Below are 112,610 nucleotides of genomic sequence, written 5' to 3'. Positions count from 1 at the left end.
GGATTGCTGGGAAGAAGAGCATTTCCTGATTAACAAACTAGAGCGGGAAGGCGACACCCACGGCTGGCATTGGGGCGACTACCCCTACACCGTGATCTGGATTCTGGAAGCACCGGCGATTGAGCATGGCGGAGTCCTGCAATGTATCCCTCACACCACCTGGGATAAGAAAAACCCTCAGATCGATCAGTACATCGTCGATAACCCCATTCATTCTTATTACCACGTTACCGGACAGGCGTATTTCCTGAAGTCAGACACCACTCTGCACCGGGTCACCCCGATGAAAGGTGAGGCCACCCGAATCATTCTCAATACGTGCTGGGCGAGTGCGAACGACAAGCGTGAGCAGGTCGAGCACGAAACCATGGTTGCGGCGTTCATTTAACAAAAGGAATTGAATCAATGACTGTATTAGCAAAAGACTTCCAAGAGAACGACTTCAAAGTCATGCAGAGATCATCGGGCGTGTCTGAATCAGTGAAAGCGTATCTTGACCAAAAGGTGGAAGAGATCCTGGCTCACCGGTCGGTCAATCACCCATTCCTGGCGTGGTATGGCGAGAATGCTCTGTCAAAGGAGCAGGAAAAGCAGCTGTATCTGGAGACGAACGCCTACTTCAAGTATCTGCCCTTTTACGTGGCGAACATCTCGACCATTACGCGGGACGAAGCGGTCCTTCGCGAGGTGCTCCATAACTCTACGGATGAGCTGGGTACCCAGAAATCACACAGTGATATGTTCGCGCAATTCCTGAACATGCTTGATATCACCTCCGAGGACATCGAAGCCTACGAGCCTCTGGAATCTTCGGTAGCTCTGAATGAGGGCATAAAGGAAATCTACAACAGCCTGCCTCTGGAGCGTGCGCTTGGTGCTCTGTTCGCCGACGAGACTCAGTCTGCAGCGATGTGCTCGCGCTACAACGAAGGCCTGAAGAATCAGGGCTACGATGCTCGTACCCGGCATTTTTGGGAGCTGCATATTGAGGCAGAGATCGGACACAGCAACGCCATATACAACATCCTCGGTCCCTACGTAACCGACGATGAAGGAAGAGAGCGTTTCGAGTCTGGCATCGCCCATTACTTGCAGCTGATGGAAAAGTTCTGGGACAACGTTGAGCTGCGCGTGAAAGACACAGCAGCGGCGTGCGCCTAGTAGGGAAAATCAACGGGTGCGAGCGATCGCACCCAAAGGAAATGTGATATGCAAAATAATCAAGCCAATATTTCTGTGGGCGTGGTCTTCGCCTTGATGGCTACCCTGCTATGGGGTTCTTACCCGCTTTGGTATAGCCCTCTTAAAGGTATCGATTCGGTCGATGTTCTGGCTGTCCGCGTGGTCGGCTCGCTTCTGTTTGTTCTGATTCTTCTGGGGATGGCCAAGCACGCCTCGTTCTCTGACGTGAAAGCGTTGTTGAAGGACAAGCGTGCCCGGCTGGTTCTGGCCAGTAGTGCTGCAATCTCTGGTATCTGGTGGCTCACTTACATCATTGGGGTGACCAATAATATGGTTCTGGAAGCTTCGCTCGGCTATTACATCAGCCCGATCTTCTCCGTGATGTTCGGTTTCCTGGTGTTCAAAGAGCGGCCCAGTATGGTCCAGTGGTTCGCAATCATCCTGACCGCGACGGCAATCCTGAACTTGATCGCAGGTTACGGCCAGACGCCCTGGATCGCGCTGATCATTGGCATGTGTTTCTCGCTCTATGCAGCCATCCGAAAGGGTGTAGCCATCAAGCCTCTGCCGGGACTGACGGTCGAGTGCGTATTCCTGTTTCCATTTGCCATTGGTTATTTCATCTTCCTGGCGTTTCAGGGCGGTCCGAGCTTTGGTGCTGAGACAACCACGACTCAGTGGGCGGTTTTAGCGATCGTTGGCCTGATAAGTGTTCTGCCTTTGTGGTGGTACACCGTCGCCGCGCAAAACCTAGAGATGATTACACTGGCTTTTTTCCAGCTGATTCCGCCGACCTGTAACTTCATCTTCGCGGTTTTCCTCTTTGGTGAAGAATTTACAGAACACCATCAAGTCACGTTCGCACTGGTGTTCCTGGCGAGCCTTATCTATCTGCTGGATCAGGCGAAAGTTTTTTCACGAAAGACTCTTGCGGCGGGTGAACAATGAAGCCAGTGATCGCGATCGTAGGTGCAACCGGTGCCGTTGGCTCTGAGTTCCTGCTGGTCCTTAAAAAGATGGGGTTCAAGTTTGAAAAGCTTCATCTCGTCGCCTCAAAGCGCTCTGCAGGCAGAGTCCTGAAAACGGTGTTCGGAGACTATGAAGTCGTTGATATCGAGCAGTTTGATTTCTCTCAGGTGAAATATGCCTTTTTCTCAGCTGGTGGAAACGTCAGCCGGGAATGGGCGCCCAAAGCCGCTGCTCAGGGGGCGATCGTGATTGACAATACGAGCGCATTCCGGATGCAAGATACTGTGCCGTTGATCGTTCCGGAAATTAATCAGTATGCCTACAAAGGCCAGAAACTGATTTCCAACCCGAACTGCTCGACGATCCAGCTGGTTCGTGCTCTTGCGCCGATTCACGCGCGGTTTGGTGTGCGGAAAGTAATTGCGTCCACATACCAAGCGGTCTCCGGTGCGGGCAACGAGGGCGTTAATGGCCTTCATGCCTCGCTGGTAGATTCAGAGGGCGCTGGGGATTCTTCGCCGTTTAGCCGTCCCATTGCCCATAACGTGATACCTCAAATTGATCGCTTCATGGATAACGGGTTTACCTTTGAAGAGGAAAAAGTCCGATTTGAGACGCGGAAGATTCTGAACGAGCCGGACATGTTTGTGACTTGCACGGCGGTGCGTGTCCCGGTTTTCCGCGGCCACAGCGTGGCGGCCTACATCGAGACTGACAAGGCGTTCGATATGGGCGCAGTTAAGGCGGCACTGGTGGGGCAGGGGATCAAGGTTGCTCACAATCCGGAGGACTTCCCTACCCCTCGGACCATCGAGGACAAAGAAGACGTCTACGTAGGCCGGATCCGTCAAGAGCCGGACGCCCGCAACGGTTTGTGGTTATGGGTCGTTGCGGACAACCTATGGGTAGGCGCGGCATGGAACGCGGTAAGAATTGCGCAGGAGTTAGAGCGATGAGCAGTGTCCATGTAAAGACGGTTGCACCGTTTGATATCGAGGCCATCGTTGATCTGGTCGCAAGGTGCCAAAAGGGCAACTCGCGCAACCTGATCTCGTTCGATCACCTAGACGATGTCTTGTTTGGGCGTCATCACTGCCTCAAAGCACTGGTGGCTCGCAAGGAAGTGCAGATCGTGGGATGCCTCTTCTATCAGATGACGTTCAGTATTGAGCAGTGTTGTTACGACGTGAAAGAGGTGCAGTGCTACATTCTTGACCGAGAGGATGCAGCGGAAATCCGAAGTGCTCTGCGAGAGAGGTTGGCTGAGCAGCTGGAAGCGGCCAAGCCCTCTCGACGACGTTTGGGGACGTTTATGGGCTCAAAGGTCTCAGCGTGAGCCGTGCCACTCAAAAGTTGTGGCTGGTCACTGTCCAGCCAGACAAAGCTGGGCTGCTTAAAGAGCTGTTCGTGGAAATGGCGAAGACGATCGGGCTGTCACACCCAGTCCGTGCCAAGGAAAGTGACATCCGAGAGAATTTTCTCTCGGGTGAACCCGGCCTTGCGTGGTTTATTAAATTCAACGGAGAAATCGTCGGCTACGTCACCGGATACACCGGCATCAATTCCTCCAGAGCACAGCCAATTCTCTTCATCGACGATATTTACCTGAAGGAGAGCGCCCGCCGACGCGGTCTGGGGGAGAAGGTCTTCGATGAGCTGAAAACTATCGCAGGGGGGTTGGCATGTCGGGAGCTTCGCTGGCAAGCGCTGAAAACCAATGTTGGCGCTCAACGCTTTTATCAAAAGATTCGCGCCGACAAGTCGGACGCAGTGATCGATTACGTCATCTCACTCTGACTCGTACCCGTTCGCGGTGTCAGGTAGGCCGCAATCTTGTCGTCCAAAATTCCCAGCATCGCCTGAGCCAAATTATCCTGATCAATTTCGGAAAACCGAGGAGACACGCGAACCATGAGATAGACGGTAGGCAATGGCGGCAACTGTGGTGACGTTACCAGCTCTAATCCCGTGGCCAAACAGGCATCCCCCATCGCCGCGATCACACTATTTTTGTGAAGCAGGTGGTGGATCACGTTGGTATCAGAGCTGGTTGAGACCAACCGATAGTCAATCTCGGCCTCTTTAAATCCACGAATGGCGTGGCGGTTAAACAAACACGAGTCATCGTAAAGCACCACTGGCCAAGGATTGCCGGTGACGGTAACACCTTGGGATTTTACCCAGACTCCTCGGATCTTCCCAATTACGGAGGCCTCGCCGATCGGCGAAGCACTGCTGAACAGCATGATATCAATCTCATTATTCTCCCATGCCGTCTTCAGTTCTTCCGTCGGTCTGACCACAAGCTTGGTCAAGAGGTCGGGTACGATCTCTTGGACATATTTCAGAATCACCATCAAGAAGTCGTTGGCGTAATCACTGGGCGAGCCAATCACAAGCGTCAGCGGTTTGCTGTTCTGCTGCAAGCATTCTTTCGCCTCACGATTCAGGTCTAGCATGTACTGGGCAAACGGCAACAAATCCTCGCCGGCTTGAGTCAAAACCACGTTCCGCCCTTCTCTTCGGAAAAGCTGAACTTCAAACTGTTCCTCGAGCCGCTTCATTTGTGCGCTTATCGCGGCATTCGTTCGAAATCGCTTCTCTGCAACTTTGGCGAACGAGCCAAGTTCGGAAAACAAAACGAAAGACTCCAGCGATCCAATATCCATGGGGTACTACTTCCTTCAACGCGGTGAGCGAACAGAACCTTCGGTATTAGGGAGAGTGAATGGCAAAAAATCAATAGTAATTAATTCTTCATCATTATTTAACACAGGTCTCTATGGCGTGATGGGGTTGGCAAAAGTGCAACCTGAATATGCTTCGGTTAGTCTCACTGCGTTAAAACGGGCTGCCGTGGCGTCCAATAACTGAGTGAAGATAGAGAGATCGGCGGCGGGGATAATAGCAAAACACTAGTTCCTCTTGGCTCTTGGTGCCAGTTGATCGATTGCCAGGATCATAATGCGCTCTATTTCGCTTATTTTGGTGGTAAAAAAACCATCAACTTGGAGCATCGCGAAAGCACGCTTTGGTTTAGGTTCGGACAATTTATGGGTACAAAGCGCGGCCACTTTTTGGTTGCGCTACCAATAACGATGATGAAACGGTCGGTTCAGAGGTTGTTCGACAAAGGTGGATAACTTCACTCCGAGACGATTGCTTTCCGCGAGGTCCGAGTTCGCTTTAATGCGGGTCCCCATGATGTAGTCGAACCAGGGACGGGTGACACATCAGTTGGCGTCCTGATTGGTGTTCATATGGTGATCATAATGCCAGGGAATGGCGCTCTTCGTAGCCTTCATCGCGGTAATCGTTGGTGCGCACGATCTTGTGATGCTGCCAGTGGCTATTCATGGACTTTGCCAGCCTTTGTTGGGGCATTGTTGGCTTTGATTGGAAACGATGTGCTGTTTCGGTCTGCGGGACGGTGATCCAGCTTTTTGGTTCAATGGTCAATGTCCTACAAGGAAGCAGGACAATATTGGGCATTGCTAAACGGCAGGTTTTGTTAACGTCCGCCCCCTTGGACGGGCCATCTACATGGTCGACATTCCTGGAAAACACATTAAGGACTTCCTGCTGTGAGCACCCCAACCGATACTTCTTATGACACCCCTGTTATCCCGAGAAAAGTTCCGGCCGGCCCACCACTGAACTGGATTTCGGCGGCGGTGCGACTGCTGCGCAGTAACTGGGGCGTGATTCTGCTTGCCTATCTGCTGGTGTTTCTTGTTCCGGCGCTGATTCAATATGGTGCGATGGAGGTGATTTCCGGTGGCAGTGTCTTTGGCACCGTGGTGCTGGTGATTGTCAGCATTTTCGTAACGCTGCTACTCAACGCCGGTATGGTGGCTCTGTTCCACAGCGCAGCCGAGGGGACTCCCCGGTTTACCCAGGTGTTTTCCGGCTTCAGCGGGCACACGATACTTCATACTTTCCTGATGGTAGTGATGATGATTGTCGTCGGCATTGTACTGTCCGTTATTGGCTACGTGATCTCAAGTATTGCCGATTTTTCGTTTTCATCTGTTAGCCGCTATGGCATGGGCGGTTTCATGGATGGTGGCTTCGGGCCCTCAGCAGGTATTGCTTCGATTCTGCTCATGTTCATTGCAGTGCTTTGCGCGCTGGTTCTGTTCGGTGCGTTGTTCTTCTATGCAATCCCGTTGATTGTGGTTGCCAGACAGGGGGCTTTAGAGGCTGTTCGTAACAGCCTGCGCGCGTGCTTCAAGAACTTGTTTGTACTGCTTTTCTTTGCTGTAAACGCGATGGTTGTTACTCAACTGGTACTGTTCCCCACGTTCGCAATTGGTGCTTCAACCGCATCGGTTATTGGCATGACGGTGATTACAATTGTCGTGTCGTTTGTCTGGGGTGCAGTTCTTGCGGGCGCGTATTATCTTTCGTTCCGGGATGTTCTTTTGGGCAAAGGTGATACCGAATCAGACAACGATATCGAAGCCACTGTTCCCGCCTGAAGCGACTAAAAAACAAGCTATTGGTGGGTGTGCCAACACCCACCCAACCTGGCGAAGCGCGCATCTGTTCAGATTGATCATTTTACCTGCGCTTTCCGCCAGGGCCTGCCACTGCACGCTTTGCACTGCCTATCCTGTCGTTGCCAACAACGTTATCCACAGATTCTGTGGGCAAAACCAATCAGCCCTGTTAATTCATCTGTAGCTGTGGAAAACACTTGTTCAAAAACCGGTTCAGGGGGGCCTCGATGATCGAGGGCAGGTTGATACCCAAAGGGTTGGACTCGGCAAGCTCCGGATTTGCTTTGATACGAGTTCCCATGATGTAGTCGAACCAGGGACGGGTGACACACCAGTTGGCGTCCTGATTGGTGTTCATATGGTGATCGTAATGCCAGGGAATGGCCTTCTTTCCCCACTCGGGTTCCAGGTGAGAGCGCCGGTGCACATAGAAGTACCGGCCAGCCGCGTAGTAGGTGCCCAGTGTAAAAAACGGGGCTACCGGTAGCGCCAGAGAGGTAACCGCAGTGAGCGCAAGCAGGGAGGTGACTTCGTTCCGGGTGCGCCAGTTGGACAACCCTTCTTCATAGCCTTCGTCGCGGTAATCCGTGGTGCGCACGATCTTGTGATGCTGCCAGTGGCTTTTCATAGACTTCGGTACCGGGCTGTATCTGGGTTTTCCCGGCCGTGGTGTCCCGTGGAGGATGTATTTATGGGCATACCATTCAACACCGTTGGCAAAAATCAGGGCGACCGGAAAGCCAATCATGAATCACCTCTTTCAGAGAGTGGCTGAGTTTTCATCGTGCCATAGCCGCCTCGAATTTCTGTGCTCATTTGCGTCAGCTTGTCAGGCCCCGTTGGCGGAATCGGACAACCTGATCAAATTGCCTCCAACATTGGGCGCCCCAGGGATGACGAGGGTCGGGCGAACCTATCCTGAGACTTCGCACAGAGTTATCCACAGATTCTGTGGGCAAACCGCTGAGTGATCCGCAGCCGTGCAGGTTCGTAATTCCCCGTAGTTGGGTGCAATCGCTTGAGAGTTCCGGTAGTGTCGCGCCCTTTTTGCCGCAAGGACCCATTCCCAATGACCGCCGAGACTATCCCTAAACCCAAGGCAAGCGAGAGCGTCTGGAGCGACAGTGATCCCGTTGTGCTGGTTCTGACCATTGGCTTTATTCTGCTGTTTGTTGGTGCTTCTGTTGTCGATGCCGATTACGTGGCTGACCTGATTGGTCACGGTTTTTCGTGGACCGCAAAATATCTTGGTTCTTTTTTCCAGCTGCTCCTGCTGCTCACGTTTTTTGTGGCGGTTGCCACGGGCGTAAGCGGGGCCGGTCGGGCCAGGATTGGAGGGCTGGATGAGCCGGAGATTGGCCGGTTCCGCTGGCTATCGATGATCATGTGTACGTTGCTGGCCGGTGGTGGAGTCTTCTTCGCAGCAGGTGAGCCGGTCTATCATTTTGTGGTCACCCCGCCGGCGTTCGACACCGGGGCCGCGTCCCCTGCCGCCGTTGCACCTGCGCTTGCCCAGTCATTTATGCACTGGGGGTTTCTAGCCTGGGCTGTGCTTGGCTCACTAACGGCCATCGTGCTCTCGCGCGCGCACTACTCACAAGGGCAGCCACTGCAGCCACGGACGCTGCTTTATCCCGTGCTAGGCGAGCGTGTTGTCAGCGGGCGCCTGGGTGGAGTGGTGGATGCCGCCTGCGTGATCGCAGTGGTTGCCGGCACCGTGGGCCCGATCGGCTTTCTGGCGACACAAATGAGCTTTGGATTGCATGAGCTGTTCGGTGTCTCCGATGGCTACGGTACTCAGCTCATGGTTCTGGCTGTGCTGGCAGGGGTATACATGACATCCGCAATGACCGGGCTGCATCGGGGTATCCAGCTGCTCAGTCGTTTCAACGTCATCCTGGCGCTGATTATTGCCGGCGTTATTTTTGTGTTTGGCCCCACGCTATTCCTTACGGATGTCTACCTGCAATCCATGGGCGAATATCTGGGCTCGTTTTTTTCCATGGCGACCATGACAGCACAGACGGCGCCCGATTGGTGGATGAAGTGGTGGACGGTGTTTTTCTTTGCCTGGTTTATTGGCTATACCCCCTTGATGGCAGTGTTTGTATCGAGAATCTCACGGGGTAGAACCATCCGTGAAACCATCATGGCAGTCGCCATACTGGCACCCATCGCCACGACCATCTGGTTCACGTTGCTGGGTGGCTCTGGCATATACCATCAGCTGTCCGGCACGTTTGATTTGACCGACGCTTTGAACAATTTCCGGTTTGACGTCGCCACATTGACGGTTGCGCAGGCACTGCCGGGAGGCACCTGGATGGCGGCCGCAATCCTGTTGCTGACCACCATCTTTGTGGCGACAACCGGAGATTCGATGAGCTACTCCATTGCGATGGTGGGGGCCGGCCATGACGAGCCGCAACCCTGGATTCGCGTTTTCTGGGGTGGCGCCATGGCACTGATGGCCGCGATTCTTCTCTATATGGGGGCCGGTCAGATTGGGGTGTTGCAACAGTTCATTGTTATCACAGCCATTCCGGTGTCGTTGATTATTCTCCCTTCTTTGTGGACCGGTCCCCGGGCCGCATCAGCCCTGGCGAAAGAGCAGGGGCTGGCTTAGGTTTTTACTTTTCCCCTCAGGGATTTGATCTCTCCACGGCGGGTTTTGTTATCCACACGCCGCCGTTGGGAGGATTTCGTCGGCCGCGTTGGCCGGCGGGCTTTTTGCGGCTTCACTGCCTCCTGAATGAGAGTCTTGAGTCGGTTCAGCGCGTCCTCTTTGTTCTGCTCAAACGTGCGGAAAGACTGCCCCTTGATCACAATCACGCCGTCTTTACTGATGCGCTGGTCGGACAATGCCATCAAACGTTCTTTGTAAAACGGCGGCAGGGTGGAATGCAGGACGTCGAACCGGAGGTGTACGGCAGAGGCAACCTTATTCACATTCTGACCGCCGGCCCCCTGGGATCGTATCTGCGTAATCTGGATTTCCCAGTCTGCCAGTTCGACGGCATTGGATAATTTCAGCATAGTGGCACGTGTTGAGAGCTCGGATTCGGATGTTTACGAGTATCATCCTACGCAATCCGGCAACCAATCAGAAGCGATGAACACAGGGAGACACCGAATGAAGGTGATGGTTTTAGGCGCTACCGGCCTGACCGGAGGCATGGTGGTGGAGAAGCTCCTCGAGCAGCCGGAGATATCGACTGTGATCGCTCCGGTTCGCCGGCCGATGGTCGTGGAAAATTCGAAACTGGAGCAGCGCTTCATGGATTTTGATGCGATGGAGGCTCAGCCTGACGCTTTCCAGGTGGATGTCCTGATCTGTTGCCTTGGAACGACCCTGAAAAAGGCAGGCTCCAGAGAAGCCTTTCGCAAGGTCGATCATGACTATGCATTGAAGGCAGCTCAGATGGCCCGTAACGCCGGTGCACGGGCATTGATTCTGATGTCGGCCATCGGAGCATCTTCGCAATCCCCGGTTTTCTACAATCGAGTCAAAGGAGAGCTTGAGGACAATGTCCGGGCGCTGAAATTTCCTTATCTTACGATCTACCACCCGAGCCTGTTGCTGGGGCAGCGCAAGGAGGCTCGAACGGCCGAGGCTCTTGGTGTGGCCGTCATGCCGGTTGCGAATCGGGCGTTGATCGGGCCACTGAGAAAATATCGGGCGATTGACGCGGAAGCCGTAGCGTCGGCCATGGTCAACGAGCTTGAGACCATTGGCGGAATCACTTCGGGCGGTGCAGTGGTGAGAGTGTGGGAGTACGACGATATCTTAACGATGGGCAATCGTCGCTAATGCTGTCCTTCACCTGATGTAAAATCCGGGTCACTGTTCCCGGGTGATCGATGAGGTTGATTAATGAAATATGTACTTGTTCCTTTTATGGTGTTTTCCGTACTCATGGCGACAGGTTGCAGTCGCCCGGAATCGCCCCAGGAAGTATCCGAAGCATTTTGGCAAGCTGTACTTGAAGAGGATGCTGAAGCGGCCGCAGATTATTCAACCCTGGTCGATGAAGCGGGGTTCGATGGTTTTGAACAGCAATGGCAGAACGTGAGCATTGAGTGGGGGCGTGTGGTCATTGATGACAATCTGGCTCGGGTAACCACCACCCTGAGTGGTCTGGAGGGCCGGAACGAAGCCACGGAGTCCTTAACCTATCTGGTACGTAAAGGTGACGACTGGCTGGTGGATTATTATCGCACCGGCGATGCCCTGAAACAGGGCCCGGTATGGGGAAGTCTTGTTGGGCAGCTGGAAAGACTGGGTGAAGATCTCAAGAGTCGCTGGGCAAATCAATCCGATGAGATGGCGGTAGAGCTTGAGAGGCTGGGGCGGGAGTTGCAGCAACAGGCCCAGAGTATGAATGAAGATATGTCGGCGTTGGCTGAAGAGTACGGTGACCAGCTGAGCCAGCATCTGGAAGAGCTGTCTGAATCCCTGCGGGAAGCGCTTGAATCTACTCCATCTGCAACGCCGCAGGACAAACGTACCTTGAACGAAACGGTAATCAGGCTTGAAGACCAGCGGGAGCAGTTGTCTGAAGCCAACTTGAAAACGCTTGCGGAGAGCACCGCGACCGCCGCCGAAGCCCAGCTGCAATTGAGCGAATTGAGCGAGGAGTTTGCGGCCTACAAGGCGGAATGGCGGCAACGTGTTGTCGACATGCAAGCAGAAATGGCTGAGTTTCTGGAGAATCTGAAGACCCGCTGAGCTCAGGGGGGGGGGCTCCTTGCCCTTCCATGGTGCGTATTTTTGCTGGCGCACCCCGATGGTGCGCCCTCTCATCCTTTGAATCCGGCAATTGCTACCTCCCTTCAGGTTTTGACCAGTCCGCCGGTTCAGGCCCGCTCTTTGCTTAGCTTCCTTCTGAAAGCAGGTATGTTTGCACCACATCGTTGTAGTGCAGGCATGCAGTACCGATTGAGGAAGGCGCGCTATGACTTTACGCAGTGATTCCATGAACCTTTCATCCGATGAGCGGGGCTGGTTGCCCTGGTTTGGGGCCACAGGTAAGTTGCGGATGGGATGGTCCTGTTTTTTGAACCGCCAGCAATATGCAACGAATGAAGAGATATTCGAGAGCATCGCGAAAACCCGTCGCGAAGCGCTGATTAACTGGGCAAATGGCAAGTGGGCCTTCCTTGAGGGGCTTGCGGCACGGCTTGAGGGTAGCGAAGAGGATAGCATTTCAGAGGTGCTGGATTCGGCCGTTACGCGCCTCCGGGAAATCTCCGAGCTTTTCGTTGTGAGAGAAGATGGCTCTGTTGTCGCCTCGACGGTGACCGGCAGAACCGGAGCCGCAGGTCTCATGCCCGCGGCCGTGCAACGAGGGGTGAGAGAGCGGTTTCTCCACGGGCCCTACAGTGATCCGGTCACCTTGCAGCTTGGTGCCACAACCTCCAGGTTTCATGACGATGTCACGCTGATGTTCTACCAGCCGGTCGCTCTCGCTGGCAATCAGGCAGCGGCAGTCTGTGCCCGGGTTCCGAACGATGTCATGAGTGACCTGATTCAGCGCGAAGCCGGGCACATTTTTGAAGAGTCCGGCGACAACTACATTTTCATGATCGACAGTCAGTTTGATCCGTCGATCAGACCGGGAGTTGCCTTGTCGCGCTCGCGGTTTGAAGACGCCACCTTCAGTCACGGTGACAACCTCAAAGACGGAATCCGTACGGGCTTCGGTACAGTACGGATTCGGGAACACACCGAGTTCGAAATACGTTTCACCGACCCGGCTACGGGGCAGTTGCACCCAGGGGTACGCGAAACCATGGCCCGCGGTGAAAACCTCTACGTTAAGTACCCCGGCTATTCCGACTATCGCCACATACCGGTGATTGGCAAAGGCGTGACCTTCCAGTTACCCGGGTCTCCTGATCGTTGGGGCATGATGTGTGAAGGCGACCTGGAGGAGGTGTATCGGAAACGTTCGGTCAGCTATCGACTGACGGCGCGGCTCGGGGTCCTTATGGCGCTTATCTGGGCAGCAAACGTAGCGGTTTCGGCAAGCGGTGCTCCCCTGTGGCTGGAAGCCTCCGTGAACGCGATGGTTGCGCTCCTGGGGCTTGTCATCTTCCGGGCAAGTTCCGCCAAACCATTGGCAGATAGCCTGTCATCACTTGCGGATGTCATACGAAACATTGCCGAAGGAGGCGGGAATCTGCGCCAGCGTCTCGATGTCGGCAAGACCAAGCGGGATGAGAGCGGGGATCTCGCGCGCTGGATGAACAGCTTTCTGGATACCCTCGACGGCATGGTGGGGCAGGTCATCAGTCTTGCGGGTGAATCCCGCTCCGCCAGTGAACACCTTGTGGGTCAGAACCGCCAGGCGGATGAAAAGATTCAGCAGGTGGTACACGACATAGAGCAGATGCTGAAGGGCGCAGATCTGCAGCAGAACGAAATCGAAAATGCCTCGACCACAGCGCAGGAAATGCGAGTAAGTATGGAAGATGTGGTGGCTCGCGCCAAAGATCAGTTTGCCCGTGTCAGCCGTGAAACCGAGAGCATTCGCGACGTTATCGTGCGTTCGGCCGAGGGTATCCGCGCCGCGAGTGAACGCACGGATGAGATCGGCAAGGCGGCTGAAATGATCAACGACATTGCAGCCCAGACCAATCTGCTAGCGCTCAATGCGGCCATAGAAGCGGCTCGGGCCGGTGAGGCAGGGCGAGGATTTGCAGTCGTCGCCGACGAGGTCCGGCAACTGGCCAGCAGGACAGCCCAGGCCACGACGGAAATTGATGAGCGCCTGTATCGGGTGCGGGAAGAAACTCAGCGCGCCGTAACCACGATGGAAGACGGCATGGCAGAAATGGAGACCCGTCTGGCTCAGGCCCGGGCAGCGTCGGATGACAACGCAGAGCTGCATCACATGGTCGACAAGCTCTTCCGGGCGATCTCGGGCATTGCGGAAACTAACGCTGTTCAGAGTGCCCAGACCAGTGGCGTTGCTGACAGCGTAAGCTTCATGACCGCGGTGATCGCGGGGTTGACCGCAAGTTCTGAGATGACGCACGTGTCGGCAAACAAGCTGAAAAATCTGACCGGTCAGTTTCAGGTGAGCAATGCCTGAAAGAGAGTGGCCGGGGCGCTTCGGCCCCGGCCAATCGGTGGGCCCAGGAATCAATTCGTCAAAAGCGTTTCATACACCTCTGCCAAAAGGGCGCCGTCCAGCAGGGACAACAGTCGGTTGTGTGATACGGAGACGCCAGACCACGTCTGGTTCCAGCTGCCGGTACAACCATAGGTGATCAGGGTGGTGTTGTGGTGGGCGTAGTCCAGGCAACGACCGCTTCCCTCATTCCGCAACTGCTGGTTTTCCTCATTGTATTGCCAGCGCTGGTTGGCATTATCGGCCTGGCATAAAGTCAGTCCGAGTCTGCCGTTGACAGGCGTCAGGCATTCCCAGGGGGTAGCCGTTGGATGGATCCGGCCTTTCAGGTCCATGGTCCAACGGGGCGTACTGGCAAGATCCTGAGGCAGCGGCGTGAGAGCCACATAGCCATCTTCATCAAGGTTGCTATCGAAGAACAGGTTGTTGCCGCGAATGACGTCACCGCTGGGGACCAGATCATCGGTCGAGTCAATCAAGCCGTTTTCGGTGAGGGCGCGAAGCAGCCGGCTCCGGGTTTCCGACACTGTCACGTTGGCGCGCCGGGCCTGTTCGAGAATGACGGCAATCTCTCGGGTTGCCTCGTCCTGTTCCTTCAGTTGTTCAAGGCGCTGCCAGGCTTCTGTCGACAATTCATCCCGCAATTCAGTATCGGTATAGCTTGCAACCAGCGTCGCAAGTTCACCGTTCATCACCGCGAATTGAGTGGCATCCAACGCCATCAACGACACTTCAATCTCGGCTATTTCGCGTGCGCGCAGCTGTTGATAGCCAATGTCCTGGCCTACTATGCCGACCGGAGGCAGGTCGGGTATGGATCCGTCAAAGCTTGTTTGTGTCAGGGTCTGGATATTGCCCTCCCGACGACAGAGCAAGCTGGCGCTGGTCGGCCTGAAATCCGCGTGCAGATTGAAATGCAGCTGATTGACACTGCTGGCATTGTGTCGGTCCGAGGCCACGGACACCTGCTTTTTATTGCCTTCGGCGTTGCTGACTTCCACCCAGCAAAGGTCGCCGCCAGCGCTCAGGTCTGGCTTCGACAGTTCAAATACGTTGCCGTAGTTGCCGTGGAAAACCGGGTAAATGACAGCGGCTGTTCCATCGGGATCGTAGCCACCGAGGATAGTGGCCACCGGAACGCCAACCTCTACCGGTGCAGGGTGTGAACTGCTGAAGTTCTCATACTGCCCCGTGGTTGTGTTCCACTTCTTGTAACCTGAAGGGAAACTGGTATCCGGTACTGGTAGCCGTGCCACATCGTTCTGGATTATGCGGGCGGAGTAGCCGGTGTAATGCGTGTAGACCGAGAAAGGCCCACCGTCTGAACCGCCAGACATGGCGTCGCGCTTGAAATTGTAGGCGCCTGATTCATCCACACCGAACAGGTTGGCGCGCATACGATCCCGGTGTGCGATGTAGCCCCAGCCACTGTCGGCATGGTGTACTGCCCAGCGGCCGTCCTCGGTCAGACCCTGGCCTGGGTAGTGCCCCAGCCCGTAGGCGTGCCCCCACTCGTGACTGGCCTCGTTACCCCAGGTGGCGTAGAGCGTTCCGATGCCGTTACCGCCGCTCAGCCCGTGGGACACCCTGCCATTCTGATACATGCCCCAGGCGTGGTGGTTGGTAATCTGTTTGAATACGTGGGGGTGGCTCTGGTTCATGTGATTGCTGGTATAGCCAAAGTTGGCCATGTTGATACCAACACTGACCTGTGACTTGGCCACATTCTCACGCATATCGCCGCTATAGACACCGCCCTCAGCCTGGCTTGCGCCATCTGCCTCTTTGTCGTAAATGACACCTGATCTGATGATGACGCGGTCAAGTACCGCGTCGGCATAGCTGCCCATGACCAATCGCGATACAGGCATGGTCTGGAAGTAGTCGGTGGCGGCCATGATTGGGTCACGAAGAGTGTAGTGTCCGTTTTCCTGGCCTGGTTCGGTAAGCATACCCAGCCGAATACTCTGGAAAACAATCTGAGAGGCTTCGCCAATGTCGATATTGCCAGCGGGGAGGTCCCCAAAGACTGAGGTGTCCGAATCGCGATCGGCAACAAAGCGAAGGGACATTCCGTTCCTGATCGTGTCCCAAGGCAGCCGGATCGACCAGGCCTGTGTGGAATACTGAACTTCCCGGGAACCGGTCACATCGGATTCAGGCAAAGCATTGGGGTGTGCCATGGCCAGGGTCATGAGCGGTTCGCCGTGAAGACTCACTTCCACATCAACGGTTGTCGGGTTGAGGCCAGGTTGGGGAACAAACAACAACAGGGCATCCCTGAGCGCCGTGATTCTCGGCATGTATTTGCTCTGGGTTTCGTCAACCTGATTGCGCTCGAAATTGTTGGCTGGAGCGACCGAGTGAGTTTGCACAAACTGGACTTCACCCTTGAGTTCGCCGCCGGAGAGGTCGTTCCTGAGTCCTCTTTTATTACCTTCGAAATCCTGTGAGTAGAAATCCCGCGCAGCAGTTGGCAGGTAGGCTGCGGTATGTTCAACCTGAAGTGAACCAGACAGCGTGACGGTTTGCTTGCCATTGGTTGCCTGGATGGAAACTGGCACCTTTGCAGAAACGTCATCAGCCTCAGGGTTTCCGGTTATTTCGCCAGTGGCCGGATCGATGGAGGCCCATTCCGGGAGTTGTTTGGCCTGATACGTGATATCCCCGGAGAGTGTGTTGATTTCGGCCCGGAACACATAGCTTGTCGCTGCAACCGCATTGGGCAGGTTAAGGGTGCGACTGGTGGAAGTGGACCTATCGCCTCCGTCTGAAGAACTGCTACCGCAGCCAGCAAGCAATAGTCCGGTTAATCCAAGTACAACGGTTTTGCTCGAAAACATCTTGAATCCCTGTGAGTTTTCCTGTTTTTCATCTTTTTACAATTCCGGCGGGGATTCTGAGGTTTGTCCTGGATTCCGGACAGCGGTTGTTTGTAATAAAACTGTAACAATATTGAGTCCATCACAGTTAGGTCTGTGATGGTTGGTTTGAGGAGGGAGTCTATGGTAGGCGATTGAGGGGCTGGATGGCTGTTGTAAGGGGCGGAGCCCCGGAATCCGTTTCGGGTTCCGGGGAAGACGCGCAGGCTCTTGATCAGAGCCCGTAAGAACGCGAAATGGTGTCTATCTCACCGCTTTCCTGCATGGCCTGGTAGGCTGTATTCAGGGCTTTGATCAAGTCGGGATCAGAGTCCTTGTTAATGGCCAGATACATCGGGGTTTCGCGGAAAACAAGAACTGCCTCAAGGCCGGTCACGTCGGAGGCATCGGCGGCCAGGTAGGGGCCTGCCAGGCCATCGGCCACCCATAGATCGATCTGATCCTGTTCCAGCCGCTTGGCATTCAGTCCATTGTTGGTGATGGCGGAAACGTCGAATCCTTTGTCTTCCAGGTATCCCGTCATCACATCGCCCTTGTAGCCACCGATACGGTAATCACGGGCATCCTCAAGATCGTCCAGTTTGATGCTGGAGCCGGGCTTGGCAAACAGGGTCCACTTGATGCTGGAGAGTGGTCCCACCCATTCAAAGAAAGGCTCCCGCTCGTCTGTCTTGGATACGCAGTAGATACCGTGGTCTTCGTGCCGTTGGGCGCGGTTCATGCCATAGCTGAGGTCACGCAGTTTGATGCTGTAGTCGACCTTGGCATTCTCAAGAACAGCTTTGAGCACATCGGTGCAGAGGCCGGTGATTTCGGATTCTGAATGGGCAAAGGGCTGACCGTTGGTGGTCATGTTATAAGGAGGATACTGTTCGGTGTAAACGCGCAATTGCTCGGAAGCAGTGGCACAGCCTGCCAGAACCAGCATGGCGGCGAGAAGTCCGAGTTTCCCTTTCATGAGGATGCTCCGTTTTCGGTTGAGAATTTGGGAGCTCACTATGATATTCAACAGGTGTTCAATGAGGCAGCTCGGATTCCTCTGCTTTACATTTGTGTCTTTCAGTGGTTGCGGTTAGTTAACGTTGTGTCCTGAGTGATTCAGGCCGCAACAATACGGTTTCTCCCTGCGTCTTTTGCTTCGTAGAGCCGTCCATCCACAGTGGCCAGAAATTCGGTTAGTGAATCATTCTGCGACGGAATAATGGTACCGATACCCATGCTGAGTGTTACCAACTGGCTCGCCGAATTATCTGCATGGGGAATCTGTTCACGAAGCAGCTCACTGATGCATCGCTCCGCCACTCTCACGGCGGCATCGGCATCGCTTTCCGGCAGAACAATGACGAACTCTTCGCCACCGAATCGTCCCACAAAGTCTTTGGGGCGTTTAATGGTTTTTGCTAGCACGGAGCTAACCCGTCGCAGGCATTCGTCGCCCTGAATGTGGCCATATAAATCGTTGTATTGTTTGAAATGGTCGATATCGAGAAGAATCAGTGATAACGGCTGACGGTTGCGCTGTGCGCTGAGCCAGGTGTCTTCAATAACGGTGTCGAACATCCGTCGATTGGACAAACCGGTCAGGCCATCCTTGAATGAGTACTCTTCGAGTTTCTTCTGAAGGGCTATCAGCTTCTCCTCGGTTTTCTTGCGTTCGCTGATGTCGAACATGAAGCCGATCAGGGCTTCTACTTCGCCACTGTCATCGCGAACAACATGCACGACGTCACGTATCCAGACATAGTGACCGTCCAGATGCAGAGCGCGGTAGTCTGCTTCATGATCGACGCCGCACTCCGATTGTTTGACGCAGAAATTGACGACCCACTCCTGATCCTCCGGATGCATACGGGTGGCCCAGTCTTCGACACTTTTCCAGCTATCCTGGGGCCAGCCCAGCAATGCATCTATCTGCGGGCCGATGTATTCGAACGCCATGGTCTGCCAGTTGATTTTCCATGGAATCGCCTTTGTGGATTCCAGCAGAGCCTTGTAGACAGAGCTGTCCGGCGTCATTTCGATGGATTGTTCTGGCATGTCTGGTTCCCCCGGAGATGTGCGCGGGCTACGGTCTGATATGTCGAGTATGTCATGACTTTGCGGCTAGAATACTGCTTTTATGTCACTAACAGTGATCTTTCGCAACTGACAAGACAAGGAAACGTCCATTGGAAGCATTACTCTTTCTCGTTATCGGAGCTGGCGTGCTGCTGGTGCCTTTGGGCTCACTTCTGGGCTTTCTGGCGTTCCGGCAAAGAGACCGTCACGCCTCCCGGGTCGAGGATCTGGCTCGGGAAGTCGCCGACCTCCGGGCAGAGGTTTCCAGGCTTCGCGATACCGGGGTTTCTCTGCCGGATCCGGTGACGCCGGCCACCCCGGATGTGCCGGCGGATGTCGGGTACGTGCGGGAGCCAGCAAGTTCGGTGGCAGAAACGACAGACGCAGAGACATCTCGGGAGCCGGCCGCGGAAGACACAGCAATTGCCGTTCCCGTGAATCGGTCGGATGCTCTGGTATCCCGTGGCGTGGCGGCATTCAAAGCCAACTGGATGGTCTGGATTGGCGCGCTGAGTGTCAGTCTTGCCGGGATCTTTATGGTGAGCCATTCGATTTCCGCCGGACTTATCGGACCAGTGCATCAGTTGCTGATGGCGTTGTTGACCGGGTTGGGGCTGCATGCAGGCGCGGAATATTTTCGTCGGCGTCACATGGGGTCGGATCAGGTCTTTGCAGCACTGGCCGGCGGTGGCAGTGTCACACTCTATGCAGCCTTGTTGGCGGGCGTTCATCATTATGGATTGATCGGGCCCGTACCGGCGCTTTTCGCGCTGGCACTGGTTTCCGTCGCGACCATGTTTCTGGCGCTTGTGCATGGCCCATTGCTGGCCATTATGGGGCTATCGGGTGCTTATCTGGTGCCGCTGCTGGTCGGGGGTGAGGGCGGAAGTGCCGTCTTTGTGCTGAGTTACAGCGTTGTGATCACCGTCAGTTCCCTGCTGTTGATGCAGTATGTCTACCGTCCCTGGCTTTGGTTTGGCACCCTGGCCGGCGCCGGACTCTGGTGGCTTCTGGTTGCCGTTAGTGGACGCCACGGCCTGGCGGTGTCCTGTTATCTTCCCGTGCTTTTCCTGTTGTTTTCGGTCTTACCCGGAGATGGCCTGCTTCCCCTGCAGCGTCGAAGAGACGCCTTGCTGGCAACATTGTTGGCCTGGGGAGCGTCTATTACCTGGCAATCGACGGATGATCCCGCTTTTCTGGCGTGGCTATGGATGCTACCGGTCGCCGTATTGTTGCCCCAAAGCCGGCAGCGACTGTGGTTTTTGCCCTGGGCCGCGGTGTTGGCCACGTTTGCCGGCTGGCTTGTGTATTCTGCCGATCTGAGTCAGGACGTTCTGTTCAGGCCGTTGGCACAGAGTTTCCATCAGCCCTTCATCACCTATCTGATTCTTGCCTCTGTGCTGGTGGTATTGAGCGTCCTCTGGCAGTGGCGTACGCAGCTGGAGCTGAGGCGGTGGGCGTCGCTGGCGATGCTGGCGCCCGTTATCTGGCTGTTACTGGGTTGGTTGCTTGTTCAGGGCGGGCAGGCTGCAGGCAACTGGGCGTTGGTCGCGCTCCTGGCGGCGGCGGTCTATGGTGTCGTTGCCTGGCGCTTGGAGCACTCGCCAGGTTATCGCGTTGGCCTGGTCTGGGCGATACTGGCTGCCCACGCGTGCTATTCCATGGCGGTTGCCATGTGGTTGCAGGAAGCGTCAATGACATTGGCACTGGCCACTCAGTTCGTCAGCCTGGTCTGGCTTGGACGCCGATACCAGGCGCCCGAGCTGTTCCTGATTCTCAAGGTTTTACTGGCCATTGTGGTGGCGAGACTGACCTTCAATCCATGGTTGCAGAGCTACGATGCGGGTGGGCATTGGTCCCTTTGGACATACGGAGGGGCCACGCTGTTTGCTGGCGCTGCTACCTGGCTGGCCAGAAAGGAGGTGATTCGGCCCTGGCTGGAAGCTGTCACCTTGCATCTGCTGGTTCTGTTCCTGGGCGTGGAGCTTCGTTACTGGCTATACAATGGTGATATTTTTGCGCGGGAATATGGCGTCACCGAGGCGTCAATCAATACCGTGCTCTGGGGCGCTTTGAGCATCGTCTACGTTTTCCGGTCCAGGGTCGCGGGAACGCTGGGGTGGCTTTACCGGTTGCTGGCGAGGGCACTGACGGTGATCGCTGTTCTGAGTTATCTCGTTGTTGCCGTGGTGCACAACCCCTGGTGGACCGACGGCACTATTGGCAGTACTCCGGTATTCAATCTGCTGTTGCTGGCGTATGGCGCGCCGGTCCTTCTGGCTCTGGCCAGCGCTCGATACTCCGATCTTGTGCCCGTTCGCTGGTCTCTTTGTACGGCTGCAGTGGCTTTCGGGGTGTTCACTTTGCTCGAAATCCGGCATCTGTGGCAGGGCAGTGCGATGACTCTGTCCAGTGGAATGGGGGAGGGCGAGCTCTATACCTACTCGGTGATTGGTATGCTCTACTCGATTGCCGCGATCCTTTGGTCCACACGTAACCAGAGCGAACTGCTGCACAAGGCAGGAATGATTCTGCTTGGTCTGGTCATCGGCAAGATCTTTCTGGTGGATATGGCCGGGCTGCAGGGACTGTGGCGGGTTGCTGCCTTTATGGGGCTGGGGCTGGCGCTGCTTGGCCTGGCGTGGATGTACCGGCGAACCTCCGGCTCCGGGAAGGCGTCAGAATCCTGAGACCGTTGATCGGGATTTTGGCGTTGCCCATGACCGGTGTTCGCTATACAGTTAACAAACACTCACTTAATTCTGGCAGTAGATGAGGAAATCCAGGTGACAGAACTCGTAACTTACGAACTGAACGACGGCATTGCCACCATTACCGTGAACAATGGCAAGGCTAATGCTCTGAGCCATGAGGTATTTGACGCGCTGAATGCCGCGCTGGATCAGGCAGAGCAGGATAAGGCCATTGTCATTCTCACGGGGCAGCCGGGGATGTTTTCCGGCGGCTATGATCTCAAGGAAATGCAGAAAGGCCCGAAAGAGGCCATGGCGCTGGTTAAGGTGGGCTCTACGTTTACCCGTCGTCTGGCTGCATTTCCGCTGCCGGTTATTGCCGCGTGCAGTGGCCACGCCATCGCCAAGGGCGCGTTCGTTCTGCTTTCAGTGGATTATCGAATCGGGGTAGAGGGTGGCTTCAAGCTGGGCCTGAATGAAGTGGCCATTGGTATGACCATGCACCATGCGGGCATTGAGATTGCGCGCCATCGTATGCCGGCCCCTTACTTCTACCGCTCGGTGGTAAACGCTGAGATCTTTAACCCGGAAACGGCTATCGCGGCCGGCTTCCTGGATGAAATTGTGGCGCCGGAACAGTTGGCGGAGCGCGCCAAAGCGGTGGCAACGCAAATGAAGCAACTGAACATGCGCGCCCACAAGCAAACCAAGCTCAAAACCAAGGCCGCTTATCTGGAGAAGCTGGACTGGTGCATTGAGCAGGATGCAGCCCACTTCGACGTACTGGGCTGATCCCTGACGGGGCCACCTGTCTGGTGGCTCCTGTCGCTTCAGTTGGTTTCCCGGTAGTTCACCAGATCGTAACGCTTCTGGTAACTGCCGTTTTCTCCCGCACACAGCAATCCCGCCTGGACCGGGCAGCCCTGATCGTCAAGCATCAAGGTGCCGATATTGCGGTCACTGGTCAGGAAGAAGTCGCTGTCTTCCGGCAGCAGGTAACGTTCCTGGTTTTTGCCCAGTAACTCGCCGATCCTGTTGATGGCCCTCAAGCCGATATTCTCACCCATGGGTACGTTGTTGCAGGCGCTGCTGCAGATCTGCCAGAGCACGGGCCCCTGGCTGGTTTGACGTCTTCGGGCAAAGGCGTAGTGTACGTCGCCAGAGAAAACCACCACATGCTCAACACCGGGTAACTGACAGCAGGATGATTTCAGAGCCTCGAGCGATGCCGTGTCAGCACTCCAGGGTTCCCGATCCAGAGTGCGTTTGAACATGGGAAAATTCAGCTGCAGGTATTCGATATGACTGAATCCGTAGGTGGGGGTCGGTGAGACCACAATCAGCGTGCGACATTGATGAAACCCGGAGAGTCGCTGGCCCAGTTGCTGGATCTGCTGATCAGACATCAGGCCAAGCGAGTGTTTGCCTCGCTTGCTGAATTCCCGGTGCGTGCGGGTATCCAGCACCGCCACCGGCGGTGTCTGTTCCAGTTCGTAGCCCCAGTACCGCTCAAGCAACCAGTCCCATTCTTTGTGGTCGGCTGGCGTATTCTGTTCGAGAAGTGTTTTGAGTTTTGCCACTTCGGACTTCACCAGAGAGGGCTGATTGCCCCAGTGCTGGCAGAGGAAGTAAGTCTGCAGAGCGTTGATCAGCACATACCGGCCAATGGGCGTGGTGCTCAGTTGCCGGGCGTTCTGTTTCGAGATGTTCCAGTCGTCGGTTACTTCATGGTCATCAAAGATCATGTAGGTCACCGTGTTGGCGAGCAGTTGGCGGACCTCCGAACGGGCCAGATGTGCAAAGCCAGACAGATTACGGTGGTCTTCTGCGTGTTGTCGCTCCGTGTAGACATATTGCACCGGCGGGTTCCGGCCATCCCGGGTATTGGCGGGCTGTTTGGCAAGCCGTGGCTTGAGTTCGTCGTGGCCCGCGAAGTCGAGGCCAAACTGGTGTCCGGCGCCTGAGAAGGCAAACAGGTACATGCTCAGATATTCGGCACGGGTCAGCAGGTGAGAGCTTTTGGCGCTGGAGCTGAATCCGTAGGGGCTTCGGGTTACCCAGTGCCGGTCATCCAGTTTCGACAGCCGGTGCAGGTCTTTGCCCGCCGGCAGGTTTTTCAGATCGTCGGCCAGTCCAAGGTGTTTCTGCAGCTTGCCCAGATAATCCAGCAGCAAGGGTGACACATCGTCGGCGTAGATCTGGTCGCCGGTCAGAAACAGCTGGCTTGGCCGGCTCTCCTCGCGCAGATTCTCCGCCAGCAAACGGGCGCCCCGGGCGAGTTGGTCCGGCTTTTTGTCTTGCCCCGGGGAGTGAGGACGCCGGCAGGAGGCCTGAATGAAATGCCGATGCTCCCGGGGCAGGTAAACACTGGGCAGCTTGTCCGTGCCAGGGCAAAGTGTCGCCAGCAGCTGGCTGTCTCCAAAGGGCTCGCCATCCAGTACTATTTCGTAGAAGAGCTCATTGGTTTGGTGATAAGGCTCGGCGTTGTCGAGGGGAAGGTCCGTCGACAGCATGCAGATATAGCAGTTATCGCCTGCTGGTATGAACTCGGCGTCGCAGTCTCTGGTAACTGGTGATGCTCTGGCATCATCCAGATAGGTATTCAGTTGAATGCTCTCGGGACGCTGGTCTAATACCAGCCATAGGTTGAGCATGGTGCGATTGGAGTGGCGTACGATAGGGCCGCAGACGATCATTGGAAACTCCTTTCCGGTATGTGAATCCTTTCGGGGGTAATGCCCGCTTTGTTGTTGTCATTAAAACGTGCAGTATATCTGATCAAATTAACCGCAGGGATCGCAAACGCAGTGTTTATGCTGCCTGTGATCGCATGTCCTTGCCTTGCTAACAAAGTTATCCACAGAAAGTGTGGGTAAACACACACAGGAATGACCGTTTCATGACCGATAAACCTGCAAAAGCTGTTTCTGCTTCAGCTATTGAAAAGCATGTGTATAAAGTGTTTCCGAACGATATGAACTCCCACAATACGGTGTTCGGGGGCATGATCATGGCGAAGTGTGACCGCTTGGCACTGGTGGTCGCGGAGCGGCACTCGGCCCATGTCTGTGTGACGGCGGCGGTGGATTCCATTCATTTTCGCGCTCCCGCCAAAGGCAATGACACCTTGTTGTTCAATCTGTCACTGAACCGTAGTTGGGGCTCCTCGATGGAGATCGGTGCGAAGGTGGAGGCCGAGAACAGCTATACCGGCGAGACTCGCCATATTCTGTCCGCCTTCTTTACCTTTGTGGCACTCGATGAACAGGGCAAGCCGGTGGATGTGCCCCAGGTAATCCCGGAAACCGAGGACCAGAAGCGCCGTTATGCCAAGGCACAGATACGCCGTGAAGGGCGTTTGCGCACCCGGGATGAATTGTCAAAGGCGAGTGGCTGAGGGCTATCGCATATTACCGCCAGTCGTGGTATACCAGCGCCCGTGATGACTAACTATTCTGGAACCGGATGTCATGCCTAAAGCAAGTGAAATCAAAAAGAATCAGGCGGTTGAATACGAAGGCCGCGTCTATTTCGTGAAGGATATCGAGCGCTCCGTGCCCCAGGGCCGTGCCGGAGGCAGCCTTTACCGGATGCGCATGTACGATGTGGTCACCAACCAGAAACTGGATGAGACCTTCAAGGACTCGGACATGCTCAATCTGGCGGATCTGGTGCGCCGGGAAGCGACCTTCTCCTACGCTGATGGTGATGAGTATGTGTTCATGGATACAGAAGACTTTACTCAGTACATGCTCAACCGCAGTGCCATTGAGGATGAGTTGCTGTTCATTACGGAGGACACCCAGGGGGTAATGGTGATTCTGGTCAGCGAAAACCCGGTGGCCATTGACCTGCCGCCGACGGTGGAACTGACCATTGAAGAAACCGATCCGTCCATCAAGGGTGGCTCGGCAACCGCCAGAACCAAACCCGCCCGCCTGACCACAGGCCTGGTGGTACAGGTTCCTGAGCACATTTCCACGGGTGACCGAATTCGCGTGAACGTGGAAGAGCGCAAATTCCTCAGCCGCGCCTGATGATATGGCAAGAGGTCAGCCGATTGAGCTGACCTCTTGTGCGCTGAGATGGCGGTAGCTGCCTGGCTCTAGCCCATCCACAGTCAGCCCGCCCATGCTTTCCCTGTGCAATGAGGTCACCCGGTTGCCCACGGCGTGAAACATGCGTTTCACCTGATGATAGCGGCCTTCGTAGATCGTCAGCCGTACTTCCCGCTCTCCCAATGGCTCCAGCGACGCGGGCGAGGTTCTGAGTTGTTCGTACTCGAACCAGATGCCTTCCCTGAACCGATCCTCTGTCTCCGGTGAGATGGCGTAAGCCGTGGTTACCCGGTATACCTTGGGGATTTTGACCGCCGGTTCGGTCAGCCGTCGGCTCCAGACTCCGTCACTGCTGAGAATCAATAGCCCGGTGCTTGCCCTGTCCAGTCGCCCTGCGATGTGCACATGTGGCCGAAGCGATGGGTCAATCAGTTCCATAACGGTGGGGTGCTGGTCATCGCGGGTGGCGCTCAGATAGCCCGATGGTTTGTTCAGCATCAGGTAATACGCAGGGGCCGCGCTCTGGATGATTCGCTGGTCAACGCACACTTCACGAAACCGCTGGATGTCCAGGTCCGGGTCATGGCAGCGCTCGCCATCAACCTGAACACGGCCGGCGGCGAGCAGGGTCTTGGCCTGTCGGCGGCTAATACCGTTCTGATTGGTGAGTATCCGTAAGAGTTTCATGTTGTGCCCGACAAAAAAGGAGCTCCGAAGAGCTCCTGGTGTGCTGTCTGATTTGCCATCAGTTATCGGCTGTGTCGCCCTCCCAGCGGGCAATCTTCTCACGGTCCTGATCGGACACCACGTCTGATTCCAGTGATGCCCGCTGCTCTGGTGCAACCAGGCCCTGGGCAGCCATATCCCCGGTTCTGCGCGCTTCCTGCTCCTGGCGGATATAGTCGAGCCGCTGTTCGCGGTCGGCCTGCTTTTCGTTCTTTATTTCGTCGTTGCGGCGACGGAACTGGTCTTCCAGGTCGCCAACCACGCTGTTGATGAATCCATCGCATGGCGACAGGGACAGCAGATACCTCGGCTGCTCCAGGTTTTGCTGGCCAGAGACTGCAAACGTTGAGCTGACCGCTTCAGTTGCCAGAGCGAAGTAGGTGGCGTCGAAACTGAATACATCCTGTTCACTGGACGCACTGTGACGGTCGGCGCCGCGGTAATGAGTTGCCCGCATCACCGTGCCTTCACAGTGCATATCGAACAGGTTGGACTTAAAGAAGATCTCGGCCCAGAACAGATGGCAGATTCTGGACAGTGTCCGGCCGAAGCCGAGCAATAGCAAGCTGGCAAGCAGGATGGCGGCCGTGGCGCCCGCGGGGACGAACAGCAGGTTCAATGCCTGGTCGACATCGAGCCGGGTAGCGCGAAGCTGATCCAGAGCGTAAACATGGTCCATCACGCGATCGGCACCCAGCCAGAGCAGCAGGGCACCCGCCAACAGGAGTATCTGGCCAGCGATGGTTCCGCTTGCCCGGGCCCAGCGCAGGGATTTTGGCTCTTCGCGGTCTTCGACAACAGGCTGTATTTCGACCAGAAGGTCGCCGTTGAACTGCTCATTCTCCCGGTTGGCATCACCGGTGTCGTTGCTGTCCAGATATACCCGGTTCGGCAGCTCCTGCTGACGTTTTTGCATCAACACCAGGTCGCGCAGCGTCGTGAAGATCTGGCGTGGGTGCAGATCGAATCGCCAGCTATTGTTGAGTTCAGAGCTGCTGGTTGCGATGGGCACCATGCCAATGCGTGCTTTGATCAAAACCACCGCAATGGCCGCTGTCGTCAGAGCACAGACGATAGTCAGGGTCAGCAGGGACCCGGTACGGAAAACCGGTTCAAGCAGGGGCATCAGGCCGGCCAAATCCTGGCGGGCACTGACGTGCAGACTGTCCCAGAAGCCAAGCCAGCCCTGGGCAGTCAGGATGGGCACTGCGATGGCACCAATGATCACCAGCGCCAGTCCCTTGCTGGTGGTCTGGCTCAGGCTGGTCATGTTACTGCGGGACAGCGGGTTGCCGAGTTTGACCCACAACAGCCCCAGGTACACCAGCAATGACGCTTGCAGGATCAGTGAGATAACCGTGCTGCCAACATCCGCACCTTCGGTGCCTGAGAACACCATGGTGACCACCAGGCTGGCCACCAGAAAGGCGGCGATGGCCACGAAACTCTTGGTCAGTTTCATGGCCAGATTCTGAGCGACGTTGCGAATTGGCCAGGGCGTGACAATCAGGTTGGGAAAGACCGAGTGAACCGCCCGGGCGAACCAGCCGGTGGGCTCGATAAAGGTCGGGTTGCTCTTGCTCATGAGCATGTTGTGGAGCATTTTAGAGTTATACAGGGTCGGCTCGCGTTCGTTCACGGCTTCACGGGCAACGTTTTTGGCCAGTGAGGCCGGCGCGGCGCGGCCCACGAAGAAACGCATGACCTGGAACAGGCCTCCGCCCAGCGCCTTCAACCCGCCCATTACAAACAGGCCGCCGATCAACAGGTTAACCCAGGCCCTGGGTTTGTCGGTACCAAGCAGGGGTTGAATCTGAAACAGGAGATAGACGCCAATCGCCAGCAGAATTGCACCACGAATGGACCGGACCAGCCCTTCGAACCGGAATGGATTCCGGATGTTGAGTTTTTGAGCTCCGTACTCAAATGCCATGCTTTGTTCCTTTACATGAGTAAGAGAGGGTGTAGAGAGGCGCAGAGTTTAGCCTGAAAACTATGAACAATTACCGGCAATTACATAAAAAAATGTAAAACGGAGTAAGATTTTTCGTGGTCGGCAGGGCGGATTTTATAAGACCCGGATTTTTTTCATCAGCGCGGGCCATCCAACCGGCAGTTGTTCTTCCAATGCCTTGAGGACTGAGTCGGGTATCTGCCAGGGATCAAACACCCGCTTGCAGCCATAGATAACCCAGTTGTTGGTTTTGCTTTTGAAGGTGAGCAGACACGGGAACTGGCGTTTCAGCTCGCGCAGCAGGTTACCGTCCGGCTCCGGCATGCGGTGATAGTTCAGAACGAGCCAGCCGTCAGGTTTGAGTGCCCGGGCACAGGCCTTGATGAACCGGCGTTGCGCTTGAAGGGGCGACATCCGGTCTGCGCTGTACAGATCCGTGACAATCATGGCGGTGCTGGCCCCCGGAAGCGTTTCCAGTGTATGCCAGGCATCGGCGACGGTGACATGAAGGCGCTCATGTTGCGGGAACGAGAACCAGTCCCGTGCGGTCTCGAACACCTTTTGACGCAACTCCACCACATGAACCTGACTGTCGGGTAACAGGCGGTGTATGCCGTGGGCGACGACGCCTGCACCCAAACCAAGCACAGTGATGTGGTCGGGCCTGGCGAAGGCAATGGGCAGCAGCATGGCACGGCTGTATTCGTGGACGGGAACATGGGGTGCCCGACGCAGAATTTTGCTTTGCTCAAACACGGAATCAAAACTGAGAATCCGGTGTTTGCGATCATCAATCACCAGAATATTGCCGTAGCGGTCGTTGGCGACATGCACGATATCGCCCTTGATATCGGGCCGTTTGATGATGGTGCCCATCAGTTGGCGGCGTAGCGCTGGTGCAGGATACCTACACGTTCCACGTAGGCTTTGGTTTCCGCGTAAGGCGGAATGCCCCTGTAGCGGCCAACGGCGCCGGGGCCGGCGTTATAGGCGGCGGTCGCCAGGCGAGTGTCGCCATTAAAGCGTTTGAGCATTTTGGCCAGATAGTCGACACCGCCGCGGATGTTTTCGCTGGCCTCCAGTGGGTCTTTTACGCCCAGTTCCTGTGCCGTCCCCGGCATCAGCTGCATCAGTCCCTGGGCACCGACCGGTGAAATGGCCTTGGGGTTGAAGGCAGACTCGGCATGTATAACGGCTCGCACCAGGGCCGGGTCAACATTGAATTCAGCTGCCGCGGTCTGGATTTCACTGCGATAGGGGCTCAGGAACAATGGCGTTTTGTGCCAGTCGACGCTGGATTCCGGGTCACAGGCGTAGCAGTGGAAGCGGATAACATCGAAGTCGGCGTTGCCCGGGCGCTGGCTGCTGTAGGCCACGACACCGTGTTCGTCGGTGTAACGATACACGGTTTCACTCTTGGTGGAGGCTCGTGGCTGGCTTTTGCTTTTCACATTGGTGAATTCCACCCGTCCGTCCGGATGCACGATGCGTTTGATGCTGTCGGCATGGGCCGTAGCTGTCGCGAGAAGGAGTCCGGTGACAAGGGCAATGGTGACTCTGGTTGTCAGGGATGTACCGCTGAAATTCATCAAGAACCCGAAGCTTTGTTTCTGAATGACACACTACGTCTATTATCGCGGTAGATGGCCGTTCAAGTGTAGGAGTTTCGTGCCTTCATGATACCGATTGTTCATGGGGTCACAAATTGGCCGTTGTCTTCAGGCATCGCCGGCAATCGGTCCGGCTGGCGGCGGAAGTCGCTTGCCCGACCAGTTCTCCAGCAGCCGGCAGGCAACCAGGTCGCCGGTTACATTGATGGCGGTTCGGCACATATCCAGAATTCGGTCCACGCCCATGATCAAGGCAATACCTGCGGCTGGTACACCCACCGATTGCAGTACCATTGCCAGAATGACAATGCCGACCCCCGGGGTAGCCGGCGACCCTATAGAGGCACCCACTGCCATGGCGACCACCAGGGCCATACTGCCAACACTGAGGTCGATGCCGTAGACCTGGGCCAGGAAAACGGTCGCGACGGCCTGATAAAGCGCAGTGCCATTCATGTTGATGGTTGCGCCCAGGGGGATTACAAACTGGGAAACCGACGGGCGCACCCCGAGTTTGTCCTCTGCGGTACGGATAGACAGGGGCATGACAGCGGCGGAGCTGGAGGTCGAGAATGCCAGCAGCAAGACATCACGGGTATCCCTCAGGAACTGCAGTGGCCGTACACCTGCCAGCAGTTTGAGAATGACCAGATAAAACCCCATCAGGACGGCGAGGCCGAACAGCACCGTTGCCACATACGAGGCCATGCCAATCATGGCACGAAAACCCAAGGTAGTCGTCAGTTGTGCCATCAGGCCAAACACGGCATAGGGGGCGAGGCGCATGGCCCAGCGAACCACGGTCATGCAGATTTGCTGCAGTGAATCGAGCAGGTCGAGCATCGGCTTGGCTTTGTCGCCCGACATACTGACCAGCGCAACGCCGATGATGATGGAGAAAATCACCACCTGCAGCATCTGCCCTTCCACCATGGCGTCCAGGGGGTTGCCGGGCAGAAGTCCAATCAGTGTCTGGGGGATGGCGTCCAGGCCGGGGATGTCGGCGGCCACCGGCGCGGCATCGGCTGGCGGTGTGGTCAGGCCGGTCATCAGATCTCCCGGGTTAACCAGGCCGCCCACCCAGAGGCCGATGGTGGCCGCAATGGCGGTTGTAATGACAAAAAACAGGGTAACCCGGGTACCCATTTTCCGGAGTTGTTCCAGGTTGTCGCTGGCGGCCAGTCCTCGCACCACCGAGGCAATCACCAGTGGTATGACGATCATCTGTATAGTGGCGAGGAAGAGTTGCCCCGGAAACGCCAGCCAGTTACCGATCAAGGTGCCCGTGTCCGGTTCGACCAGGCCGACCGAAGGACCAAGCAGGGTGCCCACCACCAGACCAAGCCCCATGCCAATGAGCACTTTAAGCCAAAGCCTGCCTTTGACCAGTGTGGCCAGGTAGACGCTCAGATGGCGCAGCGAACGAGGTGCATTGTCGGTGGTCTGAGCTGGTGTGTTATCCATGATCAACGTGTCCGTGTTGCCGTTTTTCTGTGCCGGTGACAGGCAGGGATCGGGCCTTTGAAGACAATAACTTTAGGATAGTCAGGCAAACTATGCATCTGGATCAATTTCTTTGTGATTCTGCTTCGGTCCACGACTGTTTGGGCTAAACTGCAGAGAACGCTGACGATAAGGAGCTTTTATGCCGTTCTCTCCGAACCACCTTGCTGAGCTGAACCTGTTACTGCAGTTTCCGTCCGCCTCTACCCAGGAGGGCATCAAGGTGCACGCTCACAGTGCGGCGCCGGAAACGCTGCGCGCGGCGGAATCCTTGTTTGCCAAAGGGCTGATAAGCCAGAAGGATGGTGGTTACCTGACCCCGCTTGGTTGCGAAGCGGTGGAGTTTACCCAGAAGCTTCAGACAATGCTCACCGCCCCATAGGGTGACTGTGTCTCTGTAATGGCAAGGCTGTACCTGTTCCCGGCCTGATTGGCCGGGTATAGTCGAGGCTCTTTTTCCAGCCTCTGCCGGGACTTATGCCACCGATCTATTACTCCTTTTTTGTGCCCGCCCTGTTTGTCTGGTTGTGGAGCACCGGGTTCATTGGCGCCAAGTATGGTCTGCCTTATGCGGAACCCTTTACCCTGCTGCTGATCCGTATGCTGCTGACGCTGGTGCCGTTGGCTATTCTCGCCGTGGCCATGAAATCCCGTTGGCCGGGCTGGCGTGGGGCCGGACATCTGGCGATTACCGGGTTGTTGGTGCAGGGAACCTATCTGGGCGGGGTGTTCTATGCCATCGATCAGGGCATGCCTTCAGGCCTGGTCTCACTGATTGTTGGTCTTCAACCGCTGGTAACAGCGTTGGCAGCCGTTCTGATTCTGCGGGAGTCGGTTGCTGGCAGGCAGTGGCTGGGGCTGGTCATGGGGCTGGCCGGGGTGGCGTTGGTGTTGGCGGAAAAGCTGGGCAGCGGTGCCAATGGTGGTAGTTTTTCACCGGTCACCATTCTCTGGGCCGGCTTGTCGTTGATCGGAATTTCACTGGGTACGGTCTATCAGAAGCGCTTCGGAACCGGAGTGGATCTGATATCTGGCACCATGATTCAGTACACAGCGGCTGCAGCGTTCTTCGCGATTGGTGCCTTCACGCTGGAAACCCGGCACATCGAATGGACAGTGCAATTCAGTCTGGCGCTGGGATGGCTGGTGTTCGGGCTGTCGGTAAGTGCCATTCTGATTCTGATGTGGCTTATTCGTCGCGGTGCGGCTTCGCAGGTGGCCAGTCTGTTTTATCTGGTGCCACCGGTAACGGCACTGGAAGCTTTTATTCTGTTCAATGAGCGGTTGGGGCCGTTGGCCATTGCCGGGGGAGTGGTGGCGGTAGCCGGGGTGGCCCTCGTGGTTACCGGAGGGCCACGACCGTTAAATCGCTGATGCTATACCTTTGGCCCCTTACCGCGCAGGGCGTTAACGACCAGCGACACCACCAGAAGCACCAGAAAGACGAAAAACAGTATCTTCGCGAAGCTGGCCGCTGTGCCTGCAATACCGCCAAAACCCAGAATTCCTGCGATCACTGCAATAACGAGACAAACAATAGCCCAATAGAGCATTTCCTGTCCTCCATTCAAGGGTTGCCCTTTAACCGTGGCACAGGGCTTCCCGGTACGCAATTTTCAGCGGGCTTTGTGGAGGGATGGTAACGGCCCCGTCATTTGGCCATCGCCGCAACAGAGTTCTTGTCAGTCCGTTTTTCGGGTTGGAAACACCGACGTGGAGAGTGTGGGCTGACAGCCAACGACACCTCGTGCCTGCTCGTGGGCATGCAGGTACCAACGCTGGCCGCCTTCCGGAAACGTGGTGCTGTTCACCTGAAACTCTGCGGTGCCCACGGTTGCAGGAATCGGGGTGCCATCGGCATGGCGGTAGACACAGCTGGTACCGATGGTTACAGGCCGGGCAACAGGCAGCTCAATGAAGCCGTCGCTGCGCACGGTCGGCGCTTCTCCATTGATGTCGGTAATCTTCAGGCAGGGGCCAAAATGAATACGATCCTGGTCGCCGACGGGTTCCTCCAGACAGTGTGTGGCCTTGAGAAAAACAACATTACGGTTGGCCCCTTCCTTTGCATCTGGAAGGTTCTGGCAACCTGTCAACGTCACCGTCAATGCTGTGATGCCGGCGGTAATCAGATGTTTCATCGGGATCTCCTGCTTGTGCCAGTAATGTATAAAGAATAAGGGCCACTTGAGTGCTTTCAGGCTTTCAGGCAATAGCGTCGTTCCGGGCGCCCAACGCTACCATAGTTTACTTCGGCGCAAAGCTCACCGGTGCCGACCAGGAATTCCAGATAGCGGCGGGCCGTTGTCCGGGAGGCTCCGATCTCGGCCCCCATTTCTTCCGCGCTCCAGTGACCCCCAGTGGCAACCACCCCTCTGATCTTGTCCAGCGTCAGGCTGTCGACACCTTTTGGCAGCCGTTCAGGCACGGAGGCTTCGGTGTCGTTGGTGGCTCTGGGTAACAGCGCATCTACTTCTTTCTGGGCGAGCTTGTTCAGTGCCAGCAGCTTGTCCAGATGCTCCCGGTAGCGGTTAATGGCTTCCTGCAGGCGCTCGAACACCAGGGGTTTCAGAATATAGTCGAATACGCCCCCACGAAGGGCGCTACGCAGTGTTTCTACCTCTTTGGCTGCGGTAATCAGAATGACGTCTGACCGACGGTCACGGGCTCTCAGTTCCCGGAGCAGGTCCAAACCATTGCCGTCGGGAAAGTAGACATCCAGGAGGATCAGTTCAGGCTCCAGTACGTCGATCAGATCCCTGGCATCGGCCAGGGTATGGGCTATGCCACAAAGTTCCACCTGTTCAACACGCTCAACAAACCGGCGCTGAATCTCGGCGATCTTCGGATCGTCTTCAACAATAAGCAGTCGGATCGTGGTCACGGATGTCCTCCCGCAATCGGCGTTTTCGGTAAGTAGAGCGTAAAACGACTGCCACCTCCGGACAGGTTTTCAACCGTCACCGAGCCTCCCCAGCGATCGAGAAACTGCTGAACCAGATGCAGGCCGATCCCGTGTTTCTCACCTTTGGTGCTGAAGCCACGCTCGAAAATCCGGGCCCGATCCGGCCCGGGAACTCCGGGGCCCTCGTCTTCAACCTCGAAAATCAGCTCGTGCCCCAGATCGGTCATCGACAGTGATACCCGGCCGCCGTTGCCCGCCTTGTGGACCGTGGCTTCAAGCGCATTGTCAATCAGGTTGCCGAGAACACTGACCAACTGATCCCTGGGCAGCTCCGCCGGGAGGTCGGCCATCTGGCTGCCAGGGTCTATTTCCAGACGCAGGCCCATTTCCTTCGCCCTATTGTACTTTCCGAGCAGACAACCAGCGATAATCGGGTCTGGCACGGCTTCCAGCAGAAGATGCAGCAGCGCCTGATGGTCGCTCACCTCGCTGCCAATCAGATTAAGCGCCTCTTCAGTCGCGCCAATCTGTATCAGTCCGGCGATGGTGTGAAGCTTGTTCGAGTATTCATGGGTCTGGCTGCGAAGGGTATCGGCATACTGCTGTATTCGCGTGAGTTGTCTACTCACCTGATCAAGCTCATCTCGCCGGCGAAAACTGGCTACCACGCCGATGATCTGCTCACCCTGGCGAACTGGCAGCCGATTGACGACCATTTGTCGTCCTCTTAACCAGACTTCACGGTCGAAGTCTGGTTGTCCGGTTTGCAATACCGACATCAGGCTGCTTTCCGGCAGAATGTCCAGAATGGGCTTGCCTGCGAGAGGTTCGTTCTCAGGCAGTTCCAGTGTCTCATAGGCTGCCCGGTTGGCGGTGGTTATTATCCCGTCCCGATTGACCGCAATAATGCCTTCACGAACGGATTGCAGGGTAGCGTCACGCTCCTGGAACAACCGGGCGATTTCCTCTGGTTCAAGGCCGAAGATGGCACGCTTGAATCGGCCGGCGATGATGATGGCCGAGAACACTGTGAACAAAAGCATTAGGCCGACAACACCATAGAGAACAAAATTATATCGACGTATGGTGTTCTCAACCTGCTCGAGACTGTAACCCACCGATACGATCCCGATGATCTTGCCCGTTTCCGGAGTGGATACCGGAGCCTTTCCGCGCATGGACTCCCCAAGGCTGCCTTTGGCGCGAGCGACATACGCCTGGCCGTGTTGCAGAGCCTGTTGGCCGTAATCACCATCGTCGTCACCCATCGAATAGCCAATCCGGGTCGGGTCCGGATGCGCCAGACGGATTGCCCGGTGATCGCCAATGACAATAAACAGAGCTTCATTGGTTTCGGTAAGCCGACGGGCCAGTTGATTGAGCGCAGGGATGTTTCTGGTGCGGACGCCCTCGATAACAGCCGGTGTGGCGGCAACGGTTTTGGCGACCATCAAAGCGCGCTCGCCAATTTCCTCATACAGTGACTCACTGAGGTAATAGCCGGCAAAACTGCCAATCAGCACCGTTTGCAAGGTGCCGAGCAATCCCAGGGTCAGGATCATGCGGGTTTTCAGTTTGGTTTTTCTTAACACGGATAGAGCACGGCTTTTTGTCGTTTGCTTTTCAGGGTAATCCATCCTTGCGGCCACCGCCCGTGATCTTTATGCACAGAATGCAGAAAAAAGTCTTTAAAGGCGTTACGCCCACAAGCTTCTGTGTCTCGGGTTTCACCTATTAGTCTGCCCTTAATCGCCTCACCGGAGAGCTCCTCCTCATTCGTTCCGGTGACCTGGCGATCATGACAAAAACAACTGAGTAAGGTGACCACAATGATGTTCAAACGATTCCTCTCTTTGGTGGCGGCGGCCGCCGTCAGTACCTCTGCAATGGCTTGGCAACCTTCTGGCAAGGTTGAGTGTCTGGCACCGGCGGATCCCGGAGGCGGCTGGGACTTTACCTGCCGGAGCGTAGGCAATGTGCTGCAGGACCTCAGCCTGGTTGATGGAACAGTGCAGACCGTCAATATGGCCGGCGCTGGCGGAGGCGTTGCCTACGCTCATACCGTGAGCAAACGCGCAGGTGATAACAAGCTGCTGGTGGCGGCCTCCACGGCAACGACAACGCGCCTGGCCCAGGGCCAGTTTCCTGGCATGAATGCCGATATGGTCACCTGGGTGGGCGCACTGGGCGCCGACTACGGAATTATCGCGGTAAGCAAGAATTCCAGGTATCAGAACCTCAAAGAACTGATGGATGCCGTGAAGGCCAATCCCAAGTCCGTCAAGTTTGCTGGTGGCAGCGCACGGGGTGGCTGGGACCACCTGAAGGTGCTGATTGCCGCAAAAGCGGCGGGTGCGGAAAAACTCCCATCGATTCCCTATCTGTCCTACAACAATGGCGGTGAAGCCATGACTCAGGTTGTGGGTGGCCAGGTGGATGCGTTTACCGGTGATCTGTCTGAGGCGACAGGGTTCATGGAGTCCGGAGATTTGCGAGTGATCGCTGTTCTGGCCGATGAACGTTTGCCAGGCAAATTCAGTGATCTGCCCACAGCGAGAGAGCAGGGCATTGATGCGGTAGGGCCAAACTGGCGGGGCTTCTACATGCCTAAAGACGCGGATGAAGCCGCCAAGCAGTATTGGGTAGATGCGGTCGACACCCTGTACGCCAGCGAAGAATGGGAACAGGTGATGGCCCGTAACGGATTGGTTCCGTTTCACCCTCCTGCCAGCGCGTTTGACGAATTCGTGCGCAACCAGGTGCAGGACATTGAAGCACTCTCTCGTGAAATCGGGTTACTCAAATGACGGGCTTCGGTGATCGTATTCTCGGCCTGGGTCTTCTGGTCCTGGCAGTGGCTTATGGCTGGGCTGCGCAGCAGTGGCCGGAACCCTTTGGTGGCGCTGAGGGGGTCGGCCCAGAGACCTTTCCTACCATCTTGTCGGTGGTTCTGGTGGCCGGAAGTCTGTATCTGATGATCAAACCTGACCCGGATGCCCGGTGGCCGGTTGGTAAATCGGCACTGGAACTTCTGGTCTCGGTGTTGGTTCTGGTGGTTTATGCCTTGTTGCTGGAGCCGCTGGGATTCGTCATCGCGACAACGTTGGCGGTCGGAACGCTCAGCTGGCGCATGGGAGCAGCGCCTAAACGGGCCTTTCTTACCGGTTTAGGCAGCGCCGTCGTGGTGTTCGTCCTGTTCAATTATGGGTTGTCGTTGAGCTTGCCGGCTGGCCTGCTGGAGGTGCACTGATGGAAACCCTTGGCTTTCTGATGGAGGGGTTTGCCGTAGCGCTGACTCCGTATAACCTGATGTTCGCTCTGTTTGGCGCATTTGTCGGCACCCTGATTGGTTGTCTTCCAGGACTGGGGCCGGCCAATGGTGTGGCGATTCTTATACCACTGGCGTTTACGCTGGGACTTCCGCCCGAAACCGCCATGATTCTGTTGACCGCAGTCTATGCAGGCGCCATGTACGGGGGGCGAATCTCCTCCATCCTGCTCAACATACCGGGCGATGAACCGGCGATGATGACCTGCCTGGATGGCTACCCGATGGCCCGTAAAGGGAGGGCTGCTGATGCCTTGGCGGTTTCTGCCATCGCGTCTTTCTCGGGTGGTCTGATCGGGACCATCGGGTTGATCATGCTGGCGCCCGTGCTGGCCAAGTTTGCCCTTACCTTCGGCCCTGCCGAGTACTTTGCGCTGTTTCTGCTGGCGTTTGCCACATTGGGCGGGATCACCGGCAAGAACCCCATGAAGACGGTTATTGCGGCGGCATTGGGGATCATGATTTCCACGGTGGGTATCGATATTTCCACTGGAACCCAGCGCTATACCTTCGGTGTGCTTGAACTCTATGAAGGTATCGATTTCATTCTGGCCATTGTGGGTCTGTTTGCCATCTCCGAGTTGTTGTTTTTCGTGGAGCATCGCATGGGGGAAGGGCGAGAGAAAATGCAGGTTGGCAAGCTCAGCCTGAGCCTGAAGGAGTTGGTAACGACCATACCAACACAGCTTCGCGGCGGGATTCTCGGCTTTATTTCCGGTGTGCTGCCGGGGGCGGGTGCTTCTCTGGGGAGTTTTATCAGCTACACCCTGGAAAAACAGGTGGTCGGCAAAAAAGGCCGTTTTGGTGAAGGTGACATCCGGGGCGTTGTTGCGCCCGAGGCCGGTAACAACGGGGCATCCTCTGGTGCCCTGGTCCCCATGCTGACATTGGGTGTGCCGGGCAGCGGCACGACCGCTGTCCTGCTGGCGATGCTGATTTCGCTGAACATCACACCGGGCCCGCTGATGTTTACCCAGAATGCCGACATTGTGTGGGGCGTTATTGCCGCGCTGCTGATTGGCAACGTCCTCCTGCTGGTGTTGAACATTCCGCTGGTGGGATTCTTCGTAAGGTTGTTGTCTGTGCCGCCGATGTATCTGCTGCCAATTGTCACGATGGTCGCGTTTGTCGGGATCTACTCGATCAGCCACAGCACCTTCGATCTGTATTTCATGATTGCCTTCGGTATTGCCGGCTATTTTCTGCGCAAACTTGAGATTCCTCTGGTTCCCATCATTCTGGGCCTGTTGCTGGGGCCGGAAATGGAGAAAAACCTGGGACATGCCTTGGTCCTGTCGGACGGCGACTGGAGCATTCTTTGGGGGAGTCCTCTCGCCATCGGGTTATGGACTGTCGCCGGCCTTGGCCTGGTACTGCCTTATCTCGTGGGGCCACTACTTCGCCGCAGAATGAATGCGGCGATCAAAGAGTCCCCTGTCAGCGACTAACCATATCTTTAAGGCTTTTCTGACGAGCTGCCTTTGTCAGTCTTTGCACCGGGCTTTGCCCGGTGTTTTTTTATGACCGCAAGAAGCTAGTCCGTGCGTGCCGTGGGACGATTATCAGCTCTGGGTGTAAGTGACTGTCCGCCCTCAGAATCTGCACGCAGTGCCTGCAGCAAACGGCGGTCACGATCATACACATCGTTCCGGAACTGGAGAACGCCGGCCGGATCAATCCAGGTGGTCCAGTATTGCAGGTACACAGGCACCGGTTCCGATAGCACTACGGTTGCCGGTTCGGCGGTTGCCAGGGTCTGCTCAATTCGCTTTTTGTTCCATCCGTTGGTGTTTGCCAGCAATCGTTCGGCCAGCTCAAAGGGGCGTTCCAGACGGATGCAGCCGGAGCTCAGGGTTCGCTCCAGCCGACTGAACAACGATTGCGCCGGGGTATCGTGGAGGTAGATATCGTACTGGTTCGGGAACATGAATTTGACCTGGCCCAGCGCATTCTGGGGGCCGGGCTGCTGAATCAGCTGGTAGGGAAAGTTGTTCTTCGAGAGTTCCGTCCAGTCGATTTCTGCTGGATCGACTTCGCTCTGGTTTGCGCCCCAGCCCCTGAAAACCTTGAAGCCCAGGCGCTCCAGATACTCCGGATCTGACCGTATGATCGGTAGCTGGTCTTCGATCATCAGCTTCCGGGGTACCGTCCAGGTCGGATTGAAAACCAGGTAGCGAATGCGATCGCTGAATACTGGCGTCTGCCGGTATGGCCTGCCAACAATTACCCGTTGGCGATGGACCTGCTCGCCGCTCTCTACGAGCACCAGCTCAAAACCGGCGATGTTAACGACGACATAGGTTTCTCCCAGGGATTCCGGTAACCACCGCCACCGTTCCAGGTTTGCGTCCAGGCGGTATATCCGTTCCAGGGGCAACAGGTTCAGCGCTGTCAGAGTGTCCCGGCCGACGATTCCATCTGGTTCCAGGCCGTGTCGGGCCTGGAATAACGGGATCGCAGTGGCCAGGGCGTCGTCGTAGTGTTGGTGATTCGAGGCTTCTGGTGAGTCGCCGGAGAGGTCGCCCAACAGTGCCAGGCGGCGACGAATGTCGGGTATGCGGTTGTCGGTATCGCCTGGTCGGATACTTGGTCCCGAAACGATAGCCGGCCAGTCTGCGCTGATCAGCTCACCCAGCGCTTTGCGTCGTTGTACCAGTTGATGGTAGGCCGCAGAGCGGGGTTTGAGATCCTGCAGAGTGGTGTAGACGGTGCCGCTGGCCAGGGCTTCGGACAAGACCGACTGCATCTCCCTTTGCTGGCGGTTGGCGGTCCATTCCGCATGGATGGTTGTGGGGTTGACCTTGCCGTGGTGCAGGTGGGACGCCAGTAGCAGGAAGGCATCCGAGAGTACAAGGTCAAGGTCGGTCTGTAATTCCTCGGCGCTGTCATTCAGGTCTTTCAGGGCGAGTGCTGCAAGGGTGTCGTAGTGGTAGTCGCGGGGGTTGAGACCGTCACCGGCCACTGCCCGGATGGCTTCGAGCAATTCCCTGCGATTGCTCGGGTCCTCCCAGGCCAGCGTGTACCCTCTGGCTTCGTAGAATCGCGTCAGTGCTTCCTTGGCATATAGCCGGGATTCCAGCACCGATACCGGGTAACCAGCCTGCAGGGCTTCAATGCGGTTGATCAGTCCATCATTGCCCTGGGCCCTGGCCGGAACCGCAAACACCAGAGCCAGGAGAAGGCAGTGCAGGGTGAGTGGGTAACGAGCTTCCTGCATTCTGCGCCTCCATTGCGGTGTACGATCAAAGGCTGTCCCTGTGGTGTCCGTAATGCCTGGGCAGTCTATCTGACGGCAGTATAGCCTGATCGTTCGATCCCGGTAGGGGCAAATCGCGGTTGGCTTCTGCCGCCCGACGCTGCGGGCGGCAATGGCTGGGGCTTAGCCGGCGCGCCCAAACATACGTTCAAGGAAACCCAGTTCCCTGACATCGGGCACAGGCAGTTCATCCACCTGCTCCATGGCCTGGCGCCAGAAAACCTCAGGGGTGTCCAGGTGCTCCACGGTCTTGCGTTCTTCCGGGCTGTAATGATTGTGCTCCCCGGTCATGCCGGCGTCGGCCAGGGACTCTGTCCACAGGTAGATCGCCGAGCGGATGGTGCGCAACAGGCGGCAGTACACTTCACGGCTGAGATTGATCGCCAGTTCCGCCTTGAGGTTGATTTGCTTTTGCACATGGGCCATGTCGTCTTTGTCCAGCAATGCCCGATGACCATTGCCTTTCTTGCAGTTCAGGCACACCTGCTCCAGGGACTTGATGCCCTCCGGAAGGTCCAGGTGACCGTATTCCGAGGTCTGGCGCTCATCCACCGGCGCTGGAATCCAGCCGTACTGGGGAGATTTTGCAACAATGTGACCGGGCAGGTCGCGTCGGTAGGGCGGGGCCTTGTCCTTGTCGGTGTAGCCATCAAATTCTTCCCGCAACCAGGCCGCCATTTTCCGGTGGCGTAGCATGGTGGCGAGAGTAATGGCCGAGGGTACGATGTCCGTTAGCAGGTCGCTGGCGTCCTGGGTACGTTCCTGAAGATGGTCCACGGATGTTGACATGGTCTGCGCTCCATTCGGGCCGCTTTATGGGCCCTGATCTTTTTGTTGTTGTCTGGTTCTCCTGTGTCGGTATCGGGAGTAACCTGTGGTTAAAAAGTAGTCAGTCCCGGGTGTTCGCACTGTTGTAAAAAAGTTATGCCTTTGTAACGACAGGTAAGCATGAGGAGGGACGTCTTATGAACAAAGACGGACAGGATCTGAGTGATATGCGACGGGCCATGGTCCGTAGCCAGCTGGTGCCTCGGGGTATTTCCGATGGACGGGTACTGGAGGCCATGGAGCGTGTGGCCAGAGAGCAGTTTGTCCCCGAACATCTGCGCTTCGAGGCTTATGAGGACCACCCAGTACCCATTGGCCAGGGTCAGACCATTTCTCAGCCCTACATCGTTGCCCTGATGGCAGAAGCTCTGTGTCTCAAGGGCCGCGAGCGAGTGCTCGATATTGGCACCGGTTCGGGCTACGCCGCCGCCGTCCTGGCCAGTCTCGCTCTGGAAGTTTTTTCCATTGAGCGTATTCCGGAACTGGCGGCCCAGGCGCGCAAAAATCTGGACCGAACAGGCTTCACCCAGGTGCATGTGAAATGTGCAGACGGTACGTTAGGCTGGCCAGAGGCAGCACCATTTGATGGCATCTGCGTGGCTGCCGGAGCCCCTGCGGTGCCAGCGGCCCTCAAGCAACAACTGGCGGTCGGCGGGCGGCTGGTGATTCCGGTGGGCACAGAGGGCGGCCTTCAGCAACTGCTCTGCATCACCCGGCTGTCGGATTCCGAGTATGAACAGGCGAGCTACGGTGATGTACGTTTTGTCCCGCTGCTGGGTGAGGAAGGCTGGCCCTGAAGCCTTCCCTGGTTTAACTATGGGTGCTCTCGAAAATCCGATCGGCGGAGGCGGCAACAAAACCGCTATAGAGTTTGCCGTTGGCCATTGGGTAGCGCTTGGCAAATTCGTAAAAGCAGCTCGGAATGACTGCGTCCTGGTCGGTAAAGTGCGCGGTAACACGGTCGGCCATAGTGGACGACTGTTCCAGGCAGTCCTGCGGTGAACCTTTCACTTCTCCACCACTGGCATTCACGGAAAAACCCTGTTCTTTCAGCAGCGTGTTGATGTCTGGTACCGAGTGAATCGTGTCCAGGTGGTTTATGCTCACGGTAAAGTGGTTGGCGCGATAGCCCCAGGCTGCCAGCCAGCCGGCGTATTCACTTTCCTCAAGCAACTGTCGATAGGTTGAGTAATCCAGATTCCAGTGTCGGCCTGAGTAGAGAAAGTCATCAGCCTGCACCCTTTTCGGGTTGATCTGGTCTACCAGACCCTGCACCACCGCTTGCAGTTGGTCTGAGCATTGTTCGACCAGCAGTTCGGAGATAAACACTTTTGGCACCTCCGGGTCCGGGTGCTCGTAATGCCGGGCATAGAGCTTCTTGGCTTCAAAATGGTATTCGCCACCGGGTTGGTAACCTAAAGCCAGGAAATGCGCAGCCAGGGCGTCCAGACCCACCGGCGCCAGGTTGAAGGTTCTCAGGGCGATGTGATCATTGACGATGGCGGTGTTCTCGCGCTCGGCCAGCAGGCCATGAATGCGGTCTGCCGAAGGTGTTACGGCCCGGTAGTCTTCCCAGAGCGCGCGAAACAGGGTGTCGACGTCAGAGTGCATAGTGAACCTCCGCAGAATCTGTGACATGGATTGAGGCCGCCGGAATGGCTTGCTGGCCCAGGGGCAGGGTTCGTACCGATGCGCCCACACTGAGGCCCAGAGCATCGGCCTGCTTGGTTGAAAGCTCGATCCGTCCGCTGGCCAGGGCGTGAATGTCTGTATTCACAACCATCGCTCGAAAGTCCTCGAGCCCGGTATTGGTCACAAGCACCGGGCGGCCTGTGTCTGGAAGGTGTTGGTTTCCGGTTGTGCTGATCTCTGCCGACATCAGTGCAGCTCCCCGGACACTACGGATGTTATCTGTCCGGCATTCAACGGTGGGGCCGGCGTCGAACAGATCCACCATTCCCCGATGGCGGAACCCCTCTGCCTTGAGCATGGCCAGCGCGGGCCTGGTGTCCGGATGCACCTGACCGATGACAGCCCGGGCCGGGTTGCTCATTAAATGAGTGTAGAGCGGTAATGAGGGCATCAGGTCCTCGACGAAGTCCAGTGAACCGGCACCCGCCAGTTGCGTGACCTGGCTGAAATCCAGATCAATAAAGTGATCCCGCAGCCAGTCCCAGAAGGGCGACTGGCCGTGTTCATCGGCCACACCCCGCATCTGGGCAATGGCCAGGTTCGGAAAGCGGTCCAGATGTTGGGCGATGAAGGCGAAGCGGACTTTGGAGAGTAATTTGCCGGCATTGGCGCGGCGAAAAGCCGGGCGCAGATACAGTGAACAGAACTCCGTACAGTTCCGATAGTGCACGCAGCGGGTGAGCGCGCCCACGGAGCGCCGGAGCCCCAACTCTCTGGAGTGATGAGTGAGGGTGCTGTGGCGAAAATGGTAAAGCGGTTGCGACCGGCCGGTTCCAGAGGTAATGCCGGTTGTACCCATGATCTGCCCGGAAGTCTCCTCTTCAAGCACAAACAGGTAGCGTTGTTCGCTGTGGTCGACGGCCTGTGAGCGGAAGCTGCGAATTGAGCCCTCAATTTTTCGGGATAGCCGGTCTTTGTCCGGCATCAGGGAAGTAAATCCCGGGCCGGACTCGCAGGCTATCTCGTACAGATCGTTCAGGTCGTCATGACGAACCGGGCGAATAATCATGGCGGCACCTCAAAATTGTTTTTTATCAGTATGAGTGCGTAAGTCGCCGGTTTGCAGTGTCAGAATGTTCGAAATGATCTATTGTTTTGTTGAAATGATAAGTTTAGGGGTCAAAATGACAGAAAGTCGCGATCAGAAACTGCTTGCCCTGCTCCGGCGCAATGCCCGTACGAGTGTGACCGAACTGGCCAAGGCACTGCACGTGTCCCGATCAACGATTCAGAATCGTATTGCCAGGCTGGAGGCCAGCGGTGTCATTCGCGGCTATTCGGTGATCCTGGGAGGGGATTATCTGGAAGGGCAGGTGGAAGCCCACGTATCTATCAAGGTTCGGCAGAAGCTGACCGCACGAACCAATACGGAACTGGAGCGTATCAGCCAGGTGGCACAGTTATTTGCCGTGAGCGGGGAATATGACCTTATAGCGATTGTCCAGGCCCGCACTCTGGAGGAGTTAAGTAAGGTGCTGGACGACATCGGCAATCTCGAAGGCGTCGAACGAACCAATTCAGCCGTCGTGCTGGAAACCCGCTTCAAACGCTAGCGTTTGACGGTCAGGAGCCGAGCATGCCTGCCCAGGCACTGTAGAGGAAGGCACCGGAACCGACCAGAATCAGGGCCCAGGCCGGAAAGATCAGAACAGAGCGCGTTGACGATTTCATAACGACCTCCTGAGGTGATGACAATCTTTACGCTGCAACTTTCAATCTAGACCAGACTTGACGGATGTCACGAAGTATTTTGAGTGACAGGTCTCAGATTCGAGCTAAACGGCCAATCACCGGGATTGTTATTGCTATTGAGGGAGTCGGAAAGTTGGCTAGTATGGAGAGGAAGAAAACAATAACAAGGACGCACAATGGCCGTAGACCCGAACAAGCAGACTTCACTGCATTGCCTTTATTACTGGGCAGAGCATACTCCCGACAACGTTTTTTTGACCCAGCCCTACCCCGACGGGCGTGTTGAAGATATTACCTGGCGTGAAGCCGCCGACCAGGTGTCGCGCATGGCCGCCCACCTGAACACGCTGGGGCTGCCTCAGCGAAGCAATATCGGGATTCTGGGCAAAAACAGCGCCCACTGGATTCTGTCCGATCTGGCCATCTGGGCAGCAGGGCACGTCAGCGTGCCGCTCTATCCAACTCTGAATGGCGAGACCGCAGCCTATATTCTGGACCACAGTGAAGCTCAGATGCTGTTTCTCGGCAAACTCGACGGCACGGCCGATGGCTGGCATGACATCAAGGGCCATATTCCCGAGCAATTACCGATTATCTCGCTGCCGCTATCGCCTCGGGACGACACGCCCAAATGGCAGGACATTATCGCCGAGCAGTCCCCGGCGAAACCGAAACTGCCCGATCCCGATGATCTGGCCACCATTGTTTACACCTCCGGCAGTACCGGGCGGCCGAAAGGCGTGATGCACAGCTTCCGGACCATGATCTCGGTTGCCGACGGGCTGCAGCAGCTATTCCCCGTATCGGCCAGCGAACGTATGTTGTCCTATCTCCCCCTGGCCCATGTGGCCGAACGGGCGGCGGTAGAGACCCAGTCACTGTATTACGGTTTCCATCTGTACTTTGCCAACTCGCTGGATACCTTCCAGGAGGATCTGCAGCGGGCCCGGCCAACCCTGTTTTTCTCGGTGCCTCGCCTGTGGATGAAATTCTACCTGGGGGTGAATGCGAAGTTGCCGCCCAAGAAGCAGAAACTGCTGTTCAATATCCCCATTCTGAACACGCTGGTTAAGAAAAAGGTGCTCAAACAGCTGGGGCTGGATCATTGCCGGGCGGCACTCACCGGTGCAGCTCCGCTCTCGGCGGAGATCATCGGCTGGTACCGAAGCCTTGGTCTGGAGTTGCTGGAGGTCTACGGCATGTCGGAGAACTTCGGCTATTCCCATGCCAACCGTCCGGGCCAGGCCAAGGTGGGCACCGTTGGAATGGCCAACCCGGGTGTTGAACATCGGATCGGGGAGGGCGGCGAAGTTCAGGTGAGGAGCCCGGGCCAGATGCTCGGTTATTACAAGAACGAGGAAAAAACCCGGGAAGACCTGACGGATGACGGTTTTCTCAAAACCGGTGACATGGGTGAAATTGACCGTGATGGATGCCTGCGCATTACCGGGCGGGTTAAAGACCTGTTCAAAACCTCAAAGGGGAAATACGTGGTGCCGGTGCCTATCGAGAACCGGTTCAATCACCCCAAGGCGGAAGTGGTGTGTGTGGCCGGTGCCAACCAGCCCCAGCCGTGCCTGATGGTACTGCTTTCCGAGGAGGCCCGTGATGAACTGGAGCGGGGAGGCAGTCGCAGCGAGCTGGAACAAGAGCTGGCGGAGGAACTGGACTCCGTGAATGCGGAATGTGAGTCCCACGAAAAGGTGGCTTTTGTCGTCGTGGTGCGTGAACCCTGGACCATGGAAAACGGTATGCTCACACCCACCATGAAGATCAAACGCAATGTCATCGAGGATTTCTACAACCGCAAGATGGACGAGTGGTTTGAGCAGAAACGCAAAGTGATCTGGGAATTCTGACCAGGTACAAGCGAACAAAAAAACGCCGGCATGGAAACATGCCGGCGTTTTTTATTCAGCAACCCCGAAAGGCGTGCAGTCTGTTTTAGTGGCCGCCCTGAACCTGGGGCATATCCTGCGCCACGGCTACCGCCTTGCGATTGAAAATTCGCACCTTGCGGCTGATAAACTGCATCGCCTGCCTTGCGGCAGCGCGGGTATACTGGCGCCTGACCTCAGTACTGTTGTGGAGGATACTGGACGGCAGCGGTTTAACGGTTGCGATATGGTTCTGAGTCATAGCGCCTTCCTCCTTCATCTGGTGGATTGTTAGCGATCTATCTTTAATTTACGTTCAATTCTAAGGATTCTTTTTTGCAGCTTGAATACGTTAAAATCCGTACCCTTGTTGCAAATATGCAGTGATTATGGACTGGGATTATCTTCGATATATAAGGGCCCTTGCAATAGGCGGAACGCTTGCAAAAGCCGGTGAAATTCTGGGTGTTCACCAAACGACTGTTTTACGGCGACTTGATCAGATGGAAGAGTCGCTGGGGGTGCAATTTTTTGAGCGTAACCAGAGCGGATTGCAGCTCACCCCCGTGGGAGAAATGGCCTTTCGGGAGGCTGAACGGCTGGCTACCGATATGGAAAACCTTGAGCGCAAACTGGTGGGGGATGATTCCGCACCGGTTGGCAAGGTTCGTGTGGCCGCTGAAGACGTGATGATGAATGAACTGCTCAGCCCGATTCTGGCCGAGATGGTGCGCACCTATCCCGAGATTGAGCTGGAAGTTCTCACCGATAACGATGTGGCTAATCTCAGCCACCGGGAAGCCGACCTTACCCTTCGGCCGGAGAACAAGCCCCAGGCAACGCTGGAGGGTGAACGGATTGCCGCAATCGAATCCGCGGTCTATGGCGCAGCAAAATACTGCCGCCGGCACCGGAACATGGATATTGAGAATCAGCCGGAAGGCTGTACCTGGATACTGCCAGACGAATCCTTCAGCCACCTGGCAACGGGGCGCTGGTACCGCAAACAGCTGAAAAATGTCACGTCGGTGATTCGCTGCAATAGCCTGCAGTCCATGCATGCCCTTGCCCGGGCCGGGGCAGGCCTGGCGGTGCTGCCCTGTTACCTGGGCGACGCCACCAGGGAATTGCGGCGGCTGTCCGATCCTCTGGAGGGCGAAAGCATCGACCTCTGGCTCCATGTAAACCAGGATACCCAGCAGATGGCCCGGGTCAGAATGGTCATGGAGTTTCTGGTAGAGCGCTTGCAGGGTCTGGAGTCGGTGATCGAGATTTCGGGAGCCCTGTAGCTCAGTCTTCAGCCGAGCAGAACGGCCAGAACTGGTACCAGCGCCAGCACTGGAACTCCGCTTCGCACTGCTGCAACTGGTTGTGGTAGCGGTAAGCCCTGGCCCGGACCCGGCTGGCCAGGGCCTGAAGCTGCGGCTTGCGGTCGAAGGAGCGCCGGGCATAGCCGGTTCTGCCTTCATGGTATGCCAGGTACAGTTCCCTCGGGGCGGTATAGGGGATACCCAGTTGCTGGTGGCTCAGGCGGTTATACCAGCCGACGAAATCCAGGGCATACTTCATATCGCTGCGCACCGTCAGCCAGTCACCATCGTTTGCTGCCAGATATTCCTGCCAGGCTGGATCAAGGGCCTGGGCGTAACCGAAGGCTGTGGTTGGTCTTGCCCACGGAATCAGACCCCATAGCCGGGTACGCGGTGGTCTGGCATGGCTTCGAAACGATGATTCGTAATAGACAAAGGCCATCTGGGTGGCAATGGGGGTTCCCCAACGTTGTTGTGACGCGCTGGCATAGTCGTACCAGACCGGATGCTCCCGGAAAATGTCGCAAAGATTTTCCGGTCTCGCCGGGGGATCCGGAGCCAGCAGGCTGAAGCGGAGCGTGGCCCAGATCCCGATCAGTAAGCCGGCCACCGGTGGCCCATACCATTTGGCCAGGCGAAGCCAGCGTGCTTTTTCAGCCTTATGGCGGCCCTTTTTCTTTCGGCCTGACCTGTTGCGTATTCCTACCAAACTGTCATCTCCTGAACCCCTGGATTGCTTGCTGCCAGCCTTGGGCCCATGGCATAAGAGAGTCATTGCATTAGCCAGGATGATAGGTAAATGAAGCGATTGGCCCTAGTTAAACCTGTTTTAGTCGTTGCCATGCTTGGTGTGGGCTCAGCTCAGGCGGCCCCGGATGCCGCCAGTGTGCTCGAAGCCTCCCCGATTGACGACATTGTTGAGCAATACCCGGCGATGCTAAGCCAGGGTATTCGGGAAGGGCTGAAACAACGCGGCCAGGTGCCGCCCATGGTGGCGGATACCGTTGGCTATGTCGTGAGCAGCAGTTTCAGCGCCGACAAAATTGAGCAGCAGATCATTACCGATCTGCAAGCACAGCTGACGGACGAACAGCTTCAGGCGGTAAGTGAGTGGTACCAGACACCCGTCGCCCGGAAAATTTCGAGCGCAGAGATTGCCGCCTCGGCGCCGGAAGCCTGGCCGCAGATTCAGGCCAGCGCGCCGGAATTGAATCGAAAGTACAAAGGCACTCCCAAAGCCGAGATGTTCGATCGATTCGACCGGGCCGCCCGGGCAACCGAAAGCGCGGTGGATACCACCATTGCTGTTCAGTTGGGGTTGGCCACTGCCATGTCGGCGCTCAGCAGCGAATCAATGCATTATGAGCAGTTGGAGCGCCGTATCGAAAACCAGCGAGGAATGCTTCGGGGTGTGGTCGGCCAGCAGGTCTACGACAGCTATCTTTATACCTACGACAAGATCAGCGCCCAGGAGCTGGCATTGTATCTGGACTTCCTCGAAAGCCCCGCCGGTAAGCAGTTTTCTCAGGTTGTGACCAGCAGTATTCAGCAGGCGATCATGGAGCCGGTGGAAAGCATCGGACGGCAGATATCGAGGTTCATGGCACCGCCGGCAGGATCGGAGTAGGACGCACCCCGGCCGGCGTCGGAGATATTCCGAACACCGGCCGGGCCAATCATCGGATCAGCTGCGGCTGGTGACTTCCAGCAGGTGGTAGCCAAACTGGGTCTTGATGGGGCCGATCACAGTATTGAGCTCGCTGTTGAAAACGGCTTTGTCGAACTCCGGAACCATCTGGCCCGGCCCAAAAGAACCCAGGTCGCCGCCGTTACGGCCAGAAGGGCAGGACGAGTGCTGCTTGGCGACTTCGGCGAAATCCTGGCCACCTTCGATGGCTTTCTTCAGTTCCTCACACTTGGCTTCACTGTCTACCAGAATGTGGCGTGCGGTTGCTTGTGCCATGATCAATTTCCTGTCGTTGGGTGAATGGAACACAGACCGGAATGCTGCCCGCAGCGGCGCCCTGAGGCAAGTGGTTTTTGTCCGTGTTTCTGCGGCCTCACAGTCTCTGGTGCAAACCTGTACAATGCCGGCTTTCTTTTCGCCGGCTCTCGTCGGCCCCTACTTCGACAGGTTTGTTTCTTGATCTCCACCGCCAATCTCACCATGCAGTTCGGGGCGCGGCCCCTGTTTGAAAATGTGTCGGCCAAGTTCGGCAACGGCAACCGTTACGGCCTGATCGGGGCGAATGGGTGCGGTAAATCCACCCTGATGAAAATTCTGGGTGGTGATCTGGAGCCATCGGCGGGCCAGGTCATGCTGGAACCGAATACCCGACTGGGCAAGCTCCGTCAGGATCAGTTTGCCTATGAACAGTGCTCAGTGATGGACACTGTGATTATGGGCCACGAAGAACTCTGGAATGTGAAAAAGGAGCGGGACCGCATTTATTCGCTGCCGGAGATGAGTGAGGAAGACGGTATGGCCGTGGCAGACCTGGAAGTGCAGTTTGCCGAAATGGATGGCTACACCGCGGAATCCCGAGCCGGTGAGTTGCTGCTGGGCCTGGATATTCCTCTGGAGCAGCACAACGGCCCCATGAGTGCTCTGGCGCCGGGCTGGAAACTGCGTGTGCTGCTGGCACAGGCTCTGTTTTCTGACCCCGACGTACTGTTGCTGGATGAGCCCACCAACCACCTGGACATCAACACCATCCGCTGGCTGGAAAACATTCTGGTGGCCCGCAACAGCACCATGATCATCATCTCTCACGACCGTCACTTTCTGAACAGTGTATGTACCCACATGGCGGACCTGGATTATGGTGAGCTGCGCCTGTTCCCCGGCAACTACGACGAATACATGACCGCCGCCACCCAGGCCCGAGAGCGCATGCTGGCGGACAACGCCAAGAAAAAAGCCCAGATTGCGGAATTGCAGCAGTTCGTCAGCCGCTTCTCCGCCAACGCCTCCAAGGCCAAACAGGCCACCTCTCGCGCCCGTCAGATCGACAAGATCCAGTTGGAAGAGGTGAAGCCCTCAAGCCGCGTGAGTCCCTTTATCCGCTTCGAGCAGGGCAAGAAGCTGCATCGTCAGGCCGTGACTCTGAAAGGTCTGACCAAGGGCTTCGATGAAGGCCCCTTGTTCAAAAACCTGGATCTGCAGATTGAGGCGGGAGAACGCGTGGCTGTTATTGGCCCGAACGGGATTGGTAAAACCACACTCCTGCAATGCCTGGCTGGCGCTTATGAGCCGGATGCCGGCGAGGTGAAGTGGACCGACAGTGCCGAGGTTGGATATTTCGCCCAGGACTACACCGCGGATTTTGCCCGCGACGAGACCCTCACAGACTGGATGGCGCAATGGACCACCGGCGGCGAACAATTAGTGCGCGGCACGCTGGGGCGAATGCTGTTTTCCGGTGATGATATTGGCAAGTCTGTAAAGGTAATCTCGGGGGGGGAGCAGGGCCGCATGCTGTTCGGCAAACTGATCCTTCAGAAACCGAATGTGATGCTGATGGACGAGCCCACCAACCACCTGGATATGGAGTCTATCGAGGCTTTGAACCTGGCGTTGGAGAACTATCCGGGAACGCTGATTTTCGTAAGCCATGATCGTGAGTTTGTCTCTTCGCTGGCGACGCGGATTATTGAGCTCACAGCTGATGGGGTGACTGACTTCAGTGGCTCCTATGACGATTATCTTCGGAGCCAGGGCTACCTATGAATGAATCACAGGTTGTAAGCGCCAGCCGGCAATGGGTTGAAGAAGTGGTGGTTGGTTACAACCTCTGCCCCTTCGCCAAGCGCGAGTTGGTCAAGAACCGCGTGCGTTTTGTCGTCAGCGAGGCGGAGAACGAGGATGAGCTTTTACAGGCGTTGCAGTCAGAGTTGCAGCGCCTGGAAGATGAGCCGGACGTCGAAACCACGTTGTTGATCCATCCTGGTGTGTTGCAGGATTTTTTCGCCTACAACGAATTTCTCGATGCCGCGGATGCCTTGCTGAGCTATCTGGAGCTGGAAGGTGTCTTTCAGGTTGCCAGTTTCCATCCGGACTATCAGTTCGCCGGCACCGATGCAGAGGCTGCGGAAAACTACACCAATCGATCACCGTACCCCATGCTGCACCTGTTGCGGGAGGCGAGTCTGGAAGCGGCTATTGATCACTATCCGGACGTAGATGGTATTCCCGACCGGAATATTGCGTTGATGAATGAGCTCGGTGTGCAGAAGATGCGTACTATTCTGAAACGGTGCACCGACGCCGAAACCTGACATTCCGAGCCACTGAGTTGTAACGGAAATGACTGAGCATCGAACCCGCCCATTCAGTTCCAGCCAACGACTGGAATAAGCCGATCGCCACCCTGAATCTTGGGCGGACCCGGGCCGAGGATCTGGTGGAACTGAAACTGAACGCGAGGATCGGGGAGACCCTGAAGGCCTCCCTTGATCAGTTGTGAGCGTTATTTACATCAGGTTGTAGATGAACACCACGCCCACCGCAATCGGGGTGATGAAGCGCACGGTGACAAACCACAGGTTGAATGTACCCGGTGACAGGGCCAGCTCCTTCTCCATGGCAGGTTTCGACATCACCCAGCCCGCCATCAACGCGACCAGTAGCCCGCCCAGCGGCAGCAGGATGTTGGCGGTGAAGAAGTCCAGCAGGTCGAAGATGGTTTTGCCTTCCAGCATCGGGATGAAGCCCAGTGGTGCGAAATCCGCCCACAGGTTCAGCGACAGAATAGAGGCAATACCCAGAGCCCAGCACACCACACCGGCACCCAGCGTACTGACGGTGCGGTTCATGCCCTTTTGTTCTTCCAGCCATTCAACGATCGGTTCCAGCAGGGAAATGCCAGAGGTCCAGGCGGCGAAAATCAGAAGTACAAAGAACAGGGTGCCGAACAGTGAGCCCATGGGCATCTGACCGAAGGCCAGGGGCAGGGTCTGGAAAATCAGGCCAGGGCCAGCACCGGGCTCCAGGCCGTTGGCAAAGACAATCGGGAAAATGGCGAGGCCGGCCAGCAGGGCGACACCGGTATCAATCACCGAGACGGTAATGGAGGTTTTGGCGATGGAAATCTTCTTGGGCAGGTAGGAGCCATAAGCCATCATCACCGCCATACCCAGGCTCAGAGTAAAGAATGCGTGTCCCAGTGCCACCAGTACGCCGGAGGTGGTGAGCTTGGAGAAGTCCGGCTGGAACAGGAAGGCTGCCGCCTGGCCAAAGTGGCCGGTGGTCATGGCGTAGCCGACCACAATCAGTAGCAGTACAAACAGTGCCGGCATCAGAATGCTGACGGCCCGCTCCAGGCCGGAGCGCACACCTTTCGCCACCACCAGCATCACCAGGGCCATGAACACCGTGTGCCACAGCAACAGGGTGCCGGGATTGCTCAGCAGGCCGGAGAAAATCGCACCCACGGCATCTGCGGTCTGGCCGGAGAGCTGGCCGCTGGCGGTGGTGCCAACGTAGGAAATGGCCCAGCCACCAATCACCGAGTAAAACGACAGAATCAGGAAGCCTGCAAGAATGCCCACGGCGCCGACCAGTTTCCAGGCCGGGTTCAGTCCGTCCCGCTGGGCGATCGCCTTGATGCTGTTAACCGGGCTGTGGCCACCACGACGGCCGATCATCACCTCGGCCATCATGATGGGAATACCGATGATGGCGATGCACAGCAGGTAGACCAACACAAAAGCGCCACCGCCGTTTTCGCCGGTTACGTAGGGGAATTTCCAGATGTTTCCGAGGCCCACAGCGGAACCGGTGGCCGCGAGGATGAACGCGAGCCGTGATGACCAGAGCCCGCGCTGGGCATTGGAGCCCTCAAGGCTGCCGGAATAGGCAGCAGAACCGGATGATGAGACAGACATGGTTTTCTCCCGAAGGTCTTGTTTTTGTTACTGGGGTTAAAAATGGAGCCGCAGAGACTGCGGCTCCCAAGGGGAAGCACCGGTGTCAGGTTATCCGGTGCGAGACAGCCGCTGGGGCGCCAGCCCAGCACCCGCGGCATGCTTGGTGAACCGTTCTTCAGCCAGTTCATTGGCAATTTCACCGGTAGGGAGCCCGGTGCGGTCAGAACGGTTAAAAATTTCGGTCAGGGTGTCGCCGATGGTTTCCACATGGGCGCGCACTTTTTCCGGGGATGCCCCTGTGCGTTCGTAGAACACATCAATGATGCCGCCGGCGTTAATCGCAAAGTCTGGAGCGTACAGAATGCCCCGCTGTTTCAGTGCCGCGTCGTGTTCCGGGCGATCCAGCAGATTATTGGCCGCGCCTGCGACGATACCGGCGCGAATGGCAGGAATACTGCGGTCGTTCAGGACGGCGCCCATGGCGCAGGGTGCGATAACATCCACGGGCAGAGTCAGTATGTCTTCCGCCGAGGCGGCGTGTGCGCCGAGCTGGTCGACAGCTCGCTGCATGTTGTCGGCGTGAATATCGTTCACCCAGAGTTCAGCGCCAGCGTCTTTCAGGTGTTGGGCCAGGCGGAACCCGACATTACCGATGCCCTGGATGGCTACTTTCAGGCCGGTAAGGTCGTTGCTGCCGAGCCGGTGTTTTACTGCTGCTCTGAGGCCAACAAAGGTGCCGTAAGCGGTGACAGGAGAGGGATCCCCGTTACTGGGGGTGCCGTCGAATCCGGTACGGTAGGCAACGCCGGCCACATGGCGGGTATGGCGCCCCATCACTTTCAGATCCGGCACGCTGGTGCCGGAGTCTTCGGCCGCAATGTAATGGCCTCCCAGGCTTTCCAGGTGCTTGCCCATAGCCTCCAGCAGGGCTTGTGTTTTGTGCTTGCGCGGATCGCCAATAATCACGGATTTGCCACCACCCAGGTCCAGATTGGCCAGGGCCGATTTGTAGGTCATTCCCCTGGACAGGCGAAGCACATCTCGCAGCGCTTCTTCATCACTGGCGTAAGGGAACATTCGGCAACCGCCTAAAGCGGGGCCGCGGGAGGTGTTGTGAATAGCGACAATGGCTTTGAGGCCGGTTTCGGCATCGCAGAAAAACGACAGGTGTTCGTGGTGATCGAACTCCGGATGGCTGAACAGCATGTTGAAATCCTCTCCCGCACAGCCGGATCCCGGCGGCAGGTTCTGTCTTGTTTTTGTCGGTCTGGCTTGTGGCCAGGGTGTCGATTTCAGGTGTCCTCCCGAAGGATTGGTCGGGTTGCCCTTTTGGGGCCGGACGAAATTCAAGCTAATGCAAGTTTACGTGAACGTCAACCTTGGCGGCCGGCGGAATTGTGAACTTGTTTGATTTAATCATCTAACTGCCTGAGCACTGGTAAGAAAAAAAACGCTTAATGGTGGTTTCTACCTATACGCGTTTTGCACTATCCGGCTTAGCTTCTTCAGATGTCTGTCGCCTCCTATCCTTATCAGTTTGATTCGCGGAAAGTCCGTTCCGAGTTCTTCCGCCTGCTCCCCATCTCATTCTTTGTGGTGGCGTTTGGTGCTGCCTTTGGTCTGGCCGCCATTCAGGAAGGGTTGACGCCGCTGCAGTCTATCCTGATGAGCACAACCGTGTTTGCCGGCGCTTCGCAGTTTGCGGCGGTGGATATCTGGGGGGCCGATGTTTCGGTTCTGCCTTTGATCGCCGTGGTTTTTGCCATCAATTCCAGGCACTTGCTGATGGGCGCCTCGCTTTACCCGATGCTGAGAGAAGTCTCGCCCGGACACCGCTACGCGCTTTTGTTGTTGCTCACAGATGCCAACTGGGCGGTCTCGGCCCAGGATTATCAGAATGGCAGGCGCAACCTCGAAGTGATTATCGGGGGTGGTCTGGTGCTGTGGCTGGCCTGGATTGTTGGTACAGCCCTGGGCGTCTACTTCGGCGGTTTGTTACAGAACCCCAAAGCCTTCGGGCTGGATATGGTGTTGGGTTGCTTCCTGCTGGCCATGGCACTGGGAGGCAATAAGTCCCCGCGGGTGCTGGTCGCCTGGTGCGTTGCCGGCGCAGCCTCCCTTGCCGCCTGGAAGTGGCTGCCGCCCAATATGCACGTGGTGGTTGGCGCAATCGCCGGTGGTTTGGTCGGTTTGGTCTGGTTGGAACCAAAATCCGCGGTGGCGGACAACCAGCGGGAGGTGACCGGTGACCATTGAAACCACAACCCTTGGCGTGATGGCGCTGATCACCATCATGACCTTGGTCACTCTGATTACCCGTTTCGGCGGTGTGTTTGTGATGTCGTTTGTACGCATCAATCCGCGCGTGGAGAGTTTCATCAATACCATGGCCAGCTCGGTGCTGATCGCCATCATCGTTCCCATGGCGGTGGCCGGCGATCCGGGCGCGCTGGCGGCACTGGTGGCCACGGCGGTTGCCATGCTGGTGCTACACAAGCCGCTTCCCGCTATCGCTATTGGCCTGCTGGCCGCCGCGACGGTTCGTTATTGGCTCTGAGTTTATTGGCGGTCGCGGTTAAAAACTGCTCAAGTTTCTGGCGGTAGTGCCGTTAAGTGACCCAGTGTCACTGAGGTACCGCACCATGATTTCATCCAGCCAGATTTCCCTGTTCCAGGACAGCAGCCGCCAGGTATCGGCGTTCGACAGCTCCCAGCTGAGAATCCGCCAGTCTGCCGCCCCGGTACCGGAAGGGCAGACCAATCGGGGCACCGAGTTGTCATTGTTCCGGCAGGCGGCGTATCGCTACAGCAGCCAGGAGCAGATGGCGTTTTCCAGCACCAGTGAGGTGACTGGAGACAACCGAGCGGCCACCTTCACCAGTTCGGAACTGGTCGAAAAGTCTTCAGAGCTGTTCCTGATGGGGCAGCAGGCGCTGACGGTTAGCCGCGCCGCCCTGGGGGGCGAAGCGGCTGCGGAATCGCCGAAGAACCTGTCGGTTTCTGCCGGTCGCTATATGTTCTACTCCGAAAGCGAAACCCGCAGCTTCGCGTCGACTGGCAGCATCACCCTCGATAATGGTGAAACCATCGACTTTACCCTGTCGCTCAGACAGTCACAGTCCCGCAGCTATGAATACTCCGAGCTGATCCAGATTCAGGAGCGTCCCCTGACTGATCCGCTGGTGATCAACTTTGGTGCTTCTACCGCGAGACTGACCGACACCCTGTTTGAATTCGACATGACGGGCAACGGCGAGACGGCGCAGTTCGCCTCTCTGGGCGCGGGCAGCGGATATCTGGTTTTTGACCGCAATGGTAACGGTAAAGTGGACGATGGCAGCGAATTGTTCGGTCCGGAAAGTGGCTCTGGCTTCAGCGAGTTAGCTGCATTTGATGACGATGGTAACCGCTGGATAGATGCTAACGATGAAATATTTCAGTCCCTGTCGGTGTGGGTACAGACGGCTGATGGCGGCCAGGATCTGCGCTCGCTGGCGGAGGTTGGGGTCCAGGCACTCTATGTCGACAGCGTGGACGACCGCTTCACCCTGACCAATCCTCAGGGCGTGCCCCTGGGGCAGATCAAGGCCTCTGGTATTTATCTGACCACTGACGGTGACGTTCGTACTCTGGAAGAGCTGGACCTGGCGGAGCAGAACACCGAGTCGGCCCCGGCGGTGGAAACCGCGCTTGGTGTTCGCAATGCTGAACCAGAGATGAGTGGCGCTGTCTCGGCGCGAATTGCGGCAATTCAAAACGCGCTGGAGAAACTGAACGAAATTCGTGAGAAGCAGCAGGCGTTTATTGAGGCTTCAAAAGAGCAGGGCGAAGAAAAGTCCCCGCTGGATGGTTACCTGAAGATCATTGATAAACTGCGGCTGGAGTTGCTCAACAGCCAGGATGAGAAGAAGCAGGCAGCCAGTCGGTATCTGGAATTCGCCAAGCTTTGACTTTGGGACAGTGCAGCTCAGGGGTGGGGGTGGTCTCCCAAAAATGTCGGAGGCCATGGATGGCCGGAGAGAAGCGCACATGGATGTGCTTGTAGCGGTTTTTGGGAGACCACCCCCACCCCTGAGCGTCTAGCGAGCTGGTTGCTCGTGCATGGGGTTTGTGTCAAGCAAGGCCAGCTCGCCGAGTCCCGGTAATTTGATCCCCAGCGCCATGGGATTGATACCCAGCGACAACCCCAGAATATTCACTTCCAGACCCTCTCGAACCCCGGCCAACACACCGAAATACCCACCCAGGGATAGTTGATAGCCCGCGCCACCCGGGCTTGGGGCGATCAGCCGGTCACCCAGGTAGTCCTTGCCGATGGCGTGGCTGGGCAGGGCTACGTCGAAGTCCGGCGTTTCCCGTATCACCCAGGCCACGAAGGTGTTGCTGTTTGGCCCCGGCCAGGCTTCGTATTCGGTGGGGTAGGGATAGTTTTCTACTGCCTGGTAGATCTGCGGAATCAAGGCCGCGGCTTTCTCTCCCCGGATGTCTGCATACAATTCCGGCCTGGCGCCGTACCAGTGTCTGTCCGGGTCGCCGGGGCGGGAATTGACCACGTAGGTGCGCCAGCCGGTGACCTCGTGCACCTGATAATAATCAGCGCCATGTTCTTTGGTCGCAATCCAGGTATGTACCGCAAAGTAGCCTCGCCAGCTCCAGGCGCGTGCGCCATAGACCTGAATAATGGCTTCCTCAACCTGTTCGGGTCGAGGCGCTATACCGGCGCTTTCCCGGCTGGCGGTACGCCAGCTCTCCGCAACCTCAAGGCTGCTGCTGGCGGCCAACAGAAGGGGGCCGCCCAGAAGCAACAGCAGGGCGCCGAGCAGGCCCGCGGCGTATTTGAGAAGTCGTTTCATTTACAGGTCCGGTTCGAGTATTTCCAGCATGCTACAGGCAAGATGATACGCCTTTTAACGGTCAATGGATGAAGCAGGTTAAAGAATGGTAGTTTGCCCAAGCTCACGCTGACTTCTAGGCTCAAGGTGTAAATATTCTTGAGTCAGGAGGCTGTCATGTCTGATCACCATGTCTACAAAAAAGTGGAAATCGTAGGCTCATCAAAGACAAGCATTGAAGATGCCATTCAGAGCGCGCTGGATGAGTGTGGGAGAAGTGTTCGCAATATGGAGTGGTTCGAGGTAACGGAAACCCGTGGCCACATTGTCGACGGAAAGGTCGGTCATTATCAGGTGGGCCTGAAAATCGGTTTCCGGATTGCCGATAGCTAAGCAAACTTAGCCGCTTCTTATGGCGCGGTGCCGGATGGTGGTCACCAGGTGATTCAAAAGCTCCCGAGCCTCGCCCTCATGCAGGCTGTGAAACTTGTCGTGCAGGACTCTCCGGTCGTGATCGGAAGCGCCGTGCCGGACTTCCTTCACCAGGTCCAGGTACTGGCAGGCGGCGAGGTGGGCCTTGATTTCCACGTCAATGAGCCGGGTGAGCAGTTCATCCACCGTTTCGTGACAGAAGGGGCGGTGCTGGTTCAGGTGATTTCGGGCGTCCAGCGCAGCGTTTCTGGCCTCCAGACGTAAGTCGTTGGCGGATTCACCGGTTTCGACAGTTCGCAGAAACTGCCCCAGGCGTTCGTGCAGAAGCCAGATGGCCGGCCAGGTCTTCTGGTAGGCTTCCATTTCCGTTTGGTAACGGGCTTGGTCCAGTGAGGAATGGCTGGTCGACGGGCTATGATCTGAGCGGTTGAACTGACTGACCCGGATGTCATCCATTTCACGCCAGAGGGTGTCCGACCTTTCCCTCAATGCGCTGAGCTGGCTCTGGTTTTTGTTCCGTAACCGGGATGCCAGTATCAGGCTGAGAAGCGCCAGCACAAAGGCACCCAATGCCACCATCAGGGGTGGATCAAATGAGGTGAGTATGCTTCCTGGCAGACCGGTATCCATTGCCGTTCACCTGATTGAAGTCCGTCCTGGTCAATCAGTATACAGACTATTGCGGTGTTTGTTGTTTAAACGGCAGTAAGGTTTCCGCCTCGGCAAAATACCCTTGTACCTGCTCTGCTTCTTCCCGGGTGAAGTCGGCAATGGCGTCCCGGAAGCCGGGGTGCTGTATACCGTGCCAGGAATGGGTGATCACCGGTTCAAACCCCCGAACCAGTTTATGTTCGCCTTGGGCGCCGGCATCAAAATGTGTCAGCCCAAGCGCCAGCGCCAGCTCGATGCCCTGATAGTAACAGGTCTCGAAATGCAGGTGATTGTATTCGTCCAGACAGCCCCAGTACCGGCCGTAAAGAGCGTTTTGCCCCGACAGAAACAGGGCCCCGGCGATCATTTCGCCCTGTTTGATCGCCATGATCACGTGCATATGCTCGGGTAGCTGCTCTCTCAGTAACTCGAAAAACTGTTTGTTCAGGTATGGTCTCTGGCCCCGCTTCAGATAGGTGGCCTGGTAGAACACATAGAAGGCGGCAAGAACCTGGTCTGGAATATCCTTGCCATGGAAGCAGGCAAAAGTGATGCCCTGTTCCGCCACTTGCCGGCGTTCCTTGCGAATGGATTTACGCTTGCGGGAATTCAACGCTGCCAGATAATCGTCGAAGCTGTGGTAGTTGTGGTTGTGCCAGTGGAATTGGCAGCCGATGCGATGCAGTTCATCGTCATGCGTCAGCAGTTTCTGGTCCTCGGCGTTGGGAAACAGCAGGTGCCAGGAGTGTGCCCCAAGGTGGTGTGTCAGGGTATCCAGCAAGTCGTGCAGGCGTTCGGGTGTCAGCTGTCGCCGCACCTCAGCGTCCAGCAGCAGCCGGGGTCCGGCAGACGGTGTGAACGGAATGGCGAGCAACAGCTTTGGATAATAGGGCAGGCCGTATCGCTGGTAGGCCTCGGCCCAGGACCAGTCGAACACATATTCACCCATGGAGTGGGTTTTCAGGTAGGCGGGTGCCAGGCCCACAATCCGGCCTTCGTGTTTGAATACCAGGTGGCTGGGGGTCCAGCCCGTTTCGGTGCGGGTGCAGCCGCTCTCTTCCAGTGCCTGAAAGAATTCGTATCGAAGAAACGGATTGGAGACCCCCGCCAGTCGTTGCCAGTCCGATTTCGGGATGTCGGCAATACTGGCTCGGGTCTCCAGAGTGAGTTCGCGTGGCGCGTTTTCTGACATGGTTGGTTTCAGGTCGTTGACGAATACCTTCTACCATACGCCAGAACCCGCCATTTGATCACTCCTTGTCTTGCTTCCCACTGTTGCTACAGCGTTGCTGCATTTTTTCCTGCCATTGATTCATGCGTTTTTCCTGTTTGGCCTGTCGTTCCTGATGAATCTCCGCCCAGATCTGGCGCTGTTCCTCATTCAGTTTCAGGCGATCGGCCATTTCTGCCCGATACGTTTCCCTCTCGGCCCGGCGCTCCTCACGGTTAAAGGGGCGTTTGCCTTCACGGAAGTTCTCGCACAGTTCCTGTTTGTCCCACTTACCGTTCTGGTTGTGTTTGCCGTGCCGTTCCGCGAGAACAGCCGGGCTGGCGGCCATCAGACTTGCCACCAGTACACCGGCGGTTAACAGGGTGGTTTTTACTTTCATTGGTCTTTCCTCGTCGTTGTTCACAATGGATGATGGCCATGCTACGCGGACGCAACGTCAGATGGTGTCAGGGCTACGTAAAGGTTCGGTAAAGGCCGGGAGACCGCCCGCAGCGCTGCAGGATGGCCATGCTAGACTGTGACCGGCACATCCCAGAGAGAAGACGATGCAGAACCGGGTACTGTTGATTGAAGATGACGATGAGTTACGTGAGCTGCTGGCCCGCTACCTTGCCAGCCAGGGCTTCAGTGTGCGTGAGGCCGCCAATGGTCGTGATGGACTGGCTCTCGCTCTGGGCCAGGATTGTGACATTGTGGTGCTCGATATCATGCTGCCTGATATCAATGGTCTGGATGTTCTGAGGGAACTTCGGGGCAAGACGCACCTACCCGTGATCCTGTTGACGGCCCGTGGCGATGAAACCGACCGAATCGTCGGCTTTGAAGTGGGCGCCGATGATTACATTCCCAAGCCCTGCAATCCCAGAGAGCTGGTGGCGCGGCTTCAGGCCCTGCTTCGTCGTATCGCCTGGGATCAGAAAACCGAGGTGGACGCCAGCCGGACTTATGGTGACTTGCGGGTGGAGCCCGGTCAGCGCCGCATCTACCAGAATGACGCGCCCCTGGAACTGACGGGCACCGAGTATGAAGTGCTTCAGGTGTTGCTGGCCCATGCCGGCAGCGTGGTCCGCAAGACCGATCTCATGCAGTGGGCGCTGGGGCGCCGCCTTGAGGCCTACGACCGCACTCTGGATATGCACATCAGCAATCTTCGCAAGAAACTGGGCAATGATGACCCGCCCCGCATCGAGACGGTGCGAGGACTGGGATACAGCTACCGGATACCCACATGATGAAGCGTTTCATGTTTCCTCTGTTCTGGCGGATTTTTCTATCCATCTGGCTGGCCATGGCGGTAACCGTGGTGGCCAGCCACCTTGCCTCGCGTTATCTGTTGGACCGGGAACGCCAGGCGATTGAACGCCAGGTGGGTTTACAGGAACTGGCTCGCGAGGCTCTAGTCATTCGTGAACAGCGGGGTCGGGGGGATGCCTGGCGTTTTTTGCGTTCGGAAGGTGAACGCCTGGATTTGCACCTGATGCTGATCGAAAAGGAGCAGGGCCAGCATCGACTGCCCCGGGCGATTCGGGAACGCATCCAGTCCGGTTGGTACCCCCACAGGCCAGCTGTTCTGGATCTGCAGGAGGGCTATCAGCTAGTTGCCTGGCCCCGGATGGGCGGCGATGGTTGGCTGGACCCGAGAATGTTCCGGTTTGTGGAGATGGGGCTGGCGTTCCTGTTGATCTCCCTGGCCTGTTGGTGGATTGCGCGAATGGTCTCGCGGCCGTTGAGACACATGGAGGGGACGGCCCGGGCGATTGCCGGGGGGGATACTGGGCTGCGGGTTGCTGGTCGCATTGCTCGGCGCCGTGATGAAGTGGGCCAGTTGGCGACTGCATTTAACGGTATGACAGACCGGCTGTGCCAGCTGCTGGATCGTCAGAACCAGCTGTTGCGGGATATCTCCCATGATCTTCGTACTCCGCTGGCACGCCAGCGGGTGGCGATTGAACTGGCTTCGGACAGCGGCGCCGATGAGGCATTGATGACCAGTATTCTGCGCCAGAACGAGCGGCTGGAAACCATGACCGGCCAGATTCTGACCCTGTACCGGGTGTCCGAGAACGGCGGTGATATGGCGCGTGAGCCGGTCAAGCCGATGGTCCTGGTCAATCACGTGCTTCAGGATGCCGCCGATTATGCTGAGCACCAGCGCGTGGAGTGCAAACTGGTGGCCTCGGAGGAGAGCAAAGCGGTGTCTGTGCTTGGCGACGGTGGTTTATTGCAGCGTGCGTTTGATAACGTGCTGCAAAATGCCCTGGACCACACGCCGCCGGGCAAATCGGTGAAGCTCTCTCTGTCCACGGGCAATGAGAGAATCCGTTTGATCGTCGCTGATGAGGGGCCGGGTGCTCCTGAAGACCTGCTACAACACTTGTTTGAGCCGTTTTTCCGGGCTGACAAATCCCGTGGTGGCAAAGGTTGGGGGCTGGGGCTCGCTATTGCCCGTGATATCATTCAGGCCCACGACGGGCACATCAGTGCCCGCAACCGGGACGAGGGTGGCCTGGAAGTGGCCCTTGAGCTACCGGTCTTTGTCGGAGGCTGAGGAATCGGCGCTCGGGCTTTGATCCGGTGCGTTGTCACTGCCCGGTTTCAGCTTGCTGGCGGCAGAAAAATCAATGCCTTCCTGCAGCTCATCCTCATCAAACCGGATGCCGCAGGCGGCCTTGCGTATCCGTGCAGGGGCCGCGGTCCCGGGTTGGGTCTGTTCGTTGTCTTCGGTCGTCATAGGATCGCCCATGAGTAAGGATTACCCGATTCCTGCAGGATACCTTGAGCGGGAAACGGAAGTGAAGAAAAGCCGCTTTATTGCCCGAGTGTATCCCGTCAGTGACCGGGACGACGTACGTACATATGTTGACCAGGCCCACCGCGACTTCCCCGATGCCCGTCATGTCTGCTGGGGGTATCAGATCGGCCGGCCCGGCTCTGCGGCCGAGGCTGCCATGAATGATGATGGTGAGCCTTCCGGAACTGCCGGCAAACCCATTCTGGGCGTGATCCAGCACAAGGATATGGGTGACGTGCTGGTGATCGTTATCCGCTATTTTGGTGGTATCAAGCTCGGAGCCGGTGGCCTGGTTCGGGCCTATGCCGGCGCCGCTGAAAGTGTCTTGTCCGCCGTTGACCGCGTGGTGCAGCAGGCACGTGTGCAGGCAACGGTGCAGTTCGGGTTTGCCGATGAGCAACCGCTGCGGCACTGGTGCGACGGTCATGAAGGGTGTATCGACGCGATTTCCTATACTACGCGGGTGACAGCCAGCGTTTCCTTGCCTGTGGCTCAGCAACAGGACTTCAGCGCTTTTTGTGAGTCCCAGAAGATGGATTACCGTTTTGAAACCTGACTGACTGAGGCAGGCCGGTAGCCCTGGGCACGCGTATACTGGAGACATATGGGAACAACGGAGTTAAGCCTATGCGTATTATGATGATCGCTGCTTTGGCGTTGGCCATAACCGGCTGTGCCAGCAATGTGGTGACCGACTACAATCCAGCCACCGTTTTTGGCAATTACAGCAGTTGGGCCTTTGCCAGCAACGCCCAGGACTCTGGTTTCACCTCGCTGGATGACGCCCGGGTTCGGGACGCGGTAGAGCGCGAGCTGAACCGGAAGGCGATGAAAAAAGTGACGGAGACTGAAGCCGATCTTCTGATCAGCTGGCAGATTGTGGCAGAGGAACGGCTTGAGCAGGTAGGCGTTGGCCTGGGGTTCGGGTTCGGCCATGGCAACTTCGGCTGGGGCCTCTCATCGCCGCCACCGGTGCGAGAGGTAACCGAGGGCAAACTGGTGGTGAGAATGGTTGATCGGACCACCGAGGAAGTGGTCTGGCAAGCCGCGAGCCGGCGCTATCTCAATGAAAACCAGTCGCCGGAAACCCGTCGGAAACTGATTGACGAGGTTGTCTCGGAAATGTTTTCCAAATACCCTCCGGGCCTGAACTGATTGCAGATAAAGGCGTAACCATGGGTATGAACAAGCGCAAAGGCGGCCTTGTGTTCTCCACGGACCAGGGGCGGATGTGCCCGGAGTGCCGTAACCCGGTGGATGACTGCACCTGCCGGGGAGCGCAGAGGCCGGTCGGAGACGGTATTGTGCGCGTCAGCCGGGAGACAAAGGGGCGCAAAGGCAAGGGCGTGACCCTGGTGACCGGTATTCCGCTCGACGACAAAGAACTGAAAGCCTACGCCAAACAGCTAAAGGCCAAATGCGGTACAGGTGGTACAGTAAAAGACGGAGTGGTGGAGATACAGGGCGACCAGCGAGATATTCTGGTGCCGTTACTGGAGCAGGAAGGCTGGACCGTCAAGCGCGCGGGCGGCTAACGTTCTGAAGCCACCACAGTTGATCAATCAGGGGAGGCAGGCATGCACATAGCGGTACTTGGGGCAGGCGTCGTTGGTATCACCACCGCGTGGTACCTGCAGAAACAGGGGCACCAGGTAACCGTGGTCGACCGCCAGAACCAGTCAGGGCTGGAAACCAGCTACGCCAATGGCGGGCAGGTGTCGGTGTCCCATGCCGAGCCGTGGGCCAATCCCTCGGCGCCCCTGAAAGTCGCTAAATGGCTGTTCCAACCGGATGCCCCGCTGTTGTTCCGGCCGCGGCTCGACCTCTATCAGTGGCGCTGGGCGCTGTCGTTCCTGGCCCAGTGTACCTCCGCCAAAGCCGCCCATAATATCCGCCAGATGGTCAATCTCGGCACCTACAGCCGTTCTTGCCTGCAGTCGCTGCGGGAAGAACTGACTCTGGATTATGACCAGTTGGCGAAGGGCATTCTGCATTTCTACACCAATCCTGCCGAGTTTGATGCGGCCCTGGAACCTTCCCGCATTATGCGTGACCTGGGCTGTGACCGTCAGGTTATCGATGCCGGCCGTGCGGTTGAGCTGGAGCCGGCGCTTGAGCCGATCCGTCATCGAATTGCCGGCGCCACTTACACCGCCGATGACGAAAGCGGGGATGCCCGTAAATTTACCCAGGCACTGGCTGAGAAATGTAAAGAAGCAGGGGTGGCCTTTGAATATGGCACCGAAGTCCTGGGTTTTGATCGGGCGGGTGACCGGATTCTGGGCGTGCTGGCACTGAAAGACGGCAAACACCACACCCTGAGGGCGGACAGCTATGTGTTGAGCCTGGGCAGTTTCAGTGCGGTACTTGCCCGCCAGCTCGGGATGTTCCTGAATATCTATCCGGCCAAGGGCTATTCCATTACCGTGCCGGTGAAAAACGAAGAAGCGGCCTTTAACGTCAGCCTGACCGACGACGAATACAAGCTGGTTTACTCGCGCCTGGGAGACCGAATGCGCGTGGCCGGCACGGCAGAGTTGAATGGTTACAGTCGCGACTTGAACTTTACCCGTTGCCGAGCCATTGTCCGCCGGGCTGCGGAAGTGATGCCCGAGGCCGGTTATTGGGACCAGGCCGAGTTCTGGACCGGCCTGCGGCCTGCCACACCCTCCAATGTGCCCTACATCGGTAAGAGCCATTTCAGCAATCTGTACCTGAATACCGGCCACGGTACCCTGGGCTGGACCCACTCCTGCGGCTCGGCGGCCGCTCTGGCGGATATTGTGGCTGGCAGGAGTCCCGAGGTGGACTTCACCTTCTCCGGTCTCTGAGCAGCCGAAGATTCAGGTAACCGCACAACCAGAAACGCCGGCGTCTGTTGCCAGGACGCCGGCGTTTCTGGTTTCTCGGGACCCTAGTCCTTCAACTGATCCCGAATCAGTTTCTTGTTGATCTTGCCGACGCTGGTCTTCGGGATGTCCTCCACAAACCGCATCTGCTCGGGAATCGCCCATTTGTTGATGTCGCCACTGTCGACAAACTGTTGCAGGTGCTGCTTGATATCCTGCTCAGAGATGGATTCTCCGGGCTTCAGGGTGATCAGGGCGTAGGGCCGTTCCCCCCATTTCTCATCGGGCACACCCACGACCGCAGCCCCGGCAACGGCCGGGTGCTGGCTGATCATGTTCTCAAGGTCGAGCGACGACAGCCATTCGCCCCCGGTCTTGATCACATCCTTGATGCGGTCTTTGATCGTGAGCGTGTTATCCGGCTCCATGGAGGCCACATCGCCGGTGTGCAACCAGCCGCCCTGCCACAGTTCCTCGCCTTTGTCCGGCTGTTTGAAGTAGCTCTGGGTCAGCCAGGGGGCCCGGGCGACCACTTCACCCTTGGCTTCGCCATCATGGGGTACCGGTTTGCCATCAGGATCGACAATTTCCAGTTCCACCATGGGCACGGCTTTACCGGTCTTCACCCGGATTGCGGTTTGCTGCTCCAGGGGCAGTTCAAGATCCGCCGGGGAGAGGTGCGTGGTGCTCAGCAGCGGGCAGGTTTCCGACATGCCGTAGCCGGTGAACATCTTGATGCCCAGTTTCGCCCCCGCATCGCACAGGCCTTTAGTCAGGGCGCTGCCACCGATGAGCACATGCCAGTTGCTCAGGTCCGCGGTCTTGATGGACTCGGTCGCCATCATCATCTGCATGATGGTGGGCACGCAGTGGGAGAAGCTGACTTTGTGCTCCTTGAGCAGATCCACCAGCAACTCGGGTTCATAGCGACCGGGATAGACCTGCTTTATTCCCATCATCGTGGCCGCGTAAGGCACGCCCCAGGCGTGAACGTGGAACATGGGCGTGACCGGCATATACACCGACGATGAACGCAACAGCGGCATTTCGTCGAAATGGGAGATGCTGCCGGCCATGGAAAGCGTATGCAGTACCAGCTGGCGGTGGCTGAAATACACGCCTTTCGGGTTACCGGTGGTGCCGGTGGTGTAGAAAGTGGTGGCGACGCTGTTCTCGTCGAAATCGGGGAAGTCGAAGTGGTCGCTGGCCCCCGCGAGCAGGGCTTCGTACTCGCCGTGGGTGTCGAAAGAGGCGTTGCCCGGCTTGTCGCTGTCGGTTACCTGAATCCAGGTTTTGACGGTTTTGATCTCGTCTTTCACGCCCTCGATGATGGGCAGGAAGTCATCGTGCACCAGTACCGCGTCGTCTTCGGCGTGGTTCATGGTGTAAACGATCTGCTCCGGCGACAGGCGCACGTTGACCGTGTGCAGTATGGCGCCAATCATCGGAATCGCAAAGAAACACTCCAGGTACCGCGGGGTATCCCAATCCATCACAGCCACGGTATCGCCGGGTTTGATACCGGCGTCTGTCAGGGCATTGGCAAGTCGATGGATGCGTTTGACAAGGTCCTTGTAGGTGTACTTGCTGCGATCGGCGTAAACGATTTCCTGGTCCGGGTTGTAGCGGGGGCCGGACATCAGCAACCGCTTGATCAGGAGCTGGTACTGGTGGGCATTGTCAGCCGGTTCGAGAATTCGGGTTTGTGCCATGTTGTTGTCCTCTTTCTCTGCTTATGTTTGTTGTCACGGTAAGAAAGACGGGCTGAGTGGGGCTTATCCGTAGGTACAGAGATAAGCAGTATCGGCATCCGTTTTTGCTTTGAAGCTTGCTTGCCCCGCTACCTCAAAGCTCTCGCCGGCGCCGAAGGTTTGCCAGTCTTGCTGGCCTGGCAGCAGCACGGTCAGTTCACCGCTGACGACCGTCATGGTTTCTTTTTCTGAGGTGCCGAATTCGTATTCTCCGGCACTGATAACACCGATTGTGGCAGGCAGTGTGCTGGACTGGAAAGCCACTGATTTTACCTTGCCATCGAAGTATTCATTGACTGTCAGCATGTCTGGTATTCCTTGAAATGGTTTGCAGCCTACTATACTGGAAATTCCTGTGCTGCCAATCACAAACTATTGGTTTGAGGTACCTTTTCCAGTTCGGGTTGGCTGCCCGTGCTTTAGCTCCTCGAGCCCGCTATTGAGTTTGTGGGTAACCGGGTCATATCGTTCCTGCAGCTCATCCTTGATGGTGCCGGCCCAGAGTTTGGTGCCGGTGAAATAACCGGCCCGGCCTATGACATGGGCGGCAATGGGAGCGGTCAAAAGAATGAAGATAACAATGGCAACGGCGCGAGCGGCCACGGTGCTATCCCCGAAATAGAACGCCACGCCACCCATGGTCATCATGGCCCCGAGGGCACCGGCTTTGGTCGTGGCGTGCATACGGGTGGGGAGATCGGGCAACCTGAGAACGCCGATGGCGGCCAGTACCATGAAAGCAGCGCCTGCCAGAAGCAGAACGGATACCAGTATTTCAATCATTCTTAACGCCTCCGCGCTCCACGAATCTGGCGAAGCCGATGGCTGCCAGAAAGGCTGTCAGGGCGATAACAATGGCAACATCCAGGAAACTGGCTACGCCGGTATCAATCGCGTGCACACCCACGTAGCCAACCACGATGGAGGCGATCAGCTCCAGTGCGACCACCCGGTCCGGCAGGGATGGCCCCCGGGTGAGCCGAATGAAGGCGAAGAGCAACGCCAGTGACAGCATGAGATAGACAATATTGATCACCACATTCAGCATGACTGGCCTCCTAGCGTGTCACCTTCAGGATTCGGCGTTCGAGTTCTCTAAGGTCGTTTCTGAGTTGCTCTTCCTCGTGAAGAAACATGGCATGGATAAACAGCACCTTTCGATCATCAGAAACGTCCAGGCTCAGGGTCCCGGGTGTGAGAGAGATAACACTGCTGACAAAGAGAATTTCCATATCGGTCTCAGCCCGGAGCGGAAACGCGATCACCCCCGGCTTCATGTGCCAGACAGGCGTTGCGATGTCATAGGCGACCCTCAGATTCGACTTCACCAGTTCTTTCAGGAAATACACCAGGAAAGCGGCGAGACGGGGAATCCGGCGGGAATACCCTTTCAACACCGGCACCTGTTTCTGCAGCACCATGAGGGCGACGTAGCCAAAGATAAAACCTGCCAGCAGGTTCATGGCCGTGATACTGCCCGTGAGGGTTACCCAGGCCAGAGCCAGCAGTAAATTCCAGAACAGGCCGATCATTCAGGTTGCCCTCCCAGAACCGCTTCTATGTAAAGCTGCGGGTTCATCAGCTGCTCGGCGGCGGATTCTGCAAGCACGTAAATGGGCTGACCATAGAGGCCAATAATCAGTGTGCACACCGCAAGCCCGACCACCGGGGTGTAGTAGGCCCAACTGCGTTTGTCTTTGATGTCACCATTGAGCCGTCTGGTGTCGGTAACGTGCTCGGGGACTTTCTTCCAGAACACCTCCGCCCAGATCTTGATCATGGAGTAGAGGGTCAGCAAGCCCACGAGCAAGGCGACCGCTGCGACAAGATATTCGCTGGATTCCAGTGTGGCACGGACAACAACGAACTTGGCGAAAAAGCCGGACAAGGGCGGAATACCTGCCAGCGACAGGGCCGGAATCAGGAATAGTAACGCCAGGTAAGGGCGCTGACGATACACGCCACCCAGGTCTTTCAGCTCATAGCTGCCCAGCAGGCGATAGGTGATGCCGCTCACCAGGAACAGATTCGTTTTAACGATGATGTGATGCATGATGTAAAACACACCGCCAATCAGCGCCAGGGGCGTAAACAAGGCTAGTCCCAGAAGCATGTAGCCGATCTGGCTGACGATGTGGAAGGACAGAATCCTGCGGAACTCGAACTGTGCGGCGGCGCCGAGTACACCGGTCAGCATGGTCAGTGCCGCCGCCCAGAGCAGGATGGTGTGGGTGTATTCAACATCCTGGGTGAATATCAGTGTGAATACCCGATAGAGCGCATACACCCCGACCTTCGTCAGCAATCCCGCAAACAGTGCGGATACTGCGACCTGAGGGGTGTGGTACGAGGCCGGGAGCCAGAAAAACAGTGGGAATGCCGCCGCCTTGATACCGAACGACACCATGAACATGAGCGACACCACCGTGATCATGCCTGGATCATCAACCCGGCTTACCTTCTGGGCGATATCCGCCATGTTGAGGGTGCCCACCATGCCGTACAGCAGGCCGACGGCTGACAGGAATAGGGCCGATGAAAACAGGTTCAGGGTAACGTATTTGATGGCGCCTTCCATCTGGGCACGCTCGCCACCGAGGGTGAGCAGGGCAAAGGAGGCCAGCAGCATGACCTCAAACCAGACGAAGAGGTTGAAAATATCGCCGGTCAGGAAGGCACCAGCGACCCCGGCAAGCAACAGGTGCATCAGCGGGTAGTAGCCGAACCTTTCGTGGCCCGGAGGCGTTGAAGCCAGGGAGTAGATGGCGATGGCGAGCCCGATAATGCCAGTCAGCACAATCATGATGGCGCTGAGGATGTCCGCCACCAGCACAATGCTGAACGGCGCCGGCCAGCTGCCCATTTCAACCACCAGAAAGCCTTTGTCGATGGTTGAGCGCATCAGCCAGATGCTGGCGGCCAGCAAAAGAGCGGTGGCTACCACGCCAACCAGGCGTTGCAGCTGAACCGAGCGCCACAGCGCCAGGGACAGGGCGCCGGCGGTCAGGGGGATCAGAATCGGGAGAACAACTTCCAGGTTCAAGTGTCGGTATCCTTCATCTTGTCCAGATCATCGGTGCCCACAACTTCGTATGCCCGGCGGATCAGAACCACCGCAAAGGCCAGAACGCTGAACGCGATCACGATAGCCGTAAGGATGAGGGCCTGGGGTAACGGATCTGCCACCGTTCCAGCCATCTGCTTCGCGCCGTCGGCTATCAGCGGAGGTGCGCCCCGGGTTAGACCCGACACCACAAAAATCAGCAGGTTTGCCGCATTGCTCAGAATGATCAGGCCAATAACGATTTTCACGATGGAGCGTCTGAGCATCATGTAGATACTGGCCGCGAACAAGACACCAACCACAAGGGCCATCAGGCTTTCCATAGCGATGCTCCCCGTTCAAAAAACTGTGTTCGCCTCATCCCTCAACCTCCATCAGACCGATCACGAATGTCATCAGTGTGCCAAGGACCGCCAGATACACGCCAATGTCGAAGACGAGTACGGTCGATAACTTCAGGTAGCTGTCACCCGGCAGCGGAAGCTCCCACCAGTGGGCGGTGAGCATGGCCTGACCAGACAACAGGGCCGGAATTGTGGATGCCAGCCCGAACAGCAGGCCGGCTGCCAGGAGATCCTTCGGGTGCACCCGAAGGAGTTTGCGGGTGGCTTCCGCGCCGAAGGCGAAGGCGTAGAGAACAAACGCGCTTGCAGCGACCAGGCCCCCGATGAAACCGCCGCCGGGTTCGTCGTGCCCGCGCAAAAGCAGGAACACCGAAAACATCAGCTGCAGCGGCATGATCGCCAATGCCGCGGTGTGGAGAATCACGGTGTTGGATTTCATGGCTTGTACTGGTCCTCCGCCCTGAGCTTGATCATGGAGTAAACGCCAATTGCGGCAAGACCCAGTACAAATATTTCCCCCAGAGTATCCAGTTGCCGGAAGTCCACCAGAATTACGTTGACGATATTTTTGCCAAACGCCAGACCATAGCTGTTTTCAACGTAGTAGCTGGAAATGCTGTCAAAGTACTGGATATCCAGAACAGCAAGAATGATGAGCGTCATCACCACGCCCGCAAACACTGCGACAGACAGGTCCCGGTAACGTTCCCAGGACGAGGACAGCTTGGCAAACGGTGGCAGCCGGAACAGCACCAGCACAAGCAGAATGACGGTGAGGGTCTCCACCAGTAGTTGGGTAATGCCCAGATCCGGTGCACTGAAGTGAATGAAGGTCAGGGCCACACCAAAGCCCAGTACCCCCAGCGAAGCAACCGAGCCAAGCCGGGACCGGGTGACACAGGCAAAGACGGTCGCAGCGACAATCAGCAGCGCGATTCCCCACTCGTAGAAATAACTGTCACTGAAGTCAAAATCCAGCTGGAGACCATGCCGGGTCAGCAGGGTATAGCCTGCCAGAGAGAAGGTGACAAGAACCAGTGCCAGAAGATAGATTCCGAGAACGCCGTTCTGCAGGAGCCGGGTCTGCCAGCCCGCAACCTGACTGATACCTTCCATGAAGCGGAAATAACCCGCCTCGGGGCCGATTCGGCTGGCGGCGGTATTAAGCGCATACAGGGTTGGCTGCAGTCGGCGCCAGCCTACCACCAGGAACGAGCCTGCCAGGAGACTGAGACCGGAAAGCATCAGGGGAAGGTTGATGCCATGCCAGAGGGCGAGGGCGGTTTCTACCGGGTAGCCGGAGACTGCTGAAATAGCGGCGTCCAGAACCAGATTTGCGGGCAGAGATGGCATGATTCCGAAAACCAGGGCGAGCAGTGTCAGCACGCCGGGGCCGATCAGCATTGCAAACGGAGCCTCGTGGGGCAGTTTGGGCGTTTTAACAACCGGCCCGAAAAAGGGCTTGATAAACACCAGACCGGCGACGGCCACCACCAGCATGGCCGAGAGAACGGCGGCCACCAGAAGCCCGGTTTGCCATATTGGCGCATTCAACAGCGACTCCAGTAACAGTTCCTTGGCCACGAACCCGAACAGTGGTGGAAGCCCTGCCAGTGATAGGGCGGCAAGCCCGGTAATGACGGCCGTTTTGGGCATGCTGTGCCTCAGGCCACCCATCCGGGTAATATCTTTGGTGCCGGTTTCGTGGTCCAGGGCGCCGGCGAGCATAAACAAGGCGCCCTTGTACAGGGAGTGGGCCACCAGGAAGCAGATAAAAGCTGTGATGGCCAGTTCAGTACCCACACCCACCAGCATGGTCAGGGTGCCCAGCGCCATCACCGTGGAATAAGCCAGAACCCTCTTGATGCCGGTGCTGCTGTAGGCAAGATAGGCGCCGGTGAGCATGGTTAATGCACCAAACACCAACAGGGAGCCGCTCCACAACATGTCTCCGCTCATTGACGGATTCAGGCGGGCCAGCAGATACACGCCCGCCTTCACCATGGTCGCAGAATGCAGGTAGGCCGAAACCGGGGTGGGTGCCGCCATGGCGTTTGGCAGCCAGAAATGGAAAGGCGTCTGCGCGGATTTGGTAAAGGCGCCAATCAGTATGCAGACCGCGGCCGCGGTGTAATGCGGATGCTCATGAATGGACAGTTCTGACGCCAGAAGGCCCGAGAAGGAGGAATCCCCGGTGATAAAAATCAGCAGGATCAGGCCCGCCATCAACACGAGCCCGCCACCGGCGGTTACGAACAGGCCCTGGAGCGCACACTTTCGTGCCTCGGCATCTTCATGGTTGAAGCCGATCAGCATGTAGGAAGTGATGCTGGTCAGTTCCCAGAACACAAAAAAGGTAATGAGATTGTCCGAAAGCACCAGTCCAAGCATGGATGCCATGAAAGACAGCATGATGACGTAGAACCGGGCGAGGTCTTTGTGGCCTTTCAGGTAAGAACCGGCGTAGATCAGAATGAAGGTGCCGATGCCGCTGATCAAAAGGGCAAACACCAGGGACAGGCCATCGACCATGAAGTCCAGGGTTATCCCGAGCCCCGGCATCCAGGGCGTTTCAATCAGGAGCCTTTCACCACCACGGATCGAGGGAATCAGGCTGGCGAAGTAAGCTGTGAGGGAAGCGGGGAGCAGAGCCAATACCCAGCCAATGTAACTGCCTGCCAAACGATAAAGCGCCGGTACCGCGACCGCCAGCAAAAAACCGGATAGCACAGCCAGTAACATCATGGGAGATGGCTCCTTTAAGGCCTGACTTTAAGTGTTTTTACAGATTCTGGTTGCCGGTAGCCCTTTGATAAATACGATCCTTTTTTACAAAAGGCTCACCGAGCCCATGGTTGCAAGGGACTCACTGATCCCAGCTTTGACCGCGAGTGTTCTTGGAGGTTCTGACTTCCAGGTGCATCGCGGCTTTTGCCAGGAAGTTGGCGCTGATGGGCGCCGTCATGAACAGGAACGCCGTGATCAGGATTTCCTCTATCCCGATGCCTCGTCCAAGCGTGCTGAAGTAAATCACGGAGCTGATCACGATGGCGCCAACGCCAACCGTGGTGGCTTTGGTTGGGCCGTGTAGTCGGGTGTAGAAATCCGGCAGTCGAGCCAGACCAATGGCACCGATCAGGGTAAAAACGCCACCGATAATCAGCATGGCGGAAATGGCGTATTCTGCGAAGGTGCTCATAGGGTGTCCTCCGGGTTATTCAATGACGCTGCCGCGCTTGAGGTATTTGGCCATGGCGACGGTTCCAACAAATCCCATAACCGCAATCAGCAGCGCAGACTCAAGGTACATGCGTGTTTTCAGCGTGATGCCCAACAGAATGATCAATGCGATGGCGTTAATGTAGAGGGTGTCCAGCGCCAGTATCCGGTCCGGCGCATCCGGGCCCTTGATCAGGCGGTACACGTTCAGCAAGGCGGCCAGCGTGACCATGGCAATGGTGATGTAGAGCGCGGTTAGCATCATTGGAACATCTCCAGCAAAGGCTTTTCGTACCGGTTCCGGATAGTGTCGATGACTTCCTGCTCGTCCTCGGCGTCCAGGGCATGAATCAGCAGCAGTGTGTTGTCATCGCTCACATCCGCGCTAACGGTGCCCGGCGTCAGGGAAATGGTGCTGGCTAGAATGCTGATAGCCAGCGGATCCGTTAGTTCCAGGGTGTAGCAGATGAACATCGGCCGTGGTGCGCGAGGGCTCAGTATCAGCCTTGCCACATCAACGCTGGCGACCACAATGTCCCACAGAACCCGCAACAGGTAGGCAGGTGTCTTCCAGGCCTTGAGCAAGGTGGGTGGATCTGGCCAGAAACCTTGGGTCATCAGGGGGATTATCCAGGCCAGGATCAGTCCAAGAACAATACTGCCGCCACTGATGCCGTCACTCAGAAATTGCCACATGACGAACAGGGTCAGGCTCAGCCAGGGGTGGGGAAACCTCAGTCGATCAAGCATCAGTCATCCTCCCCGACCATAGGCATCTGCAGGATTTCGATATAGGCATTGTTATTGTGTAGCTGTTCGGCCGTTGCATCGGTATAGCGTGTTATTGGACCGGCAAACACGACCAGGACGATCGCCAGTGCGGTGAGCGCGCCTGCTGCTACAGAAATCCGACCATTCAATGGGTCTGGCTTTTCCAGGTGACCGTCGACGGTTCGCCAGAAAACAATACTGCCGGCCCGACTGTAGGCAATGATTGTGAGGAAGCTGCCAACCAGCAGCACTGACCAGAGCCAGGCCATTTCGAAACCGGGCTCAACGGACTGTAGAATCAGCAGCTTGCCAATGAAGCCGCTGAGCGGAGGCAACCCGGCGGCGGCAACGGCACCGATCAGAAACAGCACGCTCAGGAAGGTGCGGTTATGCATCCTGGGCGCGGTGATGATGCGATCGTTCGCGCTGCCGCGCTGGTTGGCTATCAGTTCCGATACAAGGAACAGGCCGCCGACGGTCCAGGTCGTGCTGAGCATATAGAACAGGGCGGCAGACAGGCCGGCTTCGGAGCCCAGAGAGATGGGAGCCAGCAGGGTGCCCACGGATATGATCACCTGCCAGGCCACAAGCGTCTTCAGGCTACCAGAGCCCAGAGCGCCTATGACGCCCATGGCCAGGGTGGCCAGAGCGATCGGGAACAGCCAATCCATGCCGAGATTGGCAAGCTCACCGGCTTCGTCGCCAAACACCAGCGGGTATACCCGCAGGATGGCGTAGATGCCCACCTTGGTCATGACCGCAAACAGAGCCGCAACGGGCGCCGTGGCTTTGGAGTAGGCACGGGGCAGCCAGAAACACAGCGGCAGAATGGCGGCCTTCAGGCCAAAGACTACCAGCAGCATCATGCCGCCGGCCTTGACGATATTCAGGCTTTCACCGGTTACCTGGGGAACCTTGACCGCAAGGTCTGCCATATTCAGGGTGCCGGTGACGCTGTAGATCATGCCCACACTGATCAGGAATATCGCCGAGCCGATCAGGTTGAGAACCACGTAGTGGAGGCCAGGTACAGTCCTTATGGTGCCTCCACCATGCATCAGCAAGCCGTAGGAGGCGATCAGAAGCACCTCGAAGGCAACGAAAAGGTTGAACAGGTCACCGGTCAGGAAGGCGATGTTGAGGCCCATCAACTGGAACAGGAACAGGGCGTGGAACTGTCGGTTACCCTCATCGGCGCCGCCGATGGCATACAGGTGACAGAACAGGGCCAGAACAGAGGTCATGACCAGCATCAGCGCGGCCAGCCGGTCCAGAACCAGGACAATCCCGAACGGCGGCTGCCAGTTGCCAAAAGCATAAATGCGGTAACTGCCGTCGTTTGCCAGCACCAGAAGGACTATGGCCGAGACCAGGATCAGCACGGTGGTTGCCAGTGCCAGGGTTCGGCGCAGCGTGATGGGGGCATAGCCCATCAGTGCCTGCAGAATGCCGCCAAGCAGAGGAATCAGAATCGGAGCGGTAAGCCAATGGTTCATTTACCGGTTACCTCCTCGTCTTCCTGCTCCGGTGCTGGCGATTTATAGGGTTGTTTGCCATCAACATGGTCATCTTCGTTATCCGCAAGGTTTCGTAGCGACATCACCACCACAAAGGCTGTCATGGCGAAGCCAATCACGATGGCCGTTAAAACCAGCGCCTGCGGCAGTGGGTCGGCATAGCTTTCCGCAGTGCCGATAATCGGTTGCTTGCCGGTAGCCAGCCGGCCAGTGGAGAACAGGAAAAGGTTTACCCCGTAAGACAGGAGTGTCAGGCCAACCACCACGGGGAACGTGCGCGCCCGCAGCAGCAGATAAACGCCGGAGGCGGTCAGGGCACCAATCACCAATGCATAGACAAGTTCCATTACGCGCCCTCCCTCTTACTCTTGATGGCCGAATGCGGCGATATGCGGCCAATGGTCACCAGCGCCAACAGGGTGGCCCCGATTACCGTGAGATAAACACCCAGGTCGAAGACCAGTGCTGACGCTACCTCGAACTTGCCGACTACCGGCCAGGTGATATAGCCGAATGTTGAGGTCAGGAACGGATAGCCGAAGGCCAGGCTGGCCGCGCCGGCAATGGTTGCGAACAACAGGCCCAGGCCAATGACGTTGTGATATTTGAACGGAATCCGGTCCTGGGTCCAGTTCAGGCCACTGGCAATGTACTGGAGGATCAGGGCTATCGAGGTGATCAGACCCGCGATAAATCCGCCGCCGGGCAGGTTGTGGCCACGCAGGAAGATGAATGCCGACACCATCAGGGACAGCGGCAACAGTGGCCGGGCGATCAAACGCAGCATTAACGGGTAGGCATCCCGGGACCAGGCATGGCCTTCGCCATCACTGGGTGGTGGCGTCAGCGGCGTATTTTTCAGCAGCGCGTAAATGCCCAGGGCAGCAATCGCCAGAACCGTGATTTCGCCCAGGGTATCAAAGCCCCGGAAGTCCACCAGGATGACGTTGACCACGTTGGTGCCGCCACCGCCCGGTTTGCTGTTCTCAAGGAAGAAATCGGAAATCGAACTGAACGGTTGCGTCAACATGGCCAGGGTAACCAGAGTCATACCAATACCGGCAATACCCGCGATGGCGATATCCCGGAAGCGACGTTTCAGTGGGGTTTCCACGGGTGTCCAGCCAGGCATGTAGTAGAGCGCCAGCATGAGCAGAACAATGGTCACCACTTCCACCGACAACTGGGTCATGGCCAGGTCGGGCGCCGAGAAGCGGGCAAACGCCAGTGCAACGATCAGGCCCACCACGCTCAGCACAACCAGCGCGTAAAATCGCTGCCGGTGCACGGCAGCCGTCAACAGGGCACAAATGATCAGTACGCCTGCGGCAATGGCCGTGGGCCAGTCCACAGGGCTCAAGCCGGTCTCACCAATGAAGATACCCAGATCCAGCAGTGGCATGGCAGCGACTGCCAGTACGCTGACCACAAGCAGCATGCCGTATCTTTGCAGAGAGCCGTTCTCGATTCTTGCCGTAAAGCCGTTCGCCAGGTCGACAATCCGCAGTACGATCGCTTCGAATACGGCCTTCTCGTCGATTTCCTTGAAGCGCGCGTGGAAATCAAAGAACTTCTGGCGCTGGCTATACATGATCAAACCGCCAAAGAAAGCCGCAAAACTCATGATCAGTGGCAGGTTAAAGCCATGGATAACCGCCAGTTGATAATCCGGCACCTCGCCGCCAAGGGTGGCGTGGGCGGCAGCGTATAGCAGAGGCCCGACCGATACCGCCGGGAACATGCCTACCATGATGCAGGCGAAGACCAGGATCTCCACCGGGATTTTCATGTACCGGGGCGGTTCGTGGGGCGGGTAGATGGGCAGATTGACGGGCTTGCCGTTAAAGAACACGTCGTGAATAAAACGTGCGGAATAGGCGACCGCAAAAATACCGGCCAGCGTGGCGACGATCGGTGGCAGCCAGGCCCAGATGCCGGGCAGATTCAGTTGCAGGGACTCGGCAAAGAACATTTCCTTGCTCAGGAAGCCGTTCAGCAGCGGAACCCCCGCCATGGATGACGCGGCCACCATGGCCAGAGTGGCAGTGTGGGGCATATATCGCCACAGGCCGTTAATCCGGCGCATGTCCCGGGTACCGGTTTCATGGTCGATAATACCGGCGGCCATGAACAGTGAGGCCTTGAAGGTGGCATGGTTGATGACGTGGAATACCGCTGCCACCGCCGCCAGCTCGGTACCCATACCGAACAGCAGCGTGATCAGGCCAAGGTGGCTGACAGTGGAATGCGCCAGCAGCCCTTTCAGATCGTGCTTGAACATGGCCACGTAGGCGCCAATCAGCAAAGTTGCCATGCCGGTAAAACTGACCATGTAGAACCATTGTTCCGTACCAGCCAACGCCGGATACAAACGCGCCATCAGGAAAATCCCGGCCTTGACCATGGTGGCGGAGTGCAGGTAGGCCGAAACCGGCGTTGGCGCCTGCATGGCATGGGGTAGCCAGAAATGGAACGGGAACTGGGCAGACTTGGTAAAGGCGCCCAGCAGTACCAGCGTCAGGGCGACGGGGTACATGGCGTGGGCTTTGATAACATCGCCGGCCGCCAGCACATCGTCCAGTTCAAAGCTGCCGACAATGTTGCCGATGATCAGAATGCCCGCGAGCAACGCCAGCCCACCGCCACCGGTCACCGCCAGCGCCATGCGGGCGCCACGACGAGCGTCCTGTTTGTGGTTCCAGAAACTGATGAGCAGGAACGAGGTGAGACTGGTCAGTTCCCAGAAAATCATCATCAGCAAGAGATTGCTGGAGAGTACGATGCCCAGCATGGAGCCTTTGAAACAGAGCAGCAGCGCGTAAAACTTCCCGATATTCTCGGCCGGCTTCAGGTAATAGCGGGCATAGAGAATAATCAGCACGCCAATAATCAGAATCAGCAGTGCGAACAGCAGAGACAGTCCATCGAGGCGGAAGCTGAAGGAAATGCCGATCGCCGGTAACCACTCCCAGGATTGCAGGACGGTGCCACCGTTGGCCAGTGTTTCCCAGTGCGGAAACAGGGCAGCCAGGGCAATAAGCGCCGGAACAGAAGAGGCAATCGCAATTGCTGTTCGCCCTCCAAGGGCAAACAGCGGGGCAGCTATAGCCCCCAGAAATGGCAGAAATACAACCAGCGGTAGCGACATCGCAACCTCGTTATCGGTGTTCTTTTACATGAGTACCAAAGGCGTGTTTGCCTGAGTCTAGTCTCCGACCAGCCACCGTGCACGATGAGCATCGGGATCGGGTCGGCATGGATCGGGTGGATTCAGCAGGAAACAGGCGGGTCCGGGAAATACGGAAGGCGTCCCCGATGCCGCGCGATGTCAGCGGTAACGGGTGGGCGGGTGATTCTAATGCAGCCGAAGGACCTTGCGGTCATGGTTGCTCCGTCAGTCAAACTTGAAATGCGATGATACGTGGCCCGTCGGTCAGGTCAAGTCAACTTGCCATTGATCAAGTGTATACTCCCGATAAATAGTCGATGAGAGTGCGCCATGACCAACGCCTATCCCAACCTGCTGAAACCGCTTGATCTGGGGTTCACTGAGCTCAAGAACCGGGTGCTGATGGGGTCGATGCATACCGGCCTCGAAGACCGTTTCTGGAATATCCACAAGTTCGCCCGGTATTTTGCCGAACGGGCGGAAGGTGGCGTCGGGCTCATGGTAACCGGTGGCTTTTCTCCCAACCTGGTGGGGCAGCTGGCCCCGCTCGCGTCTACGATGAATAACCGTGCGACTGCTTTGCTGCATCGTCATGTGACCGGGGCCGTGCATGAAGCGGGCGGAAAAATCTGCCTGCAATTGCTGCACGCCGGTCGTTATGGTTATCAGCCGCTGATTGTGTCGGCCTCGGCCACCAAGGCACCGATCAGTCCGTTCAAGGCCAGAGCCCTCTCAACAAAAGGTGTGGAACGGCAGATCAATGACTTCGTGAATGCCGCCAAGCTGGCTAAATTCGCCGGCTACGACGGCGTTGAGGTGATGGGCTCCGAAGGTTATTTTATCAACCAGTTCCTGTGTGAACGCACCAACAAGCGAACCGACAAGTGGGGTGGGCCCTACGAAAACCGAATGCGCTTGCCGGTGGAGATCGTTCGCCGCATGCGTGAGGCGGTCGGGCCGGAATTCATCATTATTTACCGCCTGTCCATGCTGGATCTGGTGGAAGGCGGCCAGACCTGGGAGCAGATCGTCACTCTGGGCAAGGCCATCGAGAAAGCCGGTGCAACCATTATCAACACGGGTATTGGCTGGCACGAAGCCCGCGTTCCCACCATCGTGACCTCGGTACCCCGCGGCGGCTTTGCGGATGTGACAGCCAAGTTCTATGGCGAGGTGGACATCCCGGTGTGTACCACCAACCGTATCAATACGCCTGAAAAAGGCGAGGAAATCCTTGCTGCCGGTAAGGCTGACATGGTGTCCATGGCACGCCCGCTGCTGGCCGACAGCGAGTTTGTCCGCAAGGCGGAACAGGGGCGCGGCGACGAGATCAATACCTGTATCGCCTGCAATCAGGCGTGTCTGGACCATGTGTTCCAGGCCAAGCGCGCCTCCTGTCTTGTAAACCCCCGGGCCTGCCACGAGACCGAACTGGTGCTCACGGTAGCGCCTGTCGTCAGGCGCGTAGCGGTGGTCGGCGCCGGTCCCGCTGGCCTGGCAGCAGCCACCACGGCGGCAAAACGGGGGCACAAGGTGACCCTGTTTGAAGCTGACGACAAAATTGGCGGCCAGTTCAATTACGCCAAACGTATTCCGGGCAAGGAAGAGTTCTACGAAACCCTGCGCTATTTTCAGCGTCAGATTGATCTGCTGGAAATCGACCTGCGGCTCGAAACCCGTGTGGGGGCCGACGAGCTGATCGAACAGGGCTTTGACGACGTGATCATCGCCACCGGCGTCAAACCACGAACACCGAAGATTGAAGGCATCGACCACCCGAAAGTCCTTGGGTACCTGGATGTACTACGCCACAACAAACCGGTGGGCAAGTCGGTGGCTGTGATCGGGGCTGGTGGTATCGGTTTTGATGTCAGTGAATTCCTGACTCACGACTTTGGCAAGCACCCGGAAGGCGAACAGGTGAGTGTGGCTGAATGGCAGGCGGAATGGGGGGTGAATCCCACGTTTGAGGGCCCCGGCGGCCTGGCTGAACGGGCGCAGACCCCATCGCCCCGCAAGATCTATCTGATGCAGCGTAAAACCGGCAAAGTCGGCGGCGGCCTGGGCAAAACCTCAGGCTGGGTGCACCGAAGCAGCCTCAAGCATCGGGACGTCGAAATGCTCCGGGGTTGCCGTTACGATCGAATCGACGATCAAGGCCTGCATATTACCCTGACCGACAAGGACGGAAAGACCGGCGAGACCAGAGTTCTGGCCGTGGACAACGTGATCATCTGCGCGGGACAGGAAAGCTATCGGGAACTGTTCGACCAGCTTGCTGATAAAGGCGTGAAAGCGCACCTCATTGGCGGTGCTGATGTGGCGGAAGAGCTGGATGCCAAAAGGGCCATCCGTCAGGGAACCGAAATCGCGGCAGCCATTTAAAAAGTGACCTGCTACGTCATCAGTTGACCGGAAGTGGCGTTCGATAGCTGTTGTCTGGATAAATGGCTATCGAACGGTTTTCAGGGCATTGGAAATCGCCTCTGCTTCGGCTTCCAATACCTGGCAACGCAGGCTGTTACCCTGCTGACTGGCCTGCGCGAGCTGCTTGCGCTTCATATCGTATAGCCGGTTAAGTACATCGGCCCGGCTCTGCTTCAACGGTGCGTTCATGGAAACGACCTCCCCCGAAGGGTTAATACTGTCAAGATTATTTACGTACAGCGGCAAAAAATCGCCTACAAGACAGTTTGATGCATAACCCGCGCCACAGAAACACTACCAAAGACTGAATTGTGACCTGTAACACCATACTATCGGCCGAATTTCGCCCGATAGGCGCCCGGTGAAAGCTTCGTATGCCGACGAAACAGCCGGCTGAACGAGCTCACATCCTCGTATCCGACCGCCCGGGTGACCGACTCAAGCCCTCCCGTTGAGGATTCGAGTAGCCGGCGAGCCTCCTCCACACGGAGCAGCTGCAGATAGCTGGACGGTGAATCCCCTGTCGCCTGCCGGAACCGACGTAACATCGACCTTTCGGACAACCCGGCGAAGCTGGAAAGCTCTGGCAATGAAACCGGCTCTTTGAAATGCGCCTCCAGCCAATCCTGAACCTGGTGAATCACCTTGTCTGAATGGTATCGCTTGGCCTGCAGCACGCTATAGGGAGCCTGGCTCGTGCGCCCGGCGTCAATCACAAACGCCTTTGCCAACTCCCGGGCCACCTGCGCACCTGCCAGCCGCTCCACCAGGTACACCCCCAGATCCCACCAGGCCATACCACCCCCGGCGCAGGCCACAGGGCCATCAACCGTGACCAGCTTTTCGGCATGGAGATTTACAGCCGGAAATTGCCGCCTGAACTGATCGCCAAACCCCCAATGCGTGGTTGCCTCCCGGCCATCCAGTAACCCCGCCGCCGCCAACAAAAACGCCCCGGTACAATTACTGGCCACCCGAACATCGCCGGGCGTTGCATCCTGAAACTGAGAAAGCCACTGAATCAACGGATGGTTGGTTTGCAGAACTTCATCAATAGGTGCACCAATGGTCGGAATAATCAGCAAGTCATCGGCACCCAGTTCGTCAACATCCTGCCAGGAACCATCCGCAAGCAAGGTCACGCCATTGATGCATCGGCAGGGCTCGCCATCCTCGGTCAGCAGCCGGGTTCTGAACCGTGCCGTCGGCTGCTCGCCATGGATTCGTGCCCAGGTCACCCCGGCCAGACGAAACAGGTCAATCATACCGGTGATGGCGCTGGCCAGAGCTCCGTTAAAGCCGATGATGGTGACGGTTTTCACTGGGAAAATTCCTGTTTTCTGGCTTGTGGCGTTGCATGAACTGGCATGACGGCATTCTCTAAATCAGGCCGCTGGCATGGGGATTCTCTTCCGGGAGTGTGCGCAGCAAGGAAGCTGCGCTCAAGCCCCCAGGGATGGGTTCACGGCGTCTCCCGGAAGAGAATCCCCATGGCAGTGGCCGTCTTGCTAACGCAAAGGTTGGCGGATTCAGCCAAGAATAAGTCAGAAATGACAATTCCAACAACCATAGCCGTTATGAGACGCTATGACCAATCAACAGGAGACCAAGAATGACCGACACCCTGATAGACCGCCGCGACCTTGCATTCCAACTTTATGAGGTGATGGACACCGAATCCCTCATCCAGCGCGAGCGCTTCAGCGAACACAGCAAAGAAACCTTCGACGCCGTCATCGAAACCGCCGACAAAATGGCGAAAGAAAAATTCGCCAACCACAACAGCGCCGCCGACAAAGACGAACCCAAATTCGTCAACGGCCAGGTGGAAATGCTCCCGGACGTCAAACAGGCCTTCGATGCCTACGCCGAAGCCGGCTTCCTCGCCGGCCGATACGACTACGACCTCGGCGGCATGCAATTGCCGGAATCCGTCATGGCGGCCTGCAACGGCTTCTTCACCGCCGCCAATCCCGGCACCGCCGGCTACCCGTTTCTGACCACCGCCGCCGCCAACCTGATTCGTGTATTCGGCAACGACGAACAGAAGACCAAATTCCTGTCCAATATGCTCAGCGGCCGCTACAGTGGAACCATGGCCCTGACCGAGCCCCACGCCGGCTCCAGCCTGGCAGACATCCGCACCTCCGCCACGCCCACCGACGACGGCCACTACCTGATCAAAGGCGCCAAAATCTACATCTCTGGTGGCGAGCAGAGCATCACCGAAAATATCGTTCACATGGTGCTGGCGAAAATCAAAGGCGCACCGGCGGGCGTAAAAGGCATCTCCCTGTTCATCGTCCCGAAATTCCATGTGGACGAGAACGGCAATCCGGGCGACCGCAACGGCGTCAGCCTCGCCGGCCTGATCCACAAACTCGGCTATCGCGGCACTACCAGTACTGCCCTGAGCTTCGGCGATGATGCCCCCTGCCACGGCTACCTGGTAGGTGAACCCCATCAGGGCCTGAAGTACATGTTCCAGATGATGAACGAAGCCCGCATTGGCGTTGGCTTCGGCGCCGCTGTGATCGGCTACCGGGGTTACATGCACAGCCTGGAATACGCCAAAGACCGCCTGCAGGGCCGCAAAGCCAGCGAAAAGAACCCCGAAAGCCCGCAGGTGCCCATCATCGACCACGCCGACGTGCGCCGCATGCTGCTGGCTCAGAAAGCTTACAGTGAAGGCGGCCTGGCCCTGTGCCTGTATGGTGCCCGCCTGATGGACGACCAGCACACCCACCCGGATGAACAAAAGCGGATGGAAGCCGGCAAACTGCTGGACCTGCTTACCCCGGTGATCAAAGCCTGGCCCTCGGAATACGGTCCGAAAGCCAACGATCTGGCAATCCAGGTCTACGGCGGCGCCGGCTACACTCGCGAATACCCGGTCGAGCAGTGCTGGCGCGACAACCGCCTGAACCCCATCCACGAAGGCACCAACGGCATCCAGGCTCTGGACCTGCTGGGCCGTAAAATCTGGCAGGACCAGAGCCACGGCCTGCAGTTGCTGATGCAGGAAATGCAGGTGGATCTGCAGGCGGCCACCACCGAGCGCTGCCAGCAGTGGGCTTTGTCTCTGAGTGAGACTTTGCAGCAGGCGGTAAAAGTCACCCAGAGCCTGGGTAAATCCCTGATGGGCGGCGAAGTCGACAAAACCCTGGCTAACGCCAGCTGCTATCTGCACCTGTTCGGCCACATCATCGTCGCCTGGATGTGGCTGCGGCAGGCCAATGCCGCAGCCCACGCACTGGGGTCTGCCAACAGCGACAGCGAACGCAACTTCTACCAGGGCAAACTGCAGGCCGCCCAGTACTTCTTCCACTGGGAATTGCCCACCGTGGCTCAGGATCTGGTGCTGCTGCGGAATCAGGATGATACGTGTCTGAATATGAAGGCTGATTGGTTCTGAGTTTGGAGTAGGCCCAATCCGCCGGGATCGCTTTCAGGGACACGCTACAAGCACATCCATGTGCGCTCGACTGTGGCCATCCATGGCCACAGACGGTCCCTGAAAGCGATCCCGGCAGATTGAGCCCGTATATGGGCATAGCCTGTTGACAAGAAAACATGAAAGGAAAGCGCAATGGCTCTGGTAAATGTTGATAAGAAAAATCATGTTTTGCTGATCGGACTGAATCGCCCGGAAAAAATGAACGCCATGAACCGGGCCATGTACCACGAAATCGCTGCCGCCTATTACCAGCTCCAGAACGATCCGGAGCTGCGCGTGGCAGTGATGTACGCTGAAGGTGACCACTTCACCAGCGGCCTGCAACTGGATGACTGGGCCGGCGTGTTCGCCAACGGTAAAGGCATTGAACCCGGCGAAGGCGAACTCGACCCCTTCGATATTACCGGCGATAGCCTCACCAAGCCGGTGGTCTTCGCCGCCCAGGGCATCTGCTTCACCTGTGGCGTCGAGATGATGCTCAACACCGACATCCGCGTGGCCGCGAAAGGCACCCGCTTCGCTCAGTTGGAAGTGAAACGCGGCATCTTCGCCTGCGGTGGCGCCACCATTCGCCTGCAGCGCGAAATCGGTTGGGGCAATGCCCAGCGTTACCTGCTCACCGGCGACGAATGGACCGCGGAACAGGCTTACCAGTGGGGCCTGATCCAGGAACTGGTTGAACCCGGCGAACAGTTCAACAAAGCCATGGAAATCGCCGAAAAGATTGCCAAAGCCGCACCTCTGGGCGTTCAGGGCAGCCTGAAATCGTCCAAGATTGCCGTGTCCGAAGGCCAGGAAGCGGCCAAGGAACGTCTGTTCCCGGAACTACGCCCGGTCATGGCCAGCGAAGATGTCAAAGAAGGAATCCAGTCATTCCTGGAGAGAAGAGAGGCGGTGTTCAAAGGCAAGTAGCAGGATTGTCCTGTTAATCGAGATTTAGTCCTTAGCGAATCGTCGAATCAGCGACTATCCCACGGAAGCGAAAGCGGCGGGTTGGGGCCACCCTTCCGGGAGTGTGCGCAGCAGGGATGCTGCGCTCAAGCCCCCATGGATGGGTTCACGGCGTCTCCCGGAAGGGTGGCCCCAACCCGCTGCCGGCACCATAACCGACAGGCTAGGCCCGGCAATCAAGCCAATAAATCAGTCAGATCTCAGGCAGCTTCAGACTCAGAAGCAGAGTCTGCCCCCCGAGCCGCAGCCTCCGCCGCCACTTTCGCAGCGTAATCCGCATACTTGGCCATCAACTCCTCCTTGCGATCAGGGTCCCAGTTGATCTTCGACAGATCCCCTTCATAGTGGTCAATCACCCGCTTATCCATCGTCTCGTACCACCACTGGGGCAGGTAGGCCGGCAACAACATCGATGCGTACCCTCCTGGCAATTGCGGCGCCTTCTCAAAATGGCGCAAGGCCTGGAAACTCCGGGTCGGATGGGCGTGGTGGTCAGAATGCCGTTGCAACTGATACAGGAACAGGTTGGTCACAATGTGATTGCTGTTCCAACTGTGCTCCGGCTTCGTGCGCTCATACTTGCCATTCTTGTCCTTCTGCCGCAACAGGCCATAGTGCTCGATGTAATTCACACTCTCCAAAAGACTCGCGCCATAAACCGCCTGCGCCGCCAGGAACGGCACCGCCCTTGGGCCACAGACCAGCGTCGTGGCGCCAAAGAACCCGGCCGTCATGGCCCAACCCTGTAGCAGTTCGTTATCAAAACTCCAGAAGCTCTTACCCTTGCGTTCCAGCCGAGCCTTTTCGATCTTGACCGACGACTTGATGCCGCCGAACACGGTTCGGGGCAGGAACTTCCAGAAACTCTCGCCCATTCGGCTGCTGGCGGGGTCCTCAGGTGTGGCTACCCGCTTGTGATGACCAAAATTATGTTCAACCACAAAGTGGGTGTAGGCGGTGGGAGCCAAGGCGGCCATGGCCATCAGTTTGTTCAGTTTATTGGACTTGTGGCCCAGCTCATGGGCGGTGTTGATGCCTACCCCGTTGATGGCGCCTACGGTCAGGGTCAGGCCGATCTTGTCCTCAAGTGGTGTGTTTTTCCGGCTGGCCAGCCAGGCGCCCATGAAGGTCATGGCGTACTGGGTGGGGATAAACGCCTTCACAATACGGTCGTAATACTTGTCCTGCTCCAGGGTCTTTACCGCCGATTCAGGAGGATTGCTCTTGTCTTCACCGATCGCCCGGTCCAGTGCCGGAATAATGCCGTGCACCAGTGCCGGCCCGGTCCAGGCCAGAGCCTTCAGTCGTTTCGGGGCCAGGGCATAGCCAGTCAGAGCGGCAAGGCCAATGCCTGGAAGCGCAGGCCCCAACAGCCACATATAGCGCTTGGGATCTTTCCAGGTCTCGGCCTTGGTGGCGGTGTCTTTTGAATCCGATGCCCCGGTTTTCCGGGGCGCGGCGACCTGGTGCGTGTCGAGCGAGGATTTCACTTTGGCGTTCATATGGGCTCTCCGTGGAACTCGTTGTGTTTGTTTGTTCAATGTATGTCGGACAATCTGGCAATACAACAAGTAAGAGAGTCTGGTTAAGCGAACTGGCCTCTAATGACAATCAGGCTCCAGCTGGCGAATCCAGAGCTTGTGGTCCAGACTTTTGGAAACAAAAAAAATAGGGAAGCGTCGAATGAGTGCCATAAATCCATCTCCGGCCACTATGTCCTGGACGTTGCAGCACCGGCTCCAGGAATACGCGCGCGCCATGAAGCTGGCAGAAATCATCTATCAGGACCCGAATGGGCAGGTCTGCGTGGTTCACGGCGTTATCCGGGAAGTGCTTAGCCGGGCCGGGCGGGATTTCGTGGTGCTGGGAAAAGGACAGGTGGTCTCAGCGGACCACATCATCATGATCGACGGTGAGCGGTTAACGAAAGGGTAATCGCCCGGTAATTGCTATTGACCGCGGGCTGCCTCTACTCTGTTGGCGTTGTACACATATACCGACAGAGGGACATGTTATGAATAAGTTTACCTTGAGCGCACTCGCACTGGTTGCCACGCTTGGACTTTCTGCCTGCAGCTCCGAGAGCGATGAAGGCGCGGATTTTGAAGAAGCGGGTGAAAATGCCGAGGAAATGATGGACGACGCCGCTAACGCCACCGAAGAAACCTGGGAAGAAGCCACGGGTCAGGATGAAGGCGTGATTGGTGAAATGCAGGAAGGTGCCGAAAACGCTGGCGACGAGATTGAAGAAGCCGCGGATGAAGCGGGTGACGCCATGGAAGAAGCAGCGGACTCCATGGAAGAAGGCTACGACGAAATGACTCAGTAATTACTCGCTTCAATAGTGAAAAGCCTGGCCAGCACAGAGTCTGGCCAGGCTTTTATTAAGGTCTCCTTATCCCACCATTAAAGTGCGAGCTCCCCTCCATCTTCGCGGTAGATAACGATAGTAGCTGAACGTGGCCTATTGCCAGCCTCACCGAATGCGGTCGCATCGCGGGAAGTGGCAGGCCAATTACTTACGTCGGTGTTGAAGGCCTCTTTAGAGCCGCCTTCTCCGGGATGCTGGATGTTGATGAACATGGAGCGAGCGTCCGGCGTCATCGAGATGCCGGTTATTTCGCATCCATTTGGTCCAACAAGGAATCGTTTCAACTTGACCGCATCTGCGTCGCCGCCAATGAAAGTGTTTACTGATTCCTGGCCGTTGTTGTCAGATGTCGTGACCGTAACGCTTTCGCCGTCACCTACTCTGCCAGGAATGGCGACCAACATCTGGTTGTTCGTTTTGCTGCGAATCCCGGAGGAGCCGTCATCAGTCTGGATCCACATTACACCGCGTGGGTCGATAAAAAGTCCGTCCGGGCTTGAGAACTCGTTGTCTGGGGTGAGGCCAGAAACATTGTAGTCTGCGGAAGCATCGGCACTCGAGCCAAAAAGGAAAATGTCCCACTCAAAAGCGGTGGCGGCATGGTTTCCGTCTTGCTCGCGCCAGCGAATGATGTGGCCGTTGGAATTTACCGCACGGGGGTTTACTGCATCCAGGTCAGTGGACGGACGGTTGCTGGGATTACCGTTGGTCAATGTCAGATAAACATCGCCATTGGTGGGGTGCACCACTGCCCATTCGGGTCGATCCATTGGCGTTGCGCCCAAGACGTCGGCTGCCAGGCGGGCGCTCGCTAGAACTTCTGCCTCAGAGGCAAAGCTGTACTGGTAAGTTGTGCCGTCATCATTGTAGGTGTGGTCGCCGTTGAGCTCCGGATTGGAAATGGTCAGAGCCTTCCAGGCACCGGTGCCATCATCATTGAATACCGCAACGTAGAGTGTGCCCTCATCAAGGTATTTGTCGCCTGCCGCCAAACCACCATTGCGGTCGGACTCGGTCCACGCTGTTTTCGATACGAACTTGTACATGTACTCGCGGCGAGAGTCATCGCCCGAATAGATAACGATAGGGGCACCTTCTTTCGCTGGTGCAACCCAGGCGCCTTCATGGGAAAAACGACCCAGTCCTGTTCGTACCCTGGGCTTTTGTGTAGGGCGGAACGGGTCAACTTCGGTCACGTAGCCATGAAGGTTGGGTTCATAGCGGAAGTCCTCGGTTGCCGTTGAGCCGCTGGTGTTTACGCCAAAGCGCTGATATTGATCCCCTGGCACTTCATCCCATTGGCGGTATGCCCAGCCATTTCCACTGATGCCGTAACGTGCGAGCCAGCCCTTCTGCTTTTCGGACAGGGCATCGACATTGCCAACGCGAAAATAAGCGTACCAGTTTTCTTCTGCTGCGAGATACGTGCCCCATGGGGTGTAGCCGTTGGCACAGTTGTTCATCGTGCCGTAGCGAGTTGTTCCGGTTGGCGTCAGTTTGGTTTTGACGAAATCTTCTCCTGCAACAGGCCCTTGCATCTGCATTTCGGTGAAAACAGTCAGGCGACGATTGTAGGGTGAATCCGTGATGACGGACCACTTACCGTTCTCCTTACGAATTTCGACACAGGAGACGCCGTGCCCGTTCATCTCACGGTCAACGATTTTTTTGAGCTCTTGAATGTCGTTGGCGAAAATGGCATCTGCTTTGGCCGTCGCAGTCTCATGCAGCGTGTTGTCTTCAAGGTTTTCGTGGTTAAGAACCAGAATTCCTCGGTCGGACGCCTCGGGATCGTACTGTCCTGATGCATTCATGCCGAAGAAATGCATGCCGTCATGCTCATCGCCTGATCGACTGTCATAATCAACATCGGTTCCGTCGTTTTTGAAGGGCGCCAGGCCGGAGAACAGGGGGTCGCCTTTGGCGTAGAGAACGTCAGCTTTATAACCAGGGGGTAGAATAACCCGGTCTTCAATTCCACCCGGGATCGAAGAAAAACCCAGTTGTGTCGGGTTCATCGTAACAGAGTCCGGACTCGTGGCAGGGCTGTTTGAACTGCTGCTGCCTCCGCAGCCGCTCAGGCCCAATGAGCCAAGAACACCCACAGTGGCTGCAGACGCTGTACCAGTGAGCAGTTTACGTCGCGAAAGACGCGCTTTGATCACTTCATCAAATGGCCGATTGTTGCTTCGATTGCTGTCTTCGACTGGATGATGTCCCATTTTACTCTCCTTATGTCACGACACTGAATGGAGGACGTTTCGATTTGCTGACCAAGACGGTCGGCAGTTCGACGAAGAAAATAAGGATCGCCAAGGTAAGTGACAGTTTTGATTCAGATCGGTGACATATTGAAGAAGAAACTTTTGCAGTGGACCTATAGCCCTAAAGCACCTTGTGAGTGACGCTGAAAGGTAGCTACCGCAAATAAAGAAAATCGAGGGGCGGCCGATAGCTGATAAACACACTAAAGTAGCAGTTATTAACCCATATCATTTCTTTACTCTCAGGGATGGCCTGCAATAACAACATGCTTGCGTTAGCAATGATAAAGATGAGGGCACCATGGGTTTACTCGATCGCACTGCAATTTTATGGGGGGTGGGCATTGCTGTTGCGCTCGGTATTGCCTGCATTCTGGTGGCTCCGATGATGGGGCTCGATGCCGCGTCTCTGTTGATCGGACTCCTGGTTGGTCTCGCCGCCGCGGCCGGCTATCTGATATTGAGGGTGCTGGAACCAATAGAGCGTGGGATTAACGGCCTGAATGATGGCTCCCTGGCTGATAACCACCCGTTGCGGGCTCAATGTGCGCAGCTTCTGGCCGATGCCCGGGCTGGCAAGGCCCTGGTTGAAACGCTCTCGGCCAGTGCCGACAAGAGTGCCATCTCGGCCGCCGAAGTCTCGTTTGCGGCGGATCAGGTGAAGCAGCGCCTGGACAGACAGGTGGAAGAAACCGCCCAGATGGCCGATTACGCCGGCCAGATCACGGAATCGGTTCGGGAATCATCGGAACAGGCCACCAACGCCGCCACCATGGCATTGCAGAATCGCGAAGTCAGCGTGGAGGGGCGTCAGTCATTGGTGTCGGCCATTGAAAATGTGCGCCTGGTGCATCAACAGTCGGAAGAGAACCTCAGGTTGATTCAGGCCCTGCACGAAAAATCCGGCAAGATCCAGGGCGTGACGTCCACCATTCAGGGCATCGCCGAGCAGACTAATCTTTTGGCACTGAATGCCGCCATTGAGGCGGCCCGAGCCGGTGAACAGGGCCGCGGGTTTGCGGTGGTGGCCGATGAAGTCCGGCAGTTGGCCGGGCGCACTGCCCAGGCCACCAGTGAAGTGGCGGACACCCTCGACGAAATTCAGAATGACACAACCAAGATTGTGTCCCGCATTGAATCTCTGGCGAAAACCGTGGAAGACGGGCTAGCATCTGTAGAGAGCGTTGGCGGCCAGCTGGATCAGATTCGGGATCAATCCGACCGGGTTCAGCAGCAGGTTGCCCGTATTGCCGAGATTGACCAGAACAACGAGCAGAGTCTGGCCCAGGTGTTTTCGGCTATTGAGTCTGTCCGTGACCATATATCCGAAAGTGATACCAGTGTGGCATCGCTGGCGGACCAGGCTTCCACGTTGATGGAGCTGGCGGAGAAGGCGAATGCTGCCTTTGCGCTGAACAGCAGCGAAAGCTACCACCGGCCGTTTTATGAGAAAGCACTGGAAGGGGCGCAGCAGATTGGCCAGTTGTTTGAGGCGGCAATTCGAGAGGGCCGTTTGAGTGAAGCGGCGCTGTTTGACAAAAAGCGAACACCGATTGCCAACACCCAGCCCCAACAGTATTCCAGCAGCTTCGATCGGTTTACTGACCAGATGTTTCCGGCAATACAGGAGCCCATCAAGAAATCCCATGAGGCCATTGTGTTCTCCATCGCCTGCGCGCCGGACGGTTATGTGCCTACCCATAACAAGGATTTTGCCCACCCGCCGAGTGGTAATCCGGAAGTGGACCTGGTGAAAAGCCGCAGCAAGCGACTGTTCAATGACCGCACTGGCATACGCTGCGGGAGTCATACCGAAAGCATGCTGCTCCAGACCTATCGCCGGGACACCGGTGAGATCATGCACGACCTGTCGGTGCCCATCTATGTGAACGGTAAGCACTGGGGCGGTTTCCGGGTTGGGTATCGGCCGGCGGGGAATTGATCGCACTGGGCTCCAGCCAAGGCTGTGATAGACTGCCAGGGACGTAACAAGGAGAACACCTGTGTCCGAAACCGAGTATATCCCCGCAAAACCTGACGGTCAGCAATCACAGGAGCCCAGCTCTGCGAGGAATCTGGCGGTGGTGGTTTACATCCTGCAGGCGTTGTCTTTTTTCCTGGGGGGGCTGACGGCACTGGTGGGCGTGATCATCAACTACGTCAAACTGGATGATGTCCGTGGTACCTGGATAGAGCCCCATTTCCGCTGGCAGATCCGCACCTTCTGGATTGGTTTGCTGTGGACAGTCATCGGGGTGATTACCACCATGCTGATTGTGGGCTGGTTTATTCTGCTGGGTATTGCGATCTGGGTGATCTACCGAATTGTCAAAGGTGCCCTGGCCCTGAACGATGGCAAGACCCCGATTTAACGGGGTCTTGATGGCTCAGTCTTCCGTCACTTCTTCAAGGCGTAATGCGCTCAGCATGCCCGCCAGCCCCATCAGTCCCAATACCAGAATCACCGCCACGTCCGAAATCATGGAAATGGCGGCTGTGAACCCCCCGGTTACCAGCAGCAACACACCGATAACGGTATTGCTGACCGCTGTGTAGTCTGTCCGTTTGTTGCCTCCGGCCATATCCACCAGATAGGTTTTGCGCCCCAGGCGCACGCCGGCATGGGCAATACTCAGCACAAAAAACGCGACCGGATAGAACCAGGCACCGCCAAACCCGGGGCCCAGCACCAGTGCCAGAACACCAACCACCAGGCAGACCGAGCTGGCCATGGCGGCACCCCGAATCATCACTCGGCGGCTGGAGGTGTCGGCGGCCCAACCCCAGAAGCTGGCGCTCAGGGAGCTGGCCAGACTGCTGGCGAGCAGAAAGACGCCCAGCATCCAGCCAATATCGGATTCCTGTTGGGCGAGCACCACGAAATAGGGAGACGCCAGAGCCGAACACAAAAGCAGTGCACGAGTGATGACAAAATGCCTGAAGGGCGCATCGTCCCGTAGCAGCGACAGACTTTTAAAAGCCTCGTTGATCGCGTTGCCACCGCCCCCTGTTTCCCCGGCATACTCTTCCACATTGGCAAACAGAACCCCGGCAATCACCCACAGCGTAGCTGCCAGGAGCAGCAATGTGGTGTAGAACGCAATGCTGGGGTCGCCCCGATCCCAGAACAGCAGTCCTGTGAGCACCACCGTGGCGGTGCCACCAATGGTGGTTGCCAGCCCAGACAGCCGGCCCCGGCGGGTTTTGGGGATACACTTGCCCTGAACGTCTTTCATGGAGACCGAGCAGAATCCCCGGGCCAGTGAAAACACAATAAGCGCCGCGACAATGCCGCCACCGGCCGCATAGCCTTCAAGAAACCACACGCTTGCCGCCATCGCAGCCACGCTGACGGCCTGCCCGAAACTGCCCAGGGTCCAGAACCATTTGCGCACCGCCTTGCGACGCACCCAGGCGGCGATCACCATCTGCGGCACCATGGAGCCGGATTCCCGGATAGGCACCAACCAGGCTACCAGAGCCGGTGCGCCAACGGCACTCATCAGCCAGGCCAGCACGGTCTTGGGGCTGATCAGCAAGTCGCCGAGTTTGGTGAGCACATTGCTGAACAGAATCAGGAAGAAGTTTCGGGGTACTTCCCGACAGGCTTCCTCCGGGATGTCTTTACAGACCCGTGCGTCCTCTTCGTTGGCAATCAGTCCGTAGAGCTGGTCGATGGTGTCGGGTTTGGTTGCTGGCAAAGGGCCGTCCTCCGGAAAAATGTTTGCCAAGCATACCAGTTAGCTCGGGTGTGCTTAAGCGGGAGGACCAGCGGTGCCGGTCAGACCAGGTGGTGGTCCCACTGTACCGGTAGCCGCGCGATGTCTTTCGCAGGTTGTCCGGCGCTCAGTTGCACCAGTCGGCCCTGTCCCGAGGACACCAGGAAATCGCCTCCTGCCAGAGTCTGAATGCCGGCGCAGTCAGTGATGCGGGCTTTGGCAACCAGCTCCCCGGTCTTGCCGCGGAAGACAATAGCGGTGCCGCCCACGGGGGAAGCGGCGGCGATCAGGTCGTTTTCAGGATGGGCCACCACGCTGGCGATGTAGTTGCCGAGAGCGGCCTGGGTTTCCGGGTCAAAGCGATATTCCCGGAGTTGCCCATCTTCTATGCGCGCCAACAGCGGAGGTCTCTCGTAGAGGGGGCCCTGGTACTGGTAGGCAACATAGACTTTGCCTTCGGTACTGACGCTGACGTGGCGGGAGCTCTGCTGGTGGTGGGCAGGGGTAAAGCGGCCAACGATCTGGCCGGACCGGCGGTCCATCAGAATCAGGGCCGGTTGCATGGTATCCAGATTGAGTTTGATGCGGTCGTAATCAGGGTGGGTCAGAATGCCGCCCAGGCCGATGACCAGAGTGTTGCCGTCCGGATGCAGGGTAAGCTCATGGGGCCCGATGCCGGCCAGTTCAAAGGTGTCCACCCGTTTATAGTCCTGCTCGGCATCGTAGACGGCGACAATGCCTTCGCCGGGCTGGTAGCGGCTGGCCGTGGCGTAGAGCCACCGGCCATCAGGTGAGAACACGCCGTGGCCGACAAAGTGTTCGCCTTCCGGGGCCATAATGCGGTGTCTGCGTTGCCCGGTTTCTGCATCGAAAACATAGAACGACCAGCCCGGTCGGCGCTCAAAAAACAGAGTATCTTTTCGGCCGGGCCGGTTACAGCCGCTGTGGCATCGGGTGTCTACCGGCGCCTGCCACTGAACGTTGCCGGATCGATCAAAGGCACTCACGCCAAAGCGTCCATCCGGCAGGCCAACCGCGCCGGCATAGCGTTCGGGCTGTGGGCCGGTTTTGCGGGGGAGCAACGAGCAGCCGGTGAAGGTGGCGGCCATGCCTCCGGCGACGGTGGCTTTGATCAGGGTTCTGCGATGGATGAGCATGGGTATACCTGTTCAGTCGCCGTCACTTGAGTTGAAGCCACGCACTACGCCAAGTGCCACGGCGGCTTCGTCATTGATCAGCGTTGAAAGCTGGGAAACATCCACAAAGAGCCCTTGCAGAATGCGGAACCGCTCATCACTCTCCATGAGCGTTGCCATGGCACCATGGGCTTCCGGAAAGTTGTCAGCCACTTCCTCAAACTGCCTCTGAATGCGCTCTGCCAGTTCGGCCTCGCCGTCGGTTTTCAGTAAGGTGATCAGTCCGGGAAGGTAGAATTTCTCGAGCCCTGCCACTGTTGCTTCCACCGCCATCAGACTCTGGCCACTGCGCCAGGCATCGGTGATGTAAGGATTGCGTTTGCCATTGCCCCTTAGCCCCATGGGCTGCGCCAGCCGGCGCTCTTCCAGTATTTCAAGCGCCGTCATGCCGGCTTTGATGGTGGTGTCGCGGTATGGCCCGGTGTCCAGATAGTGTTGTTTGAAACTCGCCCAGCTGTCTGCGAGCCCCCGGGCATTACGTGCCATATGCCGGGTGACCGCCGAGAGCACCTCACAGTTTTTGGCTGCGGGCAGGGCGTTCTCCCCACTGTTGAGTTGCTCGTCGAACAGCAGGTATTCGGCCATGGGAAAGCCCTGAACCGCCACCCCGGATTGGTTGATCACCTCGGTGTTAACGGGGGCTTCGGTGCCAAGCAGATACCGGGCCTTGCGAGCGACCAGGTTTTTCGGGTCCGGCCAGAACTGGAATTGCCAGGACAGGTTGTTGTTCTCCACCGGGCCGAAGTCAACAAAGCGGACCCGCTGCCAGGCCAGGAAGGCATCGAGCCAGGCATCGTTCAGGGCCGGTCGGCTGTCGGACGTCGGTGCGTTGCAGTAGCCGACCGCCGCCGATGCCAGTTGTTCGGTTTTGGTTGCCAGCGATTCGTAGCCGTTTTGAATTGCGCCATGCCACTGTTCGCGGGCCTGGGTATCGGCGTTGGCCCCGAGTGCCGCCGTAGTGCAGACAAGCAGGGCGGAGGCGAAGAACAGTCTGGTGATCGGTTGCATAGTGGATCCTCAGAGTGAATTCAGAAAATCGATCAGGGCGCTGCGCTCCGACTCGGCCATCTGACGATAGCGGTCAGCTGCCGGCCGGGCTTCGCCACCGTGCCAGAGAATGGCTTCTTCCAGCGTGCGGGCGCGCCCGTCATGCAGAAAACCGGACTGGGGGTTAACCACCTGGGCCAGGCCGATGCCCCAAAGCGGTGGCGTGCGCCACTCGTTGCCGTCAGCGAGGAACTCGTCCCGGCCGTCTGCCAGGGCCGGGCCCATGTCGTGCAGTAACAGGTCGGTGTAGGGCCAGATGGTCTGGTTGCTCAGATCCGGGCGGTCGGCCACTTCTCCGGTCTGGTATTTCGGGGTGTGGCAACCGGCACAGCCGGTTTCATTGAACAGCCTGGCGCCTTTCTGCACGGATTCAGCGCCCAGATCCCGACGGGCAGGTACCGCCAGACTCTTGGCGTAGAAGGTGACAAAGTCGGCGACCTTGTCGCTCACTTCGGGCTCACCACCGTGAGTAAACCGTTCGCACTGTTGTTCCGGGGTGCAGTCGGTGGTGGGTTTGATGGACGATGTCAGGCCCATATCGCCGGCGAAGGCGCCCATGCTTTGCTGGTGCACATCCGGTTCCGCGGCTTTCCAGCCAAACCGGCCCGGCAGCGTTTGCTGGCTGGCGACATCCCACACCTGATTAAGCTTGCCGGAAATCCCGTTGTTGTCGGTATCTTCCGGATCGGCCAATGCCTCAAGATCGGCAATAGGGATGGCTTCCAGCAGTCCCATGCCGATCATTTGTGGTGCCACCCGGGGAGAGACCAGCAAATTTGCCGGCATAGGACCATAGTTGGGGTTCTCGATGCGATATTCCGGTTTGCGCAGTTCAACCACCGTTCCATCCCCAAGTATTTCCTGAACTGGCTCCCAGTCAATCACCAGATCCGCTTCCGGTTTTGCGGCCGGCAGGGCCGCAGTCTGCAATTGACTGCCGTAGACCGGTGCGGGTTTGAAACCGTGCTTGCGCAGGAGTTCTGCATCCTTGACCGGATCGGCGGGTACTGCCAGCCGCAGGAACAGGGAGACAGGCGGTTCATCAACGCCGGGCGGGTGTCCACGGCCATCCTTGATGTGACAACCCTGGCAGGAGTTGGTATTGAACAGGGGGCCCAGGCCGTCCCGGGCATCGGTGCTGGCCGGTGCTTCCACCCAGGGATTGCGGAAGAAACTGTTGCCAACGCTGAAATCCAGGCGTTTGGTCATGGACAGGTTGCCCTGGGGCAGCGAGTAGGCGTTGGTGTCGGCCTGATTGACCGTGCCTTCACCGCCTGTGGCCGGTGTAGTTTGTATCGGGTAACCAGCGTGAGTCTCTGCAATCAGGGGTTGAGTGCTGAAGGCCAGCGGCAACAGACAGAAGATGAGTGCTCGTTTCATAACTACTCGCGTTTCAGAATGGAAGAAGCCATGGAAAATCGACCTTCGGGCATAAAGGAGGGTTTTCCATGGCTTGTTCTTGTTAGCAGGATACCGGGAGTTTCTATCTCCCGGTATCCGCTTACTGCAACCGGATCAATCAGAATGAATGGCCGGCGTCGTCCGGGGACAGGGCTTGAATGCCCAGTTGCCGTGCAGCCTGCTCGATAGAGCCGGTCTGCTCAACCAGGGCCATGATAGCACCGTTGATAATGCGGGTGCCTTCCGCGTTGCCCGGGGCGATCATGGTGTCAAAGGCCATCGGGTTCTGGCTGCTTTCGGCGCGGGCTTTCATGAGCGCCAAGGCTTCCATTGATGCGTCCAACTGACGGTTCAGGCGAGCATCCAGCTCCGGGTTGGTCTGCTCAACCAGATCAGACAGGGACGGGCCTGAAACCACAGAGCCATCTACGCGACGATAGGTGCCGGTATACACGTTCTGGATGCCCTGGCCGTTGTAGTAGTGCGAGTTGTGGGTGTTATCGCTGAAGCAGTCGTGTTCGTCCTCATAGGAGTTGGCTTCCAGGGCAACTTTCATGCGCTCACCGGCCAGCTCGCCGAGGGACAGGGAACCCATACCGAACAGCATTTTCTGGATGCCCTCGTCGGCGTTTGCGGACGTCAGCTGGGAACGGTAGTTGTCTGAGGTGCCCGGGGCCCACTGGGCAACCATCCACTCCAGATCATCGACCAGCAGATCAGTCACGGCATCCAGGTACTGGGCACGGCGCTCACAGTTGCCGTTGGTGCAGTCGTTGCCTTTGGCGTAGTCAGTAACCGGGCGCTCGCCTGCGCCACCTTCAAAACCGTGCAGATCCTGGCCCCACAGCAGGAATTCGACCGCATGGTATCCGGTGGCTACGTTGGCTTCGGAACCGCCCACTTCGTTCAGGTCAGCCAGCAGTTCGGGGGTGAGTGTTGCCACATCCAGAGTTTCCCCGCCGACGTTAATGCTGTTGCTGGCAACGATGTTGGCGGTTGCACCGGCATTACCGAGTTCGTGCTGGTAGTCGTCGGCTTTGACGTAGTCGATCAGGCCTTCGTCCAGTGGCCAGGCGTTCAATTGGCCTTCCCAGTCATCCACGATGGCATTGCCGAAGCGGAAAACCTCTGACTGCTGGTAAGGAACCCGTGAGGCCAGCCAGGCTTCTTTTGCCGCTTTGAGGTTGGCTTCGGTGGGGTTGGCAATCAGACGGTCAGTAGCCTCGTCCAGCGCACGCGCAGTAATCAGGGCATCCTCGTAGGTGGCATGGGCCAGATCGGCGTAATGGGTTACCACCGATGCTTTGGTGGCCTGCGCACTTTGCTCGGCGGACCAGGGCGCGTTTGCGCAGCCCGCGGTAAGGGCTGTGGCAATGGTCAGTGCCAATGGGGCTGGGCGAAACAGGTTTTTCATTTCAAACTCCATGTTGATGAGGTCTTTTTGTAAATAAGAAATATTAGCGTTCAGATTATGGGTTTGGAAACCCTACATAGCAAGGGGTTTTTGATATAGGTGATTGTTGGGCCGCTTGCGTGGTCAAGGTGACTGCGGCTTAATGGGCTCCTGATTCCGGGAGCCTTTTATGCTGAGTTATCTTCACGCCTTCCACGCCGGCAACTTTGCCGATGTTCAGAAGCATGCTGCACTGTCACTGGTGCTGGCCATGATGCAATCCAAGAAATCTGCCATAGCCTGTTTTGACACCCACGCGGGCAGCGCCCGTTACGATTTGGGCAGCGAGCGGGCAAGAAAAACCGGCGAAGCTGATGCTGGTGTTCAGGCCTTGTGGCGGATCCGGGAGCAACTGGCCACCGGCGACTGGCAGCCGGTTCTGGAGGTATTGGCGCGGTACAACCCAGGCAATGGGCCGCTACGGACGTATCCGGGCTCACCGGCATGGTTTGCGGAATTTTGCCGTCCGGGTGATTCCGTCACCGCTTTCGAGCTGCACCCTTCTGAAGAGCGTCAGCTGGCTCAGTGGGCGGATGAAGTGGGGGTGAAGGTGCGCCATGAGGATGGCCTGAAAGGGCTCCTGAATTGTCTGCCGCCGGCACAGCCGCGACTGTTGGCGCTGATTGATCCTTCTTACGAAATCAAAACCGATTATGAGGCCGTAGCCCGGACATTGATGGCGGCGTGGAAAAAATGCCGTCATGGCGTCTATCTTATCTGGTATCCCCTGTTAACCAGTGGTCTGGAGCAACAGCTGATGGATTCGCTGAGGGCGTCCGGTTCAGTGCGCAAGATTCTTCAGTGCGAGGTTATGCTGGATCAGCCGCCCGAACGGGGCATGGTGGGTTCCGGCATGCTGATTGTGAATCCACCCTGGGGGTTTGATGAACGCTTTGCGGCCATGATGTCGGATCTGACCGGCCCGGGCCGGCTCGGGCTGTCGCCCTCCATGGACTGGCTGGTGCCTGAATAGGCCCGGAGTATCGCCGTTGACTGACAACAACCAAGCTGATCACCCATGCCTGCCTGGCGGACTGATTCCTCTGGAGCAATGGCGGGTTCCGGAGACCTCCGTCCGCAGAACCATTCGCAGTGGTCTCCGGGATATTCTGGATCAGTTAAAAGCAGGCATTCATCCCGACGAACAGGCGTTCAGAAGTCTGGATGATCTGCCTAACCTGTCGGAACGCCAGATTCAGGACTATGCCCCGGTACCGGATCGTGAAGAACTTGCCCGGGCTTTATTGAACGAACTGGAACAGTTGCGCCGGTCGGGCGGGCAGTCACGCAAGACCAGTTTTCTGGTGGCACCACCATTCTCAGGTATTGCCGAAGCGTTGCGGGCCTCGGGTCGGCGGGTGATCGCCCCGCCGGACAATCTGTTAATGCCTGAAAGAGACATTACCGGCTGGTGGGATCACCAGCTTCAGGACGATGACTGGGTAATACCGGAACTGGCGGATTTCTGGCTGCGACACCGGTCCGGTCTTGGTTTGTTGCGTGAATTATTCGCGCGCCTTGCGCGGGATAAAGTGGGTGAGGGCATCATTGGCTGTTCCGGCTGGTGTTGGCAGTTCTGGACTCAGTATCTGCCAGAGCTCCACCTGGCGCCATTGACCCCCAGCCCTTTGTCCGGGGATCGTCTTACCAACTGGCTTGGACATCTGGCGGGGGAGCGCCCGCAAGGACCACTGACGGCGAGAATGACCCAGGATGGCCTGTATGTACTGCCGGCGCCAACCGGGGACGACGAGCGAAAATACAGCCTGTTTACCCGGGATCTGGCCACTTTGGCTCGGGGAAATCCGGGCGTTGCCCTGGCTATCTGGCGCCGAACTCTTCGGGCACGGCCCGAGGACGAGGCGCAGCAGCAAGGGGAAGAGGATGCACATCAAGATGGCCGCCAGTGTTGGGTGGCGCCGCTGGATCAGCTGAGTTTGCCTGCCGTGCCCCAGAGTTCAGCCCGGCAGTCCGGCTACCTGCTGCATGCGTTGTTGATGCATGGCGGCCTGAGCCTGGGGCAGCTGGAGCTGACTTCGGGGTTGCCTGGCGAGGAACTGCGGATAGCGCTGTCCCGGCTGGAACGAGCCGACGTAGTGACTGGCGATGAGCAGGAAGGCATCTTTCGGGTGCAGGCATTGGCGTATCCGGCCGTCCGGCGGTATCTGCAATCCAAAGGGTATCCGGTGGACAGCTTCTAGGAGAAACGGTTATGGGCGATTTCGGTATCAAGGACGCGCTGTCTTCAATTACCTCCGAGGCTTTGCTGGAAGCCCTGGCGGTCATTGTTGCGGCTTCGTTGCTGATTCTGATGGTTCAGAAAGCAGTTCCGGTACTGGCTGCGAAACTATCGGGAAAACCGAGGCTCTACCTTCTCGCATCCGTTCCTCTTTTCCGGCTTCTGGTCATTGTTCTGACCATCATTGTGGTGGTGCCCATTCTGGTGGAGCCCTCATTCGAGAACATGATTGCTATCTTCGGTGCCCTGGGTCTTGCCTTGGGTTTTGCGTTCAAGGACTACGCCAACAGCCTCATTGCAGGTATCGTTACGCTCTATGAAATGCCTTACCGACCGGGTGACTGGATCGAAGTGAACGGTCGCTATGGTGAGGTGCGAAGTATCGGTACCCGGGCCGCAGAAATCGTGACGCTGGATGATACCGTGATTGTGATTCCCCACAGCCTGCTGTGGAATACGCTGCTGGCCAATGGCAATGACGGCACCGATAACCTGATGTGCGTGGCCGAGGTTTTTCTGGACCCGAACCACGATGTCGGCCGGATGCTGGGCCTGTTCCGGGATGCGATCTTTGCCTGCCCGCTCACCAAAACCTACCAGCCGGTGCTGGTCACGGTTGCCGCACGGGAGGCCGGTATGTGCTATCGGTTGAAAGCCTACCCGCTGGAGCCCAGAGATCAGGCGCGTTTCATTTCAGACCTGACCGCAAGGGCCGCGGAGATCTGTGGTGACGAGGGTGTCCCGATGGTCTCCTACCCTTATCTGCAGGCTCAGAAAGCCTGATCCGGGCAGGGCTGATCAGTCACCCGCAATCGACGTTGCCCGCTGAATCAGCGCCTGGCCTTTCTCTCCGGTCAGTTCGATAAAGCGTTGCCGGGCGGGCAGGCTCGCATCGCGGAAGGCCGCCCTTTCATCTTCCGTCAGCCGTACGACCCGGATACCGCCCTGTTCCAGTATGGTCTCCAGCCGCTCCTTGTTCAGGTCCTCCTGGAGAGTCCAGGCTTCCTCGGATAACTGTGCAATGGTTTCCTCCAGCCATTTCCGTTCCTGCGAGGGGAGTCCTCCGAACCAGTCCTCATTGGCCACAACAGATGCGATAAACCGTGAGGCCCTGGCCATGGTCATGACGTTCTGGACTTCATGGAACCCCATTTCCTCAATAGCAAACACCGGGTTGCTCTGGCCGTCGATGTTGCCGAGCTGGAGATCGCTGTATACCTGGGCGAAAGGCGTCTGTACGGGGTCAGCACCATAGCTTCGGAAAGCCTCTGCTGCGGTTTCCGAGGTCATGGTGCGAAATCTTAACCCCTGGAAATCGGCGGGGGTTCTCAGGGGGTTGTTGGCCGTCCAGGTCATCCAGCCTTCCGGCACGAACCCCAGCAGTTGCAGGCCAGCGTTGTGGTAGGCCGGTTCAAATGCGGAAATAAACTCGGGCGCCTCCAGAAGGCGACGGGCCGGTTCCTGTTCTTCCGGAAGCAGGAAGTGAAGATTAAAAAGGCCGGTTTCCGGAACGGTATCGGCCAGGTGGCCGGGCGAGGCAAAGGCCAGGTTGACTGAGCCGTTGCGAGTCAGTTCTGTCAGTTGGGCCGAGGTGCCCAAAGAGCCATAAGGAAAGACATCGACCTCAATCCTTCCAGCAGACAGCGCTTCGACCTGTTCCCTGAACTGCTGTGCGTAAAGATGCTGAACACTGCCTTCAATCTCTTCCAGGGCAAAGCGCCAGGTGACCGGATACTCTGGTTTGCCGTCCGCCGAACTCTGCGCGGCTGACGAGGAGCCATTGTCGGAGCAGCCGGTCAGCAGCATCACTGCCGCAGTGGCAACGAGGCTGAAGCTGAGAAGCGGGTGGCGTTTGGTCATTGTATTCAGGGCTCCAGAATCCGGCGCATTTGAGTCTAGAGGGAAAAGGTAACACAACAGACCGAGGAGAAAAGGCCGATGTGTAAACGCCAGACGAACAGCCACAAAAAAGCCCCGCCGAAGCGGGGCCAGACGACGAACCGGAGGCAGGAAATTTACATCAGAGCGTCAACGCGGTTGCGTACCTTCGGCTCACTGCTATAGGCGGTGGCAATGGCGTTATAGGTGGGGATATCGATACCCACGTCTTCGATCACCGAGACCATCTCGTCGTTGGCTTCCATCTGCAGTTCCTGGGCCTTCTGCTGAGACTCGGCTGATTCGATCTTCTCGATGTATCCTTCGCGCACTTCCATAACACCGGATTGTGCCTCAATGAATTGTTTCAGCTCAGCATCGCTGTAATTGGTGCTTTGGCTGCCTGCGGCGGCGGGGTTGCTGTAACCCGAGCCCTGTTCGGCCGGGGCCGGGTTCTGTTGTGCTATCACCGGTGCGGTTGCCAGCAGTGCCAGAGATGCGGTGATGGATACAAGCAGTTTGTTCATAGCTTTACTCCTGGTTTTAATGAGGCCGGCTCGGTCGTCCAGCCACAAACTTGTGAATGTCGATGTGACAGTAGCGATTCCCGTGCCAGGTTTTAATTTCTCTATAAAGTCAATAAAAACAGTGGTTTATGGGTTTTCTATGGTTAAAGCTCAGTAATCTGTCTTGTGGCAAAATGCCACATGTGGCAGAAAGGCTGTGACATTTCTGCAGAGTGGTGTTTATGGGAAAACGGGTGGGAGCACTGTTCCGGTCGCTGCAATTAACGTTGGTGCTCAGTATTGTAGTGCCGCTGCTGCTGTTCAGTGGCATTGCTATCTACATTGGCATGGGGGCGGTAGAGCGCGCTCTGAACGATCGCCTTCGTGAAGACCTGGAACTGGTGGCGCGAGCGGTCAGCGGGCCGGTGAGTAAGGCGCTGGCCGAAAGCGATGAACTGGTCCTGGGCGAATCCCTGAAATCCATCTTCCAGATCGGGCGCATTTCCGGGGCCTCAGTGTTTGATGCCGGGGGTGACCGGGTGGCCAGTCTCGGTGTTGCTGACTCCGATGTCACCAATAGCGCCAGCGCCGAAAAGGCAATCGCCAGTGGTGAGCTCGGGGGCGCGTTTCGCTGGGTGGATGGCGAGTCGGTGTTTTCCCAGTTCACGCCGCTGGTTGCGGAAGACGGGCGGATTCAGGGTTTGTTGCAGGTAACGCGGCAACGCAGTGATTTCCATGATCTGGTGGCCACCAGCCGTTGGTGGGCAGTGGTGATCTGGTCGATGATTGCGGCCACCATCATCCTCGTTGTCGTTCTGGGGCATTACCGCACCGTGGGGCGACATGTGAACCGTTTGCTGGAGAGCATGGCTTCTCTGCAACCGGGCGCCTGGCGGTTGGAGACATCGGAGGCAGGGCCACAGGAGCTGCGTCAGATTCAGCAGGGCATTCGTGCTCTGGGCGAACGAATGGCCGAGGCCGAGGCGGAAATCGAAGACAGGATTGCCCGGGAACGGGCCCTGGCAGAACAGCTGGAATACCAGGAGAAAGTGGCGATGATTGGCCGGGTCGCAGGCGGGGTAGCTCATGAGCTGGGGGCGCCTCTGAACGTTATTCAGGGCCGGGCCCGCATTCTGGCCAGGGCCGGGCTGGAGCAGGAGCAGCAACGGCATCTGGATGATATCGAACATCAGGTGGACCGGATGACCATGATTATCCAGCAACTGCTGGACTGTTTCCGGCATGTGCCCGAGTCCCGGCGACCCGTAAACCTGGCAGACATTCTCGAGGACGTCGTTACCCGCGCCCGTGAAGACAGGCGCTGCCAGGCGGTTTCGCTGCAAGCCGACGCTTTTGACAGGCCGATGCCGACACGGGCGGAGCCGCTCCGGGTTGGCCTGGCGTGTCTGAATGTGGTGAGAAATGCGTGTCAGGCTGGCCGGGAACAGGTCGCGCTCTCTGTCGGCGAGACCGGGGAGTTTTGGGTGTTCCGGGTCGAGGACGATGGCCCTGGTATACCGGCGGAGCATCACGCCAGGGTTTTCGAGCCGTTCTTCAGCACCCGCCCGGCTGGCGAAGGCACGGGGTTAGGGCTGGCAGTGGTTCAGAGTGTCATGAAAGAACACGGGGGGGCCGTTGAGGTGATTGATAGCGAGTTGGGTGGTTGTGGTATGGCGCTGTATTTTCCGAAAGAGGTGGGGCAATGAGCAGCCGGCCTGTCACGATCCTGCTGGTCGAAGATGACGCCAGCCTTGGCCAACTGCTGATGGAGGAGTTGGAAGTGGATGGATACCGCGTACGCAGGGTCAGTATGGTGGCCGAGGCGCGGACTGCTCTGGCAGACGAACGCCCGGGCCTGATCGTGTCGGATCTGCGCTTGCCCGATGGTGACGGTCTGGAGATTCTGTCGCTTCAGCAGGCCGAGCATCCCGGTATTCCCTTTATCGTGATTACCGCGTTTGGGACGGTGGACCAGGCGGTCGATGCTTTGAAGGCCGGCGCTGATGATTTTCTGACCAAGCCGCTCTCAACGGATCATCTCCGGTTAAAGATCAAACGGTTGCTGGCCCAGGCGGATCTGAACCGGCAGTTGGCGGAGTATCAGTCCGGGCGCGGCGGCGATGAAAGCATGGGCTTGATCGGCGGCAGTGCGATGATGGATCGCCTCAGGTCAGACATTCGCCAGGTTGCCCGCAGTCAGGCCGCGGTTCTGATTAATGGCGAAAGTGGAACCGGGAAAGAGCTGGTTGCGAGGGCAATCCACCAGCAAAGTGAGCGCTCAGCACGGCCGTTCCTTGCGGTGAATTGTGCCGGTATACCGCGAGACTTGATGGAAAGTGAATTCTTCGGTCACGAGGCTGGTGCTTTTACCGGTGCACGGCAGGCCCGTCGGGGGCTGTTTGCAGAGGCGAACGGTGGCACCTTGCTGCTGGACGAGATTGGTGAAATGCCATTGGCTCTGCAAGCCAAACTGCTTCGGGTGTTGCAGGAGGGCTGCATCAAACCAGTGGGAGCTGTCCATGAGGAAATGGTGGATGTTCGCATTCTGGCGGCAACTCATGTGGATTTGCTTCGGGCTGTTGAGCAGGGCCATTTCCGCGAAGACCTGTATTATCGTCTCGAAACCCTGTCGTTAACGGTGCCTCCCCTGAGGGAGCGGGATGAGGATGTTGAATTGCTGGCCATGCATTTTCTGGGTGAGGCAGCACGTCGTCACAGCCGGGGGTTCCTGAAGTTCAGTGACGTTACGTTAAGGATACTCCGCGATTATCCGTTTCCGGGCAATGTGCGTGAGCTGTCCAGTGCGATTGAGCGGGCGGTCACTTTTTGTGAAAGCGATACCATACAGCCCGAGCATTTGCCCGAACGCATCCGGAAGCGCCAGGGCGGGATTGTTCAGGCTGCCGTTGCCGCTTCGCCCGGGAAACTTTCCGAATGGCCCACCTTGGAGATGCTCCAGCAGGATTACGTGCGCCGGGTCATGGCTGCCGTTGATGGTAATAAACGCCGGGCGGCCCAGATACTCGGCATTAATCGCAGAACACTGTATCGCTGGCTGGAGTCGGATTTGGAGCATGGGCATGACTGATCAGAAACAGGCCATGATGTACGGCCTTGCCACGGTGCTGCTGTGGTCGACCGTTGCTACCGCCTTCAAATTGTCACTGGCGGATCTTGCGCCGGTTCAGATGCTGCTGGTGGCCTGTACCGCATCCATCGTCGTGATGGCGGCTATCCTCATGCTACAGGGGTGCTGGGGACTGGTGTTCCGTTTGCGGCGGGGCCAATACCTGCAGTCCATGCTGATGGGGCTGATCAATCCCTGTCTGTATTACTTTCTGCTGTTTGGCGCGTTCGACCGTCTGCCCGCCCAGGAGGCCCAGCCTCTGAACTACACCTGGGCACTGGTGCTGGCCTATCTGTCGGTGCCGTTTCTGGGGCAGAAACTGCGCAGGATCGATATTCTGGCGGGGTTGGTGTGTTACGCCGGAGTGGTAGTGATCGCCACCCGCGGTGCCGTAACCTCGCTCTCATTCTCGGACCCCCTCGGTGTCTCGCTGGCGTTGGGCAGCACGCTGGTTTGGGCGTCTTACTGGATTATTGCCACCCGGGATACCCGGGACCCGGTGGTAGGCCTGTTTCTGAATTTTCTATTTGGACTGCCGGTCATTGTGCTGGTGTGCTGGCAGACGGCGGGGTTGGTCATGCCGGTCGGGAGTTCGATGGCCGCTGCGGTTTACGTCGGCGTTTTTGAAATGGGCATAGCCTTTGTGCTGTGGTCCCAGGCCATGAAAAAAGCAGAAAACACCTCGAAAGTGAGCAATCTGATTTTTATCTCGCCTTTTCTGTCCCTGGTGTTTATCTACTTCATTCTGGGCGAAGTTATTCTCACCTCGACCTACGTCGGGCTGGTGCTGATCATTGCGGGATTATGGCTGCAGCAGAAGAAAGTCCGTGACCGGGAGCAGGCGTTGAACCATGGCTGAGAACTGGTATCTGTACCTTGTTCGCACCGCATCGGGTAGCCTCTACACCGGAATTGCCACAGATGTGGAGCGGCGGTTTGCCGAGCATCAGGCGGGGGCACCTAAAGGTGCCCGGAGCCTGAGAGGTAAAGGGCCGTTAACCCTGGAGTTCCATGTACCTGCCGGCGACAGGAGCCGCGCCTCCCGACTGGAATGGCAGGTCAAGCGCTGGCCCAAGGTTCGAAAGGAAGCTTTGATCCGGGGTGTCGTCAGGCTTGAAGATGATGCCTGATGTGGCGCCCGGCAACGGCCAGTGCTTCTCTGGCCCGGTCAAGCTGCGCGGCGTGCACCTGGAATACATGCCAGAGATTGTTGTAGATCTCCAGCGTGGTTTCCACGTGTTCCTGTTTGGCCGCCTCCGCTAATCGACGGGCGTCGTTGAGCAGAACTTCCTGGCTTCCGACCTGAATCAGCAGGGGAGGCAGGCCACTCAGGTCGCCGTAGACAGGCGACACCAGCGGGTGCGTCAAAGGCACGCCGTTGGCATACATTTTCGCGGCTTTGAAGGTCCAGGCAGCGTGCAGGACCGGTTCACATTCCGGAGTGTAAAGATCCTTTTCTGACAGATCTGTCCAGGGCGAGAAGCAGGTGACGGATGAGGGTAGTGGATGACCGTGGTCCCGCAATCGCATGGCCAGTACCACCGACAGACCGCCGCCGGCGGAATCTCCGGCCAGGGCAATGGAGCCGGGGCTTACTCCCTGGTTGATCAAGGCCAGATATACGGCTTCGGCATCGTCTGGAGCGGCGGGAAACGGGTGCTCCGGCGCCAGCCGGTAATCCGGGATCAGTGCGTCGCAGCCAGAGAATTTGGCCAGATGGCCGGCAATGCCCCGGTGGGTATCGGCAGAGCCCATAACATAGCCTCCGCCGTGAAAATACAGTACGGTGCCGCCAGAACGGTCTTTCGGGGAGGCGCGCAGAACCGGTACCTCGCCCAGGTCTTCCCACGCGAAACTGACGTCTTTAGGCGGGTAGGATGTTCGATAAGCTTCCCGGGTGTATCGGCGCTGCACCGATAACGGAAACGCCCGGGACAGGACGGGCTTCACAAAACGGTGCATGGTCCCTCTCAACCCGGCCTCAAGAAGCGGCTGGAACATCTGTGTTCTCCCTTGTGAATGCGTTAGGATGACTGGCATTTATGGATTCATGACAGGCGTTTAACTCTACGTGTACTGGAAAACAGATACCATAGAAATACCGAATTGGGACAGACATTCCCTGCTGGACCGTCTGGAACCGTTTGATCCGTCCGCCAGCCGGGAACTGAGTTCCGAGATGGAGGCGTATTGCCGGTTCTATGGCCTTGATCTTTGGGTTGAGCATCCGGATGTGGTCTACCATCAGGGGTACATCTGTGCCGAGCGGCATGAAGTGATGGTGCATTACTTCCGGCTGCCGGAGAGCGCCAGCCCGAAAGGCACGGTGTTCATTCTGCATGGTTATTTTGATCATGTGGGTCTGTATACCCAATTGATTGACCGCTGTCTTGGTGCAGGCTTCGATGTTCTGGCCTACGATCAGCCCGGGCACGGATTGTCGAGTGGCACGCCGGCCGCCATTGGCAGTTTCCTGGAGTACCAGGCCGTACTGTCGGAAGTAATGGCGAAGGTCAGGGACAAGATTCGGGGGCCCTGGTACGCAGTGGGGCAGAGTACGGGTGGCGCAATATTGATTGACTACCTGCTGTCGAACCACCACAACCGGGAGTCCTCGGCGTTCCGCAAAGTGGTGTTGCTGGCGCCACTGGTAAGGCCTATGGGCTGGCTGGGGGCAAAGATTCTCCACAGTCTGGTCAAACCGTTCCTGACTCGCTGGAAACGGGTATTCGGCCCGAACAGTGGCGATACCCGCTTTCTTCGGTTCCTGCGGGAACACGACCCGTTGCAGGCAAGAGCGGTTCATGTCGATTGGGTGACTGCATTGCGACAATGGGTGCCGCACATTGAGTCGGCGAGGCCGGTGGATTTTCCGGTCACCGTGGTGCAGGGTGAGAAGGATCTGACGGTAGACTGGCAGCACAATCTGAGGATTATCCGGAATAAATTTTCCTCAGTGAAGGAACGAAGAATACCGGACGGTCGTCATCATCTTGTGAACGAAGCGCAGGATTTGCAGGCGACGGTATTCAATACCATTATCGATACATTCTCGGAGTAAGCAGTGGCTGTAGTGCCAAAAGCTCCGGACCAACGATTACAGAAGCGGGAGAAGACAGTGAAAAAGACAATTCTTGCCTTTGCGGTAGCAACTGTTGGCCTGAGTGGCTGTATGACCTATGACCCGTATACCGGGGAAGAGAAAACTTCGAACGCCACCAAGGGCAGTATTATTGGCGCGATCGGTGGTGCTGCTATTGGCGCAGCAACCTCCAGCAGCAGTGATCGTGGCAAAGGCGCACTGATTGGTGCCGCTGGCGGTGCGGCCGTGGGTGGCGGTATCGGCTACTACATGGATCGCCAGGAAGCCCAGCTGCGCCAGAAGCTGGAAGGTACCGGTGTTCGCGTCGTCCGTAATGGTGACCAGATCGACCTGATCATGCCGGGTAACATCACCTTTGATACGGATCAGTCCACCATCCGTTCCGGTTTTACCGGCACTCTTGAGTCTGTGGCTCTGGTTCTGAAAGAGTTCGACAAAACCATCATCCAGATTGAAGGCCATACTGACAGCACCGGTTCAGACAGCTACAACCAGCTGTTGAGCGAGCGTCGCGCGTCTTCTGTTCGTGACTTCCTGTTGAATCAGGGCATTGAGCCCCGTCGTACCCGGGCCACCGGTTATGGCGAGCGCTACCCGATTGCTTCCAACGATACGGCGGCTGGTCGTGAGCAGAACCGTCGCGTTGAGCTGACGCTGGTGCCGATGCAGTAATATCCTGCTCAGCATTCAACAAAAAAAGCCCCGGTTTATGCCGGGGCTTTTTGCTTGTGCGCCAGGCATGGCGCGCAGCGCCTGACTGGCGCTGTTCCCGAGGGTGGTGCCTCGGGATGACTTGGGGGTGAAAGTCCCCTGCACGCCCG

Annotated in this window: 110 protein-coding genes and 1 pseudogene (1 of these 111 running past the window's edge); 54 read left to right on the top strand and 57 right to left on the bottom strand. The window is 57.3% G+C overall.

All coding sequences use genetic code 11. The annotated features are described in order from the left end of the window. The 6 genes in view from ACSSVV_RS16020 to ACSSVV_RS15995 are tightly spaced (at most 48 nt apart) and all read left to right on the top strand, a layout consistent with a single transcriptional unit that may run on beyond the window. A protein-coding gene (locus tag ACSSVV_RS16020; protein WP_454106549.1) for a HalD/BesD family halogenase crosses the window boundary here: on the top strand, positions 1-388 show its 3' portion. 347 nt of this gene lie to the left of the window's left edge; only the last 388 of its 735 coding nucleotides appear in the window; its start codon lies off the left edge, out of view; its stop codon occupies positions 386-388. Positions 389-405: 17 nt separating this feature from the next. Beyond that, on the top strand, positions 406-1,161 hold the full coding sequence (locus tag ACSSVV_RS16015) for an iron-containing redox enzyme family protein (protein ID WP_454106548.1): 756 nt from the start codon (positions 406-408) through the stop codon (positions 1,159-1,161). Between the two features lie 48 nt (positions 1,162-1,209). Beyond that, the gene (gene rarD, locus ACSSVV_RS16010; protein WP_454106547.1) at positions 1,210-2,130 is read left to right on the top strand and encodes an EamA family transporter RarD; all 921 of its coding nucleotides are present in this window, start codon (positions 1,210-1,212) and stop codon (positions 2,128-2,130) included. Further along, complete coding sequence (locus ACSSVV_RS16005) at positions 2,127-3,107, top strand: aspartate-semialdehyde dehydrogenase (RefSeq protein ID WP_454106546.1); 981 nt, start codon at positions 2,127-2,129, stop codon at positions 3,105-3,107. The genes rarD and ACSSVV_RS16005 overlap by 4 nt, the downstream gene beginning before the upstream one ends. Then, on the top strand, positions 3,104-3,487 hold the full coding sequence (locus tag ACSSVV_RS16000) for a hypothetical protein (RefSeq protein WP_454106545.1): 384 nt from the start codon (positions 3,104-3,106) through the stop codon (positions 3,485-3,487). Before ACSSVV_RS16005 ends, ACSSVV_RS16000 begins: the two co-directional genes overlap by 4 nt. Continuing rightward, complete coding sequence (locus tag ACSSVV_RS15995; RefSeq protein WP_454106544.1) at positions 3,484-3,948, top strand: GNAT family N-acetyltransferase; 465 nt, start codon at positions 3,484-3,486, stop codon at positions 3,946-3,948. Before ACSSVV_RS16000 ends, ACSSVV_RS15995 begins: the two co-directional genes overlap by 4 nt. Here the strand turns inward: ACSSVV_RS15995 and ACSSVV_RS15990 are convergent. Beyond that, complete coding sequence (locus tag ACSSVV_RS15990) at positions 3,930-4,820, bottom strand: LysR family transcriptional regulator (protein ID WP_454106543.1); 891 nt, start codon at positions 4,818-4,820, stop codon at positions 3,930-3,932. The genes ACSSVV_RS15995 and ACSSVV_RS15990 overlap by 19 nt on opposite strands. Positions 4,821-5,735: 915 nt before the next feature. Here ACSSVV_RS15990 and ACSSVV_RS15985 point away from each other — a divergent pair. After that, the gene (locus ACSSVV_RS15985) at positions 5,736-6,632 is read left to right on the top strand and encodes a hypothetical protein (protein WP_454106542.1); all 897 of its coding nucleotides are present in this window, start codon (positions 5,736-5,738) and stop codon (positions 6,630-6,632) included. Positions 6,633-6,822: 190 nt separating this feature from the next. Here ACSSVV_RS15985 and ACSSVV_RS15980 read toward each other — a convergent pair whose 3' ends face one another. Next, positions 6,823-7,401, bottom strand: coding sequence for a sterol desaturase family protein (locus ACSSVV_RS15980; RefSeq protein ID WP_022991517.1), 579 nt, complete (start codon positions 7,399-7,401; stop codon positions 6,823-6,825). A gap of 321 nt (positions 7,402-7,722) precedes the next feature. Here ACSSVV_RS15980 and ACSSVV_RS15975 point away from each other — a divergent pair, with 321 nt between their 5' ends. Beyond that, the gene (locus ACSSVV_RS15975) at positions 7,723-9,279 is read left to right on the top strand and encodes a BCCT family transporter (protein WP_023011186.1); all 1,557 of its coding nucleotides are present in this window, start codon (positions 7,723-7,725) and stop codon (positions 9,277-9,279) included. Here ACSSVV_RS15975 and arfB read toward each other — a convergent pair. Continuing rightward, the gene (arfB, locus tag ACSSVV_RS15970; RefSeq protein ID WP_022991515.1) at positions 9,276-9,689 is read right to left on the bottom strand and encodes an alternative ribosome rescue aminoacyl-tRNA hydrolase ArfB; all 414 of its coding nucleotides are present in this window, start codon (positions 9,687-9,689) and stop codon (positions 9,276-9,278) included. The two genes, ACSSVV_RS15975 and arfB, sit on opposite strands and share 4 nt — an antisense overlap. A 97-nt stretch (positions 9,690-9,786) precedes the next feature. Between arfB and ACSSVV_RS15965 the strand changes: the two genes are divergently transcribed. The 3 genes from ACSSVV_RS15965 (at position 9,787) to ACSSVV_RS15955 (ending at position 13,750) form a co-directional block, all read left to right on the top strand. After that, complete coding sequence (locus tag ACSSVV_RS15965; RefSeq protein WP_023011185.1) at positions 9,787-10,464, top strand: NAD(P)H-binding protein; 678 nt, start codon at positions 9,787-9,789, stop codon at positions 10,462-10,464. A 63-nt stretch (positions 10,465-10,527) separates the two neighbouring features. Next, positions 10,528-11,382 (top strand): hypothetical protein, encoded by an 855-nt coding sequence (locus tag ACSSVV_RS15960; protein WP_022991513.1) that lies wholly within the window; start codon positions 10,528-10,530, stop codon positions 11,380-11,382. A gap of 226 nt (positions 11,383-11,608) precedes the next feature. Continuing rightward, positions 11,609-13,750 (top strand): methyl-accepting chemotaxis protein, encoded by a 2,142-nt coding sequence (locus ACSSVV_RS15955; RefSeq protein ID WP_023009173.1) that lies wholly within the window; start codon positions 11,609-11,611, stop codon positions 13,748-13,750. A gap of 50 nt (positions 13,751-13,800) precedes the next feature. Here the strand turns inward: ACSSVV_RS15955 and ACSSVV_RS15950 are convergent, their stop codons facing one another. From ACSSVV_RS15950 to ACSSVV_RS15940, 3 genes are all read right to left on the bottom strand, one after another. Beyond that, complete coding sequence (locus ACSSVV_RS15950; RefSeq protein WP_454106541.1) at positions 13,801-16,632, bottom strand: M66 family metalloprotease; 2,832 nt, start codon at positions 16,630-16,632, stop codon at positions 13,801-13,803. Positions 16,633-16,885: 253 nt separating this feature from the next. Next, on the bottom strand, positions 16,886-17,629 hold the full coding sequence (locus ACSSVV_RS15945) for a substrate-binding periplasmic protein (RefSeq protein ID WP_023009171.1): 744 nt from the start codon (positions 17,627-17,629) through the stop codon (positions 16,886-16,888). A 140-nt stretch (positions 17,630-17,769) separates the two neighbouring features. Then, entirely contained in the window at positions 17,770-18,708 is a 939-nt protein-coding gene (locus ACSSVV_RS15940; protein ID WP_454106539.1) for a sensor domain-containing diguanylate cyclase, read from the bottom strand. Positions 18,709-18,839: 131 nt separating this feature from the next. On the opposite strand from ACSSVV_RS15940, the gene ACSSVV_RS15935 reads away from it, so the two are divergent. Both ACSSVV_RS15935 and ACSSVV_RS15930 read left to right on the top strand, forming a co-directional pair. Beyond that, the gene (locus ACSSVV_RS15935) at positions 18,840-21,419 is read left to right on the top strand and encodes a DUF2339 domain-containing protein (RefSeq protein ID WP_454106538.1); all 2,580 of its coding nucleotides are present in this window, start codon (positions 18,840-18,842) and stop codon (positions 21,417-21,419) included. 96 nt (positions 21,420-21,515) lie between these two features. Further along, positions 21,516-22,214, top strand: a complete 699-nt coding sequence (locus ACSSVV_RS15930) for a crotonase/enoyl-CoA hydratase family protein (RefSeq protein WP_022991508.1) — start codon at positions 21,516-21,518, stop codon at positions 22,212-22,214. A 38-nt stretch (positions 22,215-22,252) separates the two neighbouring features. Here the strand turns inward: ACSSVV_RS15930 and ACSSVV_RS15925 are convergent, their stop codons facing one another. Further along, the gene (locus tag ACSSVV_RS15925; RefSeq protein ID WP_222196887.1) at positions 22,253-24,118 is read right to left on the bottom strand and encodes an alkaline phosphatase D family protein; all 1,866 of its coding nucleotides are present in this window, start codon (positions 24,116-24,118) and stop codon (positions 22,253-22,255) included. A 203-nt stretch (positions 24,119-24,321) separates the two neighbouring features. Between ACSSVV_RS15925 and ACSSVV_RS15920 the strand changes: the two genes are divergently transcribed. Beyond that, positions 24,322-24,819, top strand: coding sequence for an acyl-CoA thioesterase (locus ACSSVV_RS15920; RefSeq protein WP_022991506.1), 498 nt, complete (start codon positions 24,322-24,324; stop codon positions 24,817-24,819). Positions 24,820-24,892: 73 nt separating this feature from the next. Beyond that, positions 24,893-25,459: an elongation factor P-like protein EfpL gene (gene efpL, locus ACSSVV_RS15915; RefSeq protein ID WP_011786351.1), complete on the top strand. Its 567-nt coding sequence runs from the start codon at positions 24,893-24,895 to the stop codon at positions 25,457-25,459. 15 nt (positions 25,460-25,474) lie between these two features. Here the strand turns inward: efpL and ACSSVV_RS15910 are convergent, their stop codons facing one another. The 5 genes from ACSSVV_RS15910 to ACSSVV_RS15890 all read right to left on the bottom strand — a co-directional run bounded on the left by ACSSVV_RS15910 (position 25,475) and on the right by ACSSVV_RS15890 (position 31,234). Continuing rightward, the gene (locus ACSSVV_RS15910; RefSeq protein ID WP_014422264.1) at positions 25,475-26,167 is read right to left on the bottom strand and encodes a pseudouridine synthase; all 693 of its coding nucleotides are present in this window, start codon (positions 26,165-26,167) and stop codon (positions 25,475-25,477) included. Positions 26,168-26,225: 58 nt separating this feature from the next. Further along, positions 26,226-28,139 (bottom strand): hypothetical protein, encoded by a 1,914-nt coding sequence (locus ACSSVV_RS15905; protein ID WP_023011180.1) that lies wholly within the window; start codon positions 28,137-28,139, stop codon positions 26,226-26,228. 135 nt (positions 28,140-28,274) lie between these two features. Further along, positions 28,275-29,036 carry a spermidine synthase gene (locus ACSSVV_RS15900; RefSeq protein ID WP_022991503.1) on the bottom strand — a complete coding sequence of 254 codons (762 nt, stop codon included), beginning with the start codon at positions 29,034-29,036 and terminating at the stop codon, positions 28,275-28,277. Further along, positions 29,036-29,749, bottom strand: coding sequence for a lytic transglycosylase domain-containing protein (locus ACSSVV_RS15895; protein ID WP_022991502.1), 714 nt, complete (start codon positions 29,747-29,749; stop codon positions 29,036-29,038). Before ACSSVV_RS15895 ends, ACSSVV_RS15900 begins: the two co-directional genes overlap by 1 nt. 129 nt (positions 29,750-29,878) lie before the next feature. After that, on the bottom strand, positions 29,879-31,234 hold the full coding sequence (locus ACSSVV_RS15890) for a dicarboxylate/amino acid:cation symporter (protein WP_153740982.1): 1,356 nt from the start codon (positions 31,232-31,234) through the stop codon (positions 29,879-29,881). Between the two features lie 181 nt (positions 31,235-31,415). Here ACSSVV_RS15890 and ACSSVV_RS15885 point away from each other — a divergent pair, with 181 nt between their 5' ends. Beyond that, positions 31,416-31,655 carry a TIGR02647 family protein gene (locus tag ACSSVV_RS15885; protein ID WP_011786345.1) on the top strand — a complete coding sequence of 80 codons (240 nt, stop codon included), beginning with the start codon at positions 31,416-31,418 and terminating at the stop codon, positions 31,653-31,655. 95 nt (positions 31,656-31,750) lie between these two features. Beyond that, complete coding sequence (locus tag ACSSVV_RS15880) at positions 31,751-32,647, top strand: DMT family transporter (RefSeq protein WP_011786344.1); 897 nt, start codon at positions 31,751-31,753, stop codon at positions 32,645-32,647. Between the two features lie 2 nt (positions 32,648-32,649). On the opposite strand, the gene ACSSVV_RS15875 is transcribed toward ACSSVV_RS15880, so the two are convergent. The 4 genes from ACSSVV_RS15875 to ACSSVV_RS15860 all read right to left on the bottom strand — a co-directional run bounded on the left by ACSSVV_RS15875 (position 32,650) and on the right by ACSSVV_RS15860 (position 35,770). Beyond that, positions 32,650-32,826 carry a DUF1328 domain-containing protein gene (locus ACSSVV_RS15875; protein ID WP_022991499.1) on the bottom strand — a complete coding sequence of 59 codons (177 nt, stop codon included), beginning with the start codon at positions 32,824-32,826 and terminating at the stop codon, positions 32,650-32,652. Between the two features lie 129 nt (positions 32,827-32,955). Then, positions 32,956-33,414 carry a hypothetical protein gene (locus ACSSVV_RS15870; RefSeq protein ID WP_454106537.1) on the bottom strand — a complete coding sequence of 153 codons (459 nt, stop codon included), beginning with the start codon at positions 33,412-33,414 and terminating at the stop codon, positions 32,956-32,958. Between the two features lie 56 nt (positions 33,415-33,470). After that, positions 33,471-34,157 carry a response regulator gene (locus tag ACSSVV_RS15865; protein ID WP_014422257.1) on the bottom strand — a complete coding sequence of 229 codons (687 nt, stop codon included), beginning with the start codon at positions 34,155-34,157 and terminating at the stop codon, positions 33,471-33,473. After that, the gene (locus tag ACSSVV_RS15860) at positions 34,154-35,770 is read right to left on the bottom strand and encodes a sensor histidine kinase (protein ID WP_031211330.1); all 1,617 of its coding nucleotides are present in this window, start codon (positions 35,768-35,770) and stop codon (positions 34,154-34,156) included. The genes ACSSVV_RS15865 and ACSSVV_RS15860 overlap by 4 nt, the downstream gene beginning before the upstream one ends. A gap of 237 nt (positions 35,771-36,007) precedes the next feature. Here ACSSVV_RS15860 and ACSSVV_RS15855 point away from each other — a divergent pair, with 237 nt between their 5' ends. Genes ACSSVV_RS15855 through ACSSVV_RS15845 form a run of 3 tightly spaced genes read left to right on the top strand, consistent with a single transcriptional unit; the run spans position 36,008 to position 38,954 of the window. Continuing rightward, complete coding sequence (locus tag ACSSVV_RS15855) at positions 36,008-36,985, top strand: Bug family tripartite tricarboxylate transporter substrate binding protein (RefSeq protein ID WP_454106535.1); 978 nt, start codon at positions 36,008-36,010, stop codon at positions 36,983-36,985. After that, positions 36,982-37,428, top strand: coding sequence for a tripartite tricarboxylate transporter TctB family protein (locus tag ACSSVV_RS15850; protein ID WP_011786338.1), 447 nt, complete (start codon positions 36,982-36,984; stop codon positions 37,426-37,428). The genes ACSSVV_RS15855 and ACSSVV_RS15850 overlap by 4 nt, the downstream gene beginning before the upstream one ends. Continuing rightward, positions 37,428-38,954 carry a tripartite tricarboxylate transporter permease gene (locus ACSSVV_RS15845; RefSeq protein WP_454106534.1) on the top strand — a complete coding sequence of 509 codons (1,527 nt, stop codon included), beginning with the start codon at positions 37,428-37,430 and terminating at the stop codon, positions 38,952-38,954. Before ACSSVV_RS15850 ends, ACSSVV_RS15845 begins: the two co-directional genes overlap by 1 nt. An 86-nt stretch (positions 38,955-39,040) precedes the next feature. Here the strand turns inward: ACSSVV_RS15845 and ACSSVV_RS15840 are convergent, their stop codons facing one another. Both ACSSVV_RS15840 and ACSSVV_RS15835 read right to left on the bottom strand, forming a co-directional pair. Beyond that, the gene (locus ACSSVV_RS15840) at positions 39,041-40,723 is read right to left on the bottom strand and encodes a L,D-transpeptidase family protein (RefSeq protein ID WP_454106533.1); all 1,683 of its coding nucleotides are present in this window, start codon (positions 40,721-40,723) and stop codon (positions 39,041-39,043) included. 162 nt (positions 40,724-40,885) lie between these two features. Then, the gene (locus tag ACSSVV_RS15835) at positions 40,886-41,551 is read right to left on the bottom strand and encodes an AbiTii domain-containing protein (protein WP_454106532.1); all 666 of its coding nucleotides are present in this window, start codon (positions 41,549-41,551) and stop codon (positions 40,886-40,888) included. A gap of 176 nt (positions 41,552-41,727) precedes the next feature. Between ACSSVV_RS15835 and ACSSVV_RS15830 the strand changes: the two genes are divergently transcribed. After that, positions 41,728-42,387, top strand: coding sequence for a protein-L-isoaspartate(D-aspartate) O-methyltransferase (locus tag ACSSVV_RS15830; RefSeq protein ID WP_454106531.1), 660 nt, complete (start codon positions 41,728-41,730; stop codon positions 42,385-42,387). Between the two features lie 13 nt (positions 42,388-42,400). Here ACSSVV_RS15830 and ACSSVV_RS15825 read toward each other — a convergent pair whose 3' ends face one another. Together ACSSVV_RS15825 and ACSSVV_RS15820 are read right to left on the bottom strand one after the other, a co-directional pair. Further along, positions 42,401-43,201 carry a DUF1338 domain-containing protein gene (locus ACSSVV_RS15825; RefSeq protein ID WP_114434140.1) on the bottom strand — a complete coding sequence of 267 codons (801 nt, stop codon included), beginning with the start codon at positions 43,199-43,201 and terminating at the stop codon, positions 42,401-42,403. Continuing rightward, positions 43,191-44,291: an arginine N-succinyltransferase gene (locus tag ACSSVV_RS15820; RefSeq protein ID WP_011786332.1), complete on the bottom strand. Its 1,101-nt coding sequence runs from the start codon at positions 44,289-44,291 to the stop codon at positions 43,191-43,193. Before ACSSVV_RS15820 ends, ACSSVV_RS15825 begins: the two co-directional genes overlap by 11 nt. A 115-nt stretch (positions 44,292-44,406) precedes the next feature. Between ACSSVV_RS15820 and ACSSVV_RS15815 the strand changes: the two genes are divergently transcribed. Further along, on the top strand, positions 44,407-44,835 hold the full coding sequence (locus ACSSVV_RS15815) for an Lrp/AsnC family transcriptional regulator (RefSeq protein WP_014422248.1): 429 nt from the start codon (positions 44,407-44,409) through the stop codon (positions 44,833-44,835). A gap of 315 nt (positions 44,836-45,150) precedes the next feature. Continuing rightward, the gene (locus ACSSVV_RS15810) at positions 45,151-46,833 is read left to right on the top strand and encodes an AMP-binding protein (protein ID WP_014422247.1); all 1,683 of its coding nucleotides are present in this window, start codon (positions 45,151-45,153) and stop codon (positions 46,831-46,833) included. 85 nt (positions 46,834-46,918) lie between these two features. Here ACSSVV_RS15810 and ACSSVV_RS15805 read toward each other — a convergent pair whose 3' ends face one another. Further along, entirely contained in the window at positions 46,919-47,113 is a 195-nt protein-coding gene (locus tag ACSSVV_RS15805) for a hypothetical protein (protein ID WP_014422246.1), read from the bottom strand. Between the two features lie 127 nt (positions 47,114-47,240). Here ACSSVV_RS15805 and ACSSVV_RS15800 point away from each other — a divergent pair, with 127 nt between their 5' ends. Next, positions 47,241-48,140 (top strand): LysR family transcriptional regulator, encoded by a 900-nt coding sequence (locus tag ACSSVV_RS15800; RefSeq protein WP_031210210.1) that lies wholly within the window; start codon positions 47,241-47,243, stop codon positions 48,138-48,140. Between the two features lies 1 nt (position 48,141). On the opposite strand, the gene ACSSVV_RS15795 is transcribed toward ACSSVV_RS15800, so the two are convergent. Then, on the bottom strand, positions 48,142-48,870 hold the full coding sequence (locus ACSSVV_RS15795) for a transglycosylase SLT domain-containing protein (protein WP_226595554.1): 729 nt from the start codon (positions 48,868-48,870) through the stop codon (positions 48,142-48,144). Positions 48,871-48,960: 90 nt separating this feature from the next. Between ACSSVV_RS15795 and ACSSVV_RS15790 the strand changes: the two genes are divergently transcribed. Beyond that, positions 48,961-49,788, top strand: coding sequence for a DUF2059 domain-containing protein (locus tag ACSSVV_RS15790; protein ID WP_011786327.1), 828 nt, complete (start codon positions 48,961-48,963; stop codon positions 49,786-49,788). Positions 49,789-49,845: 57 nt separating this feature from the next. Here ACSSVV_RS15790 and ACSSVV_RS15785 read toward each other — a convergent pair whose 3' ends face one another. After that, positions 49,846-50,124 carry a peptidylprolyl isomerase gene (locus ACSSVV_RS15785; RefSeq protein ID WP_008939100.1) on the bottom strand — a complete coding sequence of 93 codons (279 nt, stop codon included), beginning with the start codon at positions 50,122-50,124 and terminating at the stop codon, positions 49,846-49,848. A gap of 180 nt (positions 50,125-50,304) precedes the next feature. Here ACSSVV_RS15785 and ACSSVV_RS15780 point away from each other — a divergent pair, with 180 nt between their 5' ends. From ACSSVV_RS15780 to ACSSVV_RS15770, 3 genes and pseudogenes are all read left to right on the top strand, one after another. After that, the gene (locus ACSSVV_RS15780; protein ID WP_454106530.1) at positions 50,305-51,891 is read left to right on the top strand and encodes an ABC-F family ATPase; all 1,587 of its coding nucleotides are present in this window, start codon (positions 50,305-50,307) and stop codon (positions 51,889-51,891) included. Then, entirely contained in the window at positions 51,888-52,439 is a 552-nt protein-coding gene (locus tag ACSSVV_RS15775) for a DUF1415 domain-containing protein (RefSeq protein ID WP_022991485.1), read from the top strand. Before ACSSVV_RS15780 ends, ACSSVV_RS15775 begins: the two co-directional genes overlap by 4 nt. 62 nt (positions 52,440-52,501) lie before the next feature. Further along, positions 52,502-52,627 (top strand): annotated as a pseudogene (locus ACSSVV_RS15770) (NAD-dependent protein deacetylase); the annotation flags it as partial. Positions 52,628-52,634: 7 nt separating this feature from the next. Here the strand turns inward: ACSSVV_RS15770 and ACSSVV_RS15765 are convergent. Together ACSSVV_RS15765 and ACSSVV_RS15760 are read right to left on the bottom strand one after the other, a co-directional pair. After that, a complete protein-coding gene (locus ACSSVV_RS15765) occupies positions 52,635-54,047 on the bottom strand; it encodes a sodium-dependent transporter (protein ID WP_014422240.1) in 1,413 nt (470 codons plus the stop codon). A gap of 90 nt (positions 54,048-54,137) precedes the next feature. Then, positions 54,138-55,235 (bottom strand): Leu/Phe/Val dehydrogenase, encoded by a 1,098-nt coding sequence (locus tag ACSSVV_RS15760; RefSeq protein WP_022991484.1) that lies wholly within the window; start codon positions 55,233-55,235, stop codon positions 54,138-54,140. 303 nt (positions 55,236-55,538) lie between these two features. Here ACSSVV_RS15760 and ACSSVV_RS15755 point away from each other — a divergent pair, with 303 nt between their 5' ends. From ACSSVV_RS15755 to ACSSVV_RS15745, 3 genes are all read left to right on the top strand, one after another. Next, the gene (locus tag ACSSVV_RS15755; protein WP_011786321.1) at positions 55,539-56,285 is read left to right on the top strand and encodes an AzlC family ABC transporter permease; all 747 of its coding nucleotides are present in this window, start codon (positions 55,539-55,541) and stop codon (positions 56,283-56,285) included. After that, positions 56,275-56,586: an AzlD family protein gene (locus ACSSVV_RS15750; protein ID WP_011786320.1), complete on the top strand. Its 312-nt coding sequence runs from the start codon at positions 56,275-56,277 to the stop codon at positions 56,584-56,586. The genes ACSSVV_RS15755 and ACSSVV_RS15750 overlap by 11 nt, the downstream gene beginning before the upstream one ends. Positions 56,587-56,671: 85 nt before the next feature. Then, on the top strand, positions 56,672-57,979 hold the full coding sequence (locus ACSSVV_RS15745; RefSeq protein ID WP_011786319.1) for a hypothetical protein: 1,308 nt from the start codon (positions 56,672-56,674) through the stop codon (positions 57,977-57,979). A gap of 129 nt (positions 57,980-58,108) precedes the next feature. Here the strand turns inward: ACSSVV_RS15745 and ACSSVV_RS15740 are convergent, their stop codons facing one another. Beyond that, complete coding sequence (locus ACSSVV_RS15740; RefSeq protein ID WP_454106529.1) at positions 58,109-58,882, bottom strand: DUF3750 domain-containing protein; 774 nt, start codon at positions 58,880-58,882, stop codon at positions 58,109-58,111. Positions 58,883-59,038: 156 nt separating this feature from the next. Here ACSSVV_RS15740 and ACSSVV_RS15735 point away from each other — a divergent pair, with 156 nt between their 5' ends. Beyond that, the gene (locus ACSSVV_RS15735; RefSeq protein WP_141067153.1) at positions 59,039-59,254 is read left to right on the top strand and encodes a dodecin; all 216 of its coding nucleotides are present in this window, start codon (positions 59,039-59,041) and stop codon (positions 59,252-59,254) included. 6 nt (positions 59,255-59,260) lie between these two features. Here the strand turns inward: ACSSVV_RS15735 and ACSSVV_RS15730 are convergent, their stop codons facing one another. Genes ACSSVV_RS15730 through ACSSVV_RS15720 form a run of 3 tightly spaced genes read right to left on the bottom strand, consistent with a single transcriptional unit; the run spans position 59,261 to position 61,554 of the window. Continuing rightward, the gene (locus tag ACSSVV_RS15730; RefSeq protein ID WP_014422232.1) at positions 59,261-59,923 is read right to left on the bottom strand and encodes a hypothetical protein; all 663 of its coding nucleotides are present in this window, start codon (positions 59,921-59,923) and stop codon (positions 59,261-59,263) included. A gap of 46 nt (positions 59,924-59,969) precedes the next feature. Further along, entirely contained in the window at positions 59,970-61,136 is a 1,167-nt protein-coding gene (locus ACSSVV_RS15725) for a GNAT family N-acetyltransferase (protein WP_454106527.1), read from the bottom strand. 58 nt (positions 61,137-61,194) lie between these two features. After that, on the bottom strand, positions 61,195-61,554 hold the full coding sequence (locus ACSSVV_RS15720) for a hypothetical protein (RefSeq protein ID WP_454106526.1): 360 nt from the start codon (positions 61,552-61,554) through the stop codon (positions 61,195-61,197). Positions 61,555-61,720: 166 nt separating this feature from the next. On the opposite strand from ACSSVV_RS15720, the gene ACSSVV_RS15715 reads away from it, so the two are divergent. Further along, entirely contained in the window at positions 61,721-62,407 is a 687-nt protein-coding gene (locus ACSSVV_RS15715) for a response regulator transcription factor (protein ID WP_014422229.1), read from the top strand. Next, positions 62,404-63,723: a sensor histidine kinase gene (locus tag ACSSVV_RS15710; protein ID WP_454106525.1), complete on the top strand. Its 1,320-nt coding sequence runs from the start codon at positions 62,404-62,406 to the stop codon at positions 63,721-63,723. The genes ACSSVV_RS15715 and ACSSVV_RS15710 overlap by 4 nt, the downstream gene beginning before the upstream one ends. On the opposite strand, the gene ACSSVV_RS15705 is transcribed toward ACSSVV_RS15710, so the two are convergent. Further along, entirely contained in the window at positions 63,700-63,906 is a 207-nt protein-coding gene (locus ACSSVV_RS15705) for a hypothetical protein (protein WP_224849769.1), read from the bottom strand. The two genes, ACSSVV_RS15710 and ACSSVV_RS15705, sit on opposite strands and share 24 nt — an antisense overlap. A 10-nt stretch (positions 63,907-63,916) precedes the next feature. On the opposite strand from ACSSVV_RS15705, the gene ACSSVV_RS15700 reads away from it, so the two are divergent. From ACSSVV_RS15700 to ACSSVV_RS15685, 4 genes are all read left to right on the top strand, one after another. Beyond that, positions 63,917-64,522, top strand: coding sequence for an IMPACT family protein (locus ACSSVV_RS15700; RefSeq protein ID WP_454106524.1), 606 nt, complete (start codon positions 63,917-63,919; stop codon positions 64,520-64,522). A gap of 71 nt (positions 64,523-64,593) precedes the next feature. Beyond that, positions 64,594-65,121: a DUF4136 domain-containing protein gene (locus ACSSVV_RS15695; protein ID WP_011786310.1), complete on the top strand. Its 528-nt coding sequence runs from the start codon at positions 64,594-64,596 to the stop codon at positions 65,119-65,121. A gap of 20 nt (positions 65,122-65,141) precedes the next feature. After that, positions 65,142-65,501 carry a translation initiation factor Sui1 gene (locus ACSSVV_RS15690; RefSeq protein ID WP_023009141.1) on the top strand — a complete coding sequence of 120 codons (360 nt, stop codon included), beginning with the start codon at positions 65,142-65,144 and terminating at the stop codon, positions 65,499-65,501. 42 nt (positions 65,502-65,543) lie between these two features. Then, a complete protein-coding gene (locus ACSSVV_RS15685) occupies positions 65,544-66,797 on the top strand; it encodes a D-amino acid dehydrogenase (RefSeq protein ID WP_023011161.1) in 1,254 nt (417 codons plus the stop codon). 83 nt (positions 66,798-66,880) lie between these two features. Here the strand turns inward: ACSSVV_RS15685 and ACSSVV_RS15680 are convergent, their stop codons facing one another. The 15 genes from ACSSVV_RS15680 to ACSSVV_RS15610 all read right to left on the bottom strand — a co-directional run bounded on the left by ACSSVV_RS15680 (position 66,881) and on the right by ACSSVV_RS15610 (position 80,629). Beyond that, positions 66,881-68,527, bottom strand: coding sequence for a fatty acid--CoA ligase (locus tag ACSSVV_RS15680; RefSeq protein WP_023011160.1), 1,647 nt, complete (start codon positions 68,525-68,527; stop codon positions 66,881-66,883). 63 nt (positions 68,528-68,590) lie between these two features. Further along, positions 68,591-68,872 carry a pyrimidine/purine nucleoside phosphorylase gene (ppnP, locus tag ACSSVV_RS15675; protein WP_011786306.1) on the bottom strand — a complete coding sequence of 94 codons (282 nt, stop codon included), beginning with the start codon at positions 68,870-68,872 and terminating at the stop codon, positions 68,591-68,593. Between the two features lie 66 nt (positions 68,873-68,938). Beyond that, the gene (gene mnhG, locus ACSSVV_RS15670; protein WP_023011159.1) at positions 68,939-69,349 is read right to left on the bottom strand and encodes a monovalent cation/H(+) antiporter subunit G; all 411 of its coding nucleotides are present in this window, start codon (positions 69,347-69,349) and stop codon (positions 68,939-68,941) included. Next, on the bottom strand, positions 69,342-69,614 hold the full coding sequence (locus tag ACSSVV_RS15665; protein WP_011786304.1) for a monovalent cation/H+ antiporter complex subunit F: 273 nt from the start codon (positions 69,612-69,614) through the stop codon (positions 69,342-69,344). The genes mnhG and ACSSVV_RS15665 overlap by 8 nt, the downstream gene beginning before the upstream one ends. 10 nt (positions 69,615-69,624) lie before the next feature. Beyond that, entirely contained in the window at positions 69,625-70,098 is a 474-nt protein-coding gene (locus tag ACSSVV_RS15660; protein ID WP_011786303.1) for a Na+/H+ antiporter subunit E, read from the bottom strand. After that, positions 70,095-71,609: a Na+/H+ antiporter subunit D gene (locus ACSSVV_RS15655; RefSeq protein WP_023009138.1), complete on the bottom strand. Its 1,515-nt coding sequence runs from the start codon at positions 71,607-71,609 to the stop codon at positions 70,095-70,097. The genes ACSSVV_RS15660 and ACSSVV_RS15655 overlap by 4 nt, the downstream gene beginning before the upstream one ends. Next, entirely contained in the window at positions 71,606-71,953 is a 348-nt protein-coding gene (locus ACSSVV_RS15650; RefSeq protein WP_011786301.1) for a Na+/H+ antiporter subunit C, read from the bottom strand. Before ACSSVV_RS15650 ends, ACSSVV_RS15655 begins: the two co-directional genes overlap by 4 nt. Before the next feature lie 34 nt (positions 71,954-71,987). Beyond that, positions 71,988-72,413: a Na+/H+ antiporter subunit B gene (locus tag ACSSVV_RS15645; protein WP_011786300.1), complete on the bottom strand. Its 426-nt coding sequence runs from the start codon at positions 72,411-72,413 to the stop codon at positions 71,988-71,990. After that, on the bottom strand, positions 72,410-74,719 hold the full coding sequence (locus ACSSVV_RS15640; RefSeq protein WP_011786299.1) for a putative monovalent cation/H+ antiporter subunit A: 2,310 nt from the start codon (positions 74,717-74,719) through the stop codon (positions 72,410-72,412). The genes ACSSVV_RS15645 and ACSSVV_RS15640 overlap by 4 nt, the downstream gene beginning before the upstream one ends. 121 nt (positions 74,720-74,840) lie before the next feature. Further along, the gene (locus ACSSVV_RS15635; protein ID WP_011786298.1) at positions 74,841-75,173 is read right to left on the bottom strand and encodes a Na+/H+ antiporter subunit G; all 333 of its coding nucleotides are present in this window, start codon (positions 75,171-75,173) and stop codon (positions 74,841-74,843) included. Between the two features lie 15 nt (positions 75,174-75,188). Further along, complete coding sequence (locus ACSSVV_RS15630) at positions 75,189-75,458, bottom strand: K+/H+ antiporter subunit F (RefSeq protein ID WP_011786297.1); 270 nt, start codon at positions 75,456-75,458, stop codon at positions 75,189-75,191. Continuing rightward, positions 75,455-75,943 (bottom strand): Na+/H+ antiporter subunit E, encoded by a 489-nt coding sequence (locus ACSSVV_RS15625; protein ID WP_011786296.1) that lies wholly within the window; start codon positions 75,941-75,943, stop codon positions 75,455-75,457. Before ACSSVV_RS15625 ends, ACSSVV_RS15630 begins: the two co-directional genes overlap by 4 nt. Further along, positions 75,943-77,460 (bottom strand): monovalent cation/H+ antiporter subunit D, encoded by a 1,518-nt coding sequence (locus ACSSVV_RS15620; RefSeq protein WP_011786295.1) that lies wholly within the window; start codon positions 77,458-77,460, stop codon positions 75,943-75,945. The genes ACSSVV_RS15625 and ACSSVV_RS15620 overlap by 1 nt, the downstream gene beginning before the upstream one ends. Continuing rightward, a complete protein-coding gene (locus ACSSVV_RS15615; protein WP_011786294.1) occupies positions 77,457-77,828 on the bottom strand; it encodes a Na+/H+ antiporter subunit C in 372 nt (123 codons plus the stop codon). The genes ACSSVV_RS15620 and ACSSVV_RS15615 overlap by 4 nt, the downstream gene beginning before the upstream one ends. After that, complete coding sequence (locus tag ACSSVV_RS15610; RefSeq protein ID WP_011786293.1) at positions 77,828-80,629, bottom strand: monovalent cation/H+ antiporter subunit A; 2,802 nt, start codon at positions 80,627-80,629, stop codon at positions 77,828-77,830. The genes ACSSVV_RS15615 and ACSSVV_RS15610 overlap by 1 nt, the downstream gene beginning before the upstream one ends. Positions 80,630-80,980: 351 nt before the next feature. Between ACSSVV_RS15610 and ACSSVV_RS15605 the strand changes: the two genes are divergently transcribed. After that, positions 80,981-83,035: an NADPH-dependent 2,4-dienoyl-CoA reductase gene (locus tag ACSSVV_RS15605; protein WP_011786292.1), complete on the top strand. Its 2,055-nt coding sequence runs from the start codon at positions 80,981-80,983 to the stop codon at positions 83,033-83,035. A 66-nt stretch (positions 83,036-83,101) separates the two neighbouring features. Here ACSSVV_RS15605 and ACSSVV_RS15600 read toward each other — a convergent pair whose 3' ends face one another. Further along, a complete protein-coding gene (locus ACSSVV_RS15600) occupies positions 83,102-83,266 on the bottom strand; it encodes a hypothetical protein (RefSeq protein WP_011786291.1) in 165 nt (54 codons plus the stop codon). A gap of 140 nt (positions 83,267-83,406) precedes the next feature. Beyond that, positions 83,407-84,399 (bottom strand): GlxA family transcriptional regulator, encoded by a 993-nt coding sequence (locus tag ACSSVV_RS15595; RefSeq protein WP_454106523.1) that lies wholly within the window; start codon positions 84,397-84,399, stop codon positions 83,407-83,409. Between the two features lie 290 nt (positions 84,400-84,689). Here ACSSVV_RS15595 and ACSSVV_RS15590 point away from each other — a divergent pair, with 290 nt between their 5' ends. Beyond that, entirely contained in the window at positions 84,690-86,492 is a 1,803-nt protein-coding gene (locus ACSSVV_RS15590; RefSeq protein ID WP_141067161.1) for an acyl-CoA dehydrogenase, read from the top strand. A 174-nt stretch (positions 86,493-86,666) separates the two neighbouring features. After that, complete coding sequence (locus ACSSVV_RS15585; protein ID WP_454106522.1) at positions 86,667-87,446, top strand: crotonase/enoyl-CoA hydratase family protein; 780 nt, start codon at positions 86,667-86,669, stop codon at positions 87,444-87,446. A gap of 239 nt (positions 87,447-87,685) precedes the next feature. Here ACSSVV_RS15585 and ACSSVV_RS15580 read toward each other — a convergent pair whose 3' ends face one another. After that, on the bottom strand, positions 87,686-88,987 hold the full coding sequence (locus ACSSVV_RS15580; protein WP_454106521.1) for an alkane 1-monooxygenase: 1,302 nt from the start codon (positions 88,985-88,987) through the stop codon (positions 87,686-87,688). A 181-nt stretch (positions 88,988-89,168) separates the two neighbouring features. On the opposite strand from ACSSVV_RS15580, the gene ACSSVV_RS15575 reads away from it, so the two are divergent. Both ACSSVV_RS15575 and ACSSVV_RS15570 read left to right on the top strand, forming a co-directional pair. After that, on the top strand, positions 89,169-89,420 hold the full coding sequence (locus tag ACSSVV_RS15575) for a hypothetical protein (protein ID WP_014422208.1): 252 nt from the start codon (positions 89,169-89,171) through the stop codon (positions 89,418-89,420). Positions 89,421-89,499: 79 nt separating this feature from the next. Next, the gene (locus ACSSVV_RS15570) at positions 89,500-89,814 is read left to right on the top strand and encodes a hypothetical protein (RefSeq protein ID WP_022991456.1); all 315 of its coding nucleotides are present in this window, start codon (positions 89,500-89,502) and stop codon (positions 89,812-89,814) included. A gap of 77 nt (positions 89,815-89,891) precedes the next feature. Here the strand turns inward: ACSSVV_RS15570 and ACSSVV_RS15565 are convergent, their stop codons facing one another. Beyond that, positions 89,892-92,078 carry a PhoX family protein gene (locus ACSSVV_RS15565; protein WP_011786284.1) on the bottom strand — a complete coding sequence of 729 codons (2,187 nt, stop codon included), beginning with the start codon at positions 92,076-92,078 and terminating at the stop codon, positions 89,892-89,894. Positions 92,079-92,421: 343 nt separating this feature from the next. On the opposite strand from ACSSVV_RS15565, the gene ACSSVV_RS15560 reads away from it, so the two are divergent. Next, the gene (locus ACSSVV_RS15560; protein WP_454106520.1) at positions 92,422-94,062 is read left to right on the top strand and encodes a methyl-accepting chemotaxis protein; all 1,641 of its coding nucleotides are present in this window, start codon (positions 92,422-92,424) and stop codon (positions 94,060-94,062) included. A 61-nt stretch (positions 94,063-94,123) separates the two neighbouring features. Beyond that, positions 94,124-94,492 carry a DUF4870 family protein gene (locus tag ACSSVV_RS15555; RefSeq protein ID WP_022991453.1) on the top strand — a complete coding sequence of 123 codons (369 nt, stop codon included), beginning with the start codon at positions 94,124-94,126 and terminating at the stop codon, positions 94,490-94,492. Between the two features lie 15 nt (positions 94,493-94,507). Here ACSSVV_RS15555 and ACSSVV_RS15550 read toward each other — a convergent pair whose 3' ends face one another. The 5 genes from ACSSVV_RS15550 to ACSSVV_RS15530 all read right to left on the bottom strand — a co-directional run bounded on the left by ACSSVV_RS15550 (position 94,508) and on the right by ACSSVV_RS15530 (position 100,897). Beyond that, entirely contained in the window at positions 94,508-95,821 is a 1,314-nt protein-coding gene (locus tag ACSSVV_RS15550; RefSeq protein ID WP_011786281.1) for an MFS transporter, read from the bottom strand. 80 nt (positions 95,822-95,901) lie between these two features. Next, entirely contained in the window at positions 95,902-96,996 is a 1,095-nt protein-coding gene (locus tag ACSSVV_RS15545) for a DUF1513 domain-containing protein (protein WP_022991452.1), read from the bottom strand. 12 nt (positions 96,997-97,008) lie between these two features. Further along, a complete protein-coding gene (locus tag ACSSVV_RS15540; protein WP_022991451.1) occupies positions 97,009-98,043 on the bottom strand; it encodes an imelysin family protein in 1,035 nt (344 codons plus the stop codon). Between the two features lie 9 nt (positions 98,044-98,052). After that, positions 98,053-99,462 carry a di-heme oxidoreductase family protein gene (locus ACSSVV_RS15535; protein WP_022991450.1) on the bottom strand — a complete coding sequence of 470 codons (1,410 nt, stop codon included), beginning with the start codon at positions 99,460-99,462 and terminating at the stop codon, positions 98,053-98,055. Positions 99,463-99,601: 139 nt separating this feature from the next. Continuing rightward, complete coding sequence (locus tag ACSSVV_RS15530) at positions 99,602-100,897, bottom strand: imelysin family protein (protein WP_011786277.1); 1,296 nt, start codon at positions 100,895-100,897, stop codon at positions 99,602-99,604. 169 nt (positions 100,898-101,066) lie between these two features. Here ACSSVV_RS15530 and ACSSVV_RS15525 point away from each other — a divergent pair, with 169 nt between their 5' ends. The 3 genes from ACSSVV_RS15525 to ACSSVV_RS15515 are packed head-to-tail and all read left to right on the top strand — an operon-like array spanning position 101,067 to position 103,958. Further along, entirely contained in the window at positions 101,067-101,909 is an 843-nt protein-coding gene (locus ACSSVV_RS15525; RefSeq protein WP_454106518.1) for a 23S rRNA (adenine(2030)-N(6))-methyltransferase RlmJ, read from the top strand. Positions 101,910-101,925: 16 nt separating this feature from the next. After that, positions 101,926-103,137 carry a hypothetical protein gene (locus ACSSVV_RS15520; protein WP_454106517.1) on the top strand — a complete coding sequence of 404 codons (1,212 nt, stop codon included), beginning with the start codon at positions 101,926-101,928 and terminating at the stop codon, positions 103,135-103,137. 11 nt (positions 103,138-103,148) lie between these two features. Then, positions 103,149-103,958: a mechanosensitive ion channel family protein gene (locus tag ACSSVV_RS15515; protein ID WP_454106516.1), complete on the top strand. Its 810-nt coding sequence runs from the start codon at positions 103,149-103,151 to the stop codon at positions 103,956-103,958. 15 nt (positions 103,959-103,973) lie between these two features. Here the strand turns inward: ACSSVV_RS15515 and dctP are convergent, their stop codons facing one another. Both dctP and ACSSVV_RS15505 read right to left on the bottom strand, forming a co-directional pair. Further along, complete coding sequence (dctP, locus tag ACSSVV_RS15510) at positions 103,974-105,035, bottom strand: TRAP transporter substrate-binding protein DctP (protein WP_141067171.1); 1,062 nt, start codon at positions 105,033-105,035, stop codon at positions 103,974-103,976. Between the two features lie 155 nt (positions 105,036-105,190). Further along, positions 105,191-105,580: a DUF4168 domain-containing protein gene (locus ACSSVV_RS15505; protein ID WP_454106515.1), complete on the bottom strand. Its 390-nt coding sequence runs from the start codon at positions 105,578-105,580 to the stop codon at positions 105,191-105,193. 221 nt (positions 105,581-105,801) lie between these two features. On the opposite strand from ACSSVV_RS15505, the gene ACSSVV_RS15500 reads away from it, so the two are divergent. From ACSSVV_RS15500 to ACSSVV_RS15485, 4 genes are read left to right on the top strand one after another with little or no spacing between them, the layout of a single operon-like run. Continuing rightward, the gene (locus tag ACSSVV_RS15500; protein ID WP_223268789.1) at positions 105,802-107,265 is read left to right on the top strand and encodes an ATP-binding protein; all 1,464 of its coding nucleotides are present in this window, start codon (positions 105,802-105,804) and stop codon (positions 107,263-107,265) included. After that, complete coding sequence (locus ACSSVV_RS15495; protein WP_222196920.1) at positions 107,262-108,647, top strand: sigma-54-dependent transcriptional regulator; 1,386 nt, start codon at positions 107,262-107,264, stop codon at positions 108,645-108,647. The genes ACSSVV_RS15500 and ACSSVV_RS15495 overlap by 4 nt, the downstream gene beginning before the upstream one ends. Next, positions 108,640-109,545: a DMT family transporter gene (locus ACSSVV_RS15490; protein WP_454106514.1), complete on the top strand. Its 906-nt coding sequence runs from the start codon at positions 108,640-108,642 to the stop codon at positions 109,543-109,545. The genes ACSSVV_RS15495 and ACSSVV_RS15490 overlap by 8 nt, the downstream gene beginning before the upstream one ends. After that, positions 109,538-109,816 (top strand): GIY-YIG nuclease family protein, encoded by a 279-nt coding sequence (locus ACSSVV_RS15485; protein ID WP_014422188.1) that lies wholly within the window; start codon positions 109,538-109,540, stop codon positions 109,814-109,816. The genes ACSSVV_RS15490 and ACSSVV_RS15485 overlap by 8 nt, the downstream gene beginning before the upstream one ends. Here the strand turns inward: ACSSVV_RS15485 and ACSSVV_RS15480 are convergent. Continuing rightward, positions 109,794-110,687 carry an alpha/beta hydrolase gene (locus ACSSVV_RS15480; protein ID WP_454106513.1) on the bottom strand — a complete coding sequence of 298 codons (894 nt, stop codon included), beginning with the start codon at positions 110,685-110,687 and terminating at the stop codon, positions 109,794-109,796. The two genes, ACSSVV_RS15485 and ACSSVV_RS15480, sit on opposite strands and share 23 nt — an antisense overlap. A 70-nt stretch (positions 110,688-110,757) precedes the next feature. Between ACSSVV_RS15480 and ACSSVV_RS15475 the strand changes: the two genes are divergently transcribed. Further along, entirely contained in the window at positions 110,758-111,747 is a 990-nt protein-coding gene (locus ACSSVV_RS15475; protein ID WP_011786266.1) for an alpha/beta hydrolase, read from the top strand. Positions 111,748-111,804: 57 nt separating this feature from the next. Next, positions 111,805-112,461, top strand: coding sequence for an OmpA family protein (locus ACSSVV_RS15470; RefSeq protein WP_014422186.1), 657 nt, complete (start codon positions 111,805-111,807; stop codon positions 112,459-112,461). Positions 112,462-112,610 lie beyond the last annotated feature (149 nt).

Source organism: Marinobacter sp. MBR-105 (assembly GCF_053628895.1).
Note: the sequence above shows the minus strand (reverse complement) of the source record. Positions and strands in the feature narration are given on the sequence as shown.

Coding starts and splice junctions, on each gene's coding strand:
- ACSSVV_RS15545 (WP_022991452.1), bottom strand. CDS start 96,996: ATGCTCATCCATCGCAGAACCCTGATCAAAGCCACCGTCGCCGGAGGC.
- arfB (WP_022991515.1), bottom strand. CDS start 9,689: ATGCTGAAATTATCCAATGCCGTCGAACTGGCAGACTGGGAAATCCAG.
- ACSSVV_RS15640 (WP_011786299.1), bottom strand. CDS start 74,719: ATGATGTTACTGGCTGTGCTATCCGGTTTTTTGCTGGCGGTCGCGGTA.
- ACSSVV_RS15920 (WP_022991506.1), top strand. CDS start 24,322: ATGACCGATAAACCTGCAAAAGCTGTTTCTGCTTCAGCTATTGAAAAG.
- ACSSVV_RS15825 (WP_114434140.1), bottom strand. CDS start 43,201: ATGCACTCTGACGTCGACACCCTGTTTCGCGCGCTCTGGGAAGACTAC.
- ACSSVV_RS15535 (WP_022991450.1), bottom strand. CDS start 99,462: ATGAAACGAGCACTCATCTTCTGTCTGTTGCCGCTGGCCTTCAGCACT.
- ACSSVV_RS15835 (WP_454106532.1), bottom strand. CDS start 41,551: ATGTCAACATCCGTGGACCATCTTCAGGAACGTACCCAGGACGCCAGC.
- ACSSVV_RS15715 (WP_014422229.1), top strand. CDS start 61,721: ATGCAGAACCGGGTACTGTTGATTGAAGATGACGATGAGTTACGTGAG.
- ACSSVV_RS16005 (WP_454106546.1), top strand. CDS start 2,127: ATGAAGCCAGTGATCGCGATCGTAGGTGCAACCGGTGCCGTTGGCTCT.
- ACSSVV_RS15590 (WP_141067161.1), top strand. CDS start 84,690: ATGACCGACACCCTGATAGACCGCCGCGACCTTGCATTCCAACTTTAT.
- ACSSVV_RS15635 (WP_011786298.1), bottom strand. CDS start 75,173: ATGAGCACCTTCGCAGAATACGCCATTTCCGCCATGCTGATTATCGGT.
- ACSSVV_RS15500 (WP_223268789.1), top strand. CDS start 105,802: ATGGGAAAACGGGTGGGAGCACTGTTCCGGTCGCTGCAATTAACGTTG.
- ACSSVV_RS15885 (WP_011786345.1), top strand. CDS start 31,416: ATGCCGTTCTCTCCGAACCACCTTGCTGAGCTGAACCTGTTACTGCAG.
- ACSSVV_RS15710 (WP_454106525.1), top strand. CDS start 62,404: ATGATGAAGCGTTTCATGTTTCCTCTGTTCTGGCGGATTTTTCTATCC.
- ACSSVV_RS15955 (WP_023009173.1), top strand. CDS start 11,609: ATGACTTTACGCAGTGATTCCATGAACCTTTCATCCGATGAGCGGGGC.
- ACSSVV_RS15705 (WP_224849769.1), bottom strand. CDS start 63,906: ATGACGACCGAAGACAACGAACAGACCCAACCCGGGACCGCGGCCCCT.
- ACSSVV_RS15810 (WP_014422247.1), top strand. CDS start 45,151: ATGGCCGTAGACCCGAACAAGCAGACTTCACTGCATTGCCTTTATTAC.
- ACSSVV_RS15775 (WP_022991485.1), top strand. CDS start 51,888: ATGAATGAATCACAGGTTGTAAGCGCCAGCCGGCAATGGGTTGAAGAA.
- ACSSVV_RS15800 (WP_031210210.1), top strand. CDS start 47,241: ATGGACTGGGATTATCTTCGATATATAAGGGCCCTTGCAATAGGCGGA.
- ACSSVV_RS15755 (WP_011786321.1), top strand. CDS start 55,539: ATGTCTGTCGCCTCCTATCCTTATCAGTTTGATTCGCGGAAAGTCCGT.
- ACSSVV_RS15685 (WP_023011161.1), top strand. CDS start 65,544: ATGCACATAGCGGTACTTGGGGCAGGCGTCGTTGGTATCACCACCGCG.
- ACSSVV_RS16015 (WP_454106548.1), top strand. CDS start 406: ATGACTGTATTAGCAAAAGACTTCCAAGAGAACGACTTCAAAGTCATG.
- ACSSVV_RS15625 (WP_011786296.1), bottom strand. CDS start 75,943: ATGCTTGATCGACTGAGGTTTCCCCACCCCTGGCTGAGCCTGACCCTG.
- ACSSVV_RS15840 (WP_454106533.1), bottom strand. CDS start 40,723: ATGCAGGAAGCTCGTTACCCACTCACCCTGCACTGCCTTCTCCTGGCT.
- ACSSVV_RS15880 (WP_011786344.1), top strand. CDS start 31,751: ATGCCACCGATCTATTACTCCTTTTTTGTGCCCGCCCTGTTTGTCTGG.
- ACSSVV_RS15485 (WP_014422188.1), top strand. CDS start 109,538: ATGGCTGAGAACTGGTATCTGTACCTTGTTCGCACCGCATCGGGTAGC.
- ACSSVV_RS15605 (WP_011786292.1), top strand. CDS start 80,981: ATGACCAACGCCTATCCCAACCTGCTGAAACCGCTTGATCTGGGGTTC.
- ACSSVV_RS15760 (WP_022991484.1), bottom strand. CDS start 55,235: ATGCTGTTCAGCCATCCGGAGTTCGATCACCACGAACACCTGTCGTTT.
- ACSSVV_RS15945 (WP_023009171.1), bottom strand. CDS start 17,629: ATGAAAGGGAAACTCGGACTTCTCGCCGCCATGCTGGTTCTGGCAGGC.
- ACSSVV_RS15495 (WP_222196920.1), top strand. CDS start 107,262: ATGAGCAGCCGGCCTGTCACGATCCTGCTGGTCGAAGATGACGCCAGC.
- ACSSVV_RS15815 (WP_014422248.1), top strand. CDS start 44,407: ATGACAGAAAGTCGCGATCAGAAACTGCTTGCCCTGCTCCGGCGCAAT.
- rarD (WP_454106547.1), top strand. CDS start 1,210: ATGCAAAATAATCAAGCCAATATTTCTGTGGGCGTGGTCTTCGCCTTG.
- ACSSVV_RS15940 (WP_454106539.1), bottom strand. CDS start 18,708: ATGCCAGAACAATCCATCGAAATGACGCCGGACAGCTCTGTCTACAAG.
- ACSSVV_RS15695 (WP_011786310.1), top strand. CDS start 64,594: ATGCGTATTATGATGATCGCTGCTTTGGCGTTGGCCATAACCGGCTGT.
- ACSSVV_RS15990 (WP_454106543.1), bottom strand. CDS start 4,820: ATGGATATTGGATCGCTGGAGTCTTTCGTTTTGTTTTCCGAACTTGGC.
- ACSSVV_RS15905 (WP_023011180.1), bottom strand. CDS start 28,139: ATGGCATTTGAGTACGGAGCTCAAAAACTCAACATCCGGAATCCATTC.
- ACSSVV_RS15540 (WP_022991451.1), bottom strand. CDS start 98,043: ATGCAACCGATCACCAGACTGTTCTTCGCCTCCGCCCTGCTTGTCTGC.
- ACSSVV_RS15690 (WP_023009141.1), top strand. CDS start 65,142: ATGGGTATGAACAAGCGCAAAGGCGGCCTTGTGTTCTCCACGGACCAG.
- ACSSVV_RS15895 (WP_022991502.1), bottom strand. CDS start 29,749: ATGAATTTCAGCGGTACATCCCTGACAACCAGAGTCACCATTGCCCTT.
- ACSSVV_RS15820 (WP_011786332.1), bottom strand. CDS start 44,291: ATGATTATTCGCCCGGTTCGTCATGACGACCTGAACGATCTGTACGAG.
- ACSSVV_RS15565 (WP_011786284.1), bottom strand. CDS start 92,078: ATGGGACATCATCCAGTCGAAGACAGCAATCGAAGCAACAATCGGCCA.
- ACSSVV_RS15785 (WP_008939100.1), bottom strand. CDS start 50,124: ATGGCACAAGCAACCGCACGCCACATTCTGGTAGACAGTGAAGCCAAG.
- ACSSVV_RS15855 (WP_454106535.1), top strand. CDS start 36,008: ATGATGTTCAAACGATTCCTCTCTTTGGTGGCGGCGGCCGCCGTCAGT.
- ACSSVV_RS15560 (WP_454106520.1), top strand. CDS start 92,422: ATGGGTTTACTCGATCGCACTGCAATTTTATGGGGGGTGGGCATTGCT.
- ACSSVV_RS15805 (WP_014422246.1), bottom strand. CDS start 47,113: ATGACTCAGAACCATATCGCAACCGTTAAACCGCTGCCGTCCAGTATC.
- ACSSVV_RS15845 (WP_454106534.1), top strand. CDS start 37,428: ATGGAAACCCTTGGCTTTCTGATGGAGGGGTTTGCCGTAGCGCTGACT.
- ACSSVV_RS15735 (WP_141067153.1), top strand. CDS start 59,039: ATGTCTGATCACCATGTCTACAAAAAAGTGGAAATCGTAGGCTCATCA.
- ACSSVV_RS15740 (WP_454106529.1), bottom strand. CDS start 58,882: ATGAAACGACTTCTCAAATACGCCGCGGGCCTGCTCGGCGCCCTGCTG.
- ACSSVV_RS15570 (WP_022991456.1), top strand. CDS start 89,500: ATGAATAAGTTTACCTTGAGCGCACTCGCACTGGTTGCCACGCTTGGA.
- ACSSVV_RS15975 (WP_023011186.1), top strand. CDS start 7,723: ATGACCGCCGAGACTATCCCTAAACCCAAGGCAAGCGAGAGCGTCTGG.
- ACSSVV_RS15965 (WP_023011185.1), top strand. CDS start 9,787: ATGAAGGTGATGGTTTTAGGCGCTACCGGCCTGACCGGAGGCATGGTG.
- ACSSVV_RS15900 (WP_022991503.1), bottom strand. CDS start 29,036: ATGGGCACCATCATCAAACGGCCCGATATCAAGGGCGATATCGTGCAT.
- ACSSVV_RS15725 (WP_454106527.1), bottom strand. CDS start 61,136: ATGTCAGAAAACGCGCCACGCGAACTCACTCTGGAGACCCGAGCCAGT.
- efpL (WP_011786351.1), top strand. CDS start 24,893: ATGCCTAAAGCAAGTGAAATCAAAAAGAATCAGGCGGTTGAATACGAA.
- ACSSVV_RS15515 (WP_454106516.1), top strand. CDS start 103,149: ATGGGCGATTTCGGTATCAAGGACGCGCTGTCTTCAATTACCTCCGAG.
- ACSSVV_RS15700 (WP_454106524.1), top strand. CDS start 63,917: ATGAGTAAGGATTACCCGATTCCTGCAGGATACCTTGAGCGGGAAACG.
- ACSSVV_RS15600 (WP_011786291.1), bottom strand. CDS start 83,266: ATGAACGCACCGTTGAAGCAGAGCCGGGCCGATGTACTTAACCGGCTA.
- ACSSVV_RS15960 (WP_022991513.1), top strand. CDS start 10,528: ATGAAATATGTACTTGTTCCTTTTATGGTGTTTTCCGTACTCATGGCG.
- ACSSVV_RS15950 (WP_454106541.1), bottom strand. CDS start 16,632: ATGTTTTCGAGCAAAACCGTTGTACTTGGATTAACCGGACTATTGCTT.
- ACSSVV_RS15505 (WP_454106515.1), bottom strand. CDS start 105,580: ATGAACAAACTGCTTGTATCCATCACCGCATCTCTGGCACTGCTGGCA.
- ACSSVV_RS15925 (WP_222196887.1), bottom strand. CDS start 24,118: ATGATCGTCTGCGGCCCTATCGTACGCCACTCCAATCGCACCATGCTC.
- ACSSVV_RS15610 (WP_011786293.1), bottom strand. CDS start 80,629: ATGTCGCTACCGCTGGTTGTATTTCTGCCATTTCTGGGGGCTATAGCT.
- ACSSVV_RS15480 (WP_454106513.1), bottom strand. CDS start 110,687: ATGTTCCAGCCGCTTCTTGAGGCCGGGTTGAGAGGGACCATGCACCGT.
- ACSSVV_RS15980 (WP_022991517.1), bottom strand. CDS start 7,401: ATGATTGGCTTTCCGGTCGCCCTGATTTTTGCCAACGGTGTTGAATGG.
- ACSSVV_RS15650 (WP_011786301.1), bottom strand. CDS start 71,953: ATGGAAAGCCTGATGGCCCTTGTGGTTGGTGTCTTGTTCGCGGCCAGT.
- ACSSVV_RS16000 (WP_454106545.1), top strand. CDS start 3,104: ATGAGCAGTGTCCATGTAAAGACGGTTGCACCGTTTGATATCGAGGCC.
- ACSSVV_RS15850 (WP_011786338.1), top strand. CDS start 36,982: ATGACGGGCTTCGGTGATCGTATTCTCGGCCTGGGTCTTCTGGTCCTG.
- ACSSVV_RS15660 (WP_011786303.1), bottom strand. CDS start 70,098: ATGATCGGCCTGTTCTGGAATTTACTGCTGGCTCTGGCCTGGGTAACC.
- ACSSVV_RS15575 (WP_014422208.1), top strand. CDS start 89,169: ATGAGTGCCATAAATCCATCTCCGGCCACTATGTCCTGGACGTTGCAG.
- ACSSVV_RS15730 (WP_014422232.1), bottom strand. CDS start 59,923: ATGGATACCGGTCTGCCAGGAAGCATACTCACCTCATTTGATCCACCC.
- ACSSVV_RS15665 (WP_011786304.1), bottom strand. CDS start 69,614: ATGCTGAATGTGGTGATCAATATTGTCTATCTCATGCTGTCACTGGCG.
- ACSSVV_RS15745 (WP_011786319.1), top strand. CDS start 56,672: ATGATTTCATCCAGCCAGATTTCCCTGTTCCAGGACAGCAGCCGCCAG.
- mnhG (WP_023011159.1), bottom strand. CDS start 69,349: ATGATTGAAATACTGGTATCCGTTCTGCTTCTGGCAGGCGCTGCTTTC.
- ACSSVV_RS15870 (WP_454106537.1), bottom strand. CDS start 33,414: ATGAAACATCTGATTACCGCCGGCATCACAGCATTGACGGTGACGTTG.
- ACSSVV_RS15585 (WP_454106522.1), top strand. CDS start 86,667: ATGGCTCTGGTAAATGTTGATAAGAAAAATCATGTTTTGCTGATCGGA.
- ACSSVV_RS15875 (WP_022991499.1), bottom strand. CDS start 32,826: ATGCTCTATTGGGCTATTGTTTGTCTCGTTATTGCAGTGATCGCAGGA.
- ACSSVV_RS15830 (WP_454106531.1), top strand. CDS start 41,728: ATGAACAAAGACGGACAGGATCTGAGTGATATGCGACGGGCCATGGTC.
- ACSSVV_RS15890 (WP_153740982.1), bottom strand. CDS start 31,234: ATGGATAACACACCAGCTCAGACCACCGACAATGCACCTCGTTCGCTG.
- ACSSVV_RS15620 (WP_011786295.1), bottom strand. CDS start 77,460: ATGAACCATTGGCTTACCGCTCCGATTCTGATTCCTCTGCTTGGCGGC.
- ACSSVV_RS15615 (WP_011786294.1), bottom strand. CDS start 77,828: ATGGAACTTGTCTATGCATTGGTGATTGGTGCCCTGACCGCCTCCGGC.
- ACSSVV_RS15680 (WP_023011160.1), bottom strand. CDS start 68,527: ATGGCACAAACCCGAATTCTCGAACCGGCTGACAATGCCCACCAGTAC.
- ACSSVV_RS15490 (WP_454106514.1), top strand. CDS start 108,640: ATGACTGATCAGAAACAGGCCATGATGTACGGCCTTGCCACGGTGCTG.
- ACSSVV_RS15765 (WP_014422240.1), bottom strand. CDS start 54,047: ATGTCTGTCTCATCATCCGGTTCTGCTGCCTATTCCGGCAGCCTTGAG.
- dctP (WP_141067171.1), bottom strand. CDS start 105,035: ATGACCAAACGCCACCCGCTTCTCAGCTTCAGCCTCGTTGCCACTGCG.
- ACSSVV_RS15720 (WP_454106526.1), bottom strand. CDS start 61,554: ATGAAAGTAAAAACCACCCTGTTAACCGCCGGTGTACTGGTGGCAAGT.
- ACSSVV_RS15530 (WP_011786277.1), bottom strand. CDS start 100,897: ATGAAAAACCTGTTTCGCCCAGCCCCATTGGCACTGACCATTGCCACA.
- ppnP (WP_011786306.1), bottom strand. CDS start 68,872: ATGCTGACAGTCAATGAATACTTCGATGGCAAGGTAAAATCAGTGGCT.
- ACSSVV_RS15790 (WP_011786327.1), top strand. CDS start 48,961: ATGAAGCGATTGGCCCTAGTTAAACCTGTTTTAGTCGTTGCCATGCTT.
- ACSSVV_RS15525 (WP_454106518.1), top strand. CDS start 101,067: ATGCTGAGTTATCTTCACGCCTTCCACGCCGGCAACTTTGCCGATGTT.
- ACSSVV_RS15645 (WP_011786300.1), bottom strand. CDS start 72,413: ATGAAATCCAACACCGTGATTCTCCACACCGCGGCATTGGCGATCATG.
- ACSSVV_RS15580 (WP_454106521.1), bottom strand. CDS start 88,987: ATGAACGCCAAAGTGAAATCCTCGCTCGACACGCACCAGGTCGCCGCG.
- ACSSVV_RS15630 (WP_011786297.1), bottom strand. CDS start 75,458: ATGATGCTAACCGCGCTCTACATCACCATTGCCATGGTCACGCTGGCC.
- ACSSVV_RS15910 (WP_014422264.1), bottom strand. CDS start 26,167: ATGAAACTCTTACGGATACTCACCAATCAGAACGGTATTAGCCGCCGA.